We start from the raw sequence: 115,343 nt of genomic DNA, 5'->3' as shown, positions 1-115,343 counted from the left end.
TCACATCCGAAATGTATGCGCCAAAAATATTTTGACGGATATCACTATCAACATACCCTAACCCCGATAAAGCATTGCTTAAATTTTCTTCATTTATTTCGGGTTCTCCTAAAACCAAATCACCATCAAGGTTTATAGTGTGCAAATACCCCCAATTGGAACTGTTGTCAATAATATTATAGTTTAAGTAGTCTACACCAACCAATAATTTGTTTTGTAAATCGCCAATTTTAAATGCGCCAGTAAAGTTTTGCTGTAAATTAAGCGTTTTTGTTCTGGCATCGGTATCTTGGGCGTATAAGCTGAAAAATACATCGGACCCGTTCCACAAATAGGTGTAATATCCTTGAGATTTTGCTAAACCACCTGAAATTAATGTTTGAGACGACCATTGATCTGAAAGTTTCCAAGCAACTTCACCTCGGTAGTTTTGGGTAATGTTTTCAATAGTTACATCGTTGCTTGTGAACGATAAATTCGTATCGTAATTCAACTCTTCAATTGAATTGAACGCCAAAGTATCATAACGGTTTAAAAACAAAAACGTTTCGTTGGTTTGCTCGTTTCCTGAAGCTTCATATGAAAAGTTTAGCGCTAGGTTATTGTTCACTTTATATGAAATTGAAGGTGCTACAAATACCGATTTTTTTAAACCAGCATCCTGAAAACTATGTTCTTGCTGAAAACCTGCATTAAAACGCAAAGACAATTTATCGTTTGCACTTACATTAACATCTGCGTTTAATTTAGAAAAATCGTAAGAACCACCAGCAAGTGTAATTTCTCCACCTGTACCACTATATGGTTTTTTTGTAATGATGTTAATTAATCCGCCATAAGATGTTACGGCACTACCGAATAAAGTTCCAGAAGGCCCTTTTATAACTTCTACACGTTCTACGTTTGAAGGATTTATAAAGCCGTTTGTAATACCTGCAACACCATTTACCAATTGCGGTTGTACAGCAAAACCACGACTGGAATAATAACCGGCACCGTCGCCACTTCTACCTGTTGAAGACCATAATTTAGTAATACCAGCGGCATTTTTTAAGGCATCTTCAAAGGTATTAACCGATTGGGAAATTAATAATTGGTTGGTTATGGTGTTGTAAACTTGCGAATTCTCAATGTTCTTTAAAGGCATTTTAGAAACATAAGCACTTTGCTTTCTTGAAAACTTGTTTTTTCGTTCGGTATCAATAACGACTTCTTCTAAAAGCTCGTTACCTTCATAAAGGATGATGGTTCCTAAATCGATGGTTTCGCTTGAGTTTACTTTAAAAGGAATTTCTTTGGATTTAAACCCTAAGTATGAAATAGCCAAAACATAATGGCCACTTTGAAAGTTAGAAATTTCAAAAGCACCATTTTCGTTTGTTTGCTTGCCTTTCGTGGTGTTTTTAACACTTACGTTTACCCCAAATAATGAGCTGTTATTACTGTCTTTAATGATACCTTTAACGGTTCCGCTTTGCGAAAAACCAAACATATTTAAAGATAAAAAAAGAATGATGGTTAGTTGTTTTTTCATTTGTTTTTATTTAGACTTAATATAAATAATAAATTTTAACGCAAAAATATATACAACTTTTAGATATTGCAAATTATTTAGAATAAATCTAAATAATAATTTTTAAGTGTTTGATTGACTATAATTTAAACTGAAAATTTGATGCATAAAAAGTAAAAAATTGCCTTATTTTTGAATTTTAATACGGAATACATTGAACAAAAACGAACTGAAAGACTTTCTAGATAGCAAAGTATTGGAATACAACAACCCGAAATTTATTGAAAGCGACCCAATACAAATACCACATCAATTCTCGATAAAAGAAGATATTGAAATAGCTGGTTTTTTAACCGCTACCATTGCTTGGGGCAATAGAAAAAGCATTATTAATAACGCCAAACGGTTGATGGAACTGCTTGATAGTTCGCCTTATGATTTTATATTGAATCATGAAGACAGCGATTTGGAAAAACTACAACCTTTTGTTCATAGAACGTTTAATGGCGATGATGCCATCCAATTTATAAGCTGCCTAAAAAACATCTACTTAAACCATAACGGACTGGAAGCTGTATTTGCAAAACATGCCGAAAGCCATTCGGTTCAAAACGCCATTTCAAAATTTAAAACCACATTTTTTGAAGTAGAACATTTGACAAGAACCCAAAAACATGTTAGCGACCCATTGAAAAATTCGGCTGCTAAACGCATAAACATGTTTTTACGTTGGATGGTTAGAAACGATAAAACCGGTGTAGATTTCGGTATTTGGAACAGCCTTTCTCCTGCTCAACTGTCTTGCCCTTTAGATGTACATTCTGGAAACGTGGCGCGCAAATTAGGCCTATTAAAAAGAAAACAAAATGATGGCAAAGCGTTGTTGGAACTGGATACTGCTTTAAGAAGATTGGATGCCAATGACCCCGTAAAATATGATTTTGCCTTGTTTGGTTTGGGTGTGTTTGAAGGGTTTTAGTATCTATACAACTTAATATTAAGTTTAACTCATTAACATTTAGTTAACTGAACCTTCATTTAAACCCAAAGTTTAATTAACATGCCCTAGGATAATAACAGGTAATTTTATTTCATAATTAATCAATCCAAAAAATTAAAAATGAAAAAAACAATTTTATTAAGCCTATTGGCATGTGCAGGATTAACTTCTTGTGAAATTAACGATTTTTTTTCGTCGGGTCGCGGTAATAATAATGGCCGTAATTCTGTTGAATTAAAAGATCATTCCATCACCCCTAACTTTTTAGACCTTAAACCTGGTTTTAAAAATCTTTCGGTTAATGTGTTGCTATCTTCTGAAGATGTACTTGAAAATTCTCCAAACTTTATTTATGGAAGTATGGCCGATGGTGCTGGCTTGTTAAAAAACAACGATGGTACTTTCACTTTAATTAATAATATAGAAGCAGATTATTCCGTTGCCAGAATAACTTTAGACAAAACTTTTAAACCCGTAGCTGGTGAATACATCTTAAATGCCACTGCAACTGCAAATACAGCACAATGTTCTGGCACCTTAATTACACCTGAAGAGCATGGTTTTGGTCCACTATGGTTATCAGCTGGTGAATGGGGTGGCTCTAGACAAGGTGTTTACTCCGTAGATCCATTCAAAAACACTAATGATGCAAGCAGTTTTGAGATGCTTACCGCTTTGGGGCAATGGGCTACAGAAAATGCGGTGCCTTTAAATAAAGATGCCTACCCAGGGAAAACAGTAGTTATTATAGGTGAAGATGCTAGTGACGATAATACTCCTAAAGGTCAAATAGCCATGTATGTTGGTAACAGAGGCGATTTATACGGAGGAAAACTTTATGGTTTAAAAGTAACCAGTCCTGGTATTAACTATGAAGTGGATATGAAAGAAGGACAATCATACAATGTTGAATTTGTTGAATATTCAGAAAGAACATTGGATGAATTACAACTAGAATCTGAAGCTAAAGGTATTATGGGGTTCTCTAGAGTTGAAGATATCGATTGGAGAAGAGGTTCTGCCGAAAACAACAGAGAGTTGTATGTGGCTGTTACAGGTAGAAAAAAAGCTGGACTTGTTGGAAAAGGAACTACCTACGGTAGAATTTACCAAATAAAATTAGATAAGAACAATCCGTTAAAAGGAAAAATTTCTTGTGTTCTTGATGGGGATATACTTGATGGTAAAGCAAAGGCATTCCATAGTCCAGATAACGTATTGGTAACAGAAAACTATGTATATATTCAAGAAGACCCAAATGGCTATCCTGATACTCCAGAAAAAGCACATTATGCGTATTTATACCAATACAACATCAAATCTAAAAACTTAAAAGTAGTATTGGAATGTGACCAAAACAATGCTGCTGCTTTAGGGTATGGCACCACATCAAATTCTTGGGAACTTACCGGTATGATTGATGTTTCTGAAACTTTAGACAAAGACAAAACATTCCTATTAATTACCCAAAACCATGGTTGGCAGCCTGCCGATGGTTCTGCTTTTACGGATCCTACTGCAAATTCAAATGTGCTTAACAGTACAAAAGAAGGTAGTACACTTTTTGTAATTAAAGGTTTAGAAAAATAAAAAGACAATCAATTTTTATGATTTATCTTAAAGAAAAAGGGGCTTATGTTTTCATAAGCCTCTTCTTATCATTACTGGTATGTGGTTGTAATTCCGAATCAAAAAAAACACAACCTATTGAAAACGAGTTTCAAATATTAGAAAAAAACTATCTGAATTCTCTAAATACCATTAAAACGCAGTTAGATAGTATGGCAATGTCATCCAACAAAAATGACATTGAATCTTTATATCTTAAAGCTAGAAAGGAATTCAAATGGATTGAGCCTATTTTAGCCTTTGTTGATTCAGAAAATTATAAATTTCTAAATCAACCTAATATTTTAAAGATTGAAGAAGAGGACCTTACAGATGTTAAAATACTAGATCCAACCGGATTTCAAGTACTTGAAGAACATATTTTCTCGGATGATTTTAATATACAAACGGTAACTAAACATGCGAAATTAACTTCAAACAGAATTAATTTTATAAAGAACAATACAAATTTTAATTTTTTAAAAAACCATCATATACTCTGGATGCTAAGAGACCAAATTATTAGAACCTCTTTAACAGGTATTACTGGTTTTGATTCCCCAACCGAAAACTCTTTGGAAGAAGCACAGTACTCATATAAAAGCCTCATCGCTATCTTAGAATTATTTAAAAATCAATTTTCTGATGAATCACTTTTATCCGAATGGAAAACTGAATTAAATACTTCTATTAGTAATTTAAAAAGTGATTTTGTATCATTTAACAGGTACCATTTTACAAAAACACATACTACCAATGCGTTAAGTCTTTGGAAACAAACCGTAACCGATTGGAAAATTACATTTCCGTTTAAAAAAGCCATTAATTACGAAACGGCTTCTCTTTTTTCAGACAAAACATTTAATATGAATTATTTTTCAAATGAAAAAGTAGATTCCATATCCCAAGAAAAAGTAGAATTGGGCGAAATGCTGTTTTATGAGAAAGCCTTATCAAAAAACAACAGCATAAGCTGTGCTACATGCCATCAAGCAGAAAAATACTTTACCGATGGTAAAAAGATTTCCACCGGTGTAACCCGTAATAGCCCCACATTATTGTATGCCGCTTTACAACAAAGCTTTTTTTATGACAATCGCGCAGGAAGCTTAGAAGGACAAATTGTGGAAGTAGTAAATAATGCAAACGAGTTTCATACCGATTTAAAACATCTTGAAACTACCGTAAAATCGAACAAAACTTATACAAATGCCTTTTCAAAATTATATAATGAAGGCATCACACAAGATAACGTTAGAAATGCCATAGCCACATACATCAGAAGTTTAACACCTTTCAATTCTAAATTTGATAAGAATATGAATGGTTTAGAAAACACTTTAACTACTTCTGAAATTAATGGATATAACATTTTTAACGGTAAAGGAAAATGTGCTACATGCCACTTCCCTCCACTATTTAATGGAACTGTTCCTGTTGCTTATAAAGAATCGGAAATGGAATTGATAGGTGTACCAAAAACAAATGATACGATTCATGCTGAAATTAATGACGATTTGGGTAGGTATATGGTTTTTAAAACTACACAAAGAAAACACTTTTTTAAAACACCCACTGTTAGGAACATTGAAAAAACAGCTCCTTACATGCATAACGGTGTATTTAACACCCTAGAGGAAGTAATAGATTTTTATAACAGAGGTGGTGGCAACGGACTTGGTTTTAATTTGGAACTTCAAACATTGCCAGAAGATAAACTAAACCTTAGCAAGCAAGAAGTTACAGATTTAATTGCTTTTATGAAAACGTTGACAGATTCTATATATTAAAAACAAAAACCCTGGAAATTTAAAATTTCCAGGGTTTGTTATATTTTCAATTTAAATAAATTAGCCTTTTAACCAAGCATCACGTAAGGTTTTTTGAGCTTCGGTAGCATCGGCTTTTTCCATAATGCCTTCACCTGTTGTGTACGTTGGTGTTGTTTTGGTTTTAATAACCACCTCTTTACCATCCCTTACCAATTTCACTTCAACATCTTTACCTGGTTTCCACATAAATACACCTTGCAAAACTTGGTTGGCGTTTTGTATGGTAAGGTCGGTACCATCTATGGTTTTTATAATATCGTTTGGTTGTGCACCATTATCGGCCCAAAAACTATTTTCTAACACTTTATCAGTAAAAAATATGGCTCCAGATTGTGGATCGCCACTTACTATGGGTGCTCCGTTCATTAAAATATAGTTGGTTTCAACTTTGCCTTCGCCAATTTCCAATCCTACTTTTTCGAAAAACTCGTTGTAGTTTATAGGAATATCGCCCGCAACGTGTGTAGTTAAAAAGTCGTGTACCGATGGGTAGGTCATTTTTGAAATTTCTTCAAAAAGTTTATCATCTTCAAACGGCTTGTTTTTTCCGTATTTGTTTGATAGTTCTTTCATTAAAGATAAAATACCTCTTTGTCCGTTACTTTCTTCACGCATTAAAATATCAATACACATACCAATTAATGCCCCTTTTTGGTACACATTTAGGTATTGGTCCTTGTATGGTTCTTTTAGAATATTTTCACTCATAATGGTAAAACTCATAGCGTCATTCAAATTTCTTGAACGTTGAATTTTATCCATCATCTTATTGTAAAACTCATTGTTGTCAATCAAGCCTTGATTCACTTGAAATAGATTTGCAAAATATTCGGTTACACCCTCATACATCCATAAATGTTTTGAGAAGGTAGGGTTATTATAATCGAAGTAATGCACATCTTCAGAATGTACACTTAAAGGTGTTACAATATGGAAAAACTCATGTGATACTACATCTACCATGCTTTCAGCAAGAGCTTCTTCATCCATAGATTCTGGTAAAACAACCACTGTTGATGTATGATGTTCCAAAGCACCATACCCTTTAGGAGACTCTTCTTTTTCCTCAGATAAATACAAATAAATATCGTAACGTGGCGTTGAATTGATATCGCCTAAAAACGTTTTTTGGGCTTGCATCATTTTATAAACAGTTTCCTTTAAGGATGCCGCAGAATGTACTTTGTTTGGTGAATATACGCTTAATACGATTTTGATATTCCCAACTTCAAACTCTTCAACACTTAAATTACCGTACATCATTGGGTTATCGGTAATATCAAAATATCTGGTAGCTAAATAGCTTGTGGTTATGCTGTTACCATCTTCACTGGTTTTAGTTCCTGTATTTTGTAATGCCGAAGTACGAATAAAATCGGCAGGTGCAGTAACATCTAATTTATATTGATTGTTCTTCAACACATCAAAATACCCAATAAAACCATGTAAATTAAGTACGTAATTGGTAGGTTCTATATTCGTTCCCGATGGTGAAAACGGTTGTTCTTTTCCTATGCCACCTTCTTCTTCCATATCAAAGGTATCATTAACCCAATACGTTATTTTGTCTAACTGCTTTGCGTTTTTAATTACCCACGTATTAACATCCGTTTTGGTTACAGGCATTGGGTTTCCTTTGTAATCAAAAGCTTTAAAATCGTCAATATACTTCCCAAAGTCGCTTACCGAATACGTCCCTTGAACCACTTTTGGCAAATGGTAGGTAACAGTTTCAACCGTAAAACGCCCCGGATTTATAGTAACTGGCGCTTTATCGTTTTCAACTTTAGTTAAATTTATGGAAGTTTCTATAGGTAAACTTGTAGCTAAATCGTTACCCGATGCTTTTGTACCACTACAACTTGCTAAGATGATACCCGCAAATAAAGCGGCAAATGTTCTAGTATTCATTAATGATTTTTTTAGTTCTTTGTAATTGACGCCCAAATTACTATTATGTTACGCATCCACATCTTAAGGTTTTGTTAAAAAGCTTAATTATGTATATTCGCTGCATGCAAAAACCGTTAATAAGCATTTTAACACCTTTTAAAAATACAGCACCTTTTTTAAGCGCATGTATAAATTCTATTTTAAACCAAACTTATACACATTGGGAATTACTTATTGTTGATGATGGCTCTATCGATAATAGTTTTGATATTGTTAACGCTTTCGCGGAAAAAGAGCCCCGAATTAAGTTGTTGAAAAACCCAGGAAGCGGTATTATTGATGCGTTACAATGCGCTTTTAAGCAAAGTAAAGGCGACTATATAACCCGAATGGATAGCGATGATATCATGCTACCAACCAAACTGGAAATTTTGCTGAATAACTTAATAACGCATGGCGAAAAACATGTAGCCGTTGGTTTGGTGGAATATTTTAGTGAAACAGGCGTTGGTGAAGGCTATAAAAGCTATGAAACTTGGCTAAACAACTTAACAAAAACAGGTACTAATTATTCTGAAATTTATAAGGAATGCGTCATACCATCGCCCTGTTGGATGCTGCATAGAAACGATTTGATAGCTTGTGATGCTTTTAACCCACACCGCTACCCCGAAGATTACGATTTAACTTTCCGCTTTTACAAACATAACTTTAAATGTATTCCTTGTGATGTGGTACTACACCAATGGCGCGATTACAGCACCCGAACTTCCAGAACCCACATCCATTATGCGCAAAACCATTTTACCGAATTAAAGCTGCTCCACTTTTTAGAGATTGATTACAACAAAGAAAAAACCTTAACTATTTGGGGCGCTGGCACCAAAGGAAAACTAATGGCAAGTATTTTATTGGAAAAAGATATTCCTTTCGAGTGGATTTGCGATAACCCAAAAAAAATAGGCAAAGCCATTTACGGAAAAACTATGAAGGATTTTAATGCTCTTTCCAACATACAAAACCCTCAAAGCATTGTTACCGTTGCCAATAAAACAGCCCAAAAAGAAATAAGGGCTTATTTAAAAACATTAAATATGCAACCTTTACAAGATTATATATTCTTTTGTTAATTTAGCATGGTCATCACCGTTAAAAAATTAACACCACAAATTCACAAATTTTAAAACACTTATAATGGAATAATTTGTGAATTTGCGGTTAATTTTCATAATTCATTCTTTATATTTGAAAAATCTAAAAAGAAATGCAGTTTAAACACCCCGAACTTCTTTACGCTTTATTTTTACTGCTCATCCCCATAATTGTCCATTTATTTCAGTTACGCAAATTTCAAAAAGAGGCGTTTACCAATGTGGCCTTTTTAAAGGAAGCCACCATACAAACCCGTAAAAGTTCGCAAATAAAAAAATGGCTGGTTCTGTGTACCAGACTCTTGCTATTGGCAGCCATCGTTATGGCATTTGCACAACCATTTACATCTAAATCCAATACGTTTAATTCCAAAAAAGAAACGGTTGTTTATTTAGATAATTCATTTAGTATGCAGGCCAAAGGCAACCAAGGGGAACTTTTAAAACGTGCTGTACAAGATCTTATTGGCAATATACCTGAAGACGAAACCATAAGTATTTTAACCAATGATGATGTGTATAAGAACACCAGCATAAAAGCAGTTAAAAACGAATTGTTGCAACTCGATTATTCATCTAACAAATTATCGGGAGAAGCGGCTTTGTTAAAAAGCAAAACCCTTTTCAGCAAGCAAAAAAACACTTTAAAAAATCTGGTTTTTATTTCCGATTTTCAACAGGAGGCATCGGAGTTTCTTCCTAAAACCGATTCGTTAACCCACTTGCATTTGGTGCAGTTAAAACCTGTAAACAACAATAATGTGGCTATCGATTCTGCTTACATTACAGCTACTACCGCTTCATCCATAGAATTAAAAGTAACTTTTAAAAATAGTGGTAAAGCTATAGAAAACTTACCCGTTTCACTGTTTAACAACGATGAATTGATTGCTAAAACATCGGTCGCCATTTCAGACAAAACAGAAACAACATTTTCATTGCCTACCGATAAAGAAATCAACGGAAAAATAAGTATTGACGATACGAATTTGCAATTTGACAACACCTTATATTTCAACATTAACAAAGCATTTAAAATTAACGTGCTTGCCATTAATGCCGAAGATGGTGCTTTTTTAAACCGGATTTATACTGATGATGAATTCAACTATACATCAACATTTGAAAATCAATTAAACTACGCAATCATTGACCAGCAACATGTAATTGTTTTAAATGAATTGAACAGCATTCCAAATGCCTTAGTTGCAGCGTTAAAATCGTTTGAAAACCAAGGTGGTTCGCTTATCGTTATACCTTCAAAAGATATAAACATTCAGTCTTATAATGCTTTATTGAACCATTTTGGATCGAATTTTAAAGATTTGGTTCAAACCGAAAAACGCATCACTAGCATTAACTATGCACATCCGTTATACCATTCTGGGGTGTTTGAAAAGCAAGTGGACAATTTTCAATACCCAACCGTTTCCAGTTTTTACAATAGCAATTTAAATACGGGTGCCGCCATTTTAAGGTTTGATGATTCCAAACCTTTTCTGTACCAAACTAAAAACGTGTATGTGTTCACTTCGGCATTAAACGCTCAAAATTCCGGTTTTAAAAATTCACCATTAATTGTTCCTACGTTTTACAATATGGGGAAGTTTAGCTTTAAAAACCCTGCCTTATATTACACAATTGGAAAAGAAAACAGCTTTGATATTGAAACGCAATTGCAACAAGATGATATTGTCACGTTGGTTAGTGATGCTTTGAACATCATCCCGAAACAGCAATATTTTAATAATAAGGTGGTGGTAAATACGTCTGAAACACCTTCTGTGGCGGCTATTTACAACATTAAAAACAAAAACGAAACCATTAAAAACGTTAGTTATAATTACAATAGAGATGAAAGTAATTTGATGTACCAAAATCTTTCAGCTTCAAAAAACACCACTGTGAGCGATTCCATTACCGAAATTTTCGATACCATAAAAAGTGATGCAAAAGTTAACGCCTTATGGAAATGGTTTGTTATTTTTGCACTAGCGTTATTGATTATTGAAATGCTCATATTAAAATACTTTAAATGAACATACTTATAAAATCTGCCACCATTATAGATTCTAAAAGCGAGTTTCACAATACAACTCAAGATTTATTAATAGAAAATGGTGTGATTACAGACATTGCCACCACCATAAAAAACCCGAAAAACTATCAAGAAATTGCTTTTGAAAACCTTCATATTTCGCAAGGTTGGTTTGATAGCAGTGTGTGTTTTGGAGAACCTGGTTTTGAAGAACGCGATACGATTGCAAACGGATTAAAAACAGCAGCGGCATCTGGTTTTACCGCGGTGGCTATGAATGCACATACCAATCCGGTAATCGATTCAAATTCCGATATTACGTTTGTAACTTCAAAAGCTGCCAATAATGCGGTTACCTTGGTACCTGTTGGTGCCTTAACCGTTTGTAGTAAAGGTGAAGATTTAGCCGAACTCTACGATATGAATACCGCCGGTGCCGTGGCTTTTTACGATTATAAAAAACCTATTTCCAACCCAAACCTGATGAAAATTGCGTTGCAATACGCCAGTAATTTTAACGGTTTGGTTTGCTCATTTCCGCAAGAAAATAAAATTGCAGGAAACGGCGTGGTGAATGAGCATATTACCAGTACCAAGCTTGGTTTAAAAGGCATTCCTGCGTTGGCTGAAGAACTTCAAGTGGCACGCGACTTATTTTTATTGGAATATGCAGGTGGAAAGTTGCACATCCCAACCATTTCAACCGCAAAATCGGTAGCATTGATTCGCGAAGCCAAAAAGAAAAAACTGGATGTTACCTGTAGTGTCGCCATTCACAACCTATACTTTACCGATGTTGTTTTAACCGATTTCAACACCCATTTTAAAGTATTGCCACCATTAAGAACGCAAAGCGATGTGGATGCCTTGGTAGAAGCTGTAAAAGATGGCACTATTGATATGGTAACCAGCGACCACAACCCTATTGACATAGAACACAAAAAAATAGAGTTTGATTATGCCGCTTACGGCAGTATTGGTCTAGAAAGTGCTTTTGGTGCGCTTCAAACGGTCTTTACCGCCAAAAAAACCATCGAGATCTTAACCAAAGGAAAATCGAGATTCGGTTTGGAACAAGCGCCTATAAACATTGGCAACAAAGCAGACATCACTCTTTTTAATCCAGATACCAAATATACGTTTTCGGTAAAAAACATCATTTCAAAATCTAAAAATGCCATTTTTGAAAATGAAACTTTAAAAGGAAACGTGTATGGCATTATTTCAAATAACAAAGTGACTTTAAATTCATAAGCATGATAGAGAATGATATTGATAGAGGACGACAAAATGCCATTATTAGCTATTTAACCATTATAGGCGTTATAATTGCTTTCTATTTAAACAAAGAAGAAGATAAAAGAAGTGATTTTGCCAATTTCCATATCAGGCAATCATTAGGTTTATGGCTTACTTTTTGGGCCTTAGGTTATATTATTGGAAGTTTTGATAGTTGGTTGGTTAGCTCTAGTTTTTACCTATGCTTTGCCGTACTTTTTATTTACGGATTTACAGGTGCTTTAGGTAGAAAAAAACAAATTGTGCCATTAGTTGGGGCTTTCTACCAAAAACTTTTTGCAAACTTAGGAAACTAAAACATGACGAATACTTCACTTTCTTTATATCATATTGTTAAAAAATCGACGTTAACCGAAAATGCCCCGTTGCTTATCATGATGCACGGTTATGGTAGCGACGAGAACGATTTATTTTCATTTTCATCAGAATTACCCGAGGAACTTTTTATCATTTCGGTAAGAGCGCCTTACCCAATGCAACCTTACGGAAACGCTTGGTATGCCATTAATTTTGATGAAGAACAAGGCAAATGGAACGATAACGAACAAGCAAAACAATCGCGCGATTTAATTGCTAAATTTATAGATGAAGCCATTGCCGAATATCCTGTAAACAAAAACAACGTGACGCTTTTAGGCTTTAGCCAAGGCAGTATTTTAAGTTATGCCGTGGTACTTACCTACCCTAAAAAAGTAAACAACATTATTGCTTTAAGTGGTTATGTAAACAAAGATATTTTACCCGAAAACCTACAAGAGCAAGATTACTCCAACTTAGATTTTTACTGCTCGCACGGTAGTGTAGACCAAGTAATACCTGTTGAATGGGCACGACAAACCGCACCGTTTTTAAACAGCCTAAACATTAAAAACCATTATGCTGAATTTCCTGTTGGGCATGGCGTAGCACCACAAAATTTTTATGAATTTAAAGATTGGTTGGTTAAGCGAATACCATAATTTTCAAAAAAAATTAATTGAAAAAATAAGACCTCACAGGTTTTGAAAACCTGTGAGGTCTGCACTTAAAAACTTATAAATCTTATTTATCTAAAAGTTCAGGATTACTAAGAATCAATTCAATCTTTTTGATAATGACCGTAATTTGATTCATTTGTGTTTCTATATTTCTAAAATAGAGGCTAATATCCCTGTTTACCCAACTTTCAGAAATAACCCTGGCGCCTAAACTAATTCTTAAAATAGCGCTTTCAATATCATTTCCGTATTTTACATTAACCGCTTGCCCAATATGGCATTTTTGGGCGGCAAGCCTAATGATTTCTAAAGAAGTATCATGAAATTTATCGGATAAATCGGAATTTAGTAAAGTATAGAGTTTTTTCACCTTGTCTACCGGTAAAGCTACATGGTCCTTAATTATAAAGAAAGGGAAAATGGTACGGATATTCCGTATTCCAAATTCTTTGCTGTTATAACTATTCGTCTTTGCTTCATCACTATAAATTGGTTCTAAAAAAGTGGCTTCTTTTATAGAGTCTTCTATAAAATTGCAAAACATTTCAATACCCATATTTCTATATAAAATGGGCGTTTTGAAATACCGATCCATTTCAACTATAGCGGCGTTCCAACGCATATTGGAACCATAATTATAACCATCTGACAAATTATTGGAACAAGACCATGAGGTAGGCCAATCGGAATGATTGTAATACTGGGTCAACCCTTGTGGCAATGCATTTTTTGCCGAATGAATTGATGTATTAACACTTTTAGGCAGAATTAACGCGCCCGAATATGGAGGTCCTGTAAAGTATTTACTTCCTGTGATGCTAACAATATAACCTTTGTTTAAATAATTTTGAATGTCTGAAGGATCTAACCTAAGTTGTGCTGCATCCACAATAATTTGTATTGATAAATTTTTGAGGGCATTTAAGTCTTTTATCAATTTTTCACTAGGAGATTGATAGCCTAATTTTGATTGATCCATGGTGTGCAAAACCACATGTCTACCTAATTCATTGGTTTTAGAAACGGCATTATAAACTTCGGCGTCTAATTGACTGGCCGATTTTAATGCACCTTTTTCATCTTTAAATGGTATTTTAATTAAATCAACATCTCTAAACCCTTCAATTTTATCGCCTTTTTTAACAGGGTGATTTAAAGCCGTTGTATTTTCAAAATGACATCCTTTTAATGCAGCAGGTACACCACTACCCGTTTCATCTGAAGCTACTAAAACATGCGTAATATCTTTATTGGAAGTAATTTGAGTAATGGCTGCTATTTGAAGTGAAGAATCTGTACCCGATGGCGAAAAGATTATTTCACATTCGTCATTTAACTTAAATATTTTTTTAAGGTTGTTTTTTAATAATTCCGAAAACTCTATTGAGGCATTTTCAAACCCGTTTTTTAAGCTATTTCTAATTAATATGCTTCTTACTTTATCTGTTTTATCAAAAGCAAAATTAGATACACTTGTTGCGGTGGATGATGAAAAGGTAAAAGCTTCGGGCCTTGGAAACGGTCTGCAACCATATTTATTCAACAAATTAATTTCATCAATATTCAACCTCAAATCGCCCCCGTCCATTAATAAATATTCGGTAGGTTTCGCCAAATTTTCAATAATAGGTTTCCATGATGCTTTAAATACTTTCTTGTCACTTTTCAAACCATGAAAATCTTGCAAGGCTTCATATTTTGATAAAGATTCTGTGTTTAAGCCTTCATCATTTTTAATTAAATCTATCAAATAAGAACTTAGTGGTTGTAATTTTTCCTTATCATCATGAGGTAATAATTTGTAGAATATTTTAGTAACCTCAAGTGCAGCAATATCACATAAAATGGTGTCTTGTTTTTCATCGCACAAGGCTTTATACCAAAGCTGCCACTCAATACCATATCGTAAGTAAACCAAAGCTAAAACGGGTTGGTTTAATAAGGAATACCCAATAATAATGGATTTGTTCGGTACAATTTTAAAAACATTCGGTTCACTTGTTGAAGTAATAATATTGATGTTGTTTATTTTGGGTACGGTATTAAATCGTTTTAAAACACGAACCAGATAATTTACATTTTCTTTTTCAAATAAACTTGATCTTCTATATTGATCTTCAATAAGTATATTATTAGTCATAAATATTTTAAGTTAAAATCGTTCAAAAGAACAAATTTTTTTTGATTGGAATAACCCGTTTTCAGTAAGAGATCAAAAAACCTGTATAATTTAAAATGAGTAGCTTTTTTACGTATTTTCAATCTGGATTTGGTATTAAACACCATTGCAAAAATACGTTTCTTTTCTAGTTTAGATGCTTCCAAATCTAATTTACTAAAAAAAATCGTTAACCGTTGAAGTTGTTTTAATTTATAAGTTTTTTATAATTGTTTTACTGGTATTACTATAAAATTTATAGAACTTGACTATATCAGAAAAAACAACTAAATTCGTTTAACGTCTGGTATAAAACATTAAAACGATTTCATATCAAAGTAGTTAAACGAACCATCAGAAATTCATAAATCATAAAAAAATCCAGCAAATTGCTGGATTTCATATTTTACAATAAACCACTAAAACCTACCTAGAATAATTAGGAGATTCTTTAGTAATGGTTACATCGTGTGGGTGGCTTTCGTTAATACCACTTGCTGTAATTTTAACAAACTGTCCTGTTTCTTTTAACGTGGCAATATCTTTAGCACCGCAATAGCCCATACCTGCACGCAAACCGCCTATAAATTGGTGGATGCTTTCGTATAAATCGCCTTTGTATGGCACACGACCTACAATACCTTCGGGTACTAATTTTTTAATATCGTCCTCTACATCTTGGAAATAACGGTCTTTAGAACCTGTTTGCATAGCTTCCACAGAACCCATACCACGATACGATTTGAATTTTCTTCCTTCGTAAATAATGGTTTCCCCTGGCGATTCTTTAGTTCCTGCCAATAGCGAGCCCAACATCACCGTATCTGCACCTGCTGCAATGGCTTTTGGGATATCGCCTGTATAGCGAATACCACCATCGGCAATTACTGGAACGCCTGAACCTTTAATAGCCGCAGCTACTTCCAATACCGCTGAAAACTGAGGAAAACCAACACCTGCCACTACACGTGTGGTACATATAGAACCGGGACCAATACCCACTTTTACGGCATCGGCACCTGCTTCTACTAAATATTTTGCTGCAGCTCCCGTAGCAATGTTACCAACGATAACATCTAAACCTGGGAATTTTGCTTTTATTTCTTTTAAAACACCTACCACACCTTTGGTATGACCGTGTGCTGTATCAATAACCACCGCATCAACCCCTGCATTTACCAAAGCTTCAGCTCTATCAACCGCATCACCGGTTACGCCAATAGCAGCCGCCACACGCAAACGACCATATTGGTCTTTGTTTGCCATGGGCTTTTGGCTTAATTTGGTAATATCTCTAAAGGTAATTAAACCAGATAGTTTATAGTTATCATCAACAATCAACAGTTTTTCAATTTTATGTTGTTGAAGAATGATTTCAGCATCATTTAAAGAAGTTCCAACGGCAGCGGTTACTAAGTTTTCACTCGTCATTACCTCAACAATAGGACGTTTTTTATCGTGTTCGAAACGCAAATCGCGATTGGTTACAATCCCTTTAAGCGTACCATCTTCATCTACAATAGGAATACCGCCAATGCCATATTCGGCCATCGCTTTTTTTGCATCTATAACTTTTGCACTAAGTGGCAAGGTAACAGGGTCCATAATCATACCGCTTTCGGCACGTTTTACCTTTCTAACCTTTAAAGCCTGCGCTTCAATAGTCATGTTTTTATGAAGTACCCCAATACCACCTTCTTGCGCCATGGCAATAGCCATTTTACTTTCGGTAACGGTATCCATAGCTGCCGAAATAATAGGCACATTTATGGTAATGTTGCGTGTAAATTTTGTTTGAATGTTAACTTCGCGCGGAAGTACTTCAGAATATGCTGGAACTAGTAGAACGTCATCATAGGTTAACCCTTCTCCTAGAATTTTATTTTCGTGTGCAGTCATGATGCAATTATGATTATAATTGCGTGCAAATATACACATTTTTTTCTGTTTGAATCGAGTAAAACTTAAGGAATAAATAATAGTAATTTACATTTTTTATATAAAGAAAAATTGATTGTACGCTATTACTTATAATCTGATGTCGCCTAGTCCAGATAACTATCGGGGAGCTGTGGACCTGACCTAAAAATTGAGTTATTACTAATTAGGGATATTCAGAAGAAAAATAACGAAATGAATTATTCCTTCAAGTTTTGAAAGTATGGTCTAAGCGTATTTAAAGCGTATTCGTAGCGCATTTCTTTATTTTCTAAATCGCCCGTAAACCTAATTGCTCTTGGAACAAAGAGTCCATATAAACATTTTCCTTGTAAAATGTTTTCTATCTTTTTTAAACTACGGGCATCAATGGTATTAATAATATCATCAACCCAAACATATTGTTCTTTATACAACATGTTTTTATCCCACTGCAAACCTGCTTCTTCATTTAAAATATGAGCAGATTCAAATAGTTTTTTAATTTCAGAAAATGAATTTTCAAAAATGATCTCGCTGCAACTTTGTGCGTAGTTCATGATTCTTTTATTCACAAAAACAACATTTGGAAAAGTTTCCATGGTATGCAATTTGCCAGTAATAAAATCCACCATTTTAAACCAAACAACTTGATGCCCTTGTTTTTCAACTTCAGCTTGTACCCAATTATAAAAGTCTTTACGTTCAGCTAAACCTGTATATTCGTTAGGCAAGTTGTATTCCAAGTTAAAAACATTGGCCTGCTGCCAAACTGTGGTATTATTTACTCGGTCCGATTTTAACCAATCGGAAGGTAAAAGATTTTCTTTACCTGTAACTTTATGGTAAACTCTTATACTCGACCACTCTTTCGCGTAAACAGATAGATTTAAAACAAACAGAAATAAAAAACAATATATCCTCATATGGCATAAAAATACGAGAAATTACTATTGATTTTAATATCTGTTTAAATATTACCTGCGTCCGCCACCGCCAAAGCCACCTCTGCCGCCTCTACTGCCTCTATCGCCTCTGCCTCTTTCACCCATATTCATGTTTTGGCCAGCAAAAGTTCCAAATTTATAAGTAAAGTTCAGCATAAAATATTGTTCTAAAATATTGCTTTCGGTATCTTGAATGGAAGTTTCGGTTACCGAGCGTCTGTAACCATTATTTTTCCCAAGCATATCATAACCAACCAGTGTTAAGGTTGCTTTGTTATCCCATAATTCTATACCAAGTCCAGCATTCCAAAAAATGGCATCACCATCAAATTCATCGCCTACTCTACTATTGTAACGGTAAGAAACTTTGTTTGATAAGAATACATTTTTAACAAAGAACACAGACGATTCAAAATCTACATTCTGTACAAAGAATGCGTTATCGTTAAACGCATCGGTATCATAAACGCTTTTGGTGGTTGAATAACTGTAAGATCCACTAAAATCCATCTTATTATCATAAGAATATTTAAAGGATACTGATGGACGTATATTGGTTGTTTTCCCTGTAAATACAATGGCGTTTTGAATGGATAATGAGTTGCTGTACGAACCGTTGATACGTGCATTGATATTCATGTTCGTTTTTTTATTGTAAAACGATTTTGAAATGGCTGCATTTCCTGAATAAGAATAGTCGCCATTAATATTATCATAGGTGGTGTATCTATTCAAATCTTCATCGGTCATGGTAGAACTGATGATTTTATCTTGAATAAATTCGGCTCTTAAATTCCCTGTGATGTTGATGTTATTGAAGGCTAAGTTATTTTGATATTCAAATCGAATGTTATGATTAATTTCAGGTTCCAAAGCGGGGTTACCAACACGAATATGGGTGATATCGCTTACATCTTCAACCGGTTGCAATTGGTTTGCTGAAGGTAAATCGACATTTTGGTTATAGCTTAAATTGATGTTTTTATAACCGTTTTTATCGCGATAACGTATTCTGGTTGAATACGTTGCGTACTCGAAGTCGGTTTTAAAATCTCGGGCAATCACTAATTTATCTCTATAATTTCTATAGGTATTTGTATAGCCTCCTTCAACTTCAAAACGAAAATCTTTATACTCGTATCTTAATCTTAAAGCGGGCCTGATTGTTGTAGTGGAATATCTACTGTCTGAACTTAGAACTTCATTAAAATCGTCATAATCATCCGTAACTTCATCATAATCATAAATAAATTTCTCATTGTTCTGAGCATTGATACTTGCGGAATACCTAGGCATTATCCTGAAATTAGTGAACAATTCTTTACTCCAAAAAGCGCTCAACCCTATATTACTATTATAATTATCGGTGTTGTTTATTTGGTCTTGAACCACCGTTTCATTTAACCTTTCAATATAATTTTCAGAATATTTTTTGCTATCGGAACTTCCTTTACTAAAATTGGTGGTTAAACCAATACTTAAATAATCTCTTTTTCCTGTAATGGTAGTCACGCTAAACTCATTATTGATACCATAATTTTCTGAAATAGATTCGTTTTGAGATGAGTAATCACTTACCAAATCGCCATTGGTATATTCTGATCTTTTAGTGGAAATAGAACCCGATTCAGAATTCTCCACATTTACCTCAATTTCATTGGATATTTGAACTTTATTGTTTGAAAGTTTGTTTTTAGGCTGAATGATAAATTTCAAATCGCCTCCTGCATTATGGCTATCAGAATCACTAAAACTGGTACTTTCAGAATTAGAAATATAATTTAAATTAGGTAAAAAATTCTCTGTATAGCTTTTTTGAATTCTATCTGTACTTTGAGCTCCATATCTGTAATTTCCATTTACACGGGTTTCATTCCATTTTCCTTTTGTATAGTTGGCTCCAAGAAAATCCGATTCTATATAACCATTACTGGTATCGGTATCGGGCAACGCATTAAAACCTTTAGACATGTTGATGTTATTCGTACCTCCAATAAGCCCCAATTGTTTGCCATCTATTAATTGAAACACGTTGGCGTTGGCTTGGTATTTATCATCGGTACCATAACCCACTTTAACATCGCCAAAAACGGCGCGGTTTTTTCCTTTTTTTATGGTTAAGTTTATTTCTTTGGTACCTGAATCGGATTCCTCGCCCGTAAATTTTTGGTTATTGGTTTTATAATCGGTTACCTGTACCTTGCTTATTACATTACTAGGTAAGTTTTTAAGTGCGATTTCACCCTTTTTTTCTCCAAAAAATCGCATACCATCAACGTTAATAGCTTCTACTTCAATACCGTTCATTGTGATATTTCCGTCCAAATCTATCTCAATACCTGGAAGTTTTTTCAATAAATCTTCAGCTTTATCATTAGGTAGGGTTTTAAAACTATCGGCATTATACTCAATGGTATCTTTCTTAATTAAAATTGGTGGCGCTTTACCTATAATAGAAACCACATTCAATTCCTCAATTTGGTCATCCAAAGTAATGGTCCCTAAGCTTAATTCCTTTCCGCTAGGCACATCAATATCTTTTCGGTACGGTTTGTAACCTAAATAGGCTATATTGAAAATGGCTTTAGAATCGGTTTCGGTGTTAACTTGCAATGAAAACTCGCCATTTTTATTAGTAATTCCATAAGAAATTGGGATGCTGTCCTTAATGCTTTGAAGGTATACGGTAGCGCCTTCTAAAACGTTAGCACTTTGATCTTTAACTACGCCCTGTAAATTAAATTTTTGGGCAAATAATGTAGTAGTAGCAAATAACGACAGTAGTATTACTAATTTTTTCAATGTTTTGTTTTTAGTTAGGTTCGAGGATTAGACCTAACTTTCAACAAAAAGTTTAAAGCGGAAATGTTAAATAAAACTTAAAGAAATTTATTAGATTTTTATTTGCAAGGTTGTGTACCAATTTCTTGGTGCTGATGGTATGATTCCCGGACCTGGATACCCCGTGGCACGCCTTGTATAATAGGCGTTATTTAGTAAATTATTAATACCGGTTTCCAGTTTGAAACGCTTGTAGGTGTATGATAATGATGCATCTAAAATGTTATAACTTGGAATTTGCCCTACAACTCCTTCTCGCAATTCCCCTTCATCTACTATTTCGGAATTAAATGCGTCAGTATATTGTTCAGATAGGTATGTGTATTGTAAACTACCTAATAGATTTTTATAACCAAAACGCAACATGGTTTTTAAATTAACTTTAGGAATGAATTCTACTTGATTCCCTTCTACGCCATTTCGAATTGAATTAGTGTATTCTGACTCAATATAAGCTAAATTAAGTCCCAACTTCAGTTTGTATTTCGACGAAGTTTCAAACAAGTCTAAAATATTCCAATCTATAAAACTTTCAAGACCAACAATAAAAGCATCCCCCACATTGGTTCTTACACGGTTAGCTCTATTGTCTAAAACCTCACCAATTCTATTATTATATCCAACCCCAAAAACACCAATATCATAAGATAACAATTCTTTAAACTGACCTCTTAAGCCAACATCTAATGTATAACCATCTTCATCTGTTATATTTTCATCAACAATAAAAGTTGGACTTACAGAACGTATATCGTTAAATGTGACCGAACGGTAATTTTGAGAAGCATTCCCATATAATTCTATGGAAGCATGGGGTTTATAGCTTGCACCAATACCCAATAAAATAAATGAACGGTCGAAAATTCGATTATCTTCATTCTCTTCTGAAAGAATTAAATTATTAGCATTGTCGTAGTTTTTCGTAAAATAAGTTCCCTTGCTTTCTGTTTTTATATATTCAAACCTAAATCCAGGAGTAATAGAAAATGTATTGGAGACTCTGAAGATATGTTCGCCAAAAATTGCTAAGTTTTTGTTAGGATACCTAAAACTAGATACATTTGGGTAATTGGCATTTTCTTCTTCTATTATAGAAAAATCTGGATTGGTGCCTTTACTTCCTGCACCTTGTTCTCCTGTATTATCAGCGTTATAATATTTACCTCCAATTAAAAAAACGGCTTCCTTTCCTAAAATTTTATATTTAGTTAATAATCTAGCTTCGGCTCCCCAATTTGAAAAATCACCTATTAAAATATCTCTATTATAGGTATACGTTCCGTTAGAATCTGTTACATCTCCTTCTAAAATTGGGTTTTTGTTTAAGCCTGAGGGATATGGATCGCCTCTAAAACCTATTGCTTTTCTAGACGCTTCGAGCCCAAAAAAGTTAAATGTAAAATTTGTTTTCTTAGAAAACTCATGGGATAACTTAACACTGTACAAAAGCCAATCCACTTCAAACCAGTTTCTGGTTCTATTACTTTGGTAAGGGTCTTCTTTAAACATCGTATCGGTTAACCCTCCAGCTTGTTGTGCTAAATAATGTAAATAAGTAACATCACCAGTTATTTTAGTTTTATCATTAAACTGATACCCTACATGTGCAAAAAGGTTTTTAGATTCAAATTCTGAATTCAGTCTAAAACCATCCCCTTTTTTATAGTTGAAATAAGTATAATAACTAAACTTATCCTTTGTGCCACTTAAACTGGTGAAATTTGTGTACAATCCGTTGCTGCCTAAGGTATTTCGGGAAATTAATTCTATTGTTTTAAAAGCGTTTGGTTCTTTCATTTTGAAATTGATCAACCCTCCAAATTGTGTACCGTATTGTAACGATGCAGCCCCACGAATTACCTGAATTTCCTTTAAACCTTCTGAGGCTGGCGTATAATAGCTTTCTGGATACCCCAAAACATCGGCACTAATATCGTACCCGTTTTGTCTGGTATTAAAATTGGCCGTTCTATTGGGGTCTAAACCACGACCACCAATATTAAGCTGCAACCCTGCATCGTCATTTTGGTAAATATTTAAACCTACCACTTGGCTATAAAGTTGGCGTGCATTGTTTGATGCTAAATTTGCCATAGATTGTTCCACCAAAATTACTTCGGTCTTTTTTCCTGCGTAAATAGCAGTTCCTTCAACATCTTTTAAACGCGACAGTTCGAATACTTTGGCTTTTCGAGTTGAAATTTCTACTTCAGATAGTTTAACAGCTAAAGGATTTACAATAATGTTAACCTCGGTGTTTTCAGAAAGAGACACGATGGCTTCTTTAACTTCAAATTCATAAGAAAAGAATACCAAGGTGATGCTTTTCTTCTCTGTTTCAAACTCGTAATAACCTAAAGCATTTGTAGTAGCTTTTAAGCCTGAAACTTTATCGTAAACTTCCACTTGGTTAACTGGCTGGTTTGTTGAAGCATTGGTAACAACCCCGGAAATTTTGTATTGCGCATGCGATGCGATACCTAAAAGCAGTATCAAAACTAATTTAAAATCCTTTAATGTCATGTGTTCTTTCTATTGTTTTATAATGGTCACATGTTGCATCCATTTAATCATCTTATTGCTATCTAAAATTCGTTATGGATGGTTCATCTTGAAATGGTAAAATCCATGTTTTATGTTGAAATGATTCGTTTTCTTTATATAAATCGACTGTTTTATCAATAAATGGTTGACTTAACCGCCCGTTTAATGCCACATAACTTTCGGCAAAAACCTGTACATTTTTATGCCCTTGAGACGAAAAATGATTGCCTAAATAATGTGCGTATTCTAAAATAAAATCGGGTTGAAAACTCATTTGTTTTTCTTGAAACGGGGTTAAAAAATCGGAATTATTAACCATAAACGAACTTCCTGTGTTTGCATCTTTAATAGTGAATGTGGTATAGCCCATTTTTTCCATAAGCATAACACGCCATGAAAAACGATAGCCTTCTTCGGTCCAAAACAATTCACCTGGATATAACAAATACCGAAATGGTAAAAGCAATTGAATGGCAAAAAACACTGTTAAAATAGGCAATACAATATGCTGCTTTTTTAAAATATATGCTTCTTTATATTCAATGTTATATATGCTTCTGAAAGGTTTTATAATGCTTTTGATGATTGCGATGATGTTATGGTGAAATTTAGCATCAAAGAAAATAAGAGTAGACACGATCATGATGTACGGAAACATGCCTATGGGGAACAATACACTGGTAAATACATGAAAAAACACCACCATAGCAAAGGCAAACCAACGTGTTTTTCTATACAATAGTAAAAATGGAATACTTAAATCGTATAACATACCACTCCAACTCATGGCGTAATGAAACCACTCTTGTTGCATGAAGTTTTCACCAATAAAAGGTAAATCGTATTTAGAAGGTAGCCATATTTTTAAAGGCATTGCTTTGAATAACCAATCGGAATTCAATTTTGCCAAACCAGCATAAAAATAAACAATACCCAAAAGTAATTTAATACTGTCTATCGTCCATTTGGGTATGGTTCTAAAACTTGTTTTTTTAAGAAGGCTATCTAATGAAAAATAGGCGTTTGCAGGCAAAAAAATCATTAAAAAACTTAACAGACTGATGCAGTAATAATGGTTCAAATAGGTGGTTTTATCCATAAGTTCTATATAAGTAAAACTCAAGAAAAAAACGATGATGGCTAATCTATACTTTAAACCCAAAGCCACCAGTAATGCCGAAATACCACAAATTATAAATATAAGGTATGTGTATGCCCCTAAAGGTTTTACCCATTCAAAACCGTAGTAGGTAAAATGAAATTTAGGGCTTATGTATAAGGTTTCAATCCAACCATTTGCCCAAAAACGAATGAGGCTAAACAGCATCATAACACCAAACAAAAGGCGGAATACCGCCAAAGGCGCTGCATCAGTTTTTTGAGCTAAATATGTTCTTAAATTGAAATCCATATAAAAAACGAAAAGATTCCCTAACGCATTAGAGAATCTTTAGTTGTTTTATTTTTTATTGTTACTAATCGCCATCAGCATCTACATAATCGACACTAATGTTCATAGCCTGTACCATATCAACCTTAAATAATACCACTGCTTTTTGTAATTCATCAAAAGCAATAGTCATTTTAGAATTATCAGTATTTATTTGATTGGTAAAATTAGCATCTAAAGCTTGTAATTTAGTTCGTGCTACATTCAATTGGTTATTGATTAAAGTACTTAAATCTTCACCGCCTTTTGCCATATTCAAATAATCTAAATAAGCATTAAAACTATTTGCTGTTGTAGAAGAAGTATAAGCTTTTCCGTTGAAGAAGTTTTGAACAGCATCTATCGCTTCCAAAGCTAAAGTTTTTGATACCCCTTGATTGTAATATGCCTCCACTTTATCGGGTAATGGATTTGTAGAAAAATTACCTGCTGGAATACCAATTTTATTCGCTCTCAAGCCTTTTTCATAATAGTAAATAAAATCGTTTGTTAATTTATTTGTAGAACTGGTAGCAGTATTTGCTGTGCTATTTACAAAGGTGTCTCTATAACCCGAAGTCCAATCGTTTAAAACCGTTTGGGTAAGTGATTTCATTTGATTTACCAAATCAGACACATAGGTTTTATAACCAGCCGCATTGGTATTGGTGGTATAAACATTTAAAATAGCGGTATCACCCGAAGCAACACCGTACAGTAAATAATCCAATGCAGGAAAACCAACCGCATCGTTATTATTGGCGTGCGTTAAATCGTAGGTACCGTTTGCTATGTTTGCTTCAACATCGGCCACGGTAGTTGGATACACATTCATTTGGTACACATAATTTGTAGATTCTGCTTTACCAATATTGAACATTTCGGCGTATTGCCATACTTTATAAGCATTTAACCAAGCGGTACGAAATGCATCTAAATTAGCTTGGTTTGGTGTTGCCACAAAACCATCTTTAGCTGTTACCAAACTTTCCAACTTCGTGTTCAAATCTTGAAAAACAGGAATGATGATGTTATCTGCCCAATTAATAAGCATGGTCTGTCTATCAAAATTATCTGCTGCTTTTTTATCACCATCGCCATCCGAACTACTACAGGCAACAATTACCAGAGCTAAAACGATTACCGAAACAATTTTTTTAATCATATTCCTATTACTTTAAAATAGTTTGCAAATATAAATAAGCAGACGGACTATTTAAGGCATCCATCTGCTTAAGTTTTATAAAACCAACAATATCACTATCGTTTTATTCAACTGTAGCAGCTTGAGCCGTTGTAAAACCAAACTTAGCAGCTATAGCATCAGATATGTTATCTATAGTGGTTTCTGTAATATCCCAAAACCCGTTTCCTGCCATAAGTTGTGCTAAATAGCCATCAACTTCCGCTTTCGTTACGTAAGGCTCTATTGAATTTGGTTTTCTTGTAAATTGTAAGCTGTAAATAAATCCGTAAGCTTCTGATAACGCGTGAAATGCTCTTGCGTTATCAATTCCTAAGTTAGCTTTTGAAGCCTGTAAATAAAATACGCCTCTTACCGCTGGTACTATAGATAAGTTCTCTCTAATTATTTCAGCTTGCTGATCGCGAATTGTATAGTTTTTAGCTACAATGGCTGCTCTACCTAATTTAAAGGCATTAAAAACATCTTCAGCTAATGTTGAAAAATCTGAATCGGCATTAACTCTTTCTATATATTCGCTTAAAAATTGATCTGCATCCAATACTGGCTCAGCAGGATTAGCTTCGCTACCGTATAAATAACCAAAAGCCTCATCCCATTTATGTTCCATAGAGGTGTAGTTTTTTCCGGTTTCCAAAACGCCATTATTATTATCAGCAACGTTTGAACCTGCATCTAAAACTGCTGGACTTAGGTAGTTGTTCAATATTTGGTCCATCATTAAAGCACCAATCAATCCTTTAGCTAAGGCTTGGTTGTACTCCAATCCCTTTCCATTAATGTAGCGTATGGTTCCCCCACCAGCTTGTTGTAATTGACCTGCATTTCCTGCAGTTGCAACGGTATTCCAATTAGGAAAAACATTTGTTACTTGAGATGTAATCCATCCTTCAAAATCTGCCTTTATAGCGTTAGAAACTGTTGTGTTAGCTGAAAAATAATCGGTTGAAGCAGCTACTTTACTACGAACGTTTTTGTCTGAAGCATTTAAAGTAACATTAGCAAAATCATTATCATTTTGCGCATGCGCAAACATTGCTTGTAATGCTACATCTGTTTTTGTGTTATCTTTTAAAGCATTTACCAACTCATCTGCCATTTGTATTCTTGTAGTTTGTCCTTCAAAATCAACTGTTGAAGCACTGCTACGTGTAAATACGTAAGTTGATGGCGTTTCTATTGGGTTTGAATTGTCGTCATCATTAGAACATGATGTGATTAAAGCAGTAGCAACGGCTACGAGTGATAAGATTCTTTTCATTTTGTTTTATTTAGACTTGATATAAATAATAAATTAATTCTCGTGCAAAAATAAAACACATTATTAGAAACACAAAGCTTATTTAGATTAAATTTAAATAAAAATTGTAACTGCTTAATTATTAAATATTTAAATATGAAAATTTTAATGGTATACACTAAATATTTTGGTGGCTTCGTTGTGTGCGCTCTCAAAACTAAGTGCATTTAGGCTGTTATTTTTTTGTGAAGTAAAGTAAGATAATAGCTTTTCGGTGGGCATATTCCCCGTAAGTTCATCTTTAGCCATAGGGCAACCACCATAGCCTTGAATGGCCCCGTCAAAACGGTTGCATCCAGCTTTATAAGCTGCATCTACTTTTTCAAACCATGTGGAAGGCGTAGTGTGCAAATGGGCGCCAAATTCTATATTGGCATATTGAGGTATTAAATTTGAAAATAAATAATGAATGCTTTCGGGGTTTGAGCTGCCAATGGTGTCACTTAACGATATGATCTTCACTCCCAATTTACTCAATCGTTCCGTCCATTCGCCTACAATGTTAACATCCCAAGGGTCTCCATACGGATTGCCAAATCCCATAGAAATATACACCACCACTTCTTTATTGGTTTTATTGGCAATTTCTAAAATTTCAGAAAGTGTTATAATAGATTGCGCAATGGTTTTATGCGTATTTCGCATTTGAAAATTTTCCGATATTGAAAATGGGTACCCTAAATAGTCTATCGCTGCGTGTTTAGAAGCGTCTTCCGCTCCTCTGGTATTCGCTATAATGGAAAGCAATTTACTGGTTGTTTTGCTTAAATCTAATTGTGCCAAAACCTCTGCTGTATCTACCATTTGCGGAATGGCTTTAGGCGACACGAAACTTCCAAAATCTATGGTATCAAACCCAACGCGTAATAAGGACTGGATATATTGTACTTTTTTCTTTGTTGGAATAAAGTCCTTTATACCTTGCATAGCATCACGTGGGCACTCAATTATCTTTATCTGACTTGGCATTGCATCATTTAAATAAGTGGTTAAAAATACTATTATTTTTATTAATGCTTATTTAAATAATATCGAAAAAAGTTTTTTTGTAAGTATCATTAAAAGAACACGACATAAAAGTAACTGTTAACTAAATATGCTATGAAAAACTTTACTTCGCTTTTAATTGTTTTAATTTCATTTTCATTTGGCGCATTTAGCCAAAGTACCGCCTCCTATAATATTTCATTAACAACCATTTGGAATGCTGAAAACCATACTTCGGTTCCCGTTAGCGCACATTGGTCGGCACTTGTTGGTGCTACCCATAATATGGAAAATGAATTTTTTGAGTTAGGTGTAGTATCTCCAAACACAAACGGCATTAAAGATGTTGCCGAATTAGGCAACAACACCAACTTTATGAGTGAAGTAAACACAGCCATTTCAAACAGTAAAGCAGACCAATGGATAAATGCTGGTGGTATTGGTTCTGCTATAGGCACCTTTACCATTAATAGTCTTCAAGTAAGCGAAAACTTTCCTTTAATAACGTTGGTATCTATGGTCGCTCCAAGTCCTGATTGGTTTATTGGCGTGAATAGCATTAACTTAAGATCTGGAAACAACAGTATCAACAATGGTTGGAAAGACACCTTTACCCTTGATGTTTTTGCTTATGATGCAGGTACTGATGATGGTACCGATTACACCTCCGCTAACGCAATTAGCAACCCCAGAGTAGGGGTTTTTAAAATTACAATCTCCCCTATAAATGGCAACAAAATGGGCACCATTACTTTTACGTACAACTCTTCAATTTTAAGTACTTTAAGCAATAATCCTATTGACAATATTAAAATATACCCAAACCCTGCTAAAGAACAGATTAAGGTTTCCAATCTTCAAAATATTAACTTAAAATCGGTTCAAATCTATAATGTTTTAGGGCGCTTGGTAAAAGACATCCCTACAAGCCAAAATTCACCTGAAATAGATATAAACTTAACTGGTTTAAACAAAGGGATGTATCTATTAAAATTGAATTCTATAGGTGGAGATAGCAAAACAAACAAGATTATTGTCAAATAGTCGATAAATCTTACGGTTAAACGTTTTTATTGTATTAACAAAACCCTAAGGAATACATTTGAAAAAATGTTTTCCCCAAATGCATATTTTAAAACCTAAATTCTCTCTTTTTTTAATCTTGACATTCTTGTCATTCAGTGAGAATTTTTTTGCTCAAAATGAAGCAGCATCATGCGGAACGGTCACTACTCAAAAATCTATAGACTTTTATAACAGTATAAAATCGGAACTTAAAAGCTTCGAAAAGTCTTTTACTCAAAAACAAATTTCAAAAAACAAGTCTCAATCAAAATTTACTAATTCCATTCCTATTAAGGCCCATGTAATTAGAAACTCTAATGGAACTGGAGGTATTTGCGATGCAGATCTTTATACAGCTATCACCAATTTAAATAGTATATATGCCGATGCGTTTATGGAGTTTTTTTTATGTGATGGGATTAATTATATAAATGAGGATAAACTTTGTCATTTAAAGAAAGGTGATGAAAAAATGTTGATGGAAGCCAATAACGTTCCTGGGGTAATCAATATTTATTTTGCTGATTATCTTGAAAATGATTCAGAAGAAAGTATTTGTGGTTTCGCTGATAATGAAGGTAGAAATGATGTAATTGTTTTGAAAAACAGTTGTGTTACTAATGATTCTACACTTGCTCATGAAATTGGTCATTTTTTCTCATTAATCCATACGCATGGTCCAGATGATAAAAAAACCACAGAACTAGTAAATGGAAGCAATTGCGATACAGATGGTGATGGGATATGCGACACCCCTGCCGACCCCAAATTAACCACTAAAAATGTTAACAATTTTTGCCAGTACATTGGAACCGAAACCGATGCTAACGGAGCTACCTATACACCAGACACTAATAATATTATGTCGTATTCCATGAAAGGGTGTCGTTCGCATTTTACACAACAACAATTGGCACGCATGTATGCTTTTTACTTAACTGCAAAAAATTACTTAGCTTGTCCAACTTTCAATGCTAACTTTACAGCAGATGTGAGTCAAACTTGCAACGAATCGTTAACCGTAAACTTTGAAACCCAATGTAAAGACATCACAAAGTGGTCATGGGATATGAATGGAGACGGTGTAACAGATTATTGTACACAAAACCCGACCCATACTTTTTCAAAAGGAGTTTATGATGTTACTTTGACTGTTTCAAATAGTTCTAAATCCATTAGAAAAACCTATTCAAAATTTATAAAAGTAGGTAATATTGAATCACTTTTTAATGAAGATTTTGATTCTTACACTTTACTTAACGACATTAATTGGACAACCAAAGATGTAACTGAACATGGATACAATTGGCTTTTAAATAAGGGGGCTACATCATCAATTAACACGGGACCAAATCTTACCAAAACAGCAAATAATCAAACGAATACTTATATGTATGCTGAAGCTTCTGGTGCTAAATTCGGAGATGTAGCAGAACTTATGTCGCCCTGTATAGATGTTAGCAATCCAAACTCTGAATTGGAATTTTCATACCACATGTATGGAAAAGGTATTGGTGAATTACACATTGATATTAAAACGGATGATGGATACATAAATGATATCATCCCTCCTTTTATTGGCCCACAACAAAGCTCGCAAGATGATATTTTTTTAATTGAAAACATTGATTTATCGGCCTTTACAAATCAAACCATTAACATTCGGTTCAGAGCTATACGAGGCACAAATTGGGATGGAGATATTGCCATTGATAATGTTTTTATTAAAACTATCGATATCCCAATTACCAATGATACTGTTAAAGTATACCCCAACCCTGTTTCTGGCGACACTGTTTATATTGGCTTTTCAAACCCACATGATATGGTAAATTATAAACTTACCGATGTAGCAGGAAATATTATTACAACGGGGAATTTAATAAATAAGCAAATAAACGTTGGAAAACTTAATTCTGGTATGTATTTATTAACCCTAAGAAGTCATGGGTCTACAGTAACTAAAAAGATTATAAAATAGCAGAATTATTTTTTTAAAATTGCTTTATTAATAGCTTTTACCAAACTAGGACCTTCGTAAATAAACCCAGTATAAACTTGCACTAAATCGGCTCCTGCGTTTATTTTTTCTAAAGCATCTTCGGCAGAATGAATACCACCTACCCCTATTATTGGAAAGGCTTTTTCACTCTTATCGGCTAAATATTTTATAACACGGGTGCTTTTATCTTTAATAGGTTGTCCGCTTAAACCACCGTTACCTATAGCTTCCAATTGTTCCGTAGACGCTTTTAAACCCGTTCTATCGGTTGATGTGTTACTGGCGATAACACCATCTAATTTAGTAGTGGCAACCAATTCTATAATTTCATCTAACTGGTTGTTATTCAAATCTGGAGCAATTTTTAAAAGAATCGGTTTTTGTTTTTCAAAACGCTTGTTTGCTTGCTGTACAGCACCTATCAATTCTTCTAAATACTCTTTATCATTTAGTTTGGCATGACTTCCTACATTCGGACAACTTACGTTCAGTACAAAATAATCAACATACGGATGCAGGGCATTAAAACACGCTAGGTAATCTTTGGTATAATCTTCAGGTTTGGTGCTGGTGTTTTTTCCAATATTTCCACCTATTATCAATTTCCCTTTATTCTTTTTTAATTGAGTAATGGCCGCCTCTAATCCTTCATTATTAAATCCCATACGGTTAATAATCCCTTGGTCTGCCTTCAAACGGAACAAACGCTTTTTGGGGTTTCCTACTTGTGCTTTGGGTGTTACCGTGCCTATTTCAATAAAACCAAACCCAAAATTGGCCAACTCATTATACAATACGGCATTTTTATCAAATCCTGCGGCAAGACCTACTGGGTTTTTAAAGGTAAGCCCGAATAAATTTCGTTCTAACCGTTTATCGTCTACAACATATAAACTTCTAAAAATAGCAGCAAAACCTGGAATTTTAGAGGTGTTTTTAATTAATGAAAATGTAAAATGATGAATTTTTTCTGGATCAAACGAGAAAAATAACGGGCGAAGTAATAGTTTGTACATCTGTATTATTTATGCAAAAGTAATTCTAAAAATTGTAAATAAAAAATGAGCTAATTCAAAAGCCAAAAAAATTAATAATCGTACTTTTAAACCTTAAAAGATAATCTGATTATTGCACTCAAAATCTAAAAAATTCATTTCAAAATGATTTCAAAAGAACATATAATTAAACGTTTTATAAGTTACGTTACTATTGATACCGAATCGGATCCAACATCAAACACAACTCCAAGTACTGCTAAACAATGGGATTTGGCCAACAAACTTGCTGATGAATTAAAAGCTATTGGCATGCACGATGTTAGCATAGACGAAAACGCTTATATTATGGCAACTTTACCAAGTAATGTAAGTCATAAAACGCCAACCATTGGCTTCATTTCGCATTTTGATACCTCGCCCGATTTTACAGGTGCCAACGTAAATCCTCAAATTATTGAACATTATAATGGAAAGGATATTGTTTTAAATGAAGCTGAAAACATCATATTATCACCCGATTATTTTGAAGATTTACACCAATACAAAGGGCAAACCCTTATTACTACCGATGGCACTACCCTATTAGGTGCCGATGATAAGGCTGGCATTACCGAAATTGTATCGGCTATGGAATATTTAATTAATCACCCAGAAATTAAGCACGGTACCATACGTGTTGGTTTTACACCCGATGAAGAAATAGGTAGAGGCGCCCATAAATTTGATGTTGAAAAATTTGGAGCCGATTGGGCATATACCATGGATGGTAGCCAAATAGGTGAATTGGAATATGAAAATTTTAATGCTGCTGGTGCTGTTGTAAAAGTGAAAGGAAAAATTGTACACCCCGGCTATGCCAAGGGCAAAATGATAAACTCCATGTACATTGCCCAAGAGTTTATAAACTCGTTACCACGTATGGAAACTCCAGAACATACTGAAGATTATCAAGGGTTTTTCCATTTATCGTCTATAAAAGGTGAAGTTGAAGAAACTGTTTTAGAATATATTATTCGCGACCACGATTTAGGGCATTTTGAGGCACGTAAAACGGTCATGGAAAACTTAACTACCGAGCTAAATGAGCAGTATGGTTGGGAAGTGATAAGTGTTGAAATAAAAGACCAATATTTTAACATGCGCGAAAAAATTGAACCCGTAATGCATATTGTAGATATTGCCGAAGAAGCCATGAAACAACTGCATATTGAACCGCTTATAAAACCCATTCGTGGTGGTACCGATGGCTCGCAATTAAGCTACAAAGGTTTACCATGCCCCAATATATTTGCTGGCGGACACAATTTTCATGGGAGATATGAATATGTACCTGTTGAAAGCATGATAAAAGCAACGGAGGTAATTTGTAAAATTGCTGAAATAACAGCCAAAAACCAACATAAATAATCATTTAAAATTCAATGAAAAATTTTATTGATTTTCTCTAATTGAAACGAAATATATACTACATTAGTTTTACATTTTTACAAGCACAAACTGTTTGTAACCGTGATACGCTAAACTAATTAAATATGTATCTTCTACTAGCTATTGCATTTATAATCGGCTACATTTTTATAGCCTTTGAACATCCTTTAAAAATAGACAAAGCTGCTTCAGCCATCTTAACAGGTGTTATTTGTTGGGTCATTTTGGTGCTTGGTCAAGACACCATTTTTCAAACGCCACACGAAGCACACTTTATTGATGAATCTATTTTACACCATCTTGGGGAAATATCCCAAATTTTATTTTTCCTATTAGGTGCCATGACTATTGTTGAATTGATTGATGCCCATGGTGGTTTTCATATCATCACTTCAAAAATAAAAACCACCAATCGCGTTAAACTACTTTGGATAATCGGGATTGTCACCTTCATTTTGTCATCTGTTTTAGATAACCTAACTACCACTATTGTGATGGCCGCTTTACTAAAAAAGCTCATGAAAGATAGAGACGATATTTGGTTTTTTGGAGGTATTGTGGTGATTGCCGCTAATGCAGGTGGTGCATGGTCACCTATTGGTGATGTAACCACCATTATGTTATGGATTGGTGGACAAGTAACCGCTGCGAATATCATTAAAGAGGTTTTACTTCCTAGTATAGTGTGTTTAGCGGTACCGCTATTGGTATTATCCCTTATAAAAAAGGGAGAAATAACTCGAACCGCTAGCGCAAAAAGTGACGATGAACATATCCATATGGCAAGCTCGTTTGAAGCATCTTTAATCCTTTGGCTAGGTATTGCCGGCTTACTATTTGTACCTGTTTTCAAAACACTTACACACCTGCCACCTTTTATGGGCATTCTTTTAAGTTTAGGCGTTTTATGGGTTGTTACCGAACTTATTCATAAAAACAAACCCATTGAGCACCGCCATAATTTATCGGTAGCTAGTGTTATTAGAAAAGTGGATACACCAAGCGTTCTTTTCTTTTTAGGAATCCTTTTAGCTGTGGCAAGTTTACAAACTGGTGGTCATTTAACACAAGTAGCTAATTGGTTAAATGATACGTTTGGCAATATTTACATTATTAATATTATTATTGGTTTAATATCTTCCATTGTAGATAATGTACCCCTTGTAGCTGGAGCTATGGGTATGTACCCGTTAACGTTATACCCACAAGATCATGTGTTTTGGGAACTTTTAGCATATTGTGCAGGTACTGGTGGTAGCTCGTTAATCATTGGTTCTGCTGCTGGTGTTGCCATTATGGGAATTTTGAAAATTGACTTTATATGGTATCTAAAAAAGATTAGCTGGTTAGCTATTCTTGGGTATTTAGCCGGTGTTTTAACTTATTATTTATTAAATTTATAGACCTGTAATTTTATATCTATAAAGTGAAAAAAGTAAATTCCGTTGAAGAATATATTGAAGAACATGTTCAATTTAGTGATGCATTAACGCTTTTACGGGATATTATCAATACTACCGAATTGGAAGAATCAATTAAATGGAATGCACCCGTTTATGCTTATGAAAGTAAAAATGTAATTGGTTTAGGAGCATTTAAACATCATTTTGGAATTTGGTTTTTTAATGGTGTCTTTTTAAAAGATGAAAAAAATCTTCTTGAATCTGCACAAGAAAAAACGAAAGGTTTAAGACAAATGCGCTTTAAATCTTTACATGATATTGATAAAAATAGTGTCTTAGCCTACGTTAAAGAAGCTATAGAAAACCAGAAACTGGGCAAAGAAATAAAATCAAGTAAAACTACCAAAAAAGATATTGTTATTCCTGAGGAACTTCAAAAACATCTAAAAGGCCATACTGCTTTATTTGATGCTTTTAAACTTTTAACACCAAGCAAACAGCGTGAATATTGCGAATATATTTCAGAAGCCAAACGCGATGATACCAAATTAAGCCGCTTAGAAAAAATAACACCAATGATTGTACAAGGTGTTGGGCTAAACGATAAATACAAAAACTGCTAAACAAAAAAAGCTCCCAAATTGGAAGCTTTTTTTTTATAGGTATTCACTAATTACAAAGACACTTTGGTACCAACTTCTTTACCATCAATAATATCGATAATAATATTTTCAGTTTTTCCATTCACAATATATGTAGGAACATTGTTTGCCGCTGCTTGTTGTGCATAATCCAATTTAGATCCCATGCCGCCACGTCCTTCAGCTTCACCTTTATTACTGTCTTTAATGTATTTATCTAAATTATCATTTGGATTTACATTCTTTATTAAATCACTGCTATCTGCATCTGGGTGTCCTGTATAAAGCCCGTCAATATCGGTTAAAATGATAAGTTTATCAGCATTTATAAGTTGTGCTATTAAACTTGCCAACTCATCATTATCAGAGAACATAGACATTGTAACAGATACTGCATCATCTTCATTGGCAATAGGAATAACACCTTCGGCCAATAAACCTTCGCAACAGTTAATCATGTTTTGCCTGTGCACACCTGCACTAAAATCGCGTTTGGTAGGAAGCACCTGGGCACATTTCATTCCAAAATCATGAAAAATATTGTAATACAAACGCATCATACGCGGTTGCCCGATGGCGGAATATACTTGACGACGCTGTGTTTTATCTTTAATTTTAGACTTTCCTAAAACTTCCTTTCCGGCAATAACGGAACCCGAGGATACAAGCACACAAATAATATCACGCTCATAAAGTTCGGCAATTTGTTTTACCAAATTACTTAAAACAGGCCTCACAATTCTATTGTCTTTGTTGGTCATAACATTTGTACCAACTTTAATAACTATTCTTTCTTTATACATTATTTAATATTCTTTTCCTAATTCAACAGCACGATTAAATGCTGCAAATGCTGCTTCTTTTATTAATTCGCCTACATTGTTATCTTTCATGGAATCTAACGCAGCACGGGTAGTACCACCTTTTGAAGCCACTTTTTCCATCCAAGAATTTGGCGATAAATTAGATTGATTAAAAAGCTCCACGGCTCCTGTAAAAGTTTGACTTACCAGCACCGTTGAATCGTTTTTTGAAAACCCCATTTGTAAGGCAGCTTCCATCATACTTTGCATAAAATAAAATACATAAGCGGGTCCGCTTCCAGAAATGCCTGTAGATGCATCAATAAAATTCTCGCTTGATACGCGCATCGATTTTCCTGTGGTATCCAATAAACTCTCTACCGTTAACATTTCAATTCTAGAAACTTCGGGTGATGTAACGTACGATGTTAATCCTTTACCAATTTGTGCTGGTAAATTCGGCATTGCCCGCACTATTTTATTCAACCCTGTTAGCTCTTTTATCCTAGGTATGGAAACACCTGCCATAATGGACACTAAAATTTGTTGTGGTTGCACAAGCGTTTTAATGGCTTTAAACACACTTTCTGCATGGAATGGTTTAACGGCTATAAATATGATATCTGCCTGCGGTACACAATCTTGTAACTCGCTAAAAGCATCAAAATGTGATATTTGATTAAGTTCTTCCAGTTTTTCTTCAGATTTATCCAAAACCATGATGTTTTTTTTCTTCAACAATCTTGATTTAGACATTCCTTCCGCATAGGTTAATCCCATGTTACCTGCTCCAATTACTAGTACTTTCATTTATTGTTTTTTGTTTTTTTCTTTTGATTAAATAAAAAGCATACAATCATTACAGTCTTTTACTTCGCCATAATAGGTTTCCCTATATTTATGAAGCGTTTTAACGGGCATCCCTAGCAGATACTTTTTAATGTAAGTAACCTTAGTGGTTAATTCGCCCATTTTTAAACTGTGACGCTTTTCGTAAATTGTTTCTCTTTTTATATATAAAATTTTCATGTGTTTATGTTTATTGTTTTTTAACGGACACATGCTGTTCGCAAATTATCATACTCATAGGTGATAATGCTCTTAACATGCTCGTTTCATGTTGTTTATTTCTAATTTATTATACGATTGATTAATTTCTAACCAACCTCATTTCTATGTTTCTTGGTTTAAAGCCCTGTTTTTCAAATAATTTAATAGCAGGATTATGTTTGTTTATATGCGTTGAAATATCGCCATCGCAATATTTTATAGTATGTTCAATTAACATTTTAGCAATACCCTTTTCTCTAAATGAGGTTTTTACGGCAATGTAAACCAATAAGTTTTCTGGTATATATTCATTCATTCCCGTTTTATTCACTACGGCTGCCCCAACAATATCGTTATTGCGCTCTACAACAAACACATAGCCTCCTAATCCTGGTATTTCTTTTGCAGCATACAATAAGGATTTCCTGATGGCACTTTTAGTGTCTCTAGCTTCATCTGAATATTCAAATAAAAAATTGGTAATGCGATTTATGTCAATAATTGATAGCCTTGTAAAGGCATCAAAGGTTTTTATAGTCATTAATTATGTTGTTTTAATCACATTTAAACCTATAATAAATGCGACTAATTATGGAGATTGGTACTTATACATTTAAGTACTTAATTAAAAAAAAGGATGATAAATAAAACTTACTATTTAAAATGGAGCCTCTTAATTTGAGGTGCTTGGAGGGATAAATTTATCAGATTGCGTTCTGAAAACTAAAAAGTTAAAGTTGAATATTCTACAGTTTTGCCTTTCATGATGTCCTTTAATCATGGTGCAAATCTACGAAAATTGAGTGCCAATAGCAAATATCCTACGTTAATAAACTATTAATTGCAATTTGCCTAAGATAATATGTAACAAATAAATGGATTTAATATGAAGCGAAAAAAGAGGTTTTAACTTATTAAGCAGCACTTAAATTTGATACCCTTTTTGCAGCCTCAAGAATACTTTTTTGAGTTAATAATTTAAGATCGTTAAAATCTTTAAATTCATTGAATCTTTCTCTATCAATTTTATTATCACTTAAATAGATTTCGAATTTTGTAATAAATTCTAAGGCTTTCAATCTTTTGCTTAATTCAGCATTTTCTATATCTAAATCATTTAAACGACTTGTGTCCATAGTTTGGTTCTCTGTATTTTGAGAACCCAACAACTGCTGTGGAGAAACTACATTATCTGTTCTATTTATTACGTCCATCTTTTCATTTGTATTGAAATTACTATAAATTTTAATAAAAAAAGCTTTTTGTTGATAGATGTATAACATTACAATGTTAACGGCTAAAACTACTGAAGAGATTAAAAGTAAATTCATGGTTGAGAGGTTTTAGGTTAATAAACAATTCAACCATTAGACAACTAAATATTTACTTACCCTACCTAAATTTTATTTTTTTTTTTTAAAATTAAAATAAATACACTTAAACCACTTGGTTTTTAACCAAAAAAAAAGCTTCCTAATGGAAGCTCTTTTAAATAAATAATATTGTATGTTTTAATCCTGTGAGTTTGCTTTCGTGCTTAGCTCCATAGAAATTGCTGAACGCTCAAACTTAACTTTTCCAGACATGGTTTCTATTATACATGTTTGGTCTTTATCATTAAGTTCTAAAATTTTACCGTGCAAACCGCTTTTGGTAATAACCCTATCGCCTTTTTTTAATTCAGAATTAAACTTTTTCTCTTTTTTGGCGCGTTTCATTTGTGGTGCAATCATAAAGAAATACACAACCACAAACATTAGTATAAACGGTAAAAATTGACCGATTCCTTCCATTGTTTTTTGTTATTTGTTAGTTAATTAGTGCTGAACTTGCAGCTGTTTTTTATTGTATACTTGGTTCTATGACGTTAGCGATAATTTTTACAACTTCAGATCCTTTTTCTGTATTTGCCGATACCGTAATAGTTTTTGTAATTTTATTAGGCCCACTAGCATTGTACTCCACTGTAAATTTCCCTGTTTTACCAGGAGCTAAAGGTTCTCTGCTCCAATCTTGTGGTACCGTACAACCGCAAGAACTTTTAATATCTGTAATTACTAAAGGTGCATTTCCTGTATTTTTGTATATAAACTCCGTTTCAACAGGCACTCCTTTTGTTATGTCGCCAAAATCATGTTCGGTTTCATTGAATGTAAGTACCGGTAATTTAGAAGCATTTGCATCTCTTTCTGCCGCAGCAGTTATATTTGCTTCATTAATTTTTTTTGTGGCATCATCTTTACAAGATGTAAAAGCAACCAAAGCAAGTGTTACTAATCCTAATATTGTTTTTTTCATTATTAAGCTATTTTTTGTTCAAGCAGTAAAAATAGTAATTATTTAAGCTATTTAAAATTTTTAATAGCTTCTTAACACTATTTTACATCAATCCGCGGCCTACTTTTTTTAAGGTTCCTGCTTCTTCATATTCTTTCACCAATTTATCTAAAATCCCATTGATGAAAATGCTACTTTTTGGGGTTGAATATTCTTTGGCTATTTCTAAATATTCATTAATAGTAACTTTTACGGGAATGGATGGAAAGTTTTTCAATTCACTAATGGCCAATTGAAGCAATACATAATCAACATTGGCAATACGGTCTGAATCCCAGTTTTGTGTTTTCTCCTCTATTTCTTTATTTAATATGCTTCTGTTTAAAAGGGTTTTTCTAAATAAATCGATAGCATACTGCTTATCATCTAAATCTTTATAAAGTTTTGGGGTAAAATAACCTTCAGCTGATGTGCTTTTTGCCTTTCGAAGTAGTTTTAAAATGGTAGTGTTTACAGTTGGCAAATCGTCTAACCAGGTTAAGTTTTTATCTTCCAAATAATCGTAAAGTTTATCGTTTGGTGCAATAATATCTTTGAAAACATCTACAATAAAATCTTTATCTTCTTTAAAATCTGACACTTTTGTTGTCATGTAATCTTTATACAAATCGCTAGCCGTAATTGCTTTAAAAATTACATCTACATATTCGCTATCAAGGTTCCAATTGGTAATGTTATTTATTTCCAATTGATTTTTTAATTGATAGTTATCAGATATTAGGGCAAGTAATTGATTATTAACAAACTTTCTGTTAGGATCTTTGTCTTCCTTAGTTGCTAAATGCTTTTTTTGTTTCTTTTGCAAATCACTTTCGGCTCTTTTTTGAACTTCAATTAATAACGAAAGCATCAATAAGTACAAGTTGTACATATTATCTATACTAAACAGTAAAAATTTTTGATCTTTACTAAAATCGTCGCTTTCTCCTCCTTTAAAGGCATACATGGTTTGCATTACTTTTACACGGATATGTCTTCTGTTTAGCATAATTACAATGAACTTAAAATAATTTATAATTTTGAGCTGCAAAAATAACACTATTTTGAAAAGTGACTTCATATTTTTGTATTTATTATTCATAACATACTTTATGCTATTTTTAACAATTACTAAACAGCGATTACCTCAATTTATACTTTTAAAACTTTATATTTGCTAACTTATTTATTTCTATTTTTCCATACAGATTTTGCCTTTAAATGAAAGAATTACAGCACTTAAACAAATACTTTTTAAAATATAAAAAACAGCTTTTAATTGGTACTTTAATTACCATTATAGCTAGAATATTTTTGCTGTTTACACCCCGATATGTTCGAGAAATTTTTGTTGTTATTGAAAAATATTTAAAAGGAGGCGTTTCAGAACAGGTTGTAAAGGCAGAATTAACCGAAGTTATCATTTACATAGTTGGTGCCGCATTAATAGCTGCAGGCTTTACATTTTTTATGCGTCAATATATTATTAACGTATCGCGCTATGTGGAGTTTGATTTGAAGAATGAAATTTACGAACAATACCAAAAACTCTCTTTAAATTTTTATAAAAAGAACAGAACCGGCGATTTAATGAACCGTATAAGTGAAGATGTTAGTAATGTGCGCATGTACGCAGGTCCAGCCATTATGTACAGCATCAATACGGTTACGCTGTTTATAATTGCACTTATTTACATGTTTAATGAAGCTCCAAAGTTGGCTTTATACACCGTATTGCCTTTACCTATATTATCTATAGTCATCTATAAATTAAGTAAAGAAATACACCATAGAAGTACCATTGTTCAACAATTTTTATCAAAACTATCTACTTATACACAAGAATCGTTCAGTGGAATTTCTGTGATTAAAGCCTACGGAATTGAACCTCAAATTTCTACAAATTTTGAATCGTTAGCAAGTGAAAGCAAAGAAAAGCAAATCAATCTAGCCAAAGTACAAGCATGGTTTTTCCCAATGATGATTTTACTTATTGGCATGAGTAATCTTCTAGTAATTTACGTTGGTGGTATGCAATATATTAATGGCGAGATTGAAAGTTTAGGAACTATTGCAGAATTTATAATATACGTAAACATGCTTACATGGCCTGTAGCAACAGTAGGATGGGTCACTTCTATAGTACAGCAAGCTGAAGCATCTCAAAAACGTATAAACGAATTTTTAAAATTAGAGCCCGAAATAAAGAACCGTGTAGAAGGACATACCAAAATTACTGGTGATATTGTTTTTAACAACGTAACCTTTACATACGACGATACTAATATTCAAGCATTAAACAACGTAAGTTTCCAAATAAAACAAGGAGAAACCTTAGCCATTTTAGGAAAAACAGGTTCTGGGAAATCAACTATTTTAGATTTAATTGGAAGGCTTTATGATATTGATAAAGGTTCTATTCTAATAAACAACATTCCTATTGAAGTTCATAACTTAACCGATTTAAGAAACAATATTGGTTACGTTCCACAAGATGCCTTTTTGTTTTCTGATACCATAAAAAACAACATTAAATTCGGGAAGGATGATGCTACCGATGATGAAGTGATTGAAGCTGCCAAAAATGCCCAAGTACATAAAAACATTATTCAGTTTAGTCATGGTTACGATACTGTTTTAGGAGAACGGGGTATCACACTTTCTGGTGGACAAAAACAACGTGTATCCATTGCTAGAGCCATTATAAAAACACCAGAAATTTTATTGTTTGATGATTGTTTATCGGCTGTAGATACAGAAACCGAAGAAAAGATATTGAAGAACTTAACGAAAATCACCAAAGGAAAAACATCTATTATTGTTGGTCATCGGGTGTCTTCTGCTAAAAACGCAAATAAAATTATCGTGCTAGATCAAGGTAAAATAGTTCAAGAAGGAACCCATGAAACCCTTATAAACGTAGAAGGCTATTACCAACATCTGTACCTAAAGCAATTAAGCGAAACCGCTTCCAACAAAGATTAATCGCCTTATTTATAAACCAATAGCTTACATTTAATGCAACAAAAAATAATACTTTGAAAAGAAATATCATAAAATGTTGGTTAATATCGGTTTTTTTTAGATTTTTGATATAAATTGATAATTTAATAAATTTCTATACAACTATGAACAACAATGACATGATGGAGAAAGAGGAGATTTTTTCTAAAGTATTAAGAGCAGGACGACGTACATATTTTTTTGATGTTAGATCTACAAAAGCAGACGATTATTACCTAACAATTACTGAAAGTAAAAAGTTTACCAATGATGATGGTTCGTTTCATTACAAAAAACATAAAATTTACATCTATAAAGAAGACTTTAATGAGTTTAAAGATATTCTATCTGAAATGACCGAATATATTATTGATGAAAAAGGTGACGAAGTGATTAGTGAACGTCACCAAAAAGATTTCAAAAAGGATTATGATGATGATTCCCTGGATTCAAAGAAATCAACAGATAGTTTTACAGATATTGAATTTGACGATATTTAATATTGAAAATAGATCATATAAACCGTTACTTTTAGTAGCGGTTTTTTTTTAGCTAACTACGCTACCGTTTTTCACTTTAATTTCAGGATTTAATAAAATCACATCTTTACCATTTACAGCTCCCATAACTAAGCATTCACTCATAAAATTGGCTATTTGCTTCTTCGGAAAGTTAATATTGGCAATTATCTGCTTATTAAGTAAATTTTCTTTTGTATAGAGTGTGGTAATTTGCGCCGACGACTTTTTCAAACCCAAATCACCAAAATCAATAGTTAATTGATAAGCTGGCTTTCTGGCTTCAGGAAAATCGTTTACTTCAATTATTGTCCCTACACGCAGATCTATTCTAGAAAAATCTTCAAAAGTTATTGTCTCATTCATTTTTCAAAAATATAAATAATTACGAACTTTGAATAAAACAAATAATCATGGCCGATACACCTTCAAACATGTTGCCCTTGGGCACAACAGCTCCTTATTTTGAATTAATAGATACCACCAGCGATACACTTGTTAATTTAGAAATGGTTAAAGGAGAAAATGGCACTGTGGTTATATTTATTTGCAACCACTGCCCTTTTGTAATTCATGTAAACAAAGAAATAGTTGCAATTTCAAAAAGCTTTTCAAAAAAAGGAATTGGTTTTGTGGCTATTTCCAGTAACGATGCGATTAAATTTCCACAAGATGGTCCCGATAACATGAAACTCCATGCAAAAAAGGAGAATTATCCGTTTCCTTATTTATATGATGAAAGCCAAACAATTGCTAAAGCATATGATGCTGCTTGCACTCCCGATTTTTATGTGTTCGATAAAGATCTAAAATTAGCCTACCGTGGGCAATTAGATGATTCCAGACCTGGAAATGGGTTACCCGTTACGGGAAAAGATTTAAGAAATGCCTTAGACTGCTTAATTGAAAACAAAGAAAATACTGCTTTACAAAAACCGAGCATAGGCTGTAGTATAAAATGGAAAAGCTGATGGTTAGACCCATTAGATTGTTAATGTTTAAAAAGTCAATTGCCAAAAACCGACATCGTGCCATTTTTCAAATTTATAACCCACTTCTTTAAAGTGAGCCACTTTTTCAAAACCAAAATTTTCATGAAGCTTTACGCTAGCATCATTTGGCAATGTTAACCCGCCAATAACCACATGGAAATTTTTATTTTTTAATAGAAGCAATAATTCTGAATATAATTTTTTACCAAGTTGTTTACCTAATTGAGAATGTTTTATATATACAGTAAGTTCTACTGTATTTTTGTATGCTGGTTTTGTTCTAAACGTGTTGGCATAAGCGTAACCAACTATTTCGTTATCTACTTCGTAAACAATAAATGGAAACTTCGTTGAAATCTCCTCTATTTTAACTTCAAAATCTCCTTTTGAAAACGGAACTAAATCTAAAGTAACAATAGAATTAATCACATAATAATTATAAATATCTACAAGCTGTTGGGCATCTTCAATAGTTACCGGTCTAATCATTGCTTTCTAAATCCAGTTATTTCGTTTCATTAAATTCTCGATATGTGCGTAATGATGGTTGCTATGCCATGCATAAATGCCTATATTCCTTTTTAGAACCACTTCCGATTGGGTTTCAGGATGAATAAAATATGTATTCAAATCAGCATCCGATAACCCCTTTAGTAAGTAAACAAGTTTAGCATGTATTGCTTTTAAATGAAGTAAAGACATATCGATAGGTGCTATTTTAGAATCAAATAATTCTGCCCATCTATCTTCAAAATAGGCCTTAATAACCGGTTTATCTTCTGTAAGAGTCCATTTAAACCGTGCATAACTATGATGATGACTATCGGATAGATGATGAATAACTTGTCTTATTGTCCAACCATTCGTTCTGTAAGTGGTATCTAATTGTTCATCCGATAAATTTTCAACCAATTTTTCCAACCTAGTTGGAAAATGCTCTAATATGGATATCCAACCTTCAATATGTTGTGGAGAAATATTATTTGGACACTCAAACTGACCAATGGGATATTTTAGTTTTTGTAATTCTTGCTCTGTCATAAAAACAAAGATATAGAATTGTTACATAACTTCGTTAATACCTATTTTAACCCAATTAACAGCAGCTTCAATAGTAGTGAATCGCTTAATTTTACCATTGAAAAATAGATTCTCTATCAAGGAGTTTAAAAAACCAATATTATTCTCAGAAACTATATAATAGCCTTTCAAATTATAACTATGCTTAAAAAATTTCAACCAATCGGATGCTACTACCGAATATGAATTAATTCTATGAGAGATATAAACTAAATTTATGCCGTTTGTATCTAAATAATAGGCAACATCTTCTGTGATTGTTTTTCCGTGGTCATCCCAATTAAAATTGACTCCTCTATTGATCTCCGATACAACAAAATTTTCAAAAATAAATACGTTACCAAAAGAATAATTCAATTCCTTAATAACGCTGTTATATAAATAGGTTTCTTTTATACTTACCACAAAATAAAAGTATATGTATATGATTTGAGTACAAAATATAATCGACTAACACTTATTTTACATAGCTATAAAGGAAATTAACGAACTAAAAAAAGGCATCTAAAATTAGATGCCTTTTTTATGTTGAATTTTTATTGATTATGATTTACTTAACATTCATCAATTCTACATCAAAAATTAAGGTAGCATCTGGGGGAATAACACCTCCTGCACCTCTGCTTCCATAACCTAAATGGCTAGGAATTACAAAACGTGCTTTGTCTCCAACTTTTAACAATTGAATCCCTTCATCCCAACCAGAAATAACTTGACCAACACCTACTGGAAAATCGATAGGTTGGTTACGTTTGTATGAAGAATCGAAAACAGTTCCATCGGCCAATTGTCCTTTGTAATGCACCGATACATTTTTACCTTTTTCAGCTTTTGCCCCGTTACCCTCTTGAATAATTTGGTAACGTAAACCACTTTCAGTCTTTTTAAAACCTGTAGCTAATTTATCCAATTCGGCTTCGGCAGCTTTTTTAGCTTCTTCTATTCTTTTGGCTCTAGAACCTTCAAAGGTTCTAAAAGCTTCAACCGCATTATAAGCTTCGGCTTCAGTACCAACTCTTACAATTTCTAAAGTTTCAATTTTATCACCTTGCGCAATAGCATCAACCACATTTTGTCCTTCAACTACTTTACCAAACACGGTATGGTTGTTGTCTAACCAAGGTGTTTCAACATGGGTTATAAAAAACTGACTTCCGTTAGTTCCAGGGCCTGCATTAGCCATAGATAAAATACCTGGTGCATCGTGCTTTAAATCTGGATGGAATTCATCATCAAATTTATAACCTGGATCTCCAGAACCTGAACCTTGTGGACAGCCTCCTTGAATCATGAAATCTGGAATTACTCTATGAAATTTTAATCCGTTATAGTAAGGAGTTCCTTGAGGTTTTACTTTGTTTTCTAAGTTTCCTTCGGCTAAAGCTACGAAGTTACCAACTGTTCCTGGTGTTTTTTTGAATTCTAAAGCAACTAATATTTCACCTTTAGTTGTGTTGAATTTTGCGTATAATCCGTCTTGCATGGTTCTAATTTTATTTAAAGATGCAAAGATAGGAATGATTTACGAATTACAATTTACGAATTATGATTTTTTAGGAGTTGCCAGTTACTAAGTGACAAAGCTTCAAAGTTACAGAGTTACAGAGTTACAAAGCTCCAAAGTTTTATGTAAATACATTTAAACTTTGGAGCTTTAAATACTTTTATGCTTTTGCGACTTTGAAACTCTACTTCTTTGAAGCTTTGATGCTCTGCTTCTTTGAATCTTTGAATCTTTGAATCTTTGAAACTCTAATTAGCTACTTCACTTATAAATTTTATTCTGTACAAACGAAGTTCTTCATCTTCATAATCGCCATCAAACTCTTTTATAGCGGTTTCTATGCTGTCGGTTTTAGACTCCATAAAGTAATCATGGATTTCTTCTTGCTGGTCTTCATCCAAAATTTCGTCTATCCAATAGTTTATGTTTAATTTGGTACCAGAATATACAATAGCTTCCATTTCTTTAATAAACTCTTCCATGGTCATGCCTTTTGAAGAAGCTATATCATCCAATGGCAGTTTTCTATCAATATTCTGAATGATGTAAAGCTTGTTTGCAGAATTAGTCCCAGTAGATTTTACAACCAAATCGTCTGGACGAATAATATCATGTTCTTCAACATACTGCGCTATAAGCTCTACGAAGTCTTTACCGTATTTTTTTGCTTTACCATCACCAACGCCATGAACATTGGCAAGTTCTGCAATGGTAATTGGGTATTTCAACGCCATATCTTCAAGCGATGGATCTTGAAAAATAACAAATGGCGGTACACCTAACTTTTTGGCATTCTTTTTACGTAAATCTTTAAGCAAGTCCATTAACAGTTCATCTGCAACAGCACCTTCACTTTTGGCGGCTGTTACAATACTACCGTCTTCTTGTTCGCCATCAAAAATATGGTCTTCGGTCATCATGAATGATGTTGGATTTTTTATAAAATCCCTACCAGCATCAACCAATTTGATAACGCCATAAGTCTCAATGTCTTTCTTAAGAAAACCAGCCACCAAAACTTGCCTTAGTAAGGCCATCCAATATTTTTTGTCTTTGTCTTTACCTTTGCCGAAGAATGCTTGCTCGTTGGTTTTATGCGAATTAATTAAAGCATTTTCTTTACCGGTAATAACGTTTACTAAATCTTTAGACTTATATTTTTCGTTGGTTTTTTCAATAGTTTCAAGAAGTAATTTTACATCGTCTTGGGCTTCGTGCTTCTTTTTAGGATGCCTTACGTTATCATCCATATCGCCACCTTCACCCGTTTCATTATCAAACTCTTCACCAAAATAGTGTAAAATGAATTTTCTACGGGAAATAGATGTTTCTGCAAATGCCACAACTTCTTGCAATAAAGCTTGCCCAATTTCTTGTTCGGCAACAGGTTTTCCTGACATGAATTTTTCTAACTTTTCAATGTCTTTATAGGCATAATACGCTAAACAATGGCCCTCGCCACCATCACGTCCTGCCCTGCCTGTTTCTTGATAATAACTTTCAATACTTTTTGGAATATCGTGATGGATTACAAAACGCACATCGGGTTTATCGATGCCCATACCAAAAGCAATGGTAGCTACCACCACATCTACGTCTTCCATAAGGAATTGGTCTTGGTAATTAGACCTAGATTTGGCGTCTAACCCGGCATGGTATGGCACTGCTTTAATACCATTTACTTGTAAAACCTGTGCCAATTCTTCAACACGCTTTCTGCTTAAACAATAAACAATACCAGATTTACCACTGTTTTGTTTTATAAATCGGATGATATCCGCATCAACATTTTTGGTTTTAGGACGTACTTCATAATACAAATTGGGTCTGTTAAACGAGGCTTTAAATGTTTTTGCTCCTGCAATTCCTAAGTTTTTAATGATATCTTCCTGTACTTTAGGTGTTGCCGTAGCCGTTAAGCCTATAATAGGAATGTTATCTCCTATACGACCAATAATATGCTTTAAGTTCCTGTATTCGGGTCTAAAATCGTGTCCCCATTCGCTAATACAATGCGCTTCATCAATGGCCATAAACGACACTTTTACCGAACGTAAAAATTCTACGTTTTCTTCTTTGGTAAGCGATTCGGGTGCTACATATAGTAATTTGGTAACTCCGTTTACAATATCTTCCTTTACACGCTTTACTTCTGTTTTATTCAATGAAGAATTTAAAACATGTGCAATACCTTCTTCATTTGAAACGCCTCTAATGGCATCCACTTGGTTTTTCATTAAAGCAATTAAAGGCGATACCACAATAGCGGTTCCTTCTTGCATGAGCGCAGGCAATTGATAACAAAGCGATTTACCGCCTCCTGTTGGCATAATCACAAATGTGTTATTGCCGGACAATAAACTTTCTATAACACCTTCTTGAAGCCCCTTGAACTTACCAAACCCAAAATATTTTTTTAGTGCAGACTGTAAGTCACTTTTTGCTATTAACATGAATAATACTAATATTTATTTAATCATTAAAAAATATAAAAAACACTCAAATATCAATTGATTATTTTTAAAGTGTATTGAGAGAACCCTCTTGATTTTTTCGTTAGTTTTGTAACGAAAATCGAAATTACAACAAAAATCAATTTCGATTTATATTTAAAGATAACAATTTCTTTAAAAGCATCAACTAAAAATTTAATAAATTTTGAATAGTAAAAGTTCAATTATCAATATTGCAAAGCAAACCATTGAAACCGAAAGTAAAGCCATTTTAAACCTATCTAGTTTAGTAAATGATGATTTTGCCGATGCTGTATCCCTAATTTATAACTCTAAAGGGCGTGTTATTATTACTGGTATTGGTAAAAGTGCTATTATTGCCAGTAAAATAGTAGCCACATTAAATTCTACGGGAACCCCCTCTATTTTTATGCATGCTGCCGATGCTATTCATGGTGATTTGGGTTTAATTCTGGAAGATGATATTGTTGTTTGTTTATCGAAAAGTGGCAATACTCCTGAAATAAAAGTGCTTATCCCTCTTATTAAAAGAGCAAAAAATAAAATAATTGCCATTACGGGCAACAATGCGTCATTTTTAGGCCAACATGCCGATTATATTTTAAATGCCTTTGTTGAAAAAGAAGCTTGCCCTAACAATCTTGCACCAACCACCAGTACAACGGCACAATTGGTTATTGGTGATGCCCTAGCAATTTGTTTGTTGAATTTACGTGGATTTTCCAGTTCCGACTTTGCCAAATATCATCCTGGAGGTGCTTTAGGCAAAAAACTGTATTTACGTGTTCATGATATTTCTTCTGTTAACGAAAAACCAAAAGTAAATGTTTCAACAAGTATTAAAGACGTTATTATAGAAATAACTGAAAAGATGTTAGGTGTTGCTGCCGTTGTTGAAAACAATAAAATTATTGGAATTATTACTGATGGTGATTTACGTAGAATGTTAACGAAAGTTGACGATTTCTCTAAACTTACCGCTAAAGATATCATGGGCGCCAACCCAAAACGCATACAAGCGGAAGCTATGGCTATTGATGCGTTAGAACTTATGGAAACACATGGTATTTCTCAGTTATTGGTTGAAGAAAACGGTAATTATGCAGGCGTTGTTCACTTACACGATTTAATTAAAGAAGGCATTATATAATGGCGAGAAAGAAGAAAAACATTAATGAGATGTCTTTTTTAGACCATCTTGAAGATTTACGTTGGCATTTAATTAAAATAACATTAGCCATTGTTATTGTTGGTACATTGGCATTTATTTTCAGCCGATTTATTTTTGATGATATCATTTTTGCACCGCTAGACATGGGTTTCCCAACCTATAAGTGGTTATGCGATATGGCAACATATATGAGTTTAGATACCAGTTTCTGTAACGATAAAATACCTCTTATTTTACAAAACAGAACGATGGCTGGACAGTTTTCAGCCGATATTTGGACCGCAATTTTAGCAGGATTTATCATTTCATTCCCTTATGTAATTTATCAATTGTGGAAATTTATCAGTCCTGGTTTACATGAAAACGAACGTAAACACTCCCGTGGTTTTATATTCATTTCATCCTTATTGTTCTTTATGGGCGCTTTATTTGGTTACTATATTATATGTCCGCTATCAATTAACTTTTTAGCCAATTATAGCATCTCATCGCGTGTAGACAATCAAATAGATATTAGCTCGTTTATTGGGTTGGTGCGTTCATCGGTATTGGCCTCAGGGATCATTTTCGAATTGCCAATCATCATTTATTTTTTAACTAAAATTGGTTTAGTAACGCCTGAGTTCTTAAGAAAATATCGTAAATACGCTTTAATACTTGTATTGGTTGTATCTGCCATTATAACCCCTCCAGATATTGCAAGCCAAGTAATTGTAGCCATTCCTATTTTAATTTTATATGAGGTAAGCATTCTTATTGCTAAAATTGTAGTTCGTAACCAAAATAGAAAACAGAAAAAACATGTCAAATAGCGTCACAGAATTTAATGAGTATCGTGCTAAAATGAATGATAAAATTTTAGCTGATAATAACAAAGTCATAAAGCGTATTTTTAATTTAGATACGAACGCTTACGCGGAAGGTGCTTTAGATGTTAAAACGAAAGAACTTTTAGGTTTGGTGGCTTCGGCCGTATTACGTTGTGATGATTGCGTAAAATACCATTTAGAAACCAGCCATAAATTAGGCTTATCAAAAGACGAAGTAGTTGAAGCATTAAGCATTGCCACATTGGTGGGCGGTACTATTGTTATTCCGCATTTACGTCGTGCCTACGAGTTTTGGGATGCTTTAGAACAGCGTTAAACAAAATATAATTTAAAACATCTGCCACCATAGTGTATATGATTTTACTATTTTTGGCGTTCAGTATATAGCATATGATTTTAAGAGCTCAAAATTTAATGAAGTCCTATAGCGGACGAAAAGTGGTAAAGGATGTGTCTTTACAAGTTGAACAAGGCGAAATTGTTGGACTTTTAGGACCTAATGGTGCTGGTAAAACCACGTCTTTCTACATGACGGTAGGCTTAATTAAACCTAATAGCGGTCATATTTTTTTAGATAACACCGAAATTACACAATACCCCATGTACAAACGCGCACAAAATGGTATTGGCTATTTGGCTCAAGAAGCTTCAGTTTTTAGAAAATTGAGTATTGAAGATAATATTTTAAGCGTTTTACAACTTACCAAGCTAAGTAAAAAAGAGCAACATTTTAAAATGGAATCGCTTATTGAGGAATTCGGCTTGGGACATATTCGCAAAAGTAGAGGCGATTTATTATCTGGTGGTGAACGTAGACGTACCGAAATTGCACGTGCTTTGGCAACGGACCCAAGTTTTATTTTATTGGATGAACCTTTTGCTGGGGTTGACCCTGTTGCTGTTGAGGATATTCAGCGTATTGTGGCACAACTTACCAAAAAAAATATTGGTATTTTAATTACAGACCACAACGTACAGGAAACACTTGCCATTACCGATAGAACTTATTTAATGTTTGAAGGTAGCATTCTTAAAGCCGGAGAACCTGAAGAATTGGCTAATGACGAAATGGTACGTAAAGTGTATTTAGGTCAGAATTTTGAGTTGCGTAAGAAGAAAATTAGGGACTAGGCACTAAGTGCCATTGGAGTGATTATACGCTTTGTTTGTCATTACTGCGAAAGCATAAGTATATGTTTCTGATATTCTATCATCACATTTATTGAAACAATCTGCATAGCACTATACGTTTTGTCATTCCTGCGAAAGCGTAGATTTATATTTCTGACTGATTTTCAATCATCAAATTTATTGAAACAATCTTCATAGTACTACACATCTTCTTTGTCATTCCTGCGAAGGCAGGAATCCACTACTCTATTAGAAAAGTCCAATCCTTAGACAAATCTTTCCAATTTGGATTATCCTTTTCTATCAAGTCAATTTTCCATTGTCGTTTCCATTTCTTCATATTCTTTTCTATTTTAATGGCATCATTCACGTATTGATAGGTTTCAAAATAAACTAATTTATATAATCCATATTGTTTGGTAAAGCCTTCTATTAGTTTATTTTTATGTTCAAACATTCTGCGTTCTAAATTGTTTGTAACACCAATATAAATTGTACCATTTGTTTTATTGGTAATAATGTAAAGGTAGTATTGATGAATCGTTTTATACATATGTGCGTTTATCTAGTGGATTCCTGCCTTCGCAGGAATGACAAAACCGAAGACCGATTTTTAAAATAATAAGGTTATTTCAATTTAAAAGTTTTAATCTAAACACCTTTAATGTGGATTCCTGCTTTCGCAGGAATGACAACTCCAAAGCTTATTCTTCTACTAAACTAAACATAAATCATTCACAGCAAGAACCAATAGTTAGTTCTTAAAAACCTTAATAAGCTTCTTAACCGCTAAAACAACTAGAAATGCTGCAAATCCAACTAACAATCCAACAATAAAATCTTTTATAAAGCTTGGAATTGCTTCTATGAAATGATGAAGAAATTCAATATTATGGGTAAATATGCCACCAGCAACTAAAATAAGCGCTATAGTTCCTACAATTGATAAACCTTTAATAACCAAGGGCAATGCTTTAACTAAAAGGTTCCCAATATTGGCTAAAAAAACTTTACCGTTGTCACTTTTTTTGATGAGTCTGAAACCTAAATCGTCCATTCTTACAATAAGCGCCACAATACCATAAACACCAACCGTTGCAATAATAGCAACTATAGAAACCACCAATATTTGGGTAATAAGCGTTTGATCAACAACCGAACCAAGTGCTATAATTACAATTTCAACCGATAAAATAAAATCGGTAACAACAGCCGATTTTATCTTCTTTTTTTCAACCAATAAAACATCTTCCTCTGATGGATTAACCGCTTCAATTTTTGTTACTTCATGGTTGTGAGGCACAAAATATTCTATTATTTTCTCAACACCTTCATACGCTAAATAAACCCCACCTAACACCAAAATAACGGTTACTGCCCAAGGCAAAAAGTAACTGAGCAAAAAAGCTATAGGTAAAATAATAAGCTTATTCAAAAAAGAACCTTTAGTAATGGCCCACAAAACAGGCAATTCTCTTGACGATACAAAACCAGTGGCTTTTTCGGCATTCACTGCTAAATCGTCTCCTAAAATACCTGCTGTTTTTTTAGTTGTAATTTTACTCATTACTACAACATCGTCCATAAGTGCAGCAATATCATCTAATAGGGCAAAAAATCCTGAAGCCATTGAAAAAAGTGTAAGTTATTTTAATTTGGAAGCAACATTATCTAAAACAGACATGCCGATATAAAGTAATATAATAATTGGTATTGCCGCAAATTGAAGTACAATTAAAAGGATAATACAAAGCATGATAAAAATATAGCGGGTAGCGTTGGCTTTGAAACCCCAATCTTTAAACTTTAATGCGAATAGTTTGATATTTGAATTTAACAAATAACAACTTAATGCCGTAAGCACTATTAAAAACCATTTGTTTACAATAATTGAATTTATCAAATCGCTATTTTGAAATTCTAAAATTAAAGGCAATGAAACAATCAACAAGGTATTTGCAGGTGTTGGTAAGCCTTTAAAGTAAGTTTGTTGGTCTTCATCTATATTAAATTTTGCTAAACGGTATGCCGAAGCTAATGTGATGCCCAACCCTAAAAATGGCAATGGTAATACTTTAAAAGAAGTCCAGTACATTGTTGTGCTCCATTCAGATGAAGCTGTAAATGCTTCATTTGAACCTAAAGTTAACGCCAGTAACTTATACATAATAATTCCAGGTACCACGCCACTGGTAACCATATCTGCCAACGAATCTAATTGTACACCCAATTCACTTTGAACATTCAATTTTCTGGCGGCAAAGCCGTCAAAAAAATCAAAAAACACACCCAAAAACACAAAAAGTGCCGCTCCCACAAAGTTGTTGTTTACTGCCAAAATAACGGCAATACTTCCGCAGAAAAGATTTAAAAGTGTTAAGGCATTTGGTATATATTGTTTCATCTGTTGTATTTGTTTGTTTTTTTTTAATTGTCAGATGCAATTCGCAAATCTACATTGGTAATTGCCTACCAACTTTTGGTCATGCGCATTTCATGGGTTGTTTTTTAATGTTGTAAAAATAGTAAACAATTTTCGTCTAAAGCAATATCTATTATAATTTCAAGTTTATAGGTTTGTAAATTATGTGCATCTTTGTAAAAAAATTGCGATTGAGAACTTACATTACTGCATTGCTATGTGTAATAACCGCATCCGTATTCAGTCAAACCGTTCGGAAATACTCCAACGAGTTTATGAATATAGGTGTGGATGCCGCTGCTTTGGGTATGAGTAGTGCTGTAACCGCAAATACCTCTGATGTGAATTCAGGCTATTGGAATCCTGCCGGCTTATTGAAACTGGAAGATAACCAATTGGCGTTAATGCACTCCAGTTACTTTGCAAATATTGCCAATTATGATTATATCGCATTTGCAAAACCGTTGGACAAGAGCAGTGTTATAGGTGTTTCTTTAATTCGATTTGCAGTAGATGACATTCTAAACACCACCCAACTTATTGATGAACAAGGAAATATAAACTATGATAGAATTAGTCTATTTTCCACTGCCGATTATGGACTTACCATTTCCTATGCACGGGAGCTTCCCGTTAGAGGGCTTAATTACGGGGTGAATGCTAAAATAATCCGTCGTGTTATAGGCGATTTTGCTTCGTCGTGGGGTTTTGGTTTTGATGCTGGTATTCAGTTTGAAACCAATAACAATTGGAAGTTTGGTGTGATGGCACGCGATGTTACCACCACTTTTAATGCATGGGCTATTAATGAGGAAGAATTTAAAAAAGTACAAGATGCTGTTGAAGGTCAGAACCAAGAACTGCCCGAAACTACCGAAATAACCATTCCTAAACTACAAATTGGTATATCTAAGTTATTCGATTTTCATTATGATTATTCACTTTTAGCTGCTGCCAATTTGAATGTGCGGTTTGAAGAAAACAACGATATTTTCTCTTCATCTTTTGCAAGTATCAATCCTGCACTTGGTTTTGAATTTGGCTATATTGATATGGTTTATTTACGTGCCGGTGTTGGGAACTTTCAAAATGAACTGCAAATTGATAATATTACTGAGAAATTAACTTTTCAACCAAGTTTTGGTGTAGGTTTTAAATACAACGGTATTCAAATAGATTATGCGTTTACCGATATTGGCGACCAAAGTGTGGCTTTATATTCTAACGTATTTTCTTTAAAAGTTGATTTTAGCTTCTTTAGGTAACCTGAATTTTTATGCAAAAAAAACTCCTCTTTTTATTACTTTTTTTAATTGTTCAAATAACAACCGCACAACAAAACATACTTTCTGAACAGGCTGAAATTAGTGTTTTAACCATAGGCCCGGGCGCTTCGTTAAATGATGCATTTGGGCATAGTGCCTTTCGAATAAAAGACCCTATAAAAGGTACAGATTTGGTGTTTAATTATGGAGTTTACGATTTTAATACGCCTAATTTTTATTTGAAATTTGCTCAAGGAAAACTCAATTATTTAATTGGGGTGAATTATTTTGAAGATTTTTTTGAAGCTTACATATCTCAAAACAGAAGCATTAAAGAGCAGGTTTTAAATTTATCTGCTTCTGAAAAACAGACATTGTTCAATTATTTATTAAACAATTATAAGCCAGAAAATCGGGCTTATTTATATGAGTTTTTCTATGATAATTGTGCTACCAAATTAAAAGATGTTGCTAACATTTCTTTAAAAAACAATATTGATTTCAACAAACCAAAAGACTTTAAAGACCAGACCTTTAGAACCTTAATTCAAAATAATTTGAACAAAAATTCTTGGGGAAGTTTTGGAATAGATATCGCATTGGGCTCAGTTATTGATAGAAAAGCACGTACCGAAGACCACATGTTTCTACCCGAAAACATTTATAAATTCTTTGAAGTTGCCACCATAAAGAACAGCAACAAACCTTTAGTTAAAGAAAGCAACGTGCTATTTAAAAAAATGGATGAACCTGCTCCTACTCAGTTTTTAACAAGTCCTCTATTTGTATTTGGCGTTTTAGGCTTCATCATTCTCTTTATTACTTATAACGATTATAAAAAGCAAAAACAATCCGTTTGGCTGGACTTTTCTTTATTCACTATTACGGGACTTATTGGCATCCTTATTTTGTTACTTTGGTTTGCAACAGACCATACAGGCACACACCAAAACTATAATTTACTTTGGGCATTTGCATTGAATATTTTAGTAATTGGACAATTATTTAAACAAAAAACAAGCAGTTGGTTTGTTAAGTATTTGAAACTTTTAGTAATTCTTTTGTGCTTACTAACCCTTCATTGGTTTATGGGCGTACAAGTATTTGCTATTGGATTGATTCCTTTTTTAATAGCGCTGTTTATTAGGTATATCTATTTGATAAAGTATTTTGGCAATAGGCAATAGGCAATAGGCAATAGGCAATAGGCAAATCTAGCTACTGTCCTCTAAAGAAAATGATGGTGCTAAGGGTTTTAATAAGAATATTGACATCCAATAAAAAACTACGGTGTTTTATATAGTACAAATCATATTGCAGTTTTAGCAAACTATCATCAACTGATGCCCCATATTTTGTTTTTACTTGTGCCCAACCTGTTAGTCCTGGTTTTATTATATGCCGTGTTTCATAAAAAGGAAGTAATTGCGATAATTGTCTAACAAAATGTGGGCGTTCTGGTCTGGGGCCAATTAAACTCATATCGCCTTTTAGAATATTTAAAAACTGTGGAACTTCATCTAAACGGGTGTTTCTTAAAAATTTTCCAAATGGTGTTATTCTAATATCGTTCTTTTTTGCCCAAACAGCACCAGAAGCTTCAGCATTTTTAACCATGGTTCTAAACTTTATAATTTTAAATAGATTACCATTTTTCCCAATGCGTTCTTGAGAATAAAAAGTGGCACCACGATTTCCTATAAGGTTTCCTAATAAAATTACTGGTAATAATACTAGCCCTATTAAAATTCCTAAAATAGAGATATTGATATCGAACAAGCGTTGAAAAAACAAATACAGCCTATTATGGTTGCTTCTACTGAACGGAAAATACCTGTAAAAATCTTTCCCTACAAACTGAACAGGAACACGTTGCATCATATCTTCATAAACTTGGGTATATTCCTTTATAGGAAAACCACCTTCTAAAAGTGTGATAAGATCTCTATAAATTTCGGCGGTTATCGATTCTGAATTATAACTTGCAATAACAATTTCTGATATTTTTTCATCTTTAATCACTTGATAAATTTGCTTAGGACTGTATTCAACAATACCTTTAAATTTAATGCCATCGTTTTTTCTCTTTTCACAATTTATAAAGCCTACAATTTTATAATTTGGGTCGGAGGTTTTAAATGTATCAATTACGGTTTGAATATTTGAAGTTTCACCAACAATAAGCACATTTTTATAAAACCGAGGCGAAATTATAAAGGTTAAGTACGCAATGCGCCATAAAAATAAAGCGAGAAGCATTGCAAAGTAAAAATAGATAATCTGTAACCTATTATCTGGTAATAACGGTGTAAAAAAGGGTGTTAAAAAATAGAATAGAACAGTAATGGAAACCGTAAAAACGATGGTGGGGGCTATTTTTTCAATTTTACTTGATTTTTGTAAATCGTAAAGTTCAAAAATGGTTCCGAATATAGAAATGTATAGAATTAGTACAAACGCCCAACCCCAATTTTCTTTGGTAATGGTGAAATAATCAAAATCAAACGTATTACTAACAAAGTATAAAACAACAAAAATTGAGACGATATCGATAATTCGCAATAGAATTTTTCTTTCTGAAATTTCGAAATGAATTCCTTTTTTGTCCATGTACAATTTGTAATTTGAGAGTTGCTAAAGATAGTAAGTAATTACCTAAACCACTACTATTTCAACACTCTAATCCATAAATTTTTAACAATGTCCCAATTGTAGTTTTCTACTTTTTTTCTAGCGTTTAATATCATTTGATTCGTTATTTCAGGGCTTGACCTTATCTTTTTAATGGCTGCAATAAATTCTTTCGCACTTTTCGGGTTAACCAAAATACCTTCGTTATTATTCTCAATTAAAAAAGGCATTCCTCCAACATTTGTAGAAATAACGGGCAGTCCCAATGCCATAGCCTCTACCACACTTACGGGCATATTATCAAAATTTGTGGTGTTAATAAATACGTTGAAATTCTTAGAAAGTGATATCCATTCAGGTTTTGATAATTTTCCTGTAAAAGTTACTTCAAGGTTCATCTTTTTGGCGTAGTCTTTTGTTTTATGTAATGAACCATCATTATCTGGTCCTATCATACAAAGTGATGCTTCAAAGCCTTCATCTAAAAGCGATTTTAAAATTTCAACAGCTAAAAACGGATTATATATTTCTGAAAATGACCGAACCCAAAGCAATTTAATGCTTTCAAATGTTCTGTCCTTAAAAGGATAGTTTTGAAGATTAATAGCATTAGGAATATGAACTAAATTGAAATAACCATACTTTTCAAATTCAGATTGAAGATACAAAGATGGCGCTACATTCACATAAGCATTTTTAAATACAGCCTTAGATAGTTTAGGGTTTAATTTTAACCGGTTGGGTAAATTGCCCCCATGTAAAATAGGGATGTATTTTAATTTCAGAAGCCTGCATAACTGACTGCACAAATATGCATAATAAAAATTTGATGTACTGTATGTATCAATTAAAACATAATCTACTTTTTTTGCATGTTTTATAATAGCAAAAAGCATATCAAAAAGACGAAACACCTTGTTTTTTTTATCAGAAAAAGAAAAAACAACATACCCTTCTAAGCTTAAATTTTTGCTTAAAGTTTCAATAGTAGTTTGGGTTTTACCTTTTTTAGATAACTTGTTTCCTATGTAAAGTAAGCTTTTCATGTTGGCATTTGTTTTGAAACAGCTTTATTACGCTTGATGCTTTTAGTTTTACTGGTTTCGTAGGTTATATTTAACAAACAGAGTCCGTAAAGAAAAGCGGGGGCAGCAATGCGCATGGAAGAGTGATTGATAGTTAGGAACCAAAAGAAATAACATGAATAAAAAAACATATTCGTCCGGTTTTTTAACCTCCAAATTAAAGGTGTAAATAACAAAATAAACAACGCTATTAAACCAAGCAAGCCGTGTTCTGATAATATTCTGCTCATTTCGTTGTGTGATGCTGCCAACAATCCTTCTTTTTGTTCTCTTAGCTCTTTAATTTTACCAACTCCAACACCTACTATCGGATTGTTTAAAAATTCATCCAATTCAAAAGAAATTAAATCGCTTCTACCTGTAGTTACATCTTCCTTCTCTCTTCCTAAAGCATCTTGGTTTGCGTAACGTTTATCTATAAAGCCTCCTGTTTGTAATGACGAATATAACCATATTGAAAAGGCAACACCAACAAATAATACCAACATTCTGCTAATTCTTAATTTATGAAAAACATTCACCTTTTTAAAATAGAAAAAAACAAAAGCAGCAATCATAATTAACGCAGTAATGACACCACCACGGCTAAAGGTAATGATAGCTCTGTAGCTTATTAAAAAGAAAAGTATAACATGGATGATTTTATAAATTCTTGAAGGTGATTGAGAAAAAAAACGAACACTAAAAATAAACATACCCAACCCTAAAACGGTTGCCACTTGGTTTGGGCCAAAACCACCAGAAGCCTCAAAATTAGACCCTGTACCTGTAATGGTATCTCTAACACTGGGATTAAATAAAAACAAATAAGTAGTGGTTGCTATTAATGGTAATGCCATACTAAAAAATATTCTATGGATGTTATTATAGCTCACTTTAAGCTTGTAACAGAACACAGAGACGATACCCAAGCAAATAGGCCCGCTTAGATTAAAAGTAATGGCAGTTCGCAATGTGGTACTTTCACTAACATTAAACGCTGCAACGAAAATACCGGGAATGAGCAGCAGTATATAGGTTATGTACACTAAAGATTGGTTTTGTTGCCTCACAGTGAAAAGCCCTATTAAACAAAAAAATATGACTAAATATTTTGATGCTTCGTATAAAAAGCTTCCACCCGTCATCCTTATAAACACCTCTGCCCCTACCACATAAGCACAGGCCATTAATATTTTTACGGCGCGAATGGATGGTTTTGTTTTGAATATTTGGTTGGTATAATAAAATAAAATACCTAAAAAATAAAGCTTAGATAAGGCTGGTAACGCATAAATAGCAACTCCTATTAAGACGTGTAACCCGATGACTTTTATGTAATTACTATACTTCAAATTAATTACAGATGGTGTTATAAACTTTTAAAATGGTTTTTACTTGAGCTGTTTCGGAATAAGTATTTTGTATGTGAGCATGGTAAGACATGGCATTTACATTTCTTAATTCCTCATCTTCAACACATTGAATGATTGCTTTTGAAAGTTCTTTAGAATTTTCCGGAGGCACCAACAAACCATAATTATCAATCACTTCAGTACATTCTCCCACTTGGGTAGCTATAACTGGCAATTTAGCCAATCCATATTCCAACAATGCTAGTGGCAATCCCTCCGATTTTGATGATAATATAGCTAAATTACATTGAGATAGAATATGAAACGTATCTGGCTGGCTTCCATAAATAAAAACATGTTTTTCCAATTTATTATTTATAATGAAGGATTTTATGGATTCAGAATACGGATCATTAAAATCTTTACCAACTAAATGTAAACTCCAATCACCATGATTTTCAACCACCGTTTTAAATGCATTTAATAGATTATGATGGTCTTTTTGCTCACGTAAATTGGCTAAACAAATGATGCGTTTCCCAGCTTCTCCAAATAAATTGGTTTTAGAAGGCTCGTTATTAATAACAGCAAAATTAGGCAAGAAACACACACTTTTTGCTTTTAAGTTTACTTTTGCCCATTGTTCCAGTTGCTTATTAACACTGAAGATATGATTAAAATAAACTGAAAACAGTCTTAAAACCTTAAACTTTCTGTTTTGTAAAAACATACTGTTTCCATAATGGTCGTGCCAAACAATTTTAACACGCTTATTGAAAACTCGAATAATACTGGCTAAAAAAAAGGAAGATGCATGTGCATGTATAATTTGGATTTCTTCCTTTTTTACATAGGCATTAAACTTCAAAATAGATTTTAAATGCCATGTAGATTGCTTATTTAAGAACAAAAAATGCACCTTGCCATCTATACTATCTTTAAGTAATCCTTCCACACGGGTGGTACACAAATAAGAACCTTCAATTTTGGTGGCTAATGCATTGGCTATATTTACAGCCACACGTTCTGCTCCACCAGTTTCCAAAGAGTCTATTAATTGTAAAACCTTCATATTTTATTCAGCAACTTATAAATTTCGGCATCAAAAACCTCCAAGGTATAACGTTGAGACCAATTGGATGCTAATTTACTCATCATTTTTAAAGATGCTACATTATTGATTGCTTTATTAATAGTATTTACGGCTGTAGCTATTTCAGGGTTAATGATGATGCCTCTTTCATCTCCATTCAACATAAAAGGAATGCAAGAAATAGATGTGGTAATAGGTATAGTTCCAAAAAACATAGCCTCGGCCACTACTTTTGGCCAGCCTTCAGATTTTGAAAGTAATATTAAAAAATGTGCTTTTTTTAATGCATCCTTTACAATGTTTTTTTCCTGATTGCCATGTAGCTTTATAAAATCACCTAAACTATTATTGGAAATATAATGCTGAAGTGTTTCTTTTAAAACACCATCACCATACAAATCCAAACACACGTGTTTTCCTTCTTTATGCAACGCTTCCACTATTTGAATAGCTAATAATGGCCTTTTACCATCAACCACACTGCCAACAAAAACAAAGTTCAATGCATTAGAATAATCCCTTTCTATGGGTGTTTCAATTTCAGAATTCGAATAACTTGCTGTAAAAAAAGGCTTGATGTTTTTGGTTTGATGTTTACAATTGCCATATACCAAAACTTGCATGTTCTTCGTTAAAAACGTATTGCTTAAAATCCATTTTTGAAGTTTGTAGCTAACAGGTTGTTGAGCGTTGGGATCCCAATTGCCAGCATATTTTGCTGTTTTTGTTTTCTTTGGAAATAATATTTGAACGAAGCAACCCAACAAACCAATATTTCCTGGACAACGTAAGTGAATATGATCTGCATTTTTGCATGCTTTATAAATGGCCCAAATAATGAATGGAATTTTAAATGCTGATGAAAAACTATTTTTAATTGAAGTAAATACTAATGATGGAATAGAAATAACCTTTGGCTGCTTTTCAAACGGCTTCAATAATAACGTTTGATGGAAGGATGTTGGAGATATTATAGTAACATCATCTACATACTTAAACCAAATATCCATTTCCTCAACATAGGGTGCATAGGCAGCATACATTTGATTTTGCTGTAAAGTTGGCGCATTTGTTATTACTAAAAACCTCATTAAATATAGTCTTTAGAGGTATTATTATTAATTACAATGGCTGGAACACCCATAACAGTCGAATTCGATTCAACACTTTTAGCCACCAAAGAATTTGCCGCAATAACACAATTATCACCTATTACTATTTTGCCAACCACAACGGCATTGGCACCCATATAAACATTGTTTCCAATTACAGGAACACCTCGTTTTTCTCCTCGTCCACTTACACCTATGGTAACTCCTTGCGATATATTACAATTATCTCCTATAACTGAGGATGCATTAATAATAATGCCCCCAAAATGACCAATATAAAACCCCGCCCCTATTTGAGCAGCATACGAAATTGAAATACCAGTTAGAATCTCTATCATTTTTTGACAAAGCACTGCAAAAGACAGCAATATCTGTTTCAATAACTTTGGCATTTTACTATTATAAATAGCATTGGATATACGATAAACCCATAGCGCCCAAAGACCTTGATGCAATAACACCAATAATACAGTGGGTTTGTTGTTACTGTATTTTTTATACTTTTTTATATCAGAATAAAACTTTCCCATTTATCTTTCAATACTAGGCTTATTAAAAAATAAAGATAACCATCCTATCACTCTTCCCAAACTTTCGGTGAAAGCTTCTTGTTTTTTATTGGTATTGATAGTATTTGTAAACCTAATCAGTGTCAATAAAAATGAGGTAGCATGCCATTTAAAGCTGGCTTTAAAACTTGGGTTTGGATACTTAACCCTCCAAACATACCAACCGTTTCTTACCACCATTTTACCATATTTATATTGATTAGGACGACCAGAATCTTCGTGATAATGTGCTAATTGCGCATTTGTATTTATATAAAGCGATCCCTTTTTTGCTAATCTTAATGAAAAATCGGTGTCTTCGTATAATCCGTATCCTTGAAAATATTTGGAAAATGACAAGTGTTCAAAAACTTCATTTTTATAGCTAGCAACGCCTCCCATAATTTGCTCCACCTCATAAATTTTACCGGAAGGAGGAAAAAAACCAATGGATCTACCATGTGAAAATGTTGGTAGAAACCCTGGAGGCGTATCTGGTAAAAGCCCAAAAACCTGGCGTATTTTAAATCGAGAGGGTTCATTGCGCATCCAACCGTCATAATAAAATTTGCTTTTATTTTTTGTTCCATCGTCCATTTGCCATTCAACTTCATTCGAAATATAACCTCCTACAGCTAATGCATTTGGATAAATGGTATATGTGTCCAATAATTCTTTAAAATAATCCGGATCAGGCACTGTATCATCATCCAGAAAACAAATAATTTCAGAGGTTTTTTGAACTAGACCTATACCATAATTCCGTTGTTTTGTTAATCCTCTATTGGCGCTATCAACTTTATAATACTTTAAATTACGAAATGGACTTCCATCTAAAACGTTTTTTGTTTCATTATTTGTTGAACCATCAATAATTAAAATTTCACCCGGATAAAGTGTTTGTTTTTGTAGTGATTGCAACAATTTAAGCAACGGCTGTGGCCGCATGTAAGTACAGATAATAAGTGTAAAAATTTTATGCATATTAACTCACTTTATTTAGAAATGCGTCATGTATTTTAATAAAATACGAAGGTCGTACTAAATGGGTTTCCCATAGTGTTCTATTGCTTTCTTGAAGCTTTTCAAACTCCAAATCGTTTAAAGCATTATGAAATTCCAAAATTTGCTGCTCAAAAGACTCCTTTTTTTTGGTATCTAAAACAACAATGTGTTTTGACCAATCTATAAGATCATTTAATGGTAATCTGCAATCAGTATTCAACAAAATAGGAATGCGTCCAACCGCCAACGTTTCATAAAACCGTACCGAAAAATTACCAACACCCCGACTACAAAATGTATAGGCATTATTAAAAATGTTATTGTAAAACTCTTGGGTGGATGTTTGTTTATCAGCTTCGGTTTGTACACCTGCTCTATAATGGTTTCTTAAAATAAAATTGGTTTTTAAGCCCTTTAACAAGCGTAATTTATGCAAATACCCTGCACGTTTTATACTAGATGGGTAAAAGGGTTGTTTATCTGCCAGAACAAATCCCATAGTTCTTCTAAACTTAAATTTAAAATGGCTTAATACTTCTTTAGTATATTTAAAAACACCCGATTTTGCATGTCCAACAAAACCAATGGTGGGTTCCTTATCTTTTTTTAATGTAGAAAAACCTTGATGCAACATATCTTGGTATGGGTCGTTCACAAAGGATGGTATAATAAAGGTTGAAGCATCTAATTTACTATCAAACCCACCCAACCTAAAGGTATAACTATTTTTTATGTATGTTGTAAAACCATAGTCCCCACCGGTATACATCCAAATGGGTTTGTTGTGTTTTTTGGCTAATTGAAGTAGACTTTTAAAGGCTTTGGGAAATTTAATAAACTGTGAATAATTTATAGGAAACACTAAAACATCGCAGCTTGAAACATGGTTGCTTAAAACATAATAATCAGACAGCTCCTTGTTTTTTAAATAGTGCAAATCAAACAATAATGGGAATACCGATTTGCGATGGGCCTCTGTTAAAAATGTTTGATCTGTGAATAATTTAAGCATGTTGTTTCCCTTTTAATTGTTCACTCCAAAACACGCTGCGTCCCCATTGCATCTGCATCATTTTTAAATATTTATAAGGATTTTTAATGTGTTGCTTTTTATAAAACTTAACAAATAAATTATACTTATAACCACTTAATTGAAACGCATTATAATGCTTTTTTGCAAATAACATGATGGTTGGCGAAGGTTTAGGCTGAATAGCATCTTCTTCCCAAAGTTGTTTTACTTTGGTTCTAAAACCACCTATAGGCGCTTTTAAATGTATTATTTTAATGTCTGGAAAAAAGATAACATCGTTACCTGTTTTTCTTAGTTGCATCCCAAAATCGGAATCTTCACCATAACCAAATTCAAAAGCAGTATCAAATGTTACTTGTTCTAATAAAGACGATTTTAATAGTGTGTTACCCGAACCAAAAATATCTGTTTGGCTAACAAAAAAATATTTAGCTGATTCATGGGGTTGAAGATAAACAGTTGTTAACACTGAACATTGAAAATCTTTAATTCTTTTGAAAAATTTTTCGATTAAATCAGAGTCAAACCTATTATCATCGTCACCCAACAACACCCATTCACTTGTTACTTTTGACAAGGCCAAATTACGCGCATTACAAGCCCCCGTTTGGTGTATAAAATGATGCTTAATAGTAAACGGCCAGGTTTGATTTGATAAATAATCCAATTCTGAAACGGCGTCTTTTATAGGGTTTTGCTCTACAATAATCACGTTTTTAGGAAGGATGGTTTGGTTTGACAAATCTTTTAATACATCATACAAACACGCTTTTCTTCCCAAAGTTGGAATAATAACATCTACGTTTTCCTGTATATGTGCTTCAATATTTGATGATACTTCCATGAAACTGAAATCAATGTCAGCATGTAACCTTTTATAAAATAAGCTTCTAAAGAATGGTAGCAATTGTAATTTCTTTTCAAAAAACAAATAACAAAACAACAAATTGAATATCCAAACAGCTTTATAATGCTGCTTTACAAATTTGAACAATTGAAACGTGGAGACTTCTGTATTTTTAACCTTTAACGCTTCTTTGTGTAATAGTAAATTCGGGTTGGAATAACAAAACAAACCTTTAGGCATTGCCTGTTTTGCCAATGAACATAATAGATAATCGAAATTCTTTTCTTTAGCATGTTCACATTTGATATTTTGGAGCGTTTCGGCATAAATGCCACCTATATCACTACTCATTAACCATGTGGGATACGTGACAGCATGAGAAACATTGGTGTAGGGTTTCTGCTCTACATACCCTACTTGTTCAGGAATTATATATTTACCTGAAACAGGAAAGGAGGCCATAATTAGTTTATGGTGAAAAATGCTTTTTATAGCATCAAGGTTTATGTGGTCTTTATAATCTTGATGTACCCAAATTAAAAGTGATTCAGGATGATTTTTTGCCAATTCAAATAATAAAATACCTATTGGTTTTTGGGCATCAAAATCAATAGCATTGCCACTGGTAGCACTATAAAGTGCCATGGGTTTATTATTTTTATGAACCAGTATAATCATTATAAAACGGACTTGTAATAAGCTAGATTTTGGTCTGCCAACATTTCAATATCAAACGTCGTTTCAACCTTTTTTCTTGCTGCTTTACCAATTTTAGCACATAGGTTTTCATCATTCAATAGGGTTAAAATGCGTTGTGCGTACAAATCGATATCTGACGGATGTACCAAATAACCATTTACACTATCATCAATCAATTCTTGTGCCCAACCTATGCTCGTGTTAATTACGGGTTTTTGCAATGCCATACTTTCAATGGTTACCATCCCTAAAGTTTCAGCAAAACTAGGAAACACGCATACATGGGCATTTTTAATATGATTTTTCACTTCGGAATAAGGTACCTTCCCTAAATAGCTAACCTTCTTTTTAGCCTTATTTGAAAATAAACTTTCTACCAGTTTATACGTTGAAGCTGAACCTGTTTGTATATCAAATGCATCGTTTCCTATTAAAATTAATTGGGCTTCTGGATTTGTTTCCACTACTTTATTGAATATTTCTGCCAATTCAAAAACACCTTTTTTTCTAATGATGGTTCCAATATAAAGCATGGTATTTCTATTATAGATTGCAGGTGTTTCGTTTTCAAAATCCTTTAATTGCAACCCATAATGAATGGTTTTAATTTTCTTTTTATTTAAACCGAAAATCTTTTGTGTTTCTTTACCTGCAAAGGTGGTTGGCGCTATATACGCTGATGCTTTTAATAATGCCTTTTTTTCAAAAACAAAATTTTTAAACTTCTGCTTGCGTTTCTCTAATTTGCAAAAATAGGCGTCACTTCCGTGGAAACGTATTACCAATGGCACTTTAAATGTTGCAAAAGCTGTAATACCAGTCCAATCTGGGGCTTCAAGTATGTTGATTTGCTTTTCTTCCACAACTTTATTGACATAGATTTGAACCAGTTTTCTGTAAAAATACCAAGTAAAATATTTGAAGGATTCTTTTTTTATCAAATGAATTTCAACACCTTCGTCTAAAACAACGGCATTCTCATTTTGATGGTATACAAATATGGTAACATCTACACCTTTATTTACCAAAGCCACAGCTAGGTTTTTTATACTAGTTCCAATACCCGCAGCATGGATTACCTTAGGATGTGGATATTCTGAAGTGATGAAACCTACCTTCATTTTAAAATCTGTTTAATGGTTTCCCAAATGGTTTCCGATGCTTTGATTGGTGTTTTACCAGCCACAATTTCAAACCATTCTAAACCTTCTTCAACATTACTCAATTTACCATCCAAAATTTGTTGTACCAAACCTTCCAATTCGTTTTTATTGGTGCAAAAAACAGCTGCTTTATCACTTGGCATGCTTCTAAAATGAACGTATTTGTAATTCTGACCAATATCGCGAATACCCTTTTTTAACTGAGGTTGTTCGTAATTGTAATATATACATGGTTTATTATGTGTCACAAAATCGAATACGGTAGAGGAGCATACATTGGTAACAAATTCGCTATGTTCGCATACATTGTATAACATTTTAAAATCTTCTTTGGCGGGCAACACTTCGTTCCACATACTACCAACCTGTTTCCAGATGGGGTCTAAAACTTCAATAATATCTTTATTCGCTTCAATAACGGCGTCGTATCTTTTGGTGAAATCAACCGGACATTTTCTATAAATAATACCTAAATTATAGCCTTTGTTATTCAAACTTCTAACCGCGTTTGCCAAATCTTCTAAATAATATTGGTCCAATGGCGATGTGGTTTCATCATCACCTGAATAACAGATGTATTTTTTATTTACATCTAAACCATATTGTTTGAAAAAAGTGGCTCTTGATTCTAATAACGTTGTATCAAAATGGGGTTCAAATTGCGGTGTTCCTGTAACAAAAACCTGAGATTCTTTAACAAAGGGATAGTATTGAAGCACTTGTTGTTTCATTAAATCGCTCCATACAAAATAGTAATCGGTTTCTACTACTTGCATGGCTTTTGGCACATTGTCCCAAGAATATACAAAAGCTACCGTTGGAATCCCTAAATCCTTTGCCGCCAATAAAGCGCTAATAGACTGCGATGCGCGCTGCGTGGTACAAAATACCACATGTGGTTTATGCTCGAAAAGTTGCGCTTTGCAGTAACTGTATTTTGAGGTTGAACGTTCTAAATCATTTATTTTCTTTCGAATGCGCTCAATCCCTTTCTCAGAATTATTTAAAGCAATTAACTGACTTATATATAAAGTTTTAAGCGTATTCTTCAACCCATTATAATTAAACGGGAATTTATAAGTTGGATACACATTATCATTAAACTTTTTTTGAGACACATTCAGTTCTACATGCTTTCTGGCTCTTAAATATAATGGCGTTAATGGGTGTGTTTTATGATTTTCAATCTTAACCTCATTAAAACCCAAGTTGTCTTTCAATGAAAAAACGGTATTGTTCCAGTAATGGATATCAAAACCCATATTTTCACCAATTTGTTTAAAATCTGTAAATGCAAAATTTCTTAAACCAACACCATCTGGAAAAAAAACGAATACTTTTTTTTTCATTATCTATCGTTAATTATCCTTTTTGATTTTTAAGTTTATCGCGCTGAACTTGCTCAATAGGCAAAATATCTTTTGATTTAAAATTAAGCGCTTTATACACCGCATTTAAGTCTCTTGACAGTTTACGAAGTCCCATAGGCTCTAACGAAGCAGCATGATCGGTGCCTTTCCAAGTTCTATCGATTGTATAGTGGCGTTCAATAATGTTAGCCCCTAAAGTATAAGCTGCAACATCTACCGCAATTCCCAAATGATGCCCAGAAAAACCAATATGCTTTACCTCATTTTTATACTTTTCAATGAGTAAATTGATGTCTAAAAGACAGACATCTTCAAATGGAACAGGATACCCTGATGTACAATTATAAAGTACTAAATCTTTATTTCTATTGAATTTTTTAAAAAACTGAACCAAGTCATAAATTTCATTTTTGGTTGTCATTCCTGTTGAAATATGAAGTTCACCTTGATAATTTTCGCATAGCCACTCCAACATTTTGATGTTATTGTTACATGCTGATGGTATTTTAATAAATTCTGGATTTAATGATGCAATTTCTTTTGCAGAAGTAACATCCCAAACTGATGTTGAGTATGTAATACCTATTTCTTCGCAATATGCTTTCAATTCTTGATGCTGCTGCACATCAAACTCTAAATACTCGCGATGTTCCCCATACGTATCTCCATAAGAATTGGCAGGATTTGGATGTGGTTGATTGTATTGTTCCTCCGTTAATAATTCTTTATTATTTCGTTTTTGAAACTTAACGGCATCGGCATTACAAAATATTTTCGCAACCTTTATGAGTTCTTTGGCAATTTCCATGTCGCCTTTATGGTTACAACCAATTTCGGCTATGATGTAGGGTTTTTTATAAGTGTTCATGAGTTATTAGGGCAATTAAAATCGTTTATTATAATTAAAAATGAACTGGCAAGCTTCTCTGATGGCACCAGCTCCAGAATTTTTGGAAAGTACAATATCCGCATGTTGTTTCACAACATCGGTAGCATTATTTGGGGTTAAAGACCAACCTACACTGCAAATATTGGTTAAATCGTTCACATCATCACCTAAATATGCAACGTTGTTAAGTGATATGTTTTGTTCATTTAAAACATGCTGTAATAGGCTATATTTATCTTTCACGCCTAAAAACACATGATTGATTTTTAGTTTCTCCATGCGTTTGGCTACCAATTCTGAATTTTCTGATGTCATAATCATCACCTCGATATTAAACTGACGCAATATTTCCAGCCCCATCCCATCGCGCATATCGAAGCTTTTGGTGTGCTCACCATCTTTGGTGTATGTTATGGTGCCATCGGTAAAAACCCCATCCACATCTAAAACAATATGAGTAATTTTTTTCGACTCTTTTGCACGTTTTTGGCGTTCAATTAGCAAGGTTTCAACAGCAATCCAGTCGGTTTCAGAATCTATTTCCATCAAGGTATCTTCAGGCATTTTAACGACTGCTACCTTTTCTCCTATTCTGTTTTCATGTTTCTGTAATGCTTGTTTGGTTGTGACATAAACAGATCCGTTTTCAACCAACAAACCTTCAAAATCTTGTCTACGTGGTCTTTTATGTGGATTGTAATTAATGGCGGTTCCGTTGCTGTTCCATAAAAAACGATGAGTATTTACTACTGTTAAAGAAGAATCATAACCATCATTTAATGTATCTAAACAGGCATTAATATCTTCTCTTTTAGTGAATGGCGATGTAGCTTGAAGTAAACAAAATACATCAAAATCATAATCTATACTATCACAAAATTCAAGCATCGCGAATTCGGTAGATGCCGTATCGGTAGCACTTTCATCACTTCGTAAGACCGCTTTCACTTTAGAAGTCCAATGGTATTCTTTATTTATAAAATCGATAATTTCAGAATCATCGGTATACACATAAACCATGTCTAAATCAGAAAAAACTGCTTCACCTAAAACCCAAGTAAACAAGGGTCTTCCTACCATTTTGCGTTTGTTTTTATTTACAATGCCCTTAGAGTTCTTTCTAAGGGGAATGAAACCGATTTTTTTCATTATTAAATTTATCAAGTTGATTTATTGCAGTGGCTAAAATACGTTTTTTAAGATGAAATTTTTAAATAAAGCCTAGCGATTAAAACTAAGTTCTGTATTTATAAAGTTACTGATCTCAGTTGAAAATATTTTAGCACCATTTATAAAAAGATGGGTTTTGTCGTAAAAATATTCTTGATTCCTATAAATATTATTCGTTGAATCATAAACAAATATTCCATTTTCTGATTCATCTAATTTTTTGAATCTCGTATAAAAACTACTTTCGAAATTATAAAAACTTGGAGAAAACACAAAAACCAACTTTATGTTATTCAATTTACAAAGTTTTTGAATGTTTTTAAACGCTTTGATTCTTGATGCTTTTTCAAAATTTTGATTATATTTTTCTGTTTTTTCAACGTAATTTAGTTTAACATCATTTTTTTTTAAAATACCCATAGATCCAAAACTATCTATAGGATTTCTTGTGTTTACAAAAGCATCTCTAAACAACGAATGAAATTTATTGTACCTACCCAGAAAGAAAGCATAAGATAATGGACTATTTATTTTTTCATTAACCAATTCATTATTTATATAATTATATTTTGTTAAAGGAAGCACGGCATCTTCTCTATAATTTAAGCTTTCGTCCTTAATAAATTGGCTTGAATTATCAATACTTAGTAATACATATTGAGGTGCTTTATTAAATTTAAGTAAGGTTTCTAAAATAAATTTATGAAAATCGACATTAGAACCTTGGTAAGATAAGTTGTAAGCTGTTAATCCTGTTTCCTTTTCCAATTGTCCCGCTAAAATATTACCCGCCCCTCGAGACGACCCTAAAACAATAATATCTTTGTTAATTTTCCCTTTTATCAAAAGTTCCAAACGCTTATCATATTGCTTTTTTGGAGTTTCGTTTAAAATAAACCAAACCCCTTTTTCAACAATAAAAAAGGCAAGTGCAAAAATTATTATATGCTTAAAAAAAAGTTTCATATTAAAACTGAAAGTAAATAAATTCTTGTTGTTCTTCTGCCCTAAATATAAATAACAAGGAAATAATAAACATATAAAAACCCCATTTTACAATTCTGGGTTTGTTTATAAAAAACGTTTCTATGGCATATTGATTTCTTCTTCCAAACCATTCTAACAAAATAAAAAAAATAACCAACACAATTACATTTGTAGGTCTAATAGTTGGTAAAGCTATTAAACTTGGTTGAAAAATGCTTTTTATATACAAAAAGGCTTGTGTAACATTTTCAGCTCTAAAAAATATCCATGCAAACACCGAGAGACTAAATGTTAATACCATTTGCAGAAATTCCTTAACGGAAGGTACATTGGCATTTTCAGCAACCACATCTAAATTATTTCGATTGGATTTGGTGAGCAATAATGGCAAAAAATAAAGCGCATTTAAAAGTCCCCAAACAATAAAAGTCCAGTTCGCTCCATGCCAAAAACCACTGACTAAAAAAATAATGAACGTATTTCTAACTTTCATCCATGTTCCGCCTCTGCTTCCGCCTAGTGGAATATATAAGTAATCTCGAAACCAAGTAGACAAGGATATATGCCAACGCCTCCAAAACTCAGCCATATCTCTTGAAAAATAAGGAAATGCAAAATTTTGTTTTAAATTGAAACCAAACAACCTTGAAATCCCAATAGCAATATCAGAATACCCAGAAAAATCACCATAAATTTGAAATGTGAAGAACAAAGCACCCATTACTAAAGTACTTCCAGAATAATTATCGGAGTTATTAAATATGGTATTCGCATATTGAGCACAATTATCGGCTATTACTATTTTTTTAAATAAACCCCAAAGTATTTGTTTACAACCATCTACAGCTTGCGAGTAATGAAACTGGCGTTTCTTATAAAATTGCGGCAATAAATTTGTGGCACGTTCAATCGGACCAGCCACCAATTGCGGAAAGAAGCTCACGAAGGCTAAAAATGATATTACATCTTTTGTGGGCTCTAATTTTCGTCTATAAACATCAATACTGTAACTTAATGTTTGGAAGGTATAAAAGCTAATACCCACTGGTAAAATAATATGCAAAGTATTCGCTGAAATTTTAGTTCCAAAAAGTGAAAACGCATCGATAAAATTTTCGACAAAGAAATTGTAGTATTTAAAAAATCCTAAAAATCCAATATTTACACAAATACTTAACCATAAGAAAGCTTTTCGTTTTAGTTCGTTTTCTTCATGCAACAAACGCAAACCAATACCATAGTCTAATATAGAACTAAACGCAATAAGAGTTAAAAAGCGCCAATCCCACCAGCCATAAAACACGTAACTAGCTACTACCAAAAGTAAGTTTTGATATTTTAGGTCTTTTGCTGCCACAAACCAATAAAGCACAAACACTATTGGTAAAAACATGGCAAAATCTAAAGAATTGAATAACATTCTGGCTTGATTATAGGCTTAATATGGTAATAATTGAAAACTTACTTTTTTATTGAGGGTGCTTTTTTTAACGGGTTTTCTATATTTTAAAACAGTAAACAAATTAAAAAACACCGTAAAAATCGCTTTAAAGAACAGTCTAAAATATGAAATATCTGAAAGTGCATATTTTTTAAAATTATGAGACAAAAGTTTTAAAATTTTAATCATTGGGTATTTATGATAGATTAAATAATACTTTATGGAATTTACCAACTGCTTTTCAAACCGAAAGTAGTTTCTCCCTTGAAGTTTTCGTTTTTCAACATCAACCCGATGGTTTACTATGATGTTGTTGTTATACTTAATATCAAATCCTAAATCTAAAACCTCGATTGCTAAGGCCGATTCTTCTCCATAAATATCCATCCAAATAGGAAAACCATTTGTGGCATTATACACCTCATTTTTAATTGCGAAACCACAACCCACAAAATCATTTGTAAAAAAAGATGGAGAGGGTTTGGCTAGTTTTAACGCTTCAATATCCGATTTAAACAAGCCGCGAATTTCTTGAAAAGCAATGATACCTAAATTTTGATTTTCATCAAATTCGGAAACTACATTGGTAATAAAATCATTGCTTATGGGGTGCGCATCATCATCAAGACCAATAAAAATAGTTCCTTTTGCCTTTTTATATAAAATGTTTCTTGCAGGTGAAGCACTAATGCTCTCTTTAGAAACTGTCCAATTTACCCAATTAAATCCATCAATTACAGCTTCGGTTTTTGCACACCCATCAATAAATACCAAAACTTCATGAATAGAACTATCTATCAAATTTTTTAATTTATTCAAGGTAAAAACCAAATCGTCTGGCCTATTTTTTGTAACGATAAGAAACGACAGTTTCATTTATTAGATTCGATTAAAACAGATTCGTAAAGGGTGATTATTTTAGGTTGCAAGATAGTACGATTATAATGTTGATCAATAAAATTTACATTATAATTCTGAGCATATTTTCGAAGTGTTTCATTTGCCAGTGCCTCTTTTATTAAGTTTGATATTTCAATCTCATCTAAAGCGTTATGAATTAAATAACCGTTTTTTCCGTGTGTAATAACTTCTTCAGTAACATTTCCTGGATTGGATTGTATGGGGAACGCTCCCATACCCATAGCTTCTAATAAAACATTGGGCATACCATCCGAAATACTATTAGCTATATGAATACAACTTTCACCCATCATTTTCAATAGACTTTCATTTTGCAAAAAAGCATATCTGTAATAAATTTCTATATCTAAATCTGAAAAAAAACTAGAGTTATTGATATGTCTTTCAACCGAATTATCTGCACTATAAACAATCAATTTATAAGCTTCCAAAAAGCTTTTTGGCAGCAATTCAAAAGCTTTTAATACTACAGAAGCTTTACCCACACCATCATCATATCCTTTTATTAAAATAATGTTTCTTTTCGAGATAAGTTGAATATTATTTTGGTTGATAGTTAACCCACCATTTCCGGGAAAAACGCCTAAAAATTTCGAATTAAAGCTGTTTTCAACCATCAAATTGTAATCGCGTTTACAGTCGGTTATTGCATAATTAACGCGATTATAAAAACGTTGTAATTGTTGTTTTGAAACTCCAAGTTTATCATAATAAAACACGTCGCTCCCCCATGATGAATATATAAAAGGTAACATATTAATTTCCATGATGGATAAAATGGGCAACCCCGATAATTGCATTTCAAAGCAATGCACTATATCTGGTTTAATATCAATTAAAATCTTATTAAAAACTGAAGTAACAGATCGTTCATTTAACTTTTGAATCAATGCATATAGTTTCGGGAAGATTTTTTTTATGGTAGTTCTAAATGGAAAATCCCAGCGTAACTTCCACCCTTTTATTTGCGTTACCCATGCTATTTTATCGGACTTTGGACCACCATCAGTTACATCAAACCAAAAAACTTCATAACCTGAATCTTTCAATTGGTTTACCCATTGAAAAAAGTGGTGATTTGGTATGGCAACCATGAGGATTTTCATTAAATCTTAAATAATGGTTTAAATTTGGTATCTCCCTTTTTTACTATTTTAAAAATGAAATAAAAAAACCTAATACGCATAAATTTAAATTTTAAACTCAAATTAAAACAAAGACTTTCAAACTTAATAAAATCTAAACATTTTTTTGCAGCCTTAAAATTTCTTTCTGCTAATGCCTGCCTAAAAAAACCCAATGTCATTTTTAAGATAGCCAGTTTTATTTTTTTACTTTTTGAAAGTTTTAAAACAGTACGTTTAGCTTCAAAATAAGAGCTTAAACCAAAATCAACCTGTTTATAAAAATTGTTTGTTGAAGAAGTTTCTCCTACTCTATAATAAATTAAGTCTTGGTTAATAATAGCTATCTCTTTCTTTTCAAAAAGTGCTCTTGCATATAACTCATGATCTTCAAGAATGTGCAAATCTTCGCGCATAGGCATATACTTTTGTAAAACACATTTTTTCCATAATGGTGCAACCATCATCATTGGAAATTCACCTATTACAAAGTCTTCAAAACTATTTTTTGGTTTATAAATATCGTTAGTAGGTTGATATAAATCATAACTTTTAAATGGCCCTGAAAACTCTTTGAGTTTACAGATTACCAAATCGTTATCCTTTATGTTTTCTATTTTAAGTTTTAAATGTTCTGGATGCATAATATCATCACTATCAAAAAACTGAATATATCCTCCTCTTACTTTTTCAAATGCATAATTTCGACACGCACTCGGTCCTTTATTAATTATTTTTGGCCGTTCAAAAAACCTGAAACGGGAATCGTTTTTTATTAAATTTTTTGTAACTTCTGCCGTATTATCATGACTTCCATCATCAACAATAATACATTCCCAATTTTGGTATGTTTGTGTTTTAATAGATTGAAGCGTTTCTTCTATTAAATACTCGCGGTTGTATATTGGGATAATTATTGAAATCAAAAAATAGAATTATTTAAAAAAATTAATATAATAGTTTATCAAAAACTTCTAAATAGCTTTTAGATATTTTTTGTACAGAATAGTTACCAATGTAATGTTGTCTTGTGGTTTCTCTAATTCTTACTAATTCATTTTGATCTATGTTTGAAAGGAAATAAATTTGATTTATTAGAGTTTCTTTCTTATTTATATCAAACCAAAAATTGTTGTTCGATTTTGATAATCTATCCATCATAGCTCCTACTTTGGTTGAAAGAATTACTTTCCCTGCAGCCATAGCTTCAATTCCAACTAAAGGTCCTGCTTCTTCAAATGAAGGTATAATCAAAACATCTATTTGTTTAAAATAATCGGTTAATTTTTCTGGACTTATTGTTCCTAAAAAAGTAATATTAGGAGTTATTAATTTTTCAACATCTTTTAATAAAGGACCTGAACCTGATAATATTAGTTTTTTATCTAAATTATTAAACACTTTTAACAAATCGATTACACCCTTTTCTTCTGAAAAACGACCTAAAAATCCAAAAATCAATTCTTTTTTCATCTGTATAGGCAACCCTAACAAGTTTTTTTCTTGCAATGTTGTTTGATCTATAACTTGTATATTTTTAGAATTATATTTCTTTAACAAAGAAGCATTATTAATAGAATGAACTAATATTGTATTAACTAATGGAACTAGTTTTTTCAAACTATCGGGGATACTTTTAATCTTACCGGTTGTTCTTAAAACAATTGGCTTTTTAACTGTATCACAATACTTTACCATTTCATTTAAAATATTTAAATGGAGTGTTCCACAATATAAAACGGCATCGGCTTTATCTATTTCTTTTTTTAATATGTTATTTTTCAAAGTATTAAGATTAAATAACTTTCTATTTATCCTATTATCAACCATAAAATAGGACGGTGTTTTTTTCTTATGGTATACTTTAACCAAAAAACTAATTAACTGCAAAAAAATATTAGATTTATTAAGCTGATAATAAATATTGGTCCAATTACAATTTAGACCCTTTACAGCTTCTGAATCTCCCGTCATAAAGAAAAGGGAAATCACCCTTACATTATATTTTTTTGATAATGCTTCTATAATATTTCTAGCTTCTATTTCTCTACCACCAATATTATCTATCAATCCAATTATAACAATAGACTTTTTATTTTTTATGGCCATTACTAAAAACCTGTTTTTTTATTTAACCCTACTATCACACTCACTTTAAACACCTTACACAAACACACATTACTTTAATTAAATGGACAAGCTTTTAATAATTTAGATTGCATATTCTGGATATGTGCTTTTTGTGGTAATAAGACATCTCTATTTTTATCCAAAATTGAGAATAATAAATCAAAAGACAAATCCATTGGACTGATTTCTATCTCTTCCAAAAAATTAATGCTTACAGATTTGTAATAATCGTAAAATTTAATATTATCGCCAGATAGTTTGTTTGAAAATTTAACCCAAAGTGCAGGTATGTTATATGCTTGGCCAACTATAACACCATGCAGTGAAGAAGATATAACTTGTTTACATTCTAATATTTCTTTAGTTGTGCGCTCTATATCATTCGTCAATAAATTGATAACTTTTATTCTATTATCTTCTTTTAAAATTTTGTTAACAATATCGTAGTCTACAAAATGTGGTATTACTGCTAACTCATATTTTTTATCCACAGTATTTTTTAGATAAAGTGGTAAAAGCAAAGCTGGATCCCCATAAATTTCCGGTACACTGCACCCTAATTCTAAAAGACGTTTTCTTGTTTCAGGACCTCTTACTGCACAAAATTTTGCTCTTTTCACATTTTCATTTTTGTTTAAAATACCACTTCCCCAAACTATAGAATTTTCTGAAGCTGCCGAAAGAATACTTCCAATGCACAGATAATATTTTTTTATAAACTTAGTTATGATTCGGTTATATTTATGGTTAGATGATATAACTTTTTTAGTTGAAATTTTTTCAACTAAGTATTTAGACATTAAATCGCCATAATTATACAATCCATTATAGTTTTCTGAATCGTTCCACCAAAAAAGCCTTATTATCATACTAACTTAATTTTTACAAACTTTAATAATAAATTATCATATTGCCTTTAGAATTTTAAGTGTATAAATACAAATTTGATATGAATAAAAAGTAATTAAAATTAATATTGAATCGTAAATAAACCATATCGGATTGCTCCTAGAGTTATTGCTTTTATGCATTATTTATGTTTGTTACTAGAATTTATTGGGTTTGTTGCAAATGAATTTTATTAAAAAGATAAATCTCAACAATGCATACCATAGCTCTATTAAAAACGATTTTAATATTTTAAATACCGAACCAATTAATCCTTTTAAAGCATTCCAAAAACTAATATCTTGATGCCATAATTGATAATTACCTGCCACATCGTTTTTAAATCTAAAAAACAATTGTTTATAGCTGCGCTTAATATCGTAAGCAAAAATAGATGGCACAAAATCGATATCGTACCCCGCTTTTAAAACCCTTACTGTCCATTCCTTATCCTCAAAAGTTGGTACATCTTCCCTAAAAGGATGTTGTTCCCACACAGTTCTACTAAAGGCAGCACCCGAAAATATCAATCCTGATTTATTGGGATCTTGCCTTGCTGGAATGTTATTGATATAATTTTTATAATCGTTAGGTTGATGCAGGCATCGTAACCCAGCCAAATTAGAGTTTTCTTGAAATTTAGTTTTTATCAACTTAAAAAAATCATGACTTACTGGATAAGAATGTGCACTAAAAATTACTATGATAGGGTTTTTAGCTTCTTTGGCACATACGTTTGCACTACCCCCAAAGCTAAAATTTTTAATGGTTACAAACCTTGCTCCAAATTTTTCTGTTACTTTTTTACTACTGTCCGTTGATAAGTTATCTATTACAATAATTTCATCAATATCATCGGAATAACGTCCTGTTAAATTCTTCAACAAAAACGATAAAACGTCTGCTTGATTTTTATTTCTAATTACAACTGAAACCATCATATTAGTTTGTCTATTTTCCTTTTATTTTAAACATTCTAAAAGGCTTACATAGTATTTTACCTATTTTATATTCTAAGGAGTTTTTTAATTTTATCTCACTATCCCTATGGGTTTTGATGTGATAAAAAAGAACTGTCATACAGTTTTCAAAATCCTTAATATAAATATCGCTATGCTTTTTAAAAATATACTCTTTATTATTTTCAGCATAATTTGAAATAGTATCAACTAACATTGATTTTTTAGCTCTTCTGTAATAAAACAAAAACTCTTCAATTATTTTATACTTCCGTCCAGTTTTAGTTATAGCTAGCCAAAACTCCCAATCTTCAAAACCTGCTTTCATACTTTCATCATAACCTCCAACTGCTTCCCAACATTCTTTTCTATATAAAGAAGTTGCTATTAGTTGATTTACATAAAGTAGAAAACGATAATCATTTCCTTTTGGTTTTAATTCCTTAACAATATTATTTATATTTTTTTCAAAAAATTTACTATAACAAGATACTATTGCCAATGCTTTATCATTATTTAGAACAGGCACTAACTTTTCTAAAAATGTTTCATGAATCAAATCATCGGCATCTAATGGTAAAATAAATTCACCTGTACCTACAGTAATTCCTGCATTTCTAGCACTACTTAAACCACCATTTTCTTTGTATAAATACTTAAATCTTTTGTCTTTAGTACACCATTGTTTTGCAACGATTTCCGTATTATCTGGACTTCCATCGTTCACAATAATGCATTCCCAATTAGGATATGTTTGATTTAAAACAGATTGTAACGATTCATTTAAAAAATGAGCCTGTTTGAAGCATGGAACTATAATGGAAACCAGTGTATTCATTTAAAATTTATTCAAAAAGCCAAATTTTACCAATATTTTTATAATTCTAGATTTTCTAAAATTTTCTATAATATGCTTATACAATAAAGTATCACTCATATCTTTCATAAATGCAGCATATTCTTGTTCTAACACCTGACTTCGTTCAGAATGCTTAAGAGCTCTATTGGCTGGGTTCGAACTCATGCCTCCAATATAAAACGTAGATAATGGTTTATCAATTTTTTTATATGTTAAATTATATTTACAAATAGCATCGATAAAAAATTTCCAATCAGACAGAATTTTAAAATCTTCTTTGTAAATATTGGTTTTTAAAAATGCTACTCGTTTTATAAAGGTTGCAGGATGCGGTAAAGTATCTTCAACGAAATACGAAAAGGACAGTATTTTTGGATATGATTTTATAAATGACTTATCTTCCTCAGTTACTTGAAGATTAAAATAAATAATATCCTCTTCAGTTAAATGATCAAGGCTTTCTTGCAATGCAACATTACTATAAAAATGGTCTCCACTATTTAAAAACAAAAGATATTCTCCAGTGGCTTTTAAAATGCCTTTATTCATGGCATGGTAAACACCTTTATCTGGTTCGCTTACCCAATAATCAATATAATTAGTATGCTCTTTTAGTAATTTTAAACTTCCATCACTTGAACCGCCATCAATAACAATATACTCAAAATCCTGGAAGGTTTGATTTTTAACACTTTCAAAAGTTGTTTTAAGGCCTTGGAAGTTATTAAAATTGATTGTTATAATGGTGATTTTAGGTGTCAAATTTTAGCTCGTTCTTTATTGTTCTTCAATTTTTTCTTCAAAAATTTTAATGAATTCTTCAATGTTAAAAAAATATTTCTCTACCAAAGTTAAGTCTTCATGTTTTAAATTCCACCATTGAGTTTTTAGTAGTTTACTTATAATTTCATCTTCAAACCTGTAATTTATAACTTTGATAGGATTGCCCACCGCAATTGCATAAGCAGGAATGTTTTTGGAAACAACAGCTCCTGCACCAATAATCGCACCATCACCAATTGTAATACCATCTAGTACTGTAACATTCATTCCTATGAAAACATCACTACCTATAGTAATAGGCATAAATTCATTTGTCTTATTTTTTAATGTTAATGTTATACCGTTTTGCTTATTCTTCGAATAAAACATAGGATGCGTTGATATACCGTTTGTTGGATGAATTCCTCTACCTGCCATAAAATTAGCCCCAATAGAACAAAACTTACCTATAATAGTATTATTAATTACCGAGTTTTCTGAAATATATGTGTAATTTCCAATGATGGTATTAGAAATTCTTGAAGCTGGATAAATCTTAATATTATTACCAAAATAACTCTCTACATGGTTATTTTTTTGATTGTATTTTAAAACCCGTTTTAAATCAGGAAACATAAGAAAAACCAAATTTCTAATCTTATCTTTAATGTTCTTTTTTAAAGTCTTCTTTTCATATCTATGATTCAATACTTTATAAAAATCTTTTATTACGGTCTCAACCTTCATATCTTCAAAAAAAGCTATACTGTTTACAGCTATTTTTTCAGCTAAAACACTATTATGAAACTCTGTGTGTACGCCATTATGAACTCCTGTATTATCAAAACCAAAATTTTGTACCAAAGACGTTTTAGGAAACAGTGTAAAACCATTTTGCAATAAAACCGATGCATGCCATTTAATAAACCAGGTGTCTAATTTTCCTGTAATATTATAAGCTAACTGACTACTTAAATAGTTGCCGCCAAACTTATCCAAATCACTTAGCAAATTTTTTTGTTTTAATTCATTCCAAAGTTGAATAGGGTTATTATTAAAATATTTCCATGATTTTTTCCATGTAGCCCACCCCCAGCATAGAGGGACATTAAAAAAAAATGTCTCCTGCAACACTTCTTTATGGGGATACATATATCCAGAAATGTGCATTACCTCGTCATTATTTTCGTATAAACTTAAAGCATCATTCATATACTTTAAAAACCCTTTTGATGTTTCTATATCATCTTCAAGTACAATTACACGTCCATATTTCTCTACAATCGTTGTAACCCCATAGATTATAGATTCTGCTAAACCTTTGTTTTTTTTACTTATTTGCACATATACTTTCTTGAACCTATTTTCCTTTTTGGCTAAACCAACAACTTCACTAATTTTTTTTAGGTTTTCTATATTATCGTTTGGTTTAGGTCCATCGCAAAAAATATATAACTCACTTTCAGGCGCTTCAAGATTTAAAGCTAATGCATCCAACGTTCTTTTAGTATGTGTTGGTCTGTTGTAAACAAAAAGTGTTATGGGAGCAAAACTCATTTAAAAGTATTATTTATACAAAAATGGGAAAAGTTTCTGTCTAAGCCTAACCAAGGGAAAGTATTTTATACTGAGTTTAGAAAACAGCAGTTGAGGGCTTTTAAAAAATATAAAAAACCAATATGCTATATTATTAAGTAAACTATTAGTTTGCCTGTATTTAAATATCCATAATACATTCAATAAATGATCTATTTGGGTTGTATCAATTTTGTTTTTGTTTGTCCAAAATAGAAGCGATTCGTAAACTTTAGGTCTATACTTTTTATAGATATGTTCTTTGTTGAAGACGTTATAATCATGTACACCTCTTATTGCTACAGGCAAATTAATAATTCCAGCTTCTAAATGACATTTCAAAGCCATTTTAAGTATTAAATTTGTGTCTTCTGAAACCAATAATGACTCATCAAAATAACCAACATCATTAAAAATTGTTTTTTTTAAGGTTAAGCCATCAATTGAAAAATGTCCTTTCCTGTAGTATAATAATTCTTCAAAAAGATTTTTTGGATTTATTTTTTCAGTAACCGTGGTTAGTTTTAATTTTTCTATTTCAACCGAGTTGGTTTCTCTATAAAAGCGAGCTCCAATAGCGTTATAAACACCATCTACCTCTTGGCTCTTCTCAAAAATTAATTGGTCATTCTTAAATCGGTGTTCTAAATAAAAATCATCAGCGTCTAAAAATGCGATATAGGCTCCTGTAGCTTTTTGTATACCTAAATTTCTGGTGGCTGAACGCCCTTTATTAAGGTTATTTTTATGATTGTATAATTTTATTTTGGGGTATTGTGCTTGCAGTTGTTTTATAATGGTTTCGCTAGCATCGGTGCTGCCATCGTTTACTACAACGACTTCACAAACCTCTGGTTGCATTAATGCTGACCTGACAGCCTTTTCTATAAATAGTTCACAGTTATAAACTGGAATGATTACCGATACCTTAAAATCCATATTTAAAATTTGTCTAATAACCCCAGTTTAATTAATAAGTTAATTTTTTTAGATTTTCTTAAATTTCTTAAAACTCTTTTTAACGTATATATCGTTTTTAAATCGTTCATTAAAATCGGAAACTCGGTATTTAACACTTGTTGCCGTTCTTCTTGAATTAATTGCTGATTTTCTTCTAAAGAGCTTACACCATCATTATAAAAAGTTGAAAAAACATCATTAACGTATTGATAGGATACGTTGTGCTTAAGCAACGCAATAATTAACCACTTCCAATCGGCAACAATTTTCAAATTTTCATCATAACAGCCTATTTTATCGAACACAGTTTTACGTATAAAAGTACATTGATGGCATGGTAAATTATTATGGATATATTCAAAAGATATTTCTTTGGGGTTTTCCAAAATATTAGAAACACCGTTTTTAACAACATTAACGTTAAAATAAACAACATCTATTTGATTTAAATGGAATTGAACTTTTTCCAATGAATTTTCATCAATAAAATGGTCGCCACTATTTAGGAAAAACAAATATTCACCAGATGCTTTTGCAATGCCTTTGTTCATGGCGTTATAAATACCATTATCTGGTTCGCTTACCCAATAATTTATTTTTTCTTTACTACTTTCTAAATATTCTTTACTACCATCTGTAGATCCTCCATCTATAACAATAAACTCAAACGCTTTTCTTGATTGATTTAAAACACTAGCAACTGTTTTGGTTAAACCAGAAAGATTATTGTAATTAATTGTTATGATGGATAATTTAAGCATTATGTAAGTGTTTCACAAATTGGCACTTTTAATTTACATTAGGTAAATCTATTTTAAAACCAAAATTTTCAATAAATGGTTGCCAAAATTTAAAATCATACTTCCACCACCCATGACATCCCATTGGCAAATTCTTTTGATTTAATTGATAAAGATCTTTTGGTTTAACCTCAAATGCAAATGAGATTGCTTCATCAATAGGAGCTAATTTAAATTTTTTAATTTTTATGGCAATTACTTCTGATATGAATACATCTTCATTAATATGATCTGCATATTGAATAGTATAATTTTCTCCAAAATAGATCCGTATATAGTTAAGCCATACAGACAATTTAAGTGCTATTATAGTTTTCTTTCCAAAAGTATGATAGGCAGCATCTTTAAGATATACTTTTTTTATAGCATTTTGCATAGCTTTTATTTTTCTTAAAGAAAATCCGGAATTTCCAACCCCTAAAAACTTATTTTCAGCAGTTTCATATCCTACAAACCATGGTGCACCAATATAATCATAGCCTCTATTGCACCAGTGTATAAGTTCATCTTTAAATACAAATGCATCCAATTCATATGTAAGTAAGTATTGATAATTATCAAATAATTTATAGAAAAATTTACTTAGCTTAAGTTTATTATATTTTTCAATAGATGATTGCCAAATTTTATCAATAAAAACAACATCTAAATTTGGTACTATCTCTTGATACTTATCTAAACTTAATCCATATGGTGCTATTATTTTAATGGGATGTTTTCCCAGCACATTAAAGCACTGTTGAAATGAGACCAACTCAAAAGTTGATGGAGAATCATTGTGTATAGGAATAACTACAACAACTTTTTTATAATATTTAACCATAAGCTAATACTTTAATTGCCTTTTTTATTCTATGTCCAACTTTAAACAAAATCGATTTATTTTTTTTCCTTTTTACCGTTTCAACAGTTGATTTTTTAGGGTAATAAAAAATATTTAAGTTAGATATTGTTAATACATTATTATCTAGAAGTTTTTTATTATAGTCTTTAAATAAAGATATTAAATCTGGTCTACTATTAAAATCAAACCGTGTTAAATAAGAGCAAATTTCGTTTGGTTTATCGAATTTGTAACTACTGAAATGGAAAAAACGAAGTGGATAAGCTTTATTTACAACATAAGTTTTATTGCTAATAGAAAGGGTTCTTTCATGAAGGTTCCAATTTGCTGCATTGTACCCTGGATGTTTTAATATAAAGTAATTATCATATAAAGCAGGTACATAATTAATCCACAATTGGTCATAAAACATGCTTTTAGAAAAATCAGCAAAACCATATTTTACCACTCTAGCCTCCCACCAATCTAAAAAGTCTTTGACTTTTTCATATTGACTTAAAGCAATAAAACCTAAATTAAATATGCCGCCTCTTAAAGTATGATAGTCTGTGGGTGCATAATCGTCATCTATTGGTGTACATATATGTGGTGTTAATAGGATGTTTTTTTTGTCTAAAACATTTAACACCTCTTCAAAATTACTTGTAACTAAAACATCTGGGTCTATATACAGTAATTTACTTGGCTTAAAAACAGAAAATATATGATGAAAATAGAAAGGTTTAACCGCTGTATTTAATTCTACAAGATTATACTTAGTGTTTAATTCCTTAAAGCATTTAATTTGTATTTCCTCTACAGGTATTATTGTAAATGATGAAAAAACGCCATAATCAAAAGACGCATCAAACTTATCTACTAAACCAATAATAAACTTAGAATCTGGATGATGTGCTAAATAAGAATCCCCCAACGTTTTTGCATGAGCCAAATAATTATTGGAACAAATCGTGAATGCTATGCTCATTTTAATACAATTTAAAAATTGACTATACTACTTTAAGTTATCTCCCAAAACATATTCAAGAATAAATCCATAAATCAATTTACATTTTTTTTTATTTGACGATATATTTTAATCAATACAGTTAACACTTTTTTTCCAACAATACGTTCCATTTTACTCAATTTACGCTTTTTATCTATTTTTTTTATGGTGGCCCAGTATTGTAAATATTTATTTGTGTTTTTTTCAATGTCAAGTTCTTTCTCTGCAAAACTTCTGAAAAACAAACCATCTTTCTTTTGGTATTTACCTAATTCTTCAATAAATTGAGCTAATGAAAAATTCTTTTTAAAATACCTTCCAGAGCAATTGTTTTGCAAACTTAATCCTAAAATATTTTTCACATATCCATCTCCAAAATCATCCAAATAATCTCTATTATCATAGATGATAACTGGTCTTCCACAAGCCATCCCCTCATAAGCACTTCTTCCTAAACCAATAACTAAATCCGACTTATTTATCAATTTACTGATATTCCAAGTTGGATTATTATTCTTATCTGCGATGATAAATTCAATTATCATTTCATCACAAGCTTTCTTAATAAACTCATTTGCTTTAGCAGATTGGCATAAACTTAAAACAGTAGTTAATTTCTCATTTAATTCATTGTGACAATTAAATTTTTTTAAATTGATTCCATTATAAATCACAACACTATTATAACCTTTTAAAGCAAGATGATTTTGAACTTCAAGGGAAATGGCTACATAAGCGTTTGCTTTATCGGATGGTTGTTCTAATTTTGGGTATACTCCATGACAGGTTTGTATAATAAACCCATTTTTATAAAGATGGTCAACACAAGTATTGTGATTGGCCAAAATTAAATCATATCTTTTCTTAGACATGAATTTTACATCTAGTTCTGATTCTATTTTTTCTGAAGTAAGTCCTTTATAAAACGTGAAATATTCTACATTAAAATTTGGTCTGTTTTTAAGTTCATCAATTAGAGAATATGTAAATGTTTCAGACCCACCTAAATCTTTTAAATGATTTGTTGCTACTAAAATATTTGTCATGCTAAAATCTAATTTTTAGATTGTTAGAGATTTATAAAAACAAATTTCTGCTGACAAGAATTCGTTAAGTTTTTCTTTAAGACACTCATCTAGCTCGTACTGAAAGGAAAAAGCCTCTCCTTTTCTAAAAACACCTTTTACATCTATTTTAGATTGTCCTTTATTTGATTCTACAATAGTAGTTAAATCAGAACTGTCCAATTCTAATTTCTTAAAAACATCATTTAAAACCGATTGTGTATTTGATAGCAAATTTTCATAAGTTATAACAATGCTATTATTTAACCTGCTTAACTCTATTAAATTAAAATAATAATCTTTAATCAACTGAACAGCGGAATCTATTGTATGTCCTCTAAACACATCCATTTCGGAATTAATTATTGAATTAGCAATTGCTAAAGGATGTCTAAAAATCACTAAGTTTTTACTTTTTGGAAAATCTTTAATAATTTTTTTATAAATTAATGTATGTGAAGGAGTTTTTTCAATAATTCTGTAGTTAGAATACATTTTACAAAAAGCAATTATTTTGTTACTTGCCTCCTTTTCATCATTAATGTAAATACCTGATTCACTTGTCTTATATTTCCCTTCAGTATTTTTGGATAAGTCCTTAATAAATGGAACAACTCCTTTTGAAGATTCCAAAAGAGACCACAAAAAAGTAGTTCCTCCTCTGGGCGATCCAAAAATAAAAGTTACTTTGGGCACTTTTTTTTTAGACAATAATCTCATCATATAATTTCCTAAATTTGTTTAACAATCAATTCGCAATCTAATAAAAATGGAGGCCAAGTTTCAATTTCATATAATACTTGAAAAGAAATTATATTATTCATTCTTAGTATGGGGTTTTGTAATTTTTGTTTTTCGTAAATAATTAAATTTAAAGAATAAGTCCCTTTTGACAATTGTAAATTTGAGTGTTTTAAATTTAATTTAATGTTACCTTTTGTGATATTAACCTTAATAAATTCATAATTAAAAATGGCAACCCCTCGCTGTTCTTTGTCAAAAATACTCAGAGTAATATAAGGAATTGTTGTTAATAATTTATTGTACAAAACTAATTCTAATTCAATATTGTCTTTCCATTTAAATTGAGGAACATTATTAACAACATTTGAAATATTCAAAAATTTCACACTCTCTAAAATTATACTTCCATCGTCAAATACCACATTACTTTCGTTTTGAGCAAAACGCATATAATATAAATCTATAGCCTTTCCTATATCATAACCTTGAAACTGTGCTTTTCCATGTTCCAACAAGATAATCTGGCTACAAATACGAGATACCATGGGCATACTATGGGAAACAAATATAATTGCCGTATTTGGCAAAATAGTATCAATAGTTTTAAAACATTTTAAAACAAATCCCATATCTCCCACCGCTAAAACCTCATCAATAATCAATACATCGGGTTCCATTTGTGCTGCCACGGCAAAGCCCAAACGTACTTTCATACCGGAGCTGTAATTTTGCACAGGCATATCGATAAACTCACGTATTTCAGAAAAATCTATAATGTCTTCAATTTTAGCTTCAATCTCTTTTTTTGTAAATCCTAAAACAGCTCCGTTATTATAAATATTTTCGCGGCCACTTAAAATAGGGTTAAACCCTGCTCCTAATTCTATAAGGGCACCAACACGTCCTTTTATGGTTACTTTTCCAGCATCAGGGTTAATCAAACCATTTAAGATTTTTAGTAAGGTAGATTTTCCGGCTCCGTTATGCCCTATCAAACCTAAACATTCACCACGGCGCAATTCAAAATTAATATCTTTTACGGCCCAAAATTCTTTATCTCGAAGTAAGCGTTCATTTTTGTTGCCACTAATATTATAAGCTAGATCTTTAACGCCATACCACAGACTTGTTTTTAAATCTTTACAGAATTTTTTTGAAAGCCCTTCTACTTTCACTAAGACTTCGGCATCGGTTTGTATGTTTTGTTTTTCTATCATATATTTTGTTCGTGAAACGGAAAACGGGAGACGGGAGACGGGAAACGAAATAAATTTCACGCTTCACCTTTCACATATCACCTTTCACGATCGACGCTTCACGTTTCACGCATTTTTCCGTTCCAAATAATTCCTAAATCCCAATAACAATTGTTTTACTTTTAATATTAACGTCATTAATTCATCATTCTTATCTACATATTTCTACCTGAGCCCTCTGCTATGTTCGAAGGTATCGATATGGCTGCTCTCCTAATTTGGCTTTTTAATCCATAACGTTCCTCTTCTGGAAATTTAGATGACATAATATAGATTTTTTCAACCAAATCCATACTATACTTCCAAGCATCTAAATCTTTATGTTCCATAATTTCTTTTTTTTTTTACGGGAAGCGTGATTCGGGAGACGTGAAACGACATCCACCTTTCACGATTCACCTTTCACGTTTCACAATTCACCTTTCACCCTTTACACACCTAAGCACTCAAACGTTCAACAATTACAGGAATGGATATTCGGTAAAATAATAAGGCTATAAAAAACAAAGCTACACTTGCTGCTAAAATCCAACAGAAATAACCTAAATACTCTGGAGTTGTTCCCAAAGCTAGACTACGTGAAGTAAGAATTAATGCTGTAAATGGGTTGATTTCCATTATGGTTTTCATGATGCCATCTTTTGGAATGGCATATACTACGGGTGTTATGTACATTAAGAAACTTAAACCCATACTTATTATTTTGGCAACATCATTATAAATTAAACCTATAGGCGTCATAAACAACCCTAACGTCGTACCAAATAATATAGCTGCTAATATCGCAAAAGGGAATAGCATTAACGACACATGAAACCCAATACCGAAAACAAAAATAAAAACCAATAATAGCATTATTTTTATGAAGCTATTAAAAAGAAGTTTGTAAATACCTGAAAGTATAAGTGCTTCTTTTGGGAAATTTATTTTAGACATAATACCCCTAGCTGAGTTCGTACTACTGGTTGGCGAGTTAATTGCTTCAGTAATGATGGACCAAATTAACGTGCCCGAAAATGCATAAACTGGGTATGGAACGCCAGTATCTGATAGCTTAATAGTACCTGTAAGGTTTAAAAATATCCAAACCAAAGCTGAAGTAACGGGCATGATAAAAGCCCATATGATACCCAAATAGGACTGTCTATATTGAGATTTAATGTCTCTTGTTGCCAACTGTTTTGCCAAAAAATGAGAACCGAAAAAATCTTTAGCAGAATCTTTAAGTAATTTGCCAATTTTTAAGTTGTTTTCTTTTTGATATATTCTGGTTTCCAATGGCATAGATTCTTTGGGGAATTTGCTGGCTGTCTGGCAATTTAATTGATGATTTCTGCTAGAAAGAGTAAATATAATAAGGTAATGGCGTTCAAAAAAATGATTGATGCAGATTTCTTTCTTTTTTGTGTTATTTGGGTTGTGCTTGGTATTCCGAACTTGAAATTTATCACCTTAAACTCCCTCAAATTTATCGTCTCGAACCCCCAACCCCTACTTGTCACCCTGAACCCCTACTTGTCACCCTGAACTTGTTTCAGGGTCTCCTCCAACTTAAACGAGATACTGAAACAAAGTTCAGCACGACAAAAGAAGAGACTGTAGAACAACTAAACAACAAACACCTCAACAACTAACCTACCTTAATACCATTAATCATATTAAAAACATCCTCATAAGGCAAGCCCAAATAGGCACAAGCTTCGGCAATGGTAACATGTTGGTGGCGATCTTTATGATACAATAATCGAATATCGCGCATCACTTCTTGCGCATATCGTTCACTTCGTCCCGTAATCCAAATAATGTCTTGGGAATAAATACAAATTCGATGCATAAAACAAATAATGATTAAACAATACACTAAACAGAAGAGGTATATTAAATTAGAAGAGGGTTACATACAATTCAATAACCTACAAACGCATATATATCACTTTACAATAATAATATAATTTTTAATACAAAAAAACAATTATTGTGAGTAAAAAATAGCAAAACACAAGCCAACCAACGAAACAACAATCAACGAAACAACAATCAACGAAACAACTAAACTAATATTCATCATGCACCCTTTTTTATTATCCCTGCGAAGGCAAGTGATCCACTCAAAACCAATAAACACAAGCAACTAAACAACTCAACTACTAAACAACACCCATATAGCTCATGTATAGCTAAAGTATAGATGAGGCATGTCCACAAGAATAATGCACAAACCTACAAATTGTTAAAAAAACAGAAAAAACCGCTAAAAAACCTACAAAAAAACCAAAAAGACTTATTTACGAAAAAAAGACAGTTTAAAGCCATATCAAAAAACATGAAAAGAAAAAACTCAGTATGTTTAACTTATGAAAACTACCAAAGCGGTAGTAAAGCCTAAACCAGTTCCTAAAAAATTACGGAACATAAAACCCCCAAATCATGGCAAAATTAAACAGCATTATTAAGATTGAAGGCACCCTAGACAATCTTACCTTTTACAAGGGCAAAGAAGGGTATTTAGTAAAAACAAAAAGTAGCGTGAGCGCCAAACGAATTAAAAACGACCCCGCTTATGCGCGAACTAGGGAAAACGGAGCCGAATTTGGACATGCAGCCACTAGCGGAAAACAACTGCGTCGTAGCATTTTAGACCTGTTAACTGATGCTAAAGACGATTTAGTCACATCGCGATTAACCCAAACTATGACAAAAGTTAAAGATGCAGACACCACGTCGCCTAGAGGCCAACGTCAAGTAGCGATAGGTCTTGCAACACCACTTGGTAAATTGGCATTAAACGGATTCAACTTTAACAGCAATGCCATTTTAAGTAGTGTGCTACTCTCAGACTTTACGTTGAACACCACCACTGGAGCCATAAGTATGGCAGAATTTATTCCTTCTCAAAATCTAAATGCACCCCAAGGCAGCACACATGTAAGTTTAATAGCCGGGTTTTTAGATATCGATTTCAGCACAGATATAAAAGACCTACAGGTTAGCCCAACAGTTAATCTACCTATCGACAATACAAACACGCCCGTAACATTAACACCATCCGGAATACCCTCTGGAACAGGTAGTAAAATGTATTTTCTTAAAGTGGCATTTTATCAAGAAGTAAATGGTTTACAATATGCCCTAAACAATGGTACATTTAATGCCTTAAAACTTGTGGATATTCTTTAAAAAAAATTAGCACCATCTTCATATTTTAAAAAGGTGGTGCTTTTTTGTCATCCTGAAGCCCTTAAACTTGTCACCCTTATCCCTATAAACTTGTCACCCTTGTCCCTTCGGACTTGTCACCCTGAACTTGTTTCAGGGTCTTACACTAAGATATTTGTCACCCTGAACTTGCTGGTGCTGAACTTGTTTCAGTATTTCAGGGTTTTGGTCTGTATTTCAAAATCTCTGATAACCCCAAATTAGATGCTGAAATAAATTCAGCATGACAAATCAATTTACTTTTGTCATTCCAAACACGCTCTCTTTTGTCATTCCGAACTTGTTTCGGAATCTACATCTTGTGAAACCAAAGTTCTAAATAAACTAGATGCTGAAATACATTCAGCATGACAAATCAATTTACTTTTGTCATTCCAAACACGCTCTCTTTTGTCATTCCGAACTTGTTTCGGAATCTACACCTTATGAAACCAAAGTTCTAAATCAACTAGATGCTGAAATACATTCAGCATGATAAATCAATTTACTTTTGTCATTCCAAACAAGCTCTCTTTTGTTATTCCGAACTTGTTTAGGAATCTACATCTTATGTAAACAAAGTTCTAAATCAACTAGATGCTGAAATAAACTCAGCATGACAAATCAATTTACTTTTGTCATTCAAAACAAGCTCTCTTTTGTTATTCCGAACTTGTTTCGGAATCTACACCTTATGAAATCAAAGTTCTAAATCAACTAGATGCTGGTATAAATTCAGCAAGACAAAGCAATTTACTTTAATCATTCCAAACATCCTCTCATTTGTCATTCCAAACTTGTTTCGGAATCTACACCTTATGAAAACAAAGTTCTAAATCAACTAGATTCCGAAACAAGTTCAACAGGACAAGGGTTCGGGTTTTGCAATACAAATCAATCACATATTGTCACCCTTATCCACTCAGACATGTCACCCTGAATTCATTTCAAGGTCTTCTCAGGCTTGTATTCCAGTAAGATTACAGCTTACAACCGCCCCTCTAAAAATGCTAAAATTTTAGCTACTGCCACTTCAGTACTTTCCTTAACGGTTTCTATTTCTATTGTTGGGTGTATAGGTGTTTCAAAAGGAGAACTAATGCCCGTGAAGTTTTTTATTTCACCTGCACGTGCTTTTTTATATAATCCCTTTACATCTCGTTCTTCACAGACTTCTAAAGGAGTATTTACAAATACTTCAATATAATAATCACTACCTACAATGGCTTTAATATCTTCCCGTATTTTGTTGTAAGGTGTAATAAAGGCAGCTATAACAACCAAACCTGCATCAATAAACAATTTGGCAACTTCAGCGGTACGTCTCAAATTTTCTATACGGTCTTCTTTAGTAAAAAGCAAATCCTTATTTAAACCTCGTCTTAAATTATCACCATCTAAAGTATATGTATGTATGCCTTGCTTATACAATTCTTTTTCCAATAAATTAGCGATGGTAGATTTACCTGAACCTGAGAGACCTGTAAACCAAATTAAGCAAGGTTTATGTTTATTAATTAATGCTCTATCCTGTCCTTTTATAGTGTAATGTTGCTTTTTATTGTTTTTCATTTCCTCTATTGTACTATAAAATAAGGATTTAACAAATTTTCTTTATTGTATTGCAAAGCTTCGTTCTTATTTAACTGTGTTACATTTAAACCTACCGCATTGCAAATGGCATGTCCTGCCGCCGTATCCCATTCCATGGTTGGAGCAAACCGTGGATAAATATGAGCCTTTCCTTCAGCCATTAAACAAAACTTTAAAGAACTTCCTTTAGAAACCAAGTGAACGTTTTTACCTTGTAACTCTAAGTTTTTAATAAAAGCATCGGTTTCTTCACTTCTATGGGAACGACTACCAACTACTTTTATTGGATTGCTTTCTTGCTTTTGAGGTACTATTACTTCACTATTCTGAAAAATATTTGCTGAAAACTCATGCGAACTTAACTCACATTTATAGGCTTTATGATCGGATACAGTGGCATAATATAGCGTTTTTGTTACAGGAATATAAATAACACCTAAAACAGGTGTGTTGTTTTTTATAAGTGCTATGTTCACGGTAAATTCACCATTTCTCTTTATAAATTCTTTGGTTCCATCTAGTGGATCTACCATCCAACACGTATCCCAATGTTTTCTAACGGCAAATGAAGCTTGTTTATTCTCTTCACTTATAATTGGAATTTCTGTTTTTTCTAAATAAGCGTTTATAACAGCATTGGCGTTTTCATCAGCAATTGTTAATGGCGAATTATCCTGTTTTAAAGTGACCTCAAACGCTTCAGAATAAATTTTCATTATTTCTGCACCTGCATAGATAGCGCCTTTTATGGCTGTTATAAGCAATGTATTCATGGTGTGTTCATCCAAAAATTGTCAAAAAGCTTTTAAGTACTTAACCCTTTTTAAATATCTTTTTTAATTTACCCATCAACCCTTTTTTAGAATGATCATCTTCATGATACCCATTGGCGTAATGTCCGTAACCATAGCCGTAACCGTAGCCATAACCGTAGCCGTAGCCATATTTTCCTTTTTGGTCGTAATAATTATATAGGAAACTTATATTTTTAACCTCTCCTTTTTCGTACTTATCGTTAATAAGATTCAGCATCCCCTTTTCGGTATAATCTTGTCTAATTACATAAATAGTAGCATCTGTATATTTTAACAATTCAAAAGCATCAGCAACCAAACCAATAGGAGGTGTATCTAGTACTATAAAATCATAGTTTTCCTTTAATGCAGCCATTAAAGCATCTGTTTTTTCTCCTATTAACAACTCCGATGGATTGGGTGGTATAGGGCCTGAGGTAATCACATCTAAATTGGGCACATTGGTTTGCTGAACAATGCCTTCAAGCTCCTCTTGACCTATTAAGTAATTTACAGCTCCTATATCATTCTTTATTTGAAAATCGCCAAAAATTTTCGGCTTTCTTAAATCCAATCCTACCAACACTGTTTTTTTACCGCTTAGTGCAAAAACGGTGGCTATATTTATAGAGCAAAACGTTTTGCCTTCACCACTTACGGATGAAGTTACAGTCACAATTTTCGAACTATTTAAGTCACGCTTATTGTACATGTATTGTAAACTCGACCTAATACCTCTAAAGGACTCGGCTACTACCGATTTTGGCTTTAAATGCACAATTAAATTGCTCTCAATACTACTTTTTCCAACCACTCCTAATAATGGTATTTTAGATAAATTCTCTAAGATTTGCGGACTGTGGATTTTATTATCTAAAAAAGTTAATATTAAAGCGAGCATGAGTGGTAATAATAAACCACCAATTATTGCAAATAAATATCTGGAACTTAATTTTAAATCTATGGGAATAGCTCCCGTATCTTTGGCAGGGTCTATTACTAAAACATCGGAAACACTTGCCGATTTAATAATGTCAGCCTCTCCTCGTTTTGCCAAAAACACATTATACGTTTGTTCGCTTAAAGCATATTGCCTTTTAATACCCAATAATTTTTGTTGTGCTTTAGGAAGTCTTTTTATTTCCGATTCGGCAGTTGCAATTTTAGAATTTACAGCTTGAATCTCTCTTTTAATTCCGTTGGTTGCAGAACTTATATTTTCCAGAAGTACGGTTTTAATACCTTCTATTTGCCTATTAAGATCATCAAAAATTAAAGCATCCTTTCTTACTGTAGATTCGTACTTGGATTTTTGGACTGATAACTGATTAATCTTCCCAATATTGGAAAGTATATTACTATCATCAATCCCAGCAATGGATGGCGCTGGAACATCTGTAAAACTATTGCTTGTTTCTAAATAGGTTTTTAAACTGGCATAATAAGCCAGTTTCCTATTCATATTATCCTTATTTAATTCTAAATCCGTTAATTTATTGTTTATAGTGGCACTTTCCCCATCCAGATTGTAAATTTTGTTTTGCTCTCTATAATTGTTTAAAGAATCGGCATTTAATGTAAGTTGTGATCTTACCCTTTCTAACTGTGCATCAATAAAGTTAATGGTATTGGTAACAAACTGGTTTTTTCTGTTTAATTGATCTTCACTTAAAACTTGAACCGTTTCATTTAAATAATCTACAATTTTACCCTTGTTCACATCAACCATACTTAAATTTAATATGGCTGAATTTCTTGGGTTATCAATAGATAATCGATTTTTATAATTGGCTACAACAGCATCAAAATTGCTAAATTGTATAAAATATTCATCGCCAGGATACGCTGTTCTTTTATCTGCTAATTCAATAGTAGCATTAAAATACGGAAGTATCACGGGCTCGCCTAAAGCATATTTTACTTTTATTTCTTGAATAGGTACATCTAAATTCAGTGTCTCTTTGGTAGTAAAATTTTGTGCATTTACAACATTGGTTTCGAAATTGAACGTTAATTCAAAAGTATCTTTATCTATGAAAACAATTTTCACGGGAACGTTTAAAACCTGATTGGTGTTGGGGATTAACTTTACTCTAAAAGGTGCTTCTTTGTAAACATCGTCTTTTCTAAAGCGCGCTTGTTTTAAATATGAAATATAAAATTGAAGATTATCAACAACTTTTTCATGAATGGAACGCGATCTTAAGGAGGTCATCATGGTTTGTACTTTACCTGAAACGCCTCCCCAATTAAATGTTAAGCTGGTAGTAGAAGTAAATAAAGGATTTGATTCTTCTTCAATAGAAATTTGGGTAGCTAACCTGTATGATTGTTGTTTTCTAATATTCTGTTGGTACACTATAAAAACACCAATACCAATAAAAAGTATATAAAGCTTCCAATAGCTTAAAGCTCTGTACAAAAAAGCCTTAAAATCGAATACCGATTGAAATTGCGATTCCGATGCTTCAAATTCATCATTCATATTAAAAGCTTATAAATTTTTAGTTAAAAAATAAGTGGATACCAGAACCGATAATATGGATGCGATGGTTGTTATATTTTGAATAGCTGTTTGTCCCGCCCCTAACGATTTACGTCTTAGTGGCTTCACTAGTATTATATCATTAGGTTGAATATAATAATAGGGCGATTGCATAGCAGCAATATCGGTTAAATCTATATGATGTATTTTTTGACCATCTGGGTATTGCCGTATTACCAAAACATCTTTTCTATCTCCTGTTAATGCTATATCACCCGCATTTGCTAATGCTTCAATAATATTAACACGATCTTGAAAAAGTGTGTGCACCCCAGTACCAACCTCTCCTATTGTGGTATATTTTAAACCAGCCAATTTAACTGTTACAAACAATTCTGCCGATTCTTTAAAATATTGCGCCAATAATTCACTTTTTACCTTATCCTCTATTTCCGTAATGGTGAAACCTAAAACATTAATTTCTCCTAAAATGGGAAACTTTATGTTTCCATGTAAGTCAACCGTAAACCCACTAAAGTACAAACCTCCTTGAGCTCCTGAACTATTATTCCCTACTGGGTTAAAAATAGCCGTAAGTTCATTATCTAAAGCTTTTACATTAATACTTAAAATATCGTTAACTTGAACTCTATAAGGCTTCGATAATTCTTTTATTGATAAAGAATCTAGTTTAGAAGTTCCTTTATCCTGTAAATAAACCACATCTTTATTGGTGATACATGAAGCACACAAAACACTGATAAACAAGTAAATAAGCAGGGATTTACATTTCGTCATAGGGGTAATTGATTTATCACAAATATAACTTTTCATAGGGAACAATAAAACTTATAACTGATTTTTTGGTTTTTTATCCGTTCTTTGCATAAAAAATAGCCTCTTGAATTACTTAACTGTTGAAAATATATCGAAATCTTACGGAGAGTTAACGCTTTTCGAAAATATTTCATTTAGCATCCATAAAGACCAAAAAATAGCATTCGTTGCGAAAAATGGTACTGGAAAAACCTCTATTCTAAATATTATTTCAGGTGATGATGAAGCCGATTCTGGTACTATAACGTACAGAAATGGTATTGTGGTATCTTTTTTATCACAAGATCCTAAATTTAATGATGCCTTAACGGTTGAAGAAACCATTTTTGCAAGCGACAACCCTATTTTAAAGGTTATTTTAGATTACGAACATGCGCTTTTAAATCCGGAAGATGCTGATGCCTACCAAAAAGCATTCGAACAAATGGAACAATACCAAGCTTGGGATTTTGAAACACAATACAAACAAATTCTTTTCAAATTAAAACTTGAAGATTTGAATATGAAAGTGGGTGCACTTTCAGGCGGGCAAAAAAAACGTTTATCATTAGCTAATGCTTTAATAAATAAACCGGATCTATTAATTCTAGATGAGCCTACCAACCATTTGGATTTAGAAATGATTGAATGGCTTGAAGCCTTTTTTGCCAAAGAAAATATTACGCTTTTTATGGTAACGCACGACCGTTATTTTTTGGAGCGTGTGTGTAATGAAATTATAGAATTGGATGAGGGACAATTATACAGTTATAAAGGGAACTACTCCTATTATCTGGAAAAACGTGAAGCTAGGATTGAACAAACCGAAGTAGAAACGGGTAAAGCCAAACAACTTTTCAAAAAAGAGTTGGAATGGATGCGCCGACAACCCAAAGCTAGAACTACCAAATCAAAATCGCGTATAGACGATTTTCACGATATAAAACACCGTGCCAGCCAACGCAGAAACGACCACGAAGTACAATTAGAACTTAACATGGAGCGTTTGGGCAGCAAAGTGGTAGAGTTTCATAAAGTATCAAAATCTTTTAAAGATAAAGTGATACTTGATGGTTTTGAATATTTATTTAAAAACGGGGAACGTGTTGGTATTATTGGAAAAAATGGTACAGGAAAAACCACATTTTTAAACCTGTTAACACAAACATCGCAACCTGATTCTGGGAAAGTTATCATTGGTGAAACCGTAAAATTTGGTTATTACACTCAGAAGGGCATTACTATTAAACCCGAACAAAAGGTTATTGATGTGATTCGAGAGTTTGGTGATTACATTCCACTTAAAAAAGGAAAACAAATAAGTGCCCAACAGCTTTTGGAACGCTTTCTATTCAGTAGAAAAAAACAATATGATTTTGTTGAAAAATTAAGTGGTGGCGAACGTAAACGTTTGTATTTGTGTACCGTTTTAATACAGAACCCTAATTTTTTAATTCTGGATGAGCCTACAAACGATTTAGATATTGTAACCCTAAATGTATTGGAAAGCTTCTTGATGGATTTTCCTGGGTGCGTTATTGTGGTATCCCACGACCGTTATTTTATGGATAAAGTTGTGGATCATCTTTTTGTTTTTAGAGGTGATGGTGTTATTGAAGATTTCCCTGGAAACTATACCGATTTCCGAATTTATGATGATAGTCAACCTGTCATTTCAAATACTTCCGAAGACAAAAAAGAAAAAAATGCTTGGAAAAAAACTGAGGAAAATAAGCTTTCTTACAACGAAGAAAAAGAACTTAAAAACATTGAAAGCAAACTAAATTCATTGGCTTTTGATAAAAAAGAACTAGAAGCTAAGTTTAACAACCCCGATTTAAAACCCGAAGAAATAAATAAATTATCAGAAAAATTACAACAAATTATTGATGATTTGGAAGCAAAGGAACTGCGTTGGTTGGAATTACACGAGAAATTAGAGTAATTAAGTGACAAAGCTGCAAAGTGACAAAGCAAAAAAACTCTGTAGCTTTGAAACTCTGAAACTTTGAAACTCTGAAACTTAGAGATGCATCAAATTAAATCATACATAAAATTCTTAACAAAATCCACTAATGAACACGGAGTGCACTCCCCTTTTGTATATAATTTAGTTACGAAGTGTTTTTATGACAAAACAGATTATAAAGCTTACAAAAGTATTTACAATTATAAAAAACAGCTTCTTGAAAACAAAAACAAAATTGCAATAACCGATTTGGGCGTAGGTTCTCATGTTACCAAACTGCATGAACGTTATGTTTCCGAAATAGCTAAAAACGCAGGTACAACCAACAAAAGAGCCAAACTTTTATACAGGCTTACCACTTATTTTAATTTTAAAAACATATTAGAGTTAGGCACTTCTTTAGGTGTTGCAACCCATGCCATGCATTTAGGATATCCAAATTCCAACATAACAACCATTGAAGGTTGCCCCAATATTTCTGATTTTACAAAAACTAATTTAGAAAACCATTCGTTAGAGCATATCGACCTAATAACAGGAGATTTCAATGATGTTATTAAAAACCTAAAACCCACAACCTACGACCTCATTTTCTTTGATGGGAATCACCAAAAAGAAGCCACTTTATATTATTTTGAAACCCTTCTTAGAACGGCGCATAACGACTCTGTTTTTATTTTTGATGACATTCATTGGTCTGATGGCATGACCGAAGCTTGGGAAACCATTAAACAGCATCCACAAGTAACGGTTACTATTGACACCTTCTTTTGGGGATTTGTTTTTTTTAGAAAAGAACAGGCTAAGGAACATTTTACTATCAGGGTTTAGTCTGTTATTCCTGCGAAGGCTGGAAATAGAAGATTCAGCGTAGCTAATCTATTTTGAAGTTTTCATTCTTGAAACTAAGATTTTCCTCTAAATGAGATTATATATATGAGACTATTGATTTATTTATAAAATTGAAAACCTTATAAATAAACAAAACCTCACAGGTTTTGAAAACTTGTGAGGTCTTTATAATAAATAATTTATAGTAATTGGCAAACTACCTTATAGCAGAAACCAAAACTTCCTATTTCACTAAATTAATTTCAACACGTCTGTTTTGAGCTTGACCTGCTTTTGTTGTATTAGTTGCAATAGGCTTGCTTTCACCAAAACCAGCCGATGTTAATCTGCTAGAAGCTACTCCTTTTTCAATTAAGTAAGTCATTACCGCACTGGCTCTTTCTTCTGATAATTTTTGGTTTAAAGCATCACTTCCAACGCTATCGGTGTGACCTTCAATCGCAAACTTAGCATTTGGATATTTACCTAAAATGGTAACAATTTCATTTAAAATACCATTAGAAACTAATTTGATAGTCGATTTACCAGAATCGAACAAAATTGTTTTTGCATAAGCATTTAAAGTTTTTTGAATTTCCTCAGTTACTTCAGGACAGCCATTGTTTGCAACAGTACCTGGTACATCAACACATTTATCATCTTTATCTAAAACACCATCTTTATCGGAATCTTTCCATGGGCACCCACTATTTTCAATGGGACCTGCCTCATCTGGACATGCATCAACATTGTCTAATACGGTGTCCCCATCTTTATCTCCCCAAGGGCATCCATTATTTTCTTTAGGTCCTTTTTTATCTGGACATGCATCCAAATTATCCATTATACCATCCACATCTCTATCTAACCATGGGCAACCATTATTTTCCATTGGGCCAGATTCATTTGGACATCCATCCAATTTATCAATAATACCATCACCATCTTTATCTTTAGGGCTGCTTTGGTAAATAGGTATTTTTAAACCTGCATACACATCGGCACCTTTACTATTATCGCCAGCTAATGCTGTAATAACAGATCCTGATCCAATATATAATAGTCCAGCTCTTAAACCTGCTCCAGCTTGAAATCCGTTATTTTCCACCATGCTAAGTGGCACATAAAAACTAAACCATTTACTTTCAAAACGTGGTGTTAACGACACAATGTTTGAAATACGGCTAGCGTTTTCTTTACCTTTAGCTACCAATGAAAAATCTGTATTTAAATTTGCATATAATTTGCTAGTGAAACTCCAATCTGCATTAAAATGAAGTGCCGTTGGTAATGTAATCGTCATTCCATTTGAAGAACTTGTTAGAAATGAGGCATAAGTATCTTCCAAAAATTGATTAATATCCTCTGCATCATCAAAATCTTGCTCATTAACAGCTCCAAAATTATCTGGGATAGCATATGTGTCTACAAATCCTTCTTTATATTTAATGCTTCCAACATCAGTAATAGATAAACCTATTTTTAATTTGTATTTGTTTTTATCTTTTGGAGTAAATGATTCACCATCTGCATTTGTAGTTGTATAATCGGCATGGTTTGGCCTCCATTCGTAAACAAAACCTAAATCACCACCAAAACCAATAGCATCGGGAAGTTCATAATCATAATTATCATTATCAAACTCTGCAAAACGCCCATACGTTACTTGACCTTGTGCATCAATACTTCCATTTCCTCCAAAATTTGGATCGTTTTCTAAGTAATTTATCTGTACATCTTTACCATAGGCATACGCAGTACCTCCACCTTGAAGGAATTTTGCAGTTAAACCTCCTTTTAAAAAGTGTTCACCTTCATTAAACAATACTCTGGCATATGTAATACCAGCTTCAGCCCATGCATGCGCAAACATATTGAAATCGCCTTCGTTTACACTAAAATCACCAGTGGTATCATTATCTAAATCATCAATAGTTTCTCCATTAATTTCATTAACATTTACCATAGAGCGTGCTCTAGTAAAAACTGCAAGTGAACTTTTATTGTTTAAATTGAACATAAATGCTGGCCCCATAACATCAATATTTACAGCCGCATTATTATCTGTAGTTGGAGACTTTTTTGCATCCAAATCAAAATCATAATTATCTTTAAAAGCATCAAAAATGTTTACCCCATAGTAATCATTTCCTCCAAAAACACTAGCCCCAGCAAGATTGATATCGGTTTTAAAACGAGAATCTGTTATGTTAGCGGGATTGGAAATAACGCTATTTACACCGCTGTAATTGTCTGTTAAAAATCCGACATAAGACTGCGCTTCAACACACATAGAGCTTATAACGAATAAAAATAAAAATGTGATTTTCTTCATAAATTTTAAATTTTAGATTTGGTTTTAATTTTGAGACAAAAATAAACCTTTCTTGTTAATAGATGTTAAAATTCTTAAAAAAGTAGTATTCTTAGTGTAAAGTTCTACAATCATGTTTTTCTTTGTCTTATAACTTATTAAATTCGTGACACGGAATAAGTATAAAACCTGTTAACAAGAAAAAAAATTGGTTTTTATTAATAGCTAAAAACATCAAGAATGAAAATTTACACAAAAACAGGAGATAAAGGTACCACGGCATTATTTGGTGGCACACGTGTACCTAAACACCATATAAGAATTGAAAGTTATGGCACCGTTGATGAATTAAACTCGTATTTAGGATTGATTCGTGACCAAGATATAGATGTCCATTACAAAGATTTATTGATACATATTCAAGACAGGTTGTTTACAGTTGGTGCTATTTTGGCAACCGACCCTGAAAAAGCCATTTTAAAAAACGGTAAGGAACGATTGAATATCCCAAAAATATCGAGTGAAAATATAGAACGTTTAGAACTTGAAATGGATACTATGAACGAAGCCTTACCTCCTATGACGCATTTTGTGTTACCTGGCGGACACCAAACTGTGTCATTCTGTCATATTGCGCGTTGTGTATGCCGCAGGGCAGAACGCTTAGCTACAGCACTTAACGATATGGAGCCTATTGATGCGCATACTATGATGTACTTAAACCGCCTTTCTGACTATCTTTTTGTGTTGGCACGAAAGTTGTCTTACGACTTGCATGCAAACGAGATTAAATGGATTCCTGAAAAGCAGTAATTTTTTTATGAAAACGTGATTTGCGTTAGGGATTACTCATGAGATTAATGTTGTATTAGAAATCGTGAATGCTGAGCATTTGAAGCAAGCTACCGTGTAGCGCGGAAAGCCCGACCGCCTGCCCTGAGCGGAGACGAAGGGTGGGTAACGCCCCAAATAAAACACTTAATTTAAGTTGTTTACAATTAAAAACAACACGTTCTTAAAAATAATAATTAAATAATTCATTTTTTTCTTGTGTGTTTAAACTAAAAAATTATTTTTGCACAAAATTAAAACGCACAAAAAATGTATTGGACTTTAGAATTAGCATCTTATTTAAGTGATGCGCCTTGGCCAGCAACAAAAGACGAGTTGATAGATTACGCTATTAGAACCGGAGCTCCTTTGGAGGTTGTTGAAAACTTACAGTCTATTGAAGACGAAGGCGATGCCTACGACTCTATTGACGAAATATGGTCTGATTATCCAACAGATGAAGATTACCTTTGGAATGAGGATGAATATTAATAAAGCATAAAGAAAAGTTAAAAAGTCTCGGTTTGAGGCTTTTTTTTTGTCTTTAATCTTTATAAAACATATAACAAAATGTATCTTTGATTGCTTTTTAAAAAGCATCAAAAACAAAATAATTTACCACTAGGAATTCCTAGTTAACACATAACATATATACACATGAGTTTTTTAAATTCTGTACTTAAAGTATTTGTTGGCGACAAATCCAAACAAGATGTAAAGGCCATTATGCCTATTGTAACTAAAATCAAGGCTTTTGAAGCGGCTTTAGAAGGATTATCCAACGATGAACTTAGGGCAAAAACAGCACAATTTAAGGCTAGCATTGCAGAAGCCATACAGCCTATAAACGACCAAATAGCAAAACTTCTTGAAGAAGCTGAAAACACCGAAGATATTGACAAGCGCGAAGATATTTATCTGGAGATTGACAAATTAAAAGATGATGCTTACAAAACTACCGAAGATGTTTTAAACAACATTTTACCAGAAGCTTTTGCGGTGGTTAAAGAAACTGCAAAACGTTTTAAAAATAACACCAACATTACGGTAACAGCTAATGCCTATGATAGAGAATTATCGGGCGAAAAAGATTATGTTACTTTAGATAATGATAAAGCCATTTGGTCCAACTCTTGGGATGCTGCCGGTAAAGCCATTACTTGGGATATGGTACACTACGATGTTCAGCTTATTGGTGGTATTGCCATGCACCAAGGTAAAATTGCCGAGATGCAAACAGGTGAAGGTAAAACATTGGTAGCTACGCTTCCTGTGTACTTAAATGCGCTAGCTGGAAAAGGCGTGCATTTAGTAACCGTAAATGATTATTTGGCAAAACGTGATAGCGCGTGGATGGCGCCTATTTTTCAATTTCACGGGTTGACTATTGATTGTATTGATTACCATCAACCAAACAGTGAAGCGCGTAAAAAAGCTTACAATGTCGATATTACCTATGGTACCAACAACGAGTTTGGTTTCGATTATCTACGTGATAATATGGCACACTCGCCAAATGATTTGGTACAGCGCCCACACCACTACGCTATTGTAGATGAGGTGGATTCGGTATTAGTGGATGATGCACGTACACCGTTAATTATATCGGGTCCCATTCCGTTAGGAGAACGCCATGAGTTTAACGAATTGAAGCCTAAAGTAGACGATATTGTTGCGGTACAACGCAAGTATTTAACAGGTGTTTTGGCTGAAGCTAAAAAATTAATTACTGCTGGTGATACAAAAGAAGGTGGTTTCCAATTGTTACGTGTGTATCGTGGGATGCCTAAAAACAAAGCGCTTATTAAGTTTTTAAGTGAAGAAGGCGTAAAACAACTGCTTCAAAAAACCGAGAACTTCTACATGCAGGACAACAACCGCGAAATGCCAAAGGTTGATGCCGAATTATACTATGTCATTGAAGAAAAAAACAATCAAATTGAACTTACCGATAAAGGGGTTGAATACATTTCCGGAAAAGACGACCCAGACTTTTTCATCATGCCTGAAATAGGTATTGAAATTGCCAAAATTGAAAACCAAAATTTACCTTTAGCGGAAGAAGCAAAATTAAAAGAAGAGTTATATAAAGATTTTGGTGTAAAATCGGAGCGTATCCATACCCTTAACCAATTACTTAAAGCCTACGCATTATTTGAAAAAGACATTCAATATGTGGTTATGGACAACAAAGTAATGATTGTTGATGAGCAAACGGGTCGTATTATGGATGGACGCCGTTATTCAGACGGATTACACCAAGCCATTGAAGCCAAAGAAAATGTAAAAATTGAAGATGCTACCCAAACTTTTGCTACCGTAACACTTCAAAATTACTTTAGAATGTACCGCAAACTTTCTGGTATGACGGGTACTGCGGTAACAGAAGCTGGCGAGTTTTGGGAAATCTATAAATTGGATGTTGTTGAAATTCCAACAAACAAACCCATTGCTAGAGATGATAAGGAAGATTTAGTTTATAAAACAAAACGCGAAAAATACAATGCGGTTATTGATGATGTTACTAAACTTTCGCAGGCAGGCAGACCGGTTCTTATTGGTACAACTTCTGTTGAAATTAGTGAGTTACTTGGTAAAATGCTTACCATTCGTAAAATACCGCACAACGTTTTAAATGCGAAACAACATAAAAAAGAGGCCGAAATTGTAGATCAAGCAGGTAAATCGGGACAAGTAACCATCGCTACCAATATGGCTGGTCGTGGTACCGATATTAAGTTGAGTGACGAGGTTAAAAAAGCCGGTGGTTTAGCCATTGTAGGTACGGAGCGTCATGATTCACGTCGTGTAGACCGTCAGTTACGTGGTCGTGCAGGTCGTCAAGGAGATGTGGGTAGTTCACAATTCTACGTATCGTTAGAAGATAACTTGATGCGTTTGTTTGGTAGCGAGCGTATTGCTAAAATGATGGATCGCATGGGCTTGAAGGAAGGTGAAGTAATTCAGCATTCCATGATTTCAAAATCCATTGAAAGAGCACAGAAAAAAGTAGAGGAAAACAACTTTGGGGTTCGTAAGCGTTTATTGGAGTATGATGATGTTATGAACGCACAACGTGAAGTGGTTTACAAACGTCGCCACCACGCCTTATTTGGTGAGCGTTTACGTGTGGATTTAGCAAATATGATTTATGACACGTCTGAAGGTATTGTTGAAACTAACAAGACTGCAAACGACTTTAAAAATTATGAATTTGAATTGATCCGTTATTTCTCTATGAGTTCTCCTATTACCGAAGCGGAATTTGGAAAACTTTCAGCACAAGAAATTACAGGTAAAATATACCGTGCAGCCTTTGAACATTATAAAGAAAAAATGACACGCAATGCCGATATAGCATTCCCTGTTATTAAAAATGTATATGAAACGCAGCGCGATAAATTCAAACGTATTGTAGTGCCATTTACCGACGGTATTAAAACTTTAAATGTGGTTACCGATCTTGAAAAAGCTTACGAAACCGCAGGTAAACAATTAATTACCGATTTTGAAAAGAACATCACCCTTGCCATTATTGATGATGCTTGGAAAACCCATTTACGTAAAATGGATGAGCTGAAACAATCGGTACAGTTAGCGGTACACGAACAGAAAGACCCGTTACTTATTTATAAGTTTGAAGCGTTTGAATTGTTTAAAGGCATGATTGATGAAGTGAATAAAGATGTGATTTCGTTCTTATTTAAAGGAGAATTGCCTCAAGAAACACAAAACACCATTCAAGAAGCTAGAGAGCGCAAACAGGAAAAACTGAATGTTCAAAAAGATGAAATTCCAAATTTAGATGAACGTTCTGCACAAAACAGAGCTGCGGGTAACACCCAACAGCAGCAACAAGTGGTAGAAACCATTGTACGCGACAGACCAAAAATTGGGCGTAACGACCAAGTAACCATTAAACATGTTATTAATGGTGAAAGCAAAACCCTTAAATACAAACAAGCCGAACCTTTATTGGCTAAAGGCGACTGGGTTTTAATTGAAGATTAACCCAATTTCTGCGAAAGCGGAAACCGCATAATCTAAAAAATCCTGACAGTTATCTGTCAGGATTTTTCATTAAATAAGTTTACCTTTATAAAAGGAAATATAGTGTTATAATGCATTTAGAAGGTTTATACAAAATGACTTTATCCCTAAGCAATACCAAGAAAACACCTGTATTGTTTTTAGGGCATGGTAGCCCCATGAATGCTATTGAAGAAAACGAATTTGTGGCATCATTTAGGCAATTGGGCAAAGACCTTGTAAAACCCAACGCCATACTTTGCATATCGGCACATTGGGAGACCAAAGGCACTTTTGTTACCGCTATGCAAAACCCACCAACCATTCATGATTTTGGAGGATTTCCCCAAGCCTTATTTGATGTGCAATATCCAGCTCCTGGAAGTCCAGAATTAGCCAAAGAGACCAAAAGCATCATTACTAAAACAGAAGTAGAATTCGATGATAAATGGGGATTGGATCACGGTGCTTGGAGTGTTATTAAACACCTTTATCCAAATGCCGATATTCCTGTTATTCAAATGAGTATTGATTATTCTAAGCCACCACAATACCATTATGAACTAGCTAGAGAACTAGCAGCTTTAAGACAAAAAGGCGTACTTATTATTGGCAGTGGCAACATGGTACACAATTTAAGACTTGTAGCTTGGAACAAACTAAACGATACTTTTGCCTTCGATTGGGCAACCGAAGCTAATGAAAAAATGAAGCAATATATTTTAGATGATAACCATCAAAATCTAATTCATTTTAGAAATGAAGGAAAAGCTTTTGATTTAGCCATACCTACACCAGAACATTATTTGCCACTCATATACACCTTGGCATTAAAAGAAAAAAACGAAACAGTATCCATATTTAACGACAAGCCAGTTGGTGGATCGTTAACAATGACTTCTCTTAAAATTGATTCTGAATGAAATTCCAAAACATTATGCTATTTATATAATTAGCAATGGAAGTCAAAAAAAACATCTACTTTTCAAACACAAAAAAAACCGACAATCATGTCGGTTTTTTTTTCCAAATCTAATATATAACTAAACCTAATCCTTAATAGTTATTTCTGTTTTTTTCTTCCCGTCTTTGGTTGAAAACTCTACGCCATCTCCATCCACTTTAAGGGATGTACCATCGTGTTCCTCCGTTTTAGGAGCTTCAACAGGCTTTTCTATAATCACAGTTTCCGTTTTAGCTTTCTCTTCTCTACAGCTTGTAAAAGCCAATAAAATTATTGTAGCGAAAATGGCAAAACTTATAAAATTCTTCAATATCCTGAATATTAATGTTCTTTTTTCCATCATTGTTTGATTTTGGATTAATATGAGTGCAAGATACAACCATCTACTACAAAAGGAATTACAAGAATTTTGGATAGTGTTATAGAATTACCATTTACCTGAAAAACATATGGTTTTAAAACGTTTGTGATAATTTATTAAAAATCTAATTTCAACAATAAATTAGGATCTGGGCAATTATTCAAATAAAAATCCAAATCGGCTTTATTACAAACTCCTGGATAATCGCCACTAAAACCTTCTAAATCTTTTATAATTTGAAAATGTAAATGCGGTGGATAGTCACCATTCACTACTGAATCACCTAAAAAACCCAACGGCTCACCTTGTTTAAAAACCTGGTTGACTTTCAAATTTTCAATTGAGACCAAACTTAAATGACCATAAAGCGTATAAAATTCAACATTTTTAATATAATGTTTCAAAATAATGGTAGGTCCGTAATCGCCAAAATTGGTGTTATTTTTAAAACTATGCACGGTGGCATCTAATGGTGCAAATATTGGTGAGTTTGCATCGCACCATAAATCCATTCCAATATGAATATTGCGTTCTTTAGCTGTTTCTACATTAAAATAATGGCTGCGTTTATAAATAGTTCGAACTTCATTATAACCACCAAAAGCAATTTTACCATGGTGCTTACTTATGTAATTGGTTATATAAGTTTCTAATTTGGATGATGAAGATACATCTATAGCTTGCAATTCTATATTGTTTTCCGATAGATCTAAAGCAATATAACTTGAATTTGGAATACAAGCATCTAATACTCGAAGTGGTGTTTTACTAATGTTTAAAAGAAAATTGGAGAAATTTGTTGGCTGCACGTAAAAAGGGTTTCATCAAAAATAAGCAAGTTGTTTTAATATTTCATCATATAAAAAATACTTAAAGAAATTATTAAATATGAATTGGATCCTTATTAAATCATTACAATAAGTTAACATTCAAATAATTATTAAAGATGAAATAAACCCTAAATTTATAGAACAACCAAAACTTTGAAATTATGAAACTTGAAACTGCTGAAGATTTTTTGAAAAAGTTTGATTATAATTATGAAAAGCGTGACAAGGCACTGATTATTGACATGGAATTTTCCCAAAAGGTTATGGTCGATTTTTCCAATCCTGAAAGCATTGTAATGACCAATAAGTTAAAAGGTTGGAATTTTTTAACGGGCATCATTCCTTCAAGCATTAAAAATGCCGTATTTCTTAACTTGGTTTTAGGAATTATTCTGAGTCTCTTAATCTCTCTTTATGACACACAAGCAGGTGTGTTTTTCTTTTTAGGATTAATGTTTTGGGTGTTGGTTTGGTTTACTTTCTACCACTCAAAATTTAATAACTTGCAACAGTTTTTAATGAAGTGGATGAATTAAAATAAGTTCAAACAACATTTTTTTTAGCTTCTAAACCGTAAAACTCCTTTCTACTCCTAAGAAATCTTAAAAATTTAGAGCGCTCACCATAAAAGTATGCATTGAAAAGCATTAAAATATTACTTTTGTACCGATGGAGGGTTTAGAACAGATTACAAAAAAATTACACCGGGCTACAGGTGAAGCTTTAGAACAATTTTCTATGATAGATGCAGGCGACCGCATTATGGTTTGCCTATCTGGAGGAAAAGACAGCTACACCATGCTTCACATGCTATTGCATTTCCAAAAAGTAGCGCCTATTTCTTTTGAAATTATTGCCGTAAATCTCGATCAAAAACAACCCGGTTTTCCTGTGGAGGTTCTACCAAATTATTTAAGCAAATTAGGTGTTGACTATAAAATTATAGAAAAGAACACCTATAAAGTGGTGATGGAAAAAACACCCGAAGGCAAAACAACATGCAGCCTTTGCTCCAGATTACGTCGTGGTACGCTTTATGAAGCTGCCAAAAACCTAAATTGCAACAAACTTGCTTTAGGCCACCATAGAAATGATATTGTAGAAACGTTTTTGTTGAACTTCTTTTTTGCTGGAAAACTGGAAACCATGCCGCCTAAGTTTAAAAATGATGCGGGCGATTTAGTAATACTAAGACCTTTGGCTCTTTGCAAAGAAGAAGATATTGAGGTATATTCCCAACACATGAATTTCCCCATCATACCTTGCAATTTATGTGGTTCTCAAGAGAATTTACAACGTAAAAAGGTTAAGGAAATGATTGCTCATTGGGAAACCGATTTCCCTGATAGGACCTCTGTTATGATGAATGCGCTACAAAATGTATCGCCTTCACATTTATTGGACCGAAAAATTTACGACTTTTCGCTGTTACAAGATATGGTATCGAATGATACCCTAATTTAATTACGCAACAACCTCGGCAAATAAATCAAAATCGGCGGCTTCTGTAATTTTAACGGTTGCAAACTCTCCTGTTTTTAAATAGGTTTTACTGGCATCAATCAACACTTCGTTATCAACATCGGGAGAATCAAATTCGGTACGCCCCACAAAATAGTTACCTTCTTTTCTATCGATAACCACTTTAAAGGTCTCCCCTATTTTTGCTTGGTTCAATTCCCATGAAATCTGCGATTGAATTTCCATAATCTCGTTCGCACGTGCTTGTTTCACTTCTTCTGGCACATCATCTTCTAAATTATAGGCATGCGTGTTTTCTTCATGCGAATACGTGAAGCAACCCAAACGCTCAAAACGCATTTCTTTAACCCATTGTTTTAGGGTTTGGTAATCTTCTTCTGTTTCTCCAGGATAACCAACAATCAAAGTTGTTCTTATGGTCATGTTTGGTACAGCAGCTCTAAAATCTTTAAGCAGTTGTGTGGTTTTTTCTTTGGTAGTACCACGACGCATACTTTTCAAAATAGCATCTGAAATATGCTGTAAAGGAATATCTAAATAATTACAAATTTTAGGTTCGCGGTTCATCACCTCCAAAACATCCATCGGAAACCCTGTTGGGAATGCATAATGCAAACGAATCCACTCAATACCTTCAACTTTCACCAACGCTTCAAGAAGTTCAGCAAGGTTTCGTTTTTTGTATAAGTCGAGTCCGTAATACGTTAAATCTTGTGCTATTAAAATCAATTCTTTAACACCTTTAGCAGCTAATTTTTCGGCTTCAATTACTACTTCTTCAATAGGTGTACTCTTGTGTTTTCCACGCATTAACGGGATGGCACAAAAACTACAAGGTCTATCGCAACCTTCGGCTATTTTTAAATAGGCGTAATTTTTTGGTGTGGTGGTTAAACGTTCGCCAATAAGTTCGTGCTTATAATCGGCACCCAAAGCTTTCAATAACCCAGGCAACTCCGTAGTTCCAAAATATTCATCCACATTCGGTATTTCCTTTTGTAAATCTGGTTTGTAACGCTCACTTAAACAGCCTGTAACAAAAACCTTATCTACTTCGCCATCTTCCTTTTTCTGCATAAATTCCAAAATGGTATTGATGCTTTCTTCCTTGGCGTTATTAATAAATCCGCAGGTATTAATTACAACTATGTTGCCTTCTTCTTCATGAACCACATCTTTTCCACTGGCTTTTAGCTGCCCCATTAACACTTCACTGTCGTAAACATTTTTACTACAACCAAGCGTTACTACATTGATTTTATTCTTTTTAAGCGATTTCGTTCTCATACCAAAATTTAAGTGTGCAAAGATACGGAATGATTTAAGATTAACGATTTAAGATTAACGATTTTTGAGTTGCTAATTATACGACGGTTGGTTTATGGGTTTTTGGTTATAGGTTTTGGGTTTTGGGTGCTTAGTTGTTTAGTTGTTTAGTTGAAGTAACTTTTAACTTTTATAACTATTTACTATTAAACCTTTTATATATTTGAAAGTCCTATATTAAAACCTACTTGTATGAAACGTATTTTCTTTATCTTGTTTATTGTAACGATATCGTTTTTTAATTGCGCTAAAGATGATACTCCTGTTGACCCAGAACCAAATCCTGATACTCTTTATTTCCCCCCAATAAATTCTGAAACTTGGGAAACAGCTTCTATAACCGAATTAGGTTGGAATGAAAGTGCGCTACAACCTTTGTTAGATTTGTCTAGTCCTAAATAACCGATACAGATTATTAAAGGATTAAATTTATAAATTAAAGCTGAACAATGTTATCATTGTTCAGCTTTTTTGATTTGTATTGTTTTCTTTTCAATTGATTTTGTTC

The 115,343-nt window shown here is 32.9% G+C and carries 103 protein-coding genes (1 of these 103 running past the window's edge); 32 read left to right on the top strand and 71 right to left on the bottom strand.

Annotated elements, in window-relative coordinates; genetic code table 11:
* Positions 1-1,534, bottom strand: partial view of a TonB-dependent receptor gene (locus J8H85_RS12205; RefSeq protein WP_209655485.1) — the 5' portion only. Its footprint begins 836 nt before the window's first position; only the first 1,534 of its 2,370 coding nucleotides appear in the window; the start codon lies at positions 1,532-1,534; the stop codon falls past the left edge of the window.
* A 193-nt stretch (positions 1,535-1,727) separates the two neighbouring features.
* Here J8H85_RS12205 and J8H85_RS12200 point away from each other — a divergent pair, with 193 nt between their 5' ends.
* The 3 genes from J8H85_RS12200 to J8H85_RS12190 all read left to right on the top strand — a co-directional run bounded on the left by J8H85_RS12200 (position 1,728) and on the right by J8H85_RS12190 (position 5,911).
* On the top strand, positions 1,728-2,492 hold the full coding sequence (locus J8H85_RS12200) for a TIGR02757 family protein (RefSeq protein ID WP_209655484.1): 765 nt from the start codon (positions 1,728-1,730) through the stop codon (positions 2,490-2,492).
* A gap of 141 nt (positions 2,493-2,633) precedes the next feature.
* Positions 2,634-4,103: a PhoX family protein gene (locus tag J8H85_RS12195; protein WP_209655483.1), complete on the top strand. Its 1,470-nt coding sequence runs from the start codon at positions 2,634-2,636 to the stop codon at positions 4,101-4,103.
* A 17-nt stretch (positions 4,104-4,120) separates the two neighbouring features.
* Positions 4,121-5,911: a cytochrome-c peroxidase gene (locus tag J8H85_RS12190; protein WP_209655482.1), complete on the top strand. Its 1,791-nt coding sequence runs from the start codon at positions 4,121-4,123 to the stop codon at positions 5,909-5,911.
* A 60-nt stretch (positions 5,912-5,971) separates the two neighbouring features.
* Here the strand turns inward: J8H85_RS12190 and J8H85_RS12185 are convergent, their stop codons facing one another.
* Positions 5,972-7,864: a M61 family metallopeptidase gene (locus J8H85_RS12185; protein ID WP_209655481.1), complete on the bottom strand. Its 1,893-nt coding sequence runs from the start codon at positions 7,862-7,864 to the stop codon at positions 5,972-5,974.
* A gap of 104 nt (positions 7,865-7,968) precedes the next feature.
* Here J8H85_RS12185 and J8H85_RS12180 point away from each other — a divergent pair, with 104 nt between their 5' ends.
* The 5 genes from J8H85_RS12180 (at position 7,969) to J8H85_RS12160 (ending at position 13,293) form a co-directional block, all read left to right on the top strand.
* Positions 7,969-8,976 carry a glycosyltransferase family 2 protein gene (locus J8H85_RS12180; protein ID WP_209655508.1) on the top strand — a complete coding sequence of 336 codons (1,008 nt, stop codon included), beginning with the start codon at positions 7,969-7,971 and terminating at the stop codon, positions 8,974-8,976.
* 134 nt (positions 8,977-9,110) lie between these two features.
* Positions 9,111-11,036 carry a vWA domain-containing protein gene (locus tag J8H85_RS12175; protein WP_209655480.1) on the top strand — a complete coding sequence of 642 codons (1,926 nt, stop codon included), beginning with the start codon at positions 9,111-9,113 and terminating at the stop codon, positions 11,034-11,036.
* Complete coding sequence (locus J8H85_RS12170) at positions 11,033-12,289, top strand: dihydroorotase (protein ID WP_209655479.1); 1,257 nt, start codon at positions 11,033-11,035, stop codon at positions 12,287-12,289. Before J8H85_RS12175 ends, J8H85_RS12170 begins: the two co-directional genes overlap by 4 nt.
* Positions 12,290-12,291: 2 nt before the next feature.
* On the top strand, positions 12,292-12,630 hold the full coding sequence (locus tag J8H85_RS12165; RefSeq protein WP_209655478.1) for a hypothetical protein: 339 nt from the start codon (positions 12,292-12,294) through the stop codon (positions 12,628-12,630).
* Between the two features lie 3 nt (positions 12,631-12,633).
* Entirely contained in the window at positions 12,634-13,293 is a 660-nt protein-coding gene (locus tag J8H85_RS12160) for an alpha/beta hydrolase (RefSeq protein ID WP_209655477.1), read from the top strand.
* An 82-nt stretch (positions 13,294-13,375) separates the two neighbouring features.
* Here the strand turns inward: J8H85_RS12160 and J8H85_RS12155 are convergent, their stop codons facing one another.
* The 9 genes from J8H85_RS12155 to J8H85_RS12115 form a co-directional block, all read right to left on the bottom strand.
* Positions 13,376-15,451: a hypothetical protein gene (locus J8H85_RS12155; protein ID WP_209655476.1), complete on the bottom strand. Its 2,076-nt coding sequence runs from the start codon at positions 15,449-15,451 to the stop codon at positions 13,376-13,378.
* Between the two features lie 444 nt (positions 15,452-15,895).
* Positions 15,896-17,368, bottom strand: coding sequence for an IMP dehydrogenase (gene guaB, locus J8H85_RS12150; protein WP_209655475.1), 1,473 nt, complete (start codon positions 17,366-17,368; stop codon positions 15,896-15,898).
* A gap of 239 nt (positions 17,369-17,607) precedes the next feature.
* A complete protein-coding gene (locus J8H85_RS12145) occupies positions 17,608-18,312 on the bottom strand; it encodes an Insecticidal toxin complex protein (RefSeq protein ID WP_209655474.1) in 705 nt (234 codons plus the stop codon).
* Between the two features lie 51 nt (positions 18,313-18,363).
* Positions 18,364-21,135 carry an outer membrane beta-barrel protein gene (locus J8H85_RS12140; RefSeq protein ID WP_209655473.1) on the bottom strand — a complete coding sequence of 924 codons (2,772 nt, stop codon included), beginning with the start codon at positions 21,133-21,135 and terminating at the stop codon, positions 18,364-18,366.
* Positions 21,136-21,225: 90 nt separating this feature from the next.
* Positions 21,226-23,697, bottom strand: a complete 2,472-nt coding sequence (locus tag J8H85_RS12135) for a TonB-dependent receptor domain-containing protein (protein ID WP_209655472.1) — start codon at positions 23,695-23,697, stop codon at positions 21,226-21,228.
* A gap of 58 nt (positions 23,698-23,755) precedes the next feature.
* Positions 23,756-25,129, bottom strand: coding sequence for an HTTM domain-containing protein (locus tag J8H85_RS12130; protein ID WP_209655471.1), 1,374 nt, complete (start codon positions 25,127-25,129; stop codon positions 23,756-23,758).
* Positions 25,130-25,193: 64 nt separating this feature from the next.
* On the bottom strand, positions 25,194-26,312 hold the full coding sequence (locus J8H85_RS12125; RefSeq protein ID WP_209655470.1) for an imelysin family protein: 1,119 nt from the start codon (positions 26,310-26,312) through the stop codon (positions 25,194-25,196).
* Positions 26,313-26,415: 103 nt separating this feature from the next.
* Complete coding sequence (locus J8H85_RS12120) at positions 26,416-27,612, bottom strand: DUF4856 domain-containing protein (protein WP_209655469.1); 1,197 nt, start codon at positions 27,610-27,612, stop codon at positions 26,416-26,418.
* A 144-nt stretch (positions 27,613-27,756) separates the two neighbouring features.
* Positions 27,757-28,620, bottom strand: coding sequence for a hydroxymethylglutaryl-CoA lyase (locus tag J8H85_RS12115; protein ID WP_209655468.1), 864 nt, complete (start codon positions 28,618-28,620; stop codon positions 27,757-27,759).
* Between the two features lie 132 nt (positions 28,621-28,752).
* Between J8H85_RS12115 and J8H85_RS12110 the strand changes: the two genes are divergently transcribed.
* Positions 28,753-29,682: a T9SS type A sorting domain-containing protein gene (locus J8H85_RS12110; RefSeq protein ID WP_209655467.1), complete on the top strand. Its 930-nt coding sequence runs from the start codon at positions 28,753-28,755 to the stop codon at positions 29,680-29,682.
* Between the two features lie 127 nt (positions 29,683-29,809).
* Entirely contained in the window at positions 29,810-31,684 is a 1,875-nt protein-coding gene (locus tag J8H85_RS12105) for a T9SS type A sorting domain-containing protein (RefSeq protein WP_209655466.1), read from the top strand.
* A gap of 5 nt (positions 31,685-31,689) precedes the next feature.
* Here the strand turns inward: J8H85_RS12105 and J8H85_RS12100 are convergent, their stop codons facing one another.
* Positions 31,690-32,721 (bottom strand): quinone-dependent dihydroorotate dehydrogenase, encoded by a 1,032-nt coding sequence (locus J8H85_RS12100; protein ID WP_209655465.1) that lies wholly within the window; start codon positions 32,719-32,721, stop codon positions 31,690-31,692.
* A 144-nt stretch (positions 32,722-32,865) separates the two neighbouring features.
* On the opposite strand from J8H85_RS12100, the gene pepT reads away from it, so the two are divergent.
* The 3 genes from pepT to J8H85_RS12085 all read left to right on the top strand — a co-directional run bounded on the left by pepT (position 32,866) and on the right by J8H85_RS12085 (position 36,157).
* The gene (pepT, locus tag J8H85_RS12095) at positions 32,866-34,110 is read left to right on the top strand and encodes a peptidase T (RefSeq protein WP_209655464.1); all 1,245 of its coding nucleotides are present in this window, start codon (positions 32,866-32,868) and stop codon (positions 34,108-34,110) included.
* 125 nt (positions 34,111-34,235) lie between these two features.
* Positions 34,236-35,534 carry a sodium:proton antiporter NhaD gene (gene nhaD / locus J8H85_RS12090; protein ID WP_209655463.1) on the top strand — a complete coding sequence of 433 codons (1,299 nt, stop codon included), beginning with the start codon at positions 34,236-34,238 and terminating at the stop codon, positions 35,532-35,534.
* 23 nt (positions 35,535-35,557) lie between these two features.
* Positions 35,558-36,157 (top strand): YdeI/OmpD-associated family protein, encoded by a 600-nt coding sequence (locus tag J8H85_RS12085; protein WP_209655462.1) that lies wholly within the window; start codon positions 35,558-35,560, stop codon positions 36,155-36,157.
* A 50-nt stretch (positions 36,158-36,207) separates the two neighbouring features.
* Here the strand turns inward: J8H85_RS12085 and proB are convergent, their stop codons facing one another.
* The 8 genes from proB to nusB form a co-directional block, all read right to left on the bottom strand.
* Positions 36,208-36,978 carry a glutamate 5-kinase gene (gene proB / locus J8H85_RS12080; protein WP_209655461.1) on the bottom strand — a complete coding sequence of 257 codons (771 nt, stop codon included), beginning with the start codon at positions 36,976-36,978 and terminating at the stop codon, positions 36,208-36,210.
* A 3-nt stretch (positions 36,979-36,981) separates the two neighbouring features.
* Positions 36,982-37,788 (bottom strand): pyrroline-5-carboxylate reductase, encoded by an 807-nt coding sequence (gene proC, locus J8H85_RS12075; protein ID WP_209655460.1) that lies wholly within the window; start codon positions 37,786-37,788, stop codon positions 36,982-36,984.
* 27 nt (positions 37,789-37,815) lie between these two features.
* Positions 37,816-38,007 carry a hypothetical protein gene (locus J8H85_RS12070; protein WP_209655459.1) on the bottom strand — a complete coding sequence of 64 codons (192 nt, stop codon included), beginning with the start codon at positions 38,005-38,007 and terminating at the stop codon, positions 37,816-37,818.
* Between the two features lie 121 nt (positions 38,008-38,128).
* Positions 38,129-38,569, bottom strand: coding sequence for a GNAT family N-acetyltransferase (locus J8H85_RS12065; RefSeq protein ID WP_209655458.1), 441 nt, complete (start codon positions 38,567-38,569; stop codon positions 38,129-38,131).
* Between the two features lie 373 nt (positions 38,570-38,942).
* Positions 38,943-39,359: a hypothetical protein gene (locus tag J8H85_RS12060; RefSeq protein WP_209655457.1), complete on the bottom strand. Its 417-nt coding sequence runs from the start codon at positions 39,357-39,359 to the stop codon at positions 38,943-38,945.
* Positions 39,360-39,539: 180 nt separating this feature from the next.
* Complete coding sequence (yajC, locus tag J8H85_RS12055; protein WP_209655456.1) at positions 39,540-39,821, bottom strand: preprotein translocase subunit YajC; 282 nt, start codon at positions 39,819-39,821, stop codon at positions 39,540-39,542.
* Between the two features lie 49 nt (positions 39,822-39,870).
* Complete coding sequence (locus J8H85_RS12050) at positions 39,871-40,326, bottom strand: DUF1573 domain-containing protein (RefSeq protein WP_209655455.1); 456 nt, start codon at positions 40,324-40,326, stop codon at positions 39,871-39,873.
* An 82-nt stretch (positions 40,327-40,408) separates the two neighbouring features.
* Complete coding sequence (gene nusB / locus J8H85_RS12045) at positions 40,409-41,353, bottom strand: transcription antitermination factor NusB (protein ID WP_245243801.1); 945 nt, start codon at positions 41,351-41,353, stop codon at positions 40,409-40,411.
* A gap of 212 nt (positions 41,354-41,565) precedes the next feature.
* Here nusB and J8H85_RS12040 point away from each other — a divergent pair, with 212 nt between their 5' ends.
* The gene (locus J8H85_RS12040) at positions 41,566-43,329 is read left to right on the top strand and encodes an ABC transporter ATP-binding protein (RefSeq protein ID WP_209655454.1); all 1,764 of its coding nucleotides are present in this window, start codon (positions 41,566-41,568) and stop codon (positions 43,327-43,329) included.
* A gap of 143 nt (positions 43,330-43,472) precedes the next feature.
* A complete protein-coding gene (locus J8H85_RS12035; RefSeq protein WP_209655453.1) occupies positions 43,473-43,847 on the top strand; it encodes a PUR family DNA/RNA-binding protein in 375 nt (124 codons plus the stop codon).
* Positions 43,848-43,895: 48 nt separating this feature from the next.
* On the opposite strand, the gene J8H85_RS12030 is transcribed toward J8H85_RS12035, so the two are convergent.
* A complete protein-coding gene (locus tag J8H85_RS12030; protein WP_209655452.1) occupies positions 43,896-44,231 on the bottom strand; it encodes a tRNA-binding protein in 336 nt (111 codons plus the stop codon).
* A 47-nt stretch (positions 44,232-44,278) separates the two neighbouring features.
* Here J8H85_RS12030 and J8H85_RS12025 point away from each other — a divergent pair, with 47 nt between their 5' ends.
* Entirely contained in the window at positions 44,279-44,836 is a 558-nt protein-coding gene (locus tag J8H85_RS12025) for a thioredoxin family protein (RefSeq protein ID WP_209655451.1), read from the top strand.
* Between the two features lie 27 nt (positions 44,837-44,863).
* On the opposite strand, the gene J8H85_RS12020 is transcribed toward J8H85_RS12025, so the two are convergent.
* The 5 genes from J8H85_RS12020 to recQ form a co-directional block, all read right to left on the bottom strand.
* Complete coding sequence (locus J8H85_RS12020; RefSeq protein WP_209655450.1) at positions 44,864-45,346, bottom strand: GNAT family N-acetyltransferase; 483 nt, start codon at positions 45,344-45,346, stop codon at positions 44,864-44,866.
* A 6-nt stretch (positions 45,347-45,352) separates the two neighbouring features.
* Positions 45,353-45,898 (bottom strand): YfiT family bacillithiol transferase, encoded by a 546-nt coding sequence (locus J8H85_RS12015; RefSeq protein WP_209655449.1) that lies wholly within the window; start codon positions 45,896-45,898, stop codon positions 45,353-45,355.
* A gap of 21 nt (positions 45,899-45,919) precedes the next feature.
* Positions 45,920-46,342: a hypothetical protein gene (locus tag J8H85_RS12010; RefSeq protein ID WP_209655448.1), complete on the bottom strand. Its 423-nt coding sequence runs from the start codon at positions 46,340-46,342 to the stop codon at positions 45,920-45,922.
* A gap of 145 nt (positions 46,343-46,487) precedes the next feature.
* Positions 46,488-47,420 (bottom strand): peptidylprolyl isomerase, encoded by a 933-nt coding sequence (locus tag J8H85_RS12005; RefSeq protein WP_209655447.1) that lies wholly within the window; start codon positions 47,418-47,420, stop codon positions 46,488-46,490.
* Between the two features lie 269 nt (positions 47,421-47,689).
* Complete coding sequence (gene recQ, locus J8H85_RS12000) at positions 47,690-49,894, bottom strand: DNA helicase RecQ (RefSeq protein WP_209655446.1); 2,205 nt, start codon at positions 49,892-49,894, stop codon at positions 47,690-47,692.
* Between the two features lie 205 nt (positions 49,895-50,099).
* Here recQ and J8H85_RS11995 point away from each other — a divergent pair, with 205 nt between their 5' ends.
* From J8H85_RS11995 to lptB, 4 genes are all read left to right on the top strand, one after another.
* Positions 50,100-51,065, top strand: coding sequence for a KpsF/GutQ family sugar-phosphate isomerase (locus tag J8H85_RS11995; RefSeq protein ID WP_209655445.1), 966 nt, complete (start codon positions 50,100-50,102; stop codon positions 51,063-51,065).
* Entirely contained in the window at positions 51,065-51,898 is an 834-nt protein-coding gene (gene tatC, locus J8H85_RS11990) for a twin-arginine translocase subunit TatC (RefSeq protein ID WP_209655444.1), read from the top strand. The genes J8H85_RS11995 and tatC overlap by 1 nt, the downstream gene beginning before the upstream one ends.
* On the top strand, positions 51,888-52,232 hold the full coding sequence (locus J8H85_RS11985) for a carboxymuconolactone decarboxylase family protein (RefSeq protein ID WP_209655443.1): 345 nt from the start codon (positions 51,888-51,890) through the stop codon (positions 52,230-52,232). Before tatC ends, J8H85_RS11985 begins: the two co-directional genes overlap by 11 nt.
* 74 nt (positions 52,233-52,306) lie before the next feature.
* Positions 52,307-53,047 (top strand): LPS export ABC transporter ATP-binding protein, encoded by a 741-nt coding sequence (gene lptB, locus J8H85_RS11980; protein WP_209655442.1) that lies wholly within the window; start codon positions 52,307-52,309, stop codon positions 53,045-53,047.
* A 241-nt stretch (positions 53,048-53,288) separates the two neighbouring features.
* On the opposite strand, the gene J8H85_RS11975 is transcribed toward lptB, so the two are convergent.
* From J8H85_RS11975 to J8H85_RS11965, 3 genes are all read right to left on the bottom strand, one after another.
* A complete protein-coding gene (locus J8H85_RS11975) occupies positions 53,289-53,600 on the bottom strand; it encodes a GIY-YIG nuclease family protein (protein WP_209655441.1) in 312 nt (103 codons plus the stop codon).
* 201 nt (positions 53,601-53,801) lie between these two features.
* Positions 53,802-54,677, bottom strand: coding sequence for a DUF808 domain-containing protein (locus J8H85_RS11970; RefSeq protein ID WP_209655440.1), 876 nt, complete (start codon positions 54,675-54,677; stop codon positions 53,802-53,804).
* A gap of 15 nt (positions 54,678-54,692) precedes the next feature.
* Positions 54,693-55,451, bottom strand: a complete 759-nt coding sequence (locus tag J8H85_RS11965) for a CDP-alcohol phosphatidyltransferase family protein (RefSeq protein ID WP_209655439.1) — start codon at positions 55,449-55,451, stop codon at positions 54,693-54,695.
* A gap of 209 nt (positions 55,452-55,660) precedes the next feature.
* On the opposite strand from J8H85_RS11965, the gene J8H85_RS11960 reads away from it, so the two are divergent.
* Positions 55,661-56,734: a putative type IX sorting system protein PorV2 gene (locus tag J8H85_RS11960; RefSeq protein WP_449566795.1), complete on the top strand. Its 1,074-nt coding sequence runs from the start codon at positions 55,661-55,663 to the stop codon at positions 56,732-56,734.
* An 11-nt stretch (positions 56,735-56,745) separates the two neighbouring features.
* A complete protein-coding gene (locus J8H85_RS11955; protein ID WP_209655437.1) occupies positions 56,746-57,921 on the top strand; it encodes a lipoprotein N-acyltransferase Lnb domain-containing protein in 1,176 nt (391 codons plus the stop codon).
* A gap of 31 nt (positions 57,922-57,952) precedes the next feature.
* Here J8H85_RS11955 and J8H85_RS11950 read toward each other — a convergent pair whose 3' ends face one another.
* The 34 genes from J8H85_RS11950 to J8H85_RS11785 all read right to left on the bottom strand — a co-directional run bounded on the left by J8H85_RS11950 (position 57,953) and on the right by J8H85_RS11785 (position 92,849).
* Entirely contained in the window at positions 57,953-59,344 is a 1,392-nt protein-coding gene (locus tag J8H85_RS11950) for an exopolysaccharide biosynthesis polyprenyl glycosylphosphotransferase (RefSeq protein ID WP_209655436.1), read from the bottom strand.
* Between the two features lie 56 nt (positions 59,345-59,400).
* On the bottom strand, positions 59,401-60,411 hold the full coding sequence (locus J8H85_RS11945; protein WP_209655435.1) for a glycosyltransferase family 4 protein: 1,011 nt from the start codon (positions 60,409-60,411) through the stop codon (positions 59,401-59,403).
* On the bottom strand, positions 60,408-61,784 hold the full coding sequence (locus tag J8H85_RS11940; RefSeq protein ID WP_209655434.1) for an O-antigen ligase family protein: 1,377 nt from the start codon (positions 61,782-61,784) through the stop codon (positions 60,408-60,410). The genes J8H85_RS11945 and J8H85_RS11940 overlap by 4 nt, the downstream gene beginning before the upstream one ends.
* Before the next feature lies 1 nt (position 61,785).
* Positions 61,786-62,856 carry a glycosyltransferase gene (locus J8H85_RS11935; protein ID WP_209655433.1) on the bottom strand — a complete coding sequence of 357 codons (1,071 nt, stop codon included), beginning with the start codon at positions 62,854-62,856 and terminating at the stop codon, positions 61,786-61,788.
* Positions 62,853-63,968, bottom strand: coding sequence for a glycosyltransferase family 4 protein (locus tag J8H85_RS11930; RefSeq protein ID WP_209655432.1), 1,116 nt, complete (start codon positions 63,966-63,968; stop codon positions 62,853-62,855). Before J8H85_RS11930 ends, J8H85_RS11935 begins: the two co-directional genes overlap by 4 nt.
* The gene (locus tag J8H85_RS11925; protein WP_209655431.1) at positions 63,968-64,519 is read right to left on the bottom strand and encodes a serine O-acetyltransferase; all 552 of its coding nucleotides are present in this window, start codon (positions 64,517-64,519) and stop codon (positions 63,968-63,970) included. The genes J8H85_RS11930 and J8H85_RS11925 overlap by 1 nt, the downstream gene beginning before the upstream one ends.
* A complete protein-coding gene (locus J8H85_RS11920) occupies positions 64,520-65,521 on the bottom strand; it encodes a glycosyltransferase family 2 protein (protein WP_209655430.1) in 1,002 nt (333 codons plus the stop codon).
* A gap of 1 nt (position 65,522) precedes the next feature.
* The gene (locus tag J8H85_RS11915) at positions 65,523-66,554 is read right to left on the bottom strand and encodes an exostosin domain-containing protein (protein WP_209655429.1); all 1,032 of its coding nucleotides are present in this window, start codon (positions 66,552-66,554) and stop codon (positions 65,523-65,525) included.
* Positions 66,547-68,067, bottom strand: coding sequence for a glycosyltransferase family 2 protein (locus J8H85_RS11910; protein WP_209655428.1), 1,521 nt, complete (start codon positions 68,065-68,067; stop codon positions 66,547-66,549). Before J8H85_RS11910 ends, J8H85_RS11915 begins: the two co-directional genes overlap by 8 nt.
* A gap of 32 nt (positions 68,068-68,099) precedes the next feature.
* Positions 68,100-69,242: a glycosyltransferase family 4 protein gene (locus tag J8H85_RS11905; RefSeq protein ID WP_209655427.1), complete on the bottom strand. Its 1,143-nt coding sequence runs from the start codon at positions 69,240-69,242 to the stop codon at positions 68,100-68,102.
* Positions 69,239-70,633 (bottom strand): glycosyltransferase family 28 protein, encoded by a 1,395-nt coding sequence (locus tag J8H85_RS11900; RefSeq protein WP_209655426.1) that lies wholly within the window; start codon positions 70,631-70,633, stop codon positions 69,239-69,241. Before J8H85_RS11900 ends, J8H85_RS11905 begins: the two co-directional genes overlap by 4 nt.
* 13 nt (positions 70,634-70,646) lie before the next feature.
* Positions 70,647-71,522, bottom strand: coding sequence for an N-acetylneuraminate synthase family protein (locus tag J8H85_RS11895; RefSeq protein ID WP_209655425.1), 876 nt, complete (start codon positions 71,520-71,522; stop codon positions 70,647-70,649).
* A 15-nt stretch (positions 71,523-71,537) separates the two neighbouring features.
* Positions 71,538-72,692 carry an acylneuraminate cytidylyltransferase gene (locus J8H85_RS11890; RefSeq protein WP_209655424.1) on the bottom strand — a complete coding sequence of 385 codons (1,155 nt, stop codon included), beginning with the start codon at positions 72,690-72,692 and terminating at the stop codon, positions 71,538-71,540.
* Positions 72,693-72,764: 72 nt separating this feature from the next.
* Positions 72,765-73,679 (bottom strand): hypothetical protein, encoded by a 915-nt coding sequence (locus tag J8H85_RS11885; RefSeq protein ID WP_209655423.1) that lies wholly within the window; start codon positions 73,677-73,679, stop codon positions 72,765-72,767.
* Between the two features lies 1 nt (position 73,680).
* Complete coding sequence (locus J8H85_RS11880) at positions 73,681-75,120, bottom strand: MBOAT family O-acyltransferase (RefSeq protein ID WP_209655422.1); 1,440 nt, start codon at positions 75,118-75,120, stop codon at positions 73,681-73,683.
* An 18-nt stretch (positions 75,121-75,138) separates the two neighbouring features.
* Positions 75,139-76,017, bottom strand: a complete 879-nt coding sequence (locus J8H85_RS11875; RefSeq protein ID WP_209655421.1) for a glycosyltransferase family 2 protein — start codon at positions 76,015-76,017, stop codon at positions 75,139-75,141.
* On the bottom strand, positions 76,014-77,168 hold the full coding sequence (locus tag J8H85_RS11870; RefSeq protein ID WP_209655420.1) for a glycosyltransferase: 1,155 nt from the start codon (positions 77,166-77,168) through the stop codon (positions 76,014-76,016). Before J8H85_RS11870 ends, J8H85_RS11875 begins: the two co-directional genes overlap by 4 nt.
* Positions 77,168-78,112 carry a glycosyltransferase family 2 protein gene (locus tag J8H85_RS11865; RefSeq protein WP_209655419.1) on the bottom strand — a complete coding sequence of 315 codons (945 nt, stop codon included), beginning with the start codon at positions 78,110-78,112 and terminating at the stop codon, positions 77,168-77,170. The genes J8H85_RS11870 and J8H85_RS11865 overlap by 1 nt, the downstream gene beginning before the upstream one ends.
* 22 nt (positions 78,113-78,134) lie before the next feature.
* Complete coding sequence (locus J8H85_RS11860) at positions 78,135-79,295, bottom strand: glycosyltransferase family 4 protein (RefSeq protein ID WP_209655418.1); 1,161 nt, start codon at positions 79,293-79,295, stop codon at positions 78,135-78,137.
* Between the two features lie 74 nt (positions 79,296-79,369).
* A complete protein-coding gene (locus J8H85_RS11855; protein WP_245243800.1) occupies positions 79,370-80,116 on the bottom strand; it encodes a polysaccharide pyruvyl transferase family protein in 747 nt (248 codons plus the stop codon).
* A 246-nt stretch (positions 80,117-80,362) separates the two neighbouring features.
* Positions 80,363-81,145, bottom strand: a complete 783-nt coding sequence (locus tag J8H85_RS11850) for a glycosyltransferase (protein WP_245243799.1) — start codon at positions 81,143-81,145, stop codon at positions 80,363-80,365.
* A 10-nt stretch (positions 81,146-81,155) separates the two neighbouring features.
* Positions 81,156-82,001 (bottom strand): glycosyltransferase family 2 protein, encoded by an 846-nt coding sequence (locus J8H85_RS11845; protein WP_209655416.1) that lies wholly within the window; start codon positions 81,999-82,001, stop codon positions 81,156-81,158.
* Positions 82,002-82,784: a glycosyltransferase family 2 protein gene (locus J8H85_RS11840; RefSeq protein ID WP_209655415.1), complete on the bottom strand. Its 783-nt coding sequence runs from the start codon at positions 82,782-82,784 to the stop codon at positions 82,002-82,004. It lies immediately after the preceding gene.
* 15 nt (positions 82,785-82,799) lie between these two features.
* Positions 82,800-84,341, bottom strand: a complete 1,542-nt coding sequence (locus J8H85_RS11835; protein ID WP_209655414.1) for a DapH/DapD/GlmU-related protein — start codon at positions 84,339-84,341, stop codon at positions 82,800-82,802.
* Positions 84,342-84,350: 9 nt separating this feature from the next.
* Positions 84,351-85,298: a glycosyltransferase family 2 protein gene (locus J8H85_RS11830; RefSeq protein WP_209655413.1), complete on the bottom strand. Its 948-nt coding sequence runs from the start codon at positions 85,296-85,298 to the stop codon at positions 84,351-84,353.
* Positions 85,299-85,300: 2 nt separating this feature from the next.
* A complete protein-coding gene (locus J8H85_RS11825) occupies positions 85,301-86,080 on the bottom strand; it encodes a glycosyltransferase family 2 protein (protein ID WP_209655412.1) in 780 nt (259 codons plus the stop codon).
* A gap of 28 nt (positions 86,081-86,108) precedes the next feature.
* Entirely contained in the window at positions 86,109-86,942 is an 834-nt protein-coding gene (locus J8H85_RS11820; RefSeq protein ID WP_209655411.1) for a DUF5672 family protein, read from the bottom strand.
* Complete coding sequence (locus J8H85_RS11815; RefSeq protein ID WP_209655410.1) at positions 86,935-87,930, bottom strand: glycosyltransferase family protein; 996 nt, start codon at positions 87,928-87,930, stop codon at positions 86,935-86,937. The genes J8H85_RS11820 and J8H85_RS11815 overlap by 8 nt, the downstream gene beginning before the upstream one ends.
* 74 nt (positions 87,931-88,004) lie before the next feature.
* Positions 88,005-88,997 (bottom strand): glycosyltransferase, encoded by a 993-nt coding sequence (locus tag J8H85_RS11810; protein WP_209655409.1) that lies wholly within the window; start codon positions 88,995-88,997, stop codon positions 88,005-88,007.
* 15 nt (positions 88,998-89,012) lie between these two features.
* Positions 89,013-89,738: a sulfotransferase gene (locus tag J8H85_RS11805; protein WP_209655408.1), complete on the bottom strand. Its 726-nt coding sequence runs from the start codon at positions 89,736-89,738 to the stop codon at positions 89,013-89,015.
* Positions 89,739-89,746: 8 nt separating this feature from the next.
* The gene (locus J8H85_RS11800) at positions 89,747-90,976 is read right to left on the bottom strand and encodes an ABC transporter ATP-binding protein (protein ID WP_209655407.1); all 1,230 of its coding nucleotides are present in this window, start codon (positions 90,974-90,976) and stop codon (positions 89,747-89,749) included.
* A gap of 194 nt (positions 90,977-91,170) precedes the next feature.
* Positions 91,171-91,344 carry a four helix bundle protein gene (locus J8H85_RS11795; protein WP_209655406.1) on the bottom strand — a complete coding sequence of 58 codons (174 nt, stop codon included), beginning with the start codon at positions 91,342-91,344 and terminating at the stop codon, positions 91,171-91,173.
* A 109-nt stretch (positions 91,345-91,453) separates the two neighbouring features.
* Entirely contained in the window at positions 91,454-92,293 is an 840-nt protein-coding gene (locus J8H85_RS11790; RefSeq protein WP_209655405.1) for an ABC transporter permease, read from the bottom strand.
* 352 nt (positions 92,294-92,645) lie between these two features.
* Entirely contained in the window at positions 92,646-92,849 is a 204-nt protein-coding gene (locus J8H85_RS11785) for a hypothetical protein (protein ID WP_209655404.1), read from the bottom strand.
* Between the two features lie 593 nt (positions 92,850-93,442).
* Between J8H85_RS11785 and J8H85_RS11780 the strand changes: the two genes are divergently transcribed.
* Positions 93,443-94,192 carry a hypothetical protein gene (locus tag J8H85_RS11780; RefSeq protein ID WP_209655403.1) on the top strand — a complete coding sequence of 250 codons (750 nt, stop codon included), beginning with the start codon at positions 93,443-93,445 and terminating at the stop codon, positions 94,190-94,192.
* Between the two features lie 1,005 nt (positions 94,193-95,197).
* Here the strand turns inward: J8H85_RS11780 and cysC are convergent.
* From cysC to J8H85_RS11760, 4 genes are read right to left on the bottom strand one after another with little or no spacing between them, the layout of a single operon-like run.
* Positions 95,198-95,782 (bottom strand): adenylyl-sulfate kinase, encoded by a 585-nt coding sequence (gene cysC / locus J8H85_RS11775; protein ID WP_209655402.1) that lies wholly within the window; start codon positions 95,780-95,782, stop codon positions 95,198-95,200.
* A 5-nt stretch (positions 95,783-95,787) separates the two neighbouring features.
* On the bottom strand, positions 95,788-96,576 hold the full coding sequence (cysQ, locus tag J8H85_RS11770; protein WP_209655401.1) for a 3'(2'),5'-bisphosphate nucleotidase CysQ: 789 nt from the start codon (positions 96,574-96,576) through the stop codon (positions 95,788-95,790).
* A gap of 40 nt (positions 96,577-96,616) precedes the next feature.
* On the bottom strand, positions 96,617-99,082 hold the full coding sequence (locus J8H85_RS11765) for an exopolysaccharide transport family protein (protein ID WP_209655400.1): 2,466 nt from the start codon (positions 99,080-99,082) through the stop codon (positions 96,617-96,619).
* A gap of 9 nt (positions 99,083-99,091) precedes the next feature.
* On the bottom strand, positions 99,092-99,880 hold the full coding sequence (locus tag J8H85_RS11760) for a polysaccharide biosynthesis/export family protein (RefSeq protein WP_209655399.1): 789 nt from the start codon (positions 99,878-99,880) through the stop codon (positions 99,092-99,094).
* 103 nt (positions 99,881-99,983) lie between these two features.
* On the opposite strand from J8H85_RS11760, the gene J8H85_RS11755 reads away from it, so the two are divergent.
* Together J8H85_RS11755 and J8H85_RS11750 are read left to right on the top strand one after the other, a co-directional pair.
* Positions 99,984-101,843, top strand: coding sequence for an ABC-F family ATP-binding cassette domain-containing protein (locus J8H85_RS11755; protein WP_209655398.1), 1,860 nt, complete (start codon positions 99,984-99,986; stop codon positions 101,841-101,843).
* Between the two features lie 84 nt (positions 101,844-101,927).
* Positions 101,928-102,698: an O-methyltransferase gene (locus J8H85_RS11750; protein WP_209655397.1), complete on the top strand. Its 771-nt coding sequence runs from the start codon at positions 101,928-101,930 to the stop codon at positions 102,696-102,698.
* Positions 102,699-102,942: 244 nt separating this feature from the next.
* On the opposite strand, the gene J8H85_RS11745 is transcribed toward J8H85_RS11750, so the two are convergent.
* Complete coding sequence (locus J8H85_RS11745) at positions 102,943-105,033, bottom strand: DUF5723 family protein (RefSeq protein WP_209655396.1); 2,091 nt, start codon at positions 105,031-105,033, stop codon at positions 102,943-102,945.
* 219 nt (positions 105,034-105,252) lie between these two features.
* Here J8H85_RS11745 and J8H85_RS11740 point away from each other — a divergent pair, with 219 nt between their 5' ends.
* The 4 genes from J8H85_RS11740 (at position 105,253) to ygiD (ending at position 110,795) form a co-directional block, all read left to right on the top strand.
* On the top strand, positions 105,253-105,825 hold the full coding sequence (locus J8H85_RS11740; RefSeq protein ID WP_209655395.1) for a cob(I)yrinic acid a,c-diamide adenosyltransferase: 573 nt from the start codon (positions 105,253-105,255) through the stop codon (positions 105,823-105,825).
* Positions 105,826-106,113: 288 nt separating this feature from the next.
* Positions 106,114-106,335, top strand: a complete 222-nt coding sequence (locus J8H85_RS11735) for a DUF2795 domain-containing protein (protein ID WP_044638512.1) — start codon at positions 106,114-106,116, stop codon at positions 106,333-106,335.
* Between the two features lie 165 nt (positions 106,336-106,500).
* Positions 106,501-109,854: a preprotein translocase subunit SecA gene (gene secA, locus J8H85_RS11730; RefSeq protein ID WP_209655394.1), complete on the top strand. Its 3,354-nt coding sequence runs from the start codon at positions 106,501-106,503 to the stop codon at positions 109,852-109,854.
* 110 nt (positions 109,855-109,964) lie between these two features.
* The gene (gene ygiD, locus J8H85_RS11725; RefSeq protein ID WP_209655393.1) at positions 109,965-110,795 is read left to right on the top strand and encodes a 4,5-DOPA-extradiol-dioxygenase; all 831 of its coding nucleotides are present in this window, start codon (positions 109,965-109,967) and stop codon (positions 110,793-110,795) included.
* Between the two features lie 126 nt (positions 110,796-110,921).
* Here ygiD and J8H85_RS11720 read toward each other — a convergent pair whose 3' ends face one another.
* Both J8H85_RS11720 and J8H85_RS11715 read right to left on the bottom strand, forming a co-directional pair.
* Positions 110,922-111,179: a hypothetical protein gene (locus J8H85_RS11720; RefSeq protein WP_209655392.1), complete on the bottom strand. Its 258-nt coding sequence runs from the start codon at positions 111,177-111,179 to the stop codon at positions 110,922-110,924.
* 134 nt (positions 111,180-111,313) lie between these two features.
* Complete coding sequence (locus J8H85_RS11715) at positions 111,314-112,006, bottom strand: peptidoglycan DD-metalloendopeptidase family protein (protein WP_209655391.1); 693 nt, start codon at positions 112,004-112,006, stop codon at positions 111,314-111,316.
* Positions 112,007-112,188: 182 nt separating this feature from the next.
* Here J8H85_RS11715 and J8H85_RS11710 point away from each other — a divergent pair, with 182 nt between their 5' ends.
* Both J8H85_RS11710 and ttcA read left to right on the top strand, forming a co-directional pair.
* Entirely contained in the window at positions 112,189-112,563 is a 375-nt protein-coding gene (locus J8H85_RS11710) for a hypothetical protein (protein ID WP_209655390.1), read from the top strand.
* A gap of 133 nt (positions 112,564-112,696) precedes the next feature.
* Positions 112,697-113,491: a tRNA 2-thiocytidine(32) synthetase TtcA gene (ttcA, locus tag J8H85_RS11705; protein ID WP_209655389.1), complete on the top strand. Its 795-nt coding sequence runs from the start codon at positions 112,697-112,699 to the stop codon at positions 113,489-113,491.
* Here ttcA and rimO read toward each other — a convergent pair whose 3' ends face one another.
* Complete coding sequence (gene rimO / locus J8H85_RS11700; RefSeq protein WP_209655388.1) at positions 113,492-114,796, bottom strand: 30S ribosomal protein S12 methylthiotransferase RimO; 1,305 nt, start codon at positions 114,794-114,796, stop codon at positions 113,492-113,494.
* A gap of 231 nt (positions 114,797-115,027) precedes the next feature.
* On the opposite strand from rimO, the gene J8H85_RS11695 reads away from it, so the two are divergent.
* Positions 115,028-115,237, top strand: a complete 210-nt coding sequence (locus tag J8H85_RS11695) for a hypothetical protein (protein WP_209655387.1) — start codon at positions 115,028-115,030, stop codon at positions 115,235-115,237.
* The last annotated feature ends 106 nt before the right edge of the window (positions 115,238-115,343 follow it).

This window comes from Mariniflexile gromovii (genome assembly GCF_017814435.1).
GTDB lineage: Bacteria > Bacteroidota > Bacteroidia > Flavobacteriales > Flavobacteriaceae > Mariniflexile > Mariniflexile gromovii.
The sequence above is the reverse complement of the archived record's forward strand: the minus strand, read 5'-3'. Positions and strand labels throughout refer to the sequence as shown.

What these genes read in the sequence shown, in the direction of transcription:
- J8H85_RS12195 (WP_209655483.1), top strand. Translation starts at nt 2,634, where the DNA reads ATGAAAAAAACAATTTTATTAAGCCTATTGGCATGTGCAGGATTAACT.
- J8H85_RS12190 (WP_209655482.1), top strand. Translation starts at nt 4,121, where the DNA reads ATGATTTATCTTAAAGAAAAAGGGGCTTATGTTTTCATAAGCCTCTTC.
- J8H85_RS12185 (WP_209655481.1), bottom strand. Translation starts at nt 7,864, where the DNA reads ATGAATACTAGAACATTTGCCGCTTTATTTGCGGGTATCATCTTAGCA.
- J8H85_RS12180 (WP_209655508.1), top strand. Translation starts at nt 7,969, where the DNA reads ATGCAAAAACCGTTAATAAGCATTTTAACACCTTTTAAAAATACAGCA.
- J8H85_RS12175 (WP_209655480.1), top strand. Translation starts at nt 9,111, where the DNA reads ATGCAGTTTAAACACCCCGAACTTCTTTACGCTTTATTTTTACTGCTC.
- J8H85_RS12170 (WP_209655479.1), top strand. Translation starts at nt 11,033, where the DNA reads ATGAACATACTTATAAAATCTGCCACCATTATAGATTCTAAAAGCGAG.
- J8H85_RS12165 (WP_209655478.1), top strand. Translation starts at nt 12,292, where the DNA reads ATGATAGAGAATGATATTGATAGAGGACGACAAAATGCCATTATTAGC.
- J8H85_RS12160 (WP_209655477.1), top strand. Translation starts at nt 12,634, where the DNA reads ATGACGAATACTTCACTTTCTTTATATCATATTGTTAAAAAATCGACG.
- J8H85_RS12155 (WP_209655476.1), bottom strand. Translation starts at nt 15,451, where the DNA reads ATGACTAATAATATACTTATTGAAGATCAATATAGAAGATCAAGTTTA.
- guaB (WP_209655475.1), bottom strand. Translation starts at nt 17,368, where the DNA reads ATGACTGCACACGAAAATAAAATTCTAGGAGAAGGGTTAACCTATGAT.
- J8H85_RS12145 (WP_209655474.1), bottom strand. Translation starts at nt 18,312, where the DNA reads ATGAGGATATATTGTTTTTTATTTCTGTTTGTTTTAAATCTATCTGTT.
- J8H85_RS12135 (WP_209655472.1), bottom strand. Translation starts at nt 23,697, where the DNA reads ATGACATTAAAGGATTTTAAATTAGTTTTGATACTGCTTTTAGGTATC.
- J8H85_RS12130 (WP_209655471.1), bottom strand. Translation starts at nt 25,129, where the DNA reads ATGGATTTCAATTTAAGAACATATTTAGCTCAAAAAACTGATGCAGCG.
- J8H85_RS12125 (WP_209655470.1), bottom strand. Translation starts at nt 26,312, where the DNA reads ATGATTAAAAAAATTGTTTCGGTAATCGTTTTAGCTCTGGTAATTGTT.
- J8H85_RS12120 (WP_209655469.1), bottom strand. Translation starts at nt 27,612, where the DNA reads ATGAAAAGAATCTTATCACTCGTAGCCGTTGCTACTGCTTTAATCACA.
- J8H85_RS12115 (WP_209655468.1), bottom strand. Translation starts at nt 28,620, where the DNA reads ATGCCAAGTCAGATAAAGATAATTGAGTGCCCACGTGATGCTATGCAA.
- J8H85_RS12110 (WP_209655467.1), top strand. Translation starts at nt 28,753, where the DNA reads ATGAAAAACTTTACTTCGCTTTTAATTGTTTTAATTTCATTTTCATTT.
- J8H85_RS12100 (WP_209655465.1), bottom strand. Translation starts at nt 32,721, where the DNA reads ATGTACAAACTATTACTTCGCCCGTTATTTTTCTCGTTTGATCCAGAA.
- pepT (WP_209655464.1), top strand. Translation starts at nt 32,866, where the DNA reads ATGATTTCAAAAGAACATATAATTAAACGTTTTATAAGTTACGTTACT.
- nhaD (WP_209655463.1), top strand. Translation starts at nt 34,236, where the DNA reads ATGTATCTTCTACTAGCTATTGCATTTATAATCGGCTACATTTTTATA.
- proB (WP_209655461.1), bottom strand. Translation starts at nt 36,978, where the DNA reads ATGTATAAAGAAAGAATAGTTATTAAAGTTGGTACAAATGTTATGACC.
- proC (WP_209655460.1), bottom strand. Translation starts at nt 37,788, where the DNA reads ATGAAAGTACTAGTAATTGGAGCAGGTAACATGGGATTAACCTATGCG.
- J8H85_RS12070 (WP_209655459.1), bottom strand. Translation starts at nt 38,007, where the DNA reads ATGAAAATTTTATATATAAAAAGAGAAACAATTTACGAAAAGCGTCAC.
- J8H85_RS12065 (WP_209655458.1), bottom strand. Translation starts at nt 38,569, where the DNA reads ATGACTATAAAAACCTTTGATGCCTTTACAAGGCTATCAATTATTGAC.
- J8H85_RS12060 (WP_209655457.1), bottom strand. Translation starts at nt 39,359, where the DNA reads ATGAATTTACTTTTAATCTCTTCAGTAGTTTTAGCCGTTAACATTGTA.
- yajC (WP_209655456.1), bottom strand. Translation starts at nt 39,821, where the DNA reads ATGGAAGGAATCGGTCAATTTTTACCGTTTATACTAATGTTTGTGGTT.
- J8H85_RS12050 (WP_209655455.1), bottom strand. Translation starts at nt 40,326, where the DNA reads ATGAAAAAAACAATATTAGGATTAGTAACACTTGCTTTGGTTGCTTTT.
- nusB (WP_245243801.1), bottom strand. Translation starts at nt 41,353, where the DNA reads ATGCTAAACAGAAGACATATCCGTGTAAAAGTAATGCAAACCATGTAT.
- J8H85_RS12040 (WP_209655454.1), top strand. Translation starts at nt 41,566, where the DNA reads ATGAAAGAATTACAGCACTTAAACAAATACTTTTTAAAATATAAAAAA.
- J8H85_RS12035 (WP_209655453.1), top strand. Translation starts at nt 43,473, where the DNA reads ATGAACAACAATGACATGATGGAGAAAGAGGAGATTTTTTCTAAAGTA.
- J8H85_RS12030 (WP_209655452.1), bottom strand. Translation starts at nt 44,231, where the DNA reads ATGAATGAGACAATAACTTTTGAAGATTTTTCTAGAATAGATCTGCGT.
- J8H85_RS12025 (WP_209655451.1), top strand. Translation starts at nt 44,279, where the DNA reads ATGGCCGATACACCTTCAAACATGTTGCCCTTGGGCACAACAGCTCCT.
- J8H85_RS12020 (WP_209655450.1), bottom strand. Translation starts at nt 45,346, where the DNA reads ATGATTAGACCGGTAACTATTGAAGATGCCCAACAGCTTGTAGATATT.
- J8H85_RS12015 (WP_209655449.1), bottom strand. Translation starts at nt 45,898, where the DNA reads ATGACAGAGCAAGAATTACAAAAACTAAAATATCCCATTGGTCAGTTT.
- J8H85_RS12005 (WP_209655447.1), bottom strand. Translation starts at nt 47,420, where the DNA reads ATGCAAGACGGATTATACGCAAAATTCAACACAACTAAAGGTGAAATA.
- recQ (WP_209655446.1), bottom strand. Translation starts at nt 49,894, where the DNA reads ATGTTAATAGCAAAAAGTGACTTACAGTCTGCACTAAAAAAATATTTT.
- tatC (WP_209655444.1), top strand. Translation starts at nt 51,065, where the DNA reads ATGGCGAGAAAGAAGAAAAACATTAATGAGATGTCTTTTTTAGACCAT.
- J8H85_RS11985 (WP_209655443.1), top strand. Translation starts at nt 51,888, where the DNA reads ATGTCAAATAGCGTCACAGAATTTAATGAGTATCGTGCTAAAATGAAT.
- lptB (WP_209655442.1), top strand. Translation starts at nt 52,307, where the DNA reads ATGATTTTAAGAGCTCAAAATTTAATGAAGTCCTATAGCGGACGAAAA.
- J8H85_RS11975 (WP_209655441.1), bottom strand. Translation starts at nt 53,600, where the DNA reads ATGTATAAAACGATTCATCAATACTACCTTTACATTATTACCAATAAA.
- J8H85_RS11970 (WP_209655440.1), bottom strand. Translation starts at nt 54,677, where the DNA reads ATGGCTTCAGGATTTTTTGCCCTATTAGATGATATTGCTGCACTTATG.
- J8H85_RS11965 (WP_209655439.1), bottom strand. Translation starts at nt 55,451, where the DNA reads ATGAAACAATATATACCAAATGCCTTAACACTTTTAAATCTTTTCTGC.
- J8H85_RS11955 (WP_209655437.1), top strand. Translation starts at nt 56,746, where the DNA reads ATGCAAAAAAAACTCCTCTTTTTATTACTTTTTTTAATTGTTCAAATA.
- J8H85_RS11950 (WP_209655436.1), bottom strand. Translation starts at nt 59,344, where the DNA reads ATGGACAAAAAAGGAATTCATTTCGAAATTTCAGAAAGAAAAATTCTA.
- J8H85_RS11945 (WP_209655435.1), bottom strand. Translation starts at nt 60,411, where the DNA reads ATGAAAAGCTTACTTTACATAGGAAACAAGTTATCTAAAAAAGGTAAA.
- J8H85_RS11935 (WP_209655433.1), bottom strand. Translation starts at nt 62,856, where the DNA reads ATGAAGGTTTTACAATTAATAGACTCTTTGGAAACTGGTGGAGCAGAA.
- J8H85_RS11930 (WP_209655432.1), bottom strand. Translation starts at nt 63,968, where the DNA reads ATGAGGTTTTTAGTAATAACAAATGCGCCAACTTTACAGCAAAATCAA.
- J8H85_RS11925 (WP_209655431.1), bottom strand. Translation starts at nt 64,519, where the DNA reads ATGGGAAAGTTTTATTCTGATATAAAAAAGTATAAAAAATACAGTAAC.
- J8H85_RS11920 (WP_209655430.1), bottom strand. Translation starts at nt 65,521, where the DNA reads ATGCATAAAATTTTTACACTTATTATCTGTACTTACATGCGGCCACAG.
- J8H85_RS11915 (WP_209655429.1), bottom strand. Translation starts at nt 66,554, where the DNA reads ATGCTTAAATTATTCACAGATCAAACATTTTTAACAGAGGCCCATCGC.
- J8H85_RS11910 (WP_209655428.1), bottom strand. Translation starts at nt 68,067, where the DNA reads ATGGCACTTTATAGTGCTACCAGTGGCAATGCTATTGATTTTGATGCC.
- J8H85_RS11905 (WP_209655427.1), bottom strand. Translation starts at nt 69,242, where the DNA reads ATGAAGGTAGGTTTCATCACTTCAGAATATCCACATCCTAAGGTAATC.
- J8H85_RS11900 (WP_209655426.1), bottom strand. Translation starts at nt 70,633, where the DNA reads ATGAAAAAAAAAGTATTCGTTTTTTTTCCAGATGGTGTTGGTTTAAGA.
- J8H85_RS11895 (WP_209655425.1), bottom strand. Translation starts at nt 71,522, where the DNA reads ATGAACACTTATAAAAAACCCTACATCATAGCCGAAATTGGTTGTAAC.
- J8H85_RS11890 (WP_209655424.1), bottom strand. Translation starts at nt 72,692, where the DNA reads ATGAAAAAAATCGGTTTCATTCCCCTTAGAAAGAACTCTAAGGGCATT.
- J8H85_RS11885 (WP_209655423.1), bottom strand. Translation starts at nt 73,679, where the DNA reads ATGAAACTTTTTTTTAAGCATATAATAATTTTTGCACTTGCCTTTTTT.
- J8H85_RS11880 (WP_209655422.1), bottom strand. Translation starts at nt 75,120, where the DNA reads ATGTTATTCAATTCTTTAGATTTTGCCATGTTTTTACCAATAGTGTTT.
- J8H85_RS11875 (WP_209655421.1), bottom strand. Translation starts at nt 76,017, where the DNA reads ATGAAACTGTCGTTTCTTATCGTTACAAAAAATAGGCCAGACGATTTG.
- J8H85_RS11870 (WP_209655420.1), bottom strand. Translation starts at nt 77,168, where the DNA reads ATGAAAATCCTCATGGTTGCCATACCAAATCACCACTTTTTTCAATGG.
- J8H85_RS11860 (WP_209655418.1), bottom strand. Translation starts at nt 79,295, where the DNA reads ATGGCCATAAAAAATAAAAAGTCTATTGTTATAATTGGATTGATAGAT.
- J8H85_RS11855 (WP_245243800.1), bottom strand. Translation starts at nt 80,116, where the DNA reads ATGTCTAAATACTTAGTTGAAAAAATTTCAACTAAAAAAGTTATATCA.
- J8H85_RS11850 (WP_245243799.1), bottom strand. Translation starts at nt 81,145, where the DNA reads ATGATGGTTTCAGTTGTAATTAGAAATAAAAATCAAGCAGACGTTTTA.
- J8H85_RS11845 (WP_209655416.1), bottom strand. Translation starts at nt 82,001, where the DNA reads ATGAATACACTGGTTTCCATTATAGTTCCATGCTTCAAACAGGCTCAT.
- J8H85_RS11835 (WP_209655414.1), bottom strand. Translation starts at nt 84,341, where the DNA reads ATGAGTTTTGCTCCCATAACACTTTTTGTTTACAACAGACCAACACAT.
- J8H85_RS11830 (WP_209655413.1), bottom strand. Translation starts at nt 85,298, where the DNA reads ATGGATTTTAAGGTATCGGTAATCATTCCAGTTTATAACTGTGAACTA.
- J8H85_RS11825 (WP_209655412.1), bottom strand. Translation starts at nt 86,080, where the DNA reads ATGCTTAAATTATCCATCATAACAATTAATTACAATAATCTTTCTGGT.
- J8H85_RS11820 (WP_209655411.1), bottom strand. Translation starts at nt 86,942, where the DNA reads ATGGTTAAATATTATAAAAAAGTTGTTGTAGTTATTCCTATACACAAT.
- J8H85_RS11815 (WP_209655410.1), bottom strand. Translation starts at nt 87,930, where the DNA reads ATGAGCATAGCATTCACGATTTGTTCCAATAATTATTTGGCTCATGCA.
- J8H85_RS11810 (WP_209655409.1), bottom strand. Translation starts at nt 88,997, where the DNA reads ATGACAAATATTTTAGTAGCAACAAATCATTTAAAAGATTTAGGTGGG.
- J8H85_RS11805 (WP_209655408.1), bottom strand. Translation starts at nt 89,738, where the DNA reads ATGATGAGATTATTGTCTAAAAAAAAAGTGCCCAAAGTAACTTTTATT.
- J8H85_RS11800 (WP_209655407.1), bottom strand. Translation starts at nt 90,976, where the DNA reads ATGATAGAAAAACAAAACATACAAACCGATGCCGAAGTCTTAGTGAAA.
- J8H85_RS11795 (WP_209655406.1), bottom strand. Translation starts at nt 91,344, where the DNA reads ATGGAACATAAAGATTTAGATGCTTGGAAGTATAGTATGGATTTGGTT.
- J8H85_RS11785 (WP_209655404.1), bottom strand. Translation starts at nt 92,849, where the DNA reads ATGCATCGAATTTGTATTTATTCCCAAGACATTATTTGGATTACGGGA.
- J8H85_RS11780 (WP_209655403.1), top strand. Translation starts at nt 93,443, where the DNA reads ATGGCAAAATTAAACAGCATTATTAAGATTGAAGGCACCCTAGACAAT.
- cysC (WP_209655402.1), bottom strand. Translation starts at nt 95,782, where the DNA reads ATGAAAAACAATAAAAAGCAACATTACACTATAAAAGGACAGGATAGA.
- cysQ (WP_209655401.1), bottom strand. Translation starts at nt 96,576, where the DNA reads ATGAATACATTGCTTATAACAGCCATAAAAGGCGCTATCTATGCAGGT.
- J8H85_RS11765 (WP_209655400.1), bottom strand. Translation starts at nt 99,082, where the DNA reads ATGAATGATGAATTTGAAGCATCGGAATCGCAATTTCAATCGGTATTC.
- J8H85_RS11760 (WP_209655399.1), bottom strand. Translation starts at nt 99,880, where the DNA reads ATGACGAAATGTAAATCCCTGCTTATTTACTTGTTTATCAGTGTTTTG.
- J8H85_RS11750 (WP_209655397.1), top strand. Translation starts at nt 101,928, where the DNA reads ATGCATCAAATTAAATCATACATAAAATTCTTAACAAAATCCACTAAT.
- J8H85_RS11745 (WP_209655396.1), bottom strand. Translation starts at nt 105,033, where the DNA reads ATGAAGAAAATCACATTTTTATTTTTATTCGTTATAAGCTCTATGTGT.
- J8H85_RS11740 (WP_209655395.1), top strand. Translation starts at nt 105,253, where the DNA reads ATGAAAATTTACACAAAAACAGGAGATAAAGGTACCACGGCATTATTT.
- J8H85_RS11735 (WP_044638512.1), top strand. Translation starts at nt 106,114, where the DNA reads ATGTATTGGACTTTAGAATTAGCATCTTATTTAAGTGATGCGCCTTGG.
- secA (WP_209655394.1), top strand. Translation starts at nt 106,501, where the DNA reads ATGAGTTTTTTAAATTCTGTACTTAAAGTATTTGTTGGCGACAAATCC.
- ygiD (WP_209655393.1), top strand. Translation starts at nt 109,965, where the DNA reads ATGCATTTAGAAGGTTTATACAAAATGACTTTATCCCTAAGCAATACC.
- J8H85_RS11720 (WP_209655392.1), bottom strand. Translation starts at nt 111,179, where the DNA reads ATGATGGAAAAAAGAACATTAATATTCAGGATATTGAAGAATTTTATA.
- J8H85_RS11710 (WP_209655390.1), top strand. Translation starts at nt 112,189, where the DNA reads ATGAAACTTGAAACTGCTGAAGATTTTTTGAAAAAGTTTGATTATAAT.
- ttcA (WP_209655389.1), top strand. Translation starts at nt 112,697, where the DNA reads ATGGAGGGTTTAGAACAGATTACAAAAAAATTACACCGGGCTACAGGT.
- rimO (WP_209655388.1), bottom strand. Translation starts at nt 114,796, where the DNA reads ATGAGAACGAAATCGCTTAAAAAGAATAAAATCAATGTAGTAACGCTT.
- J8H85_RS11695 (WP_209655387.1), top strand. Translation starts at nt 115,028, where the DNA reads ATGAAACGTATTTTCTTTATCTTGTTTATTGTAACGATATCGTTTTTT.